Below are 115,025 nucleotides of genomic sequence, written 5' to 3'. Positions count from 1 at the left end.
GATCAGAACCAGGACGACCCCGACGCCGGCGAGCGCTTCGCCGAAATGGGCCAGGCCTATGAGGTGCTGAAGGATCCCGAGCGGCGCAAGCGCTACGACCGCGCATCCGCTCTTCAACAGACATTCATGCAGCAGCGCCAGGCAGCCCGCGAAGCGGAAATGCGTGCCAAGGCTTCCCGCGAGCGTGCGGCAAAAGTGATGGAAGAGCTTGCCCGTGCCAGCGCCAAGCGGGCGCAGGCCGAAGTGCTTCAATCCCAAGCGCAGCAGCAACAGCAGAACGGCAAGGCCCGTGTCGATGCCCCGCCGGAACCGGCCGAAGACATGGTCGAGCGTATCTTCGGCGTCTCGCCAGACGGCCAGACCGCCGACTCCGGACAGAAGAAAACCGCAGACGAGGCGTCGACCGCGCAGGCCGCTCGTCCATCGTCGAAAAGCGACGCGACAGGAGCCGATGCAGCGGACGAGGGACCCGGCAGCCGCCCGACCCCGCCGACCACCGGCATGGGTTCCGGTCTTCTCAACACGCTGCTGCGGCGCATCCGCGGTGAAACCGTGACCGTTCTCGAAACGGCGCCGGATCTTCTGGCCGAAGCCGTCGTGACAATCGAAGACCTTCTCAACAGGGGTTCGGTCATCGTGCATTCCAGCGACGATCGTGACGTGCGCGTTTCGCTTTCCGCGGGCATGACCGAGGGTCATGTTGTGCGGCTGAAGGGCCAGGGGCTGAAGCTTCCCGGGATGAAGCAGGGCGATCTCGTGGTGACCCTGAAAGTGGCCAAGCATGCGGATTTCCGGGTGAGCGGTTTCGATATCCACACCATTTTGCCGATCTCCCTCGAAGACGCCGTTCTCGGCGCCGAGCCGATGCTGAAGACGCCTGAAGGCGAGCAGACGATCGCGGTTCCCGCATGGTCGGGGTCCGATCAGGCAATCCGGCTGGAAGGCATGGGGCTCTACAACGATGCAGGCGGCCGCGGCGATCTGGTGGCGGAACTGCGCATTGTGCTTCTCGAAAAGCCCGACCCGAAGGTGACCGATCTGATGCGCCACATGCGCCACGGGCTGTATCTGTAAGACATCGATCCCCAACCGGCTCCGGCGACAGCTGAAACGTTGGCCTCCCCTTTCGCCAAAGAGTGGGCCTATGAGTTGGTATCCGCAAGCTTGAACCCTTGCCCTGCCTATGTCATAGGCAAGGCCAAATCGAGTTTCCAGGGGATATTCATGGTTCAGGCTTCCGGCCTCATGTCAGGCAAACGCGGCGTCGTCATGGGTGTCGCCAACAATCGCTCCATTGCATGGGGCATTGCCAAGGCCATTCACGATCAGGGTGGCGAAGTTGCTCTGACCTATCAGGGCGACGCCCTGAAGAAGCGGGTCGAACCGCTCGCTGCCGAAATCAACGCCTTCATGGCCGGCCACTGCGATGTCAGCGACGAGTCCACCATCGATGAGGTGTTCGCCAATATAGAGAAGAAGTGGGGCAAGATCGACTTCTTCGTGCATGCGATCGGCTTCTCCGACAAGGATGAGCTGACCGGCCGTTATGTCGATACGACGCCTGACAACTTCGCCAAGACGATGCAGATCTCGGTCTACTCCTTCACGTCGGCCGCACGCCGTGCCGAAAAGCTGATGACGGACGGCGGCGCCATGCTGACGCTGACCTATTACGGTGCCGAAAAGGTGATGCCGAACTATAACGTCATGGGCGTTGCCAAGGCTGCACTTGAAGCCAGCGTCAAATACCTGGCCGTTGACCTCGGACCGAAGAATATCCGCGTCAACGCGATCTCGGCCGGCCCGATCAAGACGCTTGCTGCGTCCGGTATCGGCGACTTCCGCTATATCCTCAAATGGAACGAGTATAACGCACCGCTGCGCCGCACGGTCACGATCGAGGAAGTGGGCGATGTCGGCCTTTATCTTCTGTCGAACCTGTCCCGCTCCGTCACCGGTGAAATCCACCATGCGGATAGCGGCTATCACGCCATCGGAATGAAGGCCGTCGACGCGCCTGACATTTCCGTCGTGAAGGACTGAGCGCCCCGTGCTTCTCTACGTCATCCGTCACGGTCAGACGGACTGGAACGCTGAAGGCCGGCTTCAGGGTCAGAAGGATATTCCTCTGAACGATACGGGCCGCCTTCAGGCGACCGGCAATGGCGAAGCGCTGAAAGAGCTGCTCGGCGACGATGTCGCCGGTTTCGACTTCGTGGCAAGCCCGCTCTCGCGCACTCGCGAGACGATGGAGCGGCTGCGCACAGCGATGGGGCTCGATCCCCTCGCCTACCGGACCGACGACCGGCTGGTGGAAGTTTCGTTCGGCGACTGGGAAGGCCAGACGCTGGCCGAAGTCAAAAAACTCGAGCCCGAGCTGCTGAAGGAAAGAAAGCGCCAGAAATGGAGTTTCATTCCGCCGGGCCAAACTGCCGAGAGCTACGAAATCCTGTCATGGCGCATCGGCGCCTGGATGCAGTCTCTGACCGGTCCGACCGTGGCGGTTGCCCATGGCGGCGTCATCAGGTCGATCTTTCGCCTGATCGGCGGCGTTGGAGAAGAAGAAGCGTCGTCCATCGCCATTCATCAGGACCGTATCCTGAAAGTCGAGCCGGACGCACTCCGGATGGAGTGGCTCTGAGCCGCTGATCCGTCGCCCGCGAACCTCGTCGCCTGCGCCCTTACTGGACGATTTCGAGATCGTCCACAACGCGGTTGCCATCGACGACCGTGTAGAACACCAGAACCTTGACGCCTGCCTTCAGGCCTTCAAAGTTGAACTCCTCCGGCACCTTGTAGGTCTTGCCGTCGTCCAGCGTCAGGCTGAGCGACTTGGCGTCGATCGTCTTGATCGTCGCCTCGACGTCCACGCTCTGCGCCCAAGTGCTCAGCGGCGAGAAAACACCGGCGGTCGCAAGCAAGGCAGCAATGAGGATACGCATGATGAAGATCCCTGGAACAAACGGTCTGTACTAATTCGGTGCAAGATAGCCTGCCGATTGTGGCGAAAATTGCTCGCCAGCATGACATTTTCGCTACAAACAACAGTTTGATTATTAACCATATTCTTCCGAATTCAAGACGTCTCAAGACCAAATCGAACGTTTAGTGACCGCGTTTACCAACTATTTGCAATAAAACGCAGCTTCACAGCTCTAAGGCGGATGTGGAATGGGAAATTAACTGCGCCACAATACAGTTATACCCGGTCACAAGAGTTAACGAGAAGGTGTTCAGTTTTGGCGCTCTGGCGTTCCTCCATTACCGAAAGGTTTCGCCCTTTCAGCAGTGCATGCGCGCCTGCCGTCGCAGCCTTCCTCGTTTCGCTGACAGTTATCGTCACCGCGGTGGTCCTCGATCACCGATTCGTGCAGAAACATCGCGACGATATTCACGCCGCCACGACACGCGCGGCCGGCACGGCGGCCCGTCAGATCGCTTCGCGGCTGGAGCTTGATTTCGCGGTCGCCGATAGCCTGCGCAATGCGTTGATCGGTCAGGCAGGATACAAGCCCAACGATATGCAGACCTCTGCTCGTCAGGCACTCGCCGACCTGCCGCACCTTTCCGCAGTGATCGCGGCACCGGGATTCACACCAACGACCTCCTTCCGCCGCGACGGCTTGGCCGGTGAGACCGGTATCGATCTTGCTGGTCTTAAGGCGGATCTCGACCGGGCCGGCAACAAGGCGCGCCCAAGCGTGCTGACCGGATCGCAGACGGGCAGGCTTACCCTCATCATGCCGGTGCCTTCCGCCAGCGGACAGGAAGCCGGGCTCTGGGGCGCTCTGGTTCTCGTCCTCGATGTCGCCGATCTGCTTGATCCCGCGACACGCCCTCAGGTTGGCGACGCGGCACAAACGTCCGAGACGGTCTTCGACTGGCTCGATCTCGCGCTCGTCGACAACAGTCGAGCCGACCAGGCCGTGTTTTACGGCAATGAAGCGGTAAAGGGCGGCGATCCGGTCCGGTGGTCGATCACCGTCAAGGGTACGGACTGGCAGATCCTTGCGGCGCCGCGCGTCGGCTGGAACGCTTCGCCCGCCGGTCAGATGCGGTTCCGGTTGATCCTGGCGCTGGCATCGCTTGCGATCGTCTTGCCGGTGCTCATTGCGACCTCGCTGATTTCGGAACGCAACCAGCATATCGATACGCTGCGGCTGCGCGAAAACAAGCTGTTTGCACTGTCGCGACGGTTCGGGCTTGCCATGGAAGCGTCGATGATGGGCATCTGGGAAGTGACCGATGAGGGTGTGCAGCTCTCCTGGGACGATCGCTCCGCCGCTCTCCACGCCAATCCGTCAGCCACCACCGGCAACCGGTTCGATGACTGGATGGCATCGATCGCGCCTGAGGACAGGGCTGTCGCGGAAGCGCATCTCTTTACAGTTCTCTGCACCGACAGCCCATCGACCGAGACCTATCGCCTGATCCTGCCCGGCGGCGACATCCGGCATCTTCGCTCCGCCGGCGCGAGGGTCCAGAACGAGCGCGGCATCCAGGCGACCGGCATCGTCTGGGACGTCACCGCCGACGTGACGATGGCACAGACCCTGCGCGACGCGAAAGACAATAGCGAGGTCAAGAATGCCGAGCTCGAACTGGCGCTCGACGAATTGTCGGACCGGGAGCAGGAACTGGAAGGTCTGTCGCGCAAGCTCGACCTCGCACTCGGTTCCTACGGATGCGGCGTCTGGGAATATGATCCGGCAACCGGCAGCGAGATATGGGACGCTCGCATGTGCCAGCTTTATGGCGTTGCCCCAATTGCCGGCCCCCTTCCCCACGACTTCTGGCTGTCTCTGCTGGTTCCGGAGGATCGCCAGAGTGCTCTTGACGCGGCAATGCGTTACCTTTGCGGCGACGTCGAGGAGGCTCTGATCGTTCGCGTGCCGCAATCTGACGGCAGCCTCCGCTATATCCGGTCCGTCGGTCAGCTGGTGATCGGTCGCGACGGTTCACGCAAGCTTATCGGGCTCGCCTTCGACGTGACCAAAGATGCGGTGATGACGACCGAGCTCAAGTCTGCAAAAGCGGAATCGGATGCTCGCAATGTCGAGCTTCAGATGGCCAAGACCCGCATCGAGCACAATGCGCTGCACGACCCGCTGACGATGCTTGGGAATCGCCGCAAACTGGACATGGAACTCGACCACCTCTCGCGTGCAAGCCAGGTTGAGCGGCAGAAGTTCTTCATCCTTCATCTCGACCTCGACCGGTTCAAGCAGATCAACGACACGATGGGCCATGCGGCCGGTGACGCGATGCTGGTGCATTCATCCCGGATCCTGTCCCGCAACGTGCGTGACGAGGATATCGTTGCGCGGATCGGCGGCGACGAGTTCGTCATCCTGATGAACAATTCCGCATCCATCGAGGACGTGGCCGAGCTTTCCCAGCGGATCATCGCCGAGTTTCGTCAGCCCTTCGACTTCGACGGCTTTTCCTGCCGGTGCGGCGTTTCGATCGGCATTGCGCAGGCAACCGGTCTCAATGTCGATGCACGACGCACGCTGGTCAACGCCGACATCGCGCTCTACCGGGCCAAGGGCCTCGGCCGCAACCGTTTCGAATTCTTCACGCTCGACCTGCAGGAAGAGATCGTCAGCCACAAACGGACCGCCGACGAAGTGCTCTCGGCGATCGACAACGGCGAGTTCGTGACCTGGTACCAGCCGCAGTTTTGCGCCAGAACCGGTGAACTGACCGGGGCCGAGGCGCTGCTGCGCTGGAACCATCCGCATCACGGCATCCTGGCGCCGGCGCGGTTCCTGAGGATCGCCGAAGACCTCAACGTGTCGGCGGTGCTCGACCAGATCGTGCTTGAGACGGTGCTGAAGGACAAGATGCGCTGGACCGCGCTCGGCCTCAAGGTGCCGAAGGTCTCCGTCAACGTCTCGTCAAAGCGGCTGCATGACGAAAACCTGATCGCGAACCTCGAGTCGCTGTCCATCACACCCGGCGAAATCTGTTTCGAGCTGGTGGAGTCGATTTTCCTCGACGACGGCGACGTGTCGGTATCGGGCAATATCGAACGCATCAAGGGAATGGGCATCGACATCGAGATCGACGATTTCGGGACCGGCCATACCTCGATCGTCTCGCTGCTGAAGCTGAAACCGAAGCGGCTTAAGATCGACCGGCAGCTGGTGATGCCGATCCTCGAAGCGCCGCAGGAACGGACCATGGTTCGCTCGATCGTCGACATTGCCCGCTCGCTTGGCATCGACACGGTGGCGGAAGGTGTGGAGACGATGCAGCATGCGGAATTGCTGCGCGAACTCGGCTGCGACCTTCTGCAGGGCTATGCCTTTGCCAAGGCCCTGCCCTTTGACGAATTCGTTGAGGCGGCCAGAGCCGACTGGCTCAAACAGGCGGCATGAATGGCACCGAATGGCCGGCCGTGCATCCATGTCTGGGATCGACAGCCCGATATGGGGCAAGAAGGGCTTGTCGCCCGCCGAGCTTTTCCATAAGACATCCGCGTCAAAGTTTGACGTCCAAGATTGACGGAGGCGGCCCCTCCGAAGCCGGTTAGTGAAATGTCGTACAATACTTTCGGTCATCTTTTCCGTGTCACGACCTGGGGCGAAAGCCACGGGCCGGCGCTCGGCTGCATCGTGGACGGATGCCCTCCCGGCCTGCGCTTCACGCTTGCCGAAATCCAGGCCTGGATGGACAAGCGCAAGCCCGGACAGTCGCGTTTCGTGACCCAGAGGCGCGAGGACGATATCGTCAAGATCCTCTCCGGCGTGATGATGGATGCCGACGGCGAGACGATGATCTCGACCGGCACCCCGATCTCGATGCTCATCGAGAATACTGACCAGCGCTCCAAGGACTACGGCGAGATCGCCCGCAGCTATCGCCCCGGCCATGCGGATTTTGCCTACGATCTTAAATACGGAATTCGAGATTACCGCGGTGGCGGCCGCTCATCGGCCCGCGAGACGGCAGCGCGTGTCGCTGCCGGCGCGATTGCCCGCAAGGTCGTGCCGGGAATGACCGTGTGCGCAGCCTTGGTGCAGATCGGCAAGCACAAGATCAACCGTGACAACTGGGACTGGAGCCAGGTCAACGAGAACCCGTTCTTCTGCCCCGATCCTGAGATGGTGCCTGTCTGGGAAACCTATCTCGACGGCATCCGCAAGGCCGGATCGTCGATCGGCGCGATCGTCGAGGTCGTGGCGGAAGGCGTTCCCGCAGGGCTTGGCGCACCGATCTATGCCAAGCTCGACCAGGAAATTGCTTCCGGCCTGATGTCGATCAATGCCGTGAAGGCCGTCGAGATCGGCGATGGTTTTGCCGCCGCCGAGCTTTCCGGCGAGGACAATGCCGACCAGATGCGGATGGGCAACGATGGCCAGCCTATCTTCCTCTCCAATCATGCTGGCGGCATTCTCGGCGGCATTTCGACCGGCCAGCCGATCGTTGCCCGCTTCGCCATCAAGCCGACCTCGTCGATCCTGAGCGAGCGCCAGTCGATCGACGCTGATGGCAACAATGTGGATGTTCGCACCAAGGGTCGCCACGATCCTTGCGTCGGCATCCGCGCCGTGCCGATCGGGGAGGCGATGATGGCCTGCACGATCGCCGACCATTTTCTCCGTGACCGGGGTCAGACCGGTAAAACCCGCTAGGAATCATCACATGCCCTACGATCAGAAGCGCGTCGTCGACGCCATCCGCGCCTTCGAAGCCGGCGAAATCGTCGTTGTTACCGATGACGACGGACGCGAAAACGAAGGCGATCTGATCGTCGCTGCGGTTCACTGCACGCCGGAAAAGATGGCCTTCATCGTGCGCCACACATCCGGTATCGTCTGCACGCCGATGCCGCGCAGCGAAGCCAAGCGCCTGAACCTCAACGCCATGGTGGCGGAAAACGACAGCGCGCATACGACCGCCTTTACGGTGACGGTGGATTTCAAGCACGGCACGACGACCGGCATCTCCGCCGACGACCGGACGCTGACGGTGCGCAACCTTGCCAACCCGAATGTCGGCCCGGCCGACTTCGTGCGTCCCGGCCACATCTTCCCGCTGATTGCCCGCGAAGGCGGCGTTCTGATGCGGTCCGGCCATACGGAAGCGGCCGTCGACCTGTGCAAGCTCGCCAACCTGCCGCCGATCGGCGTGATCTGCGAACTCGTCAACGACGACGGCACGGTGACGCGCGGTCCTCAGGTGACGGAGTTTGCGATCACCCATGGCCTGAAGCAGGTGTCCGTTGCCGATCTCATCGCCTATCGCCAGCGCAAGGAAACGTTGATCGAGCTGCACGGCACGTTCGACATCGAGACCCCGAAGGGCAAGGCCAAGGCACACGCCTACTCCCTGCCCTGGGAGACGATGCAGCACGTCGCCATCGTGTTTGGAGATATCAGGGACGGCGTCGACATTCCGGTCCGCCTTCATCTGGAAGACGTAGCGCGCGATGTGTTCGGCGCGGCGCGCTCCGTGGACCGTTACATGGCAAAGATCGCCGACGAGGGTCGCGGCGTCATCATCTATCTGCGCGAGGGTTCGGTTGGCGTCGGTGCCAGCACGACGTCGCGCAAGGTCCGATTCGGCGAGGAATCGCACGCGGAGGCCAAGGTCCGCGACAGCGAGTGGCTGGAAATCGGCCTCGGCGCCCAGATCCTGCGCGATCTCGGCGTATCGTCGATCAAGCTTCTGACCAGAAGCGAACGTCATTACGTCGGCCTCGAAGGGTTCGGCATCCAGATCGCCGAGACCGTGATCTGCTGAACGGCCACTGAGCGGAGCGCGTTTCCGTGCTGACCTTTTGAAATAGAGGTTGTCGCGGGAACATCGCATTTGCGCACGTGTTCAGTCTCAGGACGTTGCTGGAAAATGCCGGCGACGTCCGACAGACGCAACCGTGCAAGGATCAAGTCCGTGACCCGAAGCCTGAACATCGTTCCGCCAGCCCTCGATCCCGCCGTCTCCGCTGAAAGGACGACCGTCGAGAGCATGACGTTTCCGCCGAGCGGCTTCGTGCCCAACCACCCTCACCTTCCGGCTCTGATCTACCGCAACGCCCTTGCCATCGACCCTCTGGTCGGCGACCCCGCCAGCCTGTTCGAAGACCTTTTTGCGAAAAACGGCTGGCAGGGCATCTGGCGCGATGGCGTATTCGATTATCAGCACTACCACACGGGCGCCCACGAGGTCCTCGGCATCGCAAATGGTCGCGGCCTGCTGCTGATCGGCGGTCCGGATGGCACCGAAATCTCAGTCCATGGCGGCGATTGCATCGTGTTGCCGGCCGGCACCGGGCACATGCGGCTGGAAGCCAGCCGCGACTTCGTGGTTGTCGGCGCCTATCCGCCAGGACAGCGTGCGGATCTCCAGACCGGACCCGCGGATTCTGAGGGTCTCAGCCGAATTTCGAGCCTTCCCGTGCCGCAGACCGATCCGCTCCGTGGCCGCGACGGCCCCCTCCTTCGGCACTGGGTCCGTTAGGGTTCATTCATGTACATCTAATGCGTGCGCAAAAATCCGATAGGCACAATTTTATCGGAACAAGCACAGCAGCCTTGCAGTTACCCCGCTGATCGCCACCCGCTCTACGGCTCGGCAACCCAAGGCTATAAAGATGAACACGCGTCCTCAATTCGCCTCGTCCACCCCGCTGTCAAAGCTCCCGCCGCAAATCTACTACGTGCATCCTCTCATGCTCAAAGGCTTGCAGGATTGGCGCCAGGTTTTTGCCCATGCGAAGGATCTCGGCTTCGATACGGTCCTCAGCGCGCCGCTGTTTGCACGCGGCGCGGACACGAGCATTTTCGTCAGCGGAGACCTGGACAGGCTTGATCCGGCGCTAGGACTTGGGGAAAGCGTCGACGACGGCGTGAAGGCACTGACAGGTGCCGCTAAAGAGCATGGCATCAAGCTGATGCTCGACATTGCCATCGATCGTATCGCCGATGCCTCGAACCAAGGCAGCGCCGTCGTATTCGACCCGCGTCGCTCGCCGCAGGAAAGCGGCAGCCGCACGATCGATATCACTCATGAAACGCAGCTGCTCGATGACTGGCGCCGCCGACTGGCGCGGCTGGCCGGGCTTGGCATCGCCGGCTTCCGCTGCATCGGCATTGGCAAGGTCGCGCCTGACGTCTGGAAGGGCCTGATCACTGCGGCCCGCAGTGCCGTCTCCGACACCATCTTCCTTGCCTGGACGCCAGGCACCAGTTTTGAAGATCGCAAGGCGCTCAAGGGCGTTGGCTTCGACGGCAGCTTTTCGTCCTTTGCCTGGTGGAACATGGAGGAACGCTGGATCCTCGACGAATACGAGGTGCAGCGCGAACTCGGCTACCAGATCACCTTTCCGGAAGCCCCGTTCGGCAAGCGCATGGCGCATGGCATTGACGGAACCGAAGTGTCGGAGCGCCGAGCGGTCCGGGCCCTGAAGCTCGCGTCGACCTTCGCCAGCGGCCTCATGGTGCCGATGGGCTTCGAATACGGCTCATCCATCCCGCTCGACCCGCTGACCGGTGACGGAATGGGTCTGCGTGGGCTCAAGGACCAGGGCGTGTTCGACCTGTCGAGCGACATCCGTGCCATCAATGCCGCGCCGAACAAGACATCGGCCGGGTTCGGCCGCCAGCCGCTGAGGCTGATTTCCACCAGCCAGACCCAGGCTGTGGCGCTCTTGCAGACCGACCATGAGGATATCCGTGCGTCGTCGAAGATCCGCGTCGTGATGCTGAATCGCGATCTCCGCAGGGTTACCAAGGCTCCGTTCAACGTGCTGCGCGAAGCGGCCTCCCCTTTCCTGCCGCTGACGGCGCCGGGGAATGACGCCGACATTTTTGCGCCCGATCTCATGCTGAAGCCGGGCGAACTTCGCGTTTTCGAAGGCCATGCCTCGCAGCCGATCATCGAAGCTGTTGCGGTTTCCACCGCAGCAGAGGCCGCAGCCACGCCGCGGCTGGCGATCGAGAAGATCACGCCGTCGGTGGATGACGGCCGTTTCGTGGTGAAGCGGGTTGTTGGCGAGACGGTCAAGGTCGAAGCCGACGTGTTCGGCGACGGGCACGATCCGCTGTCGGCATCGGTGATGTGGCGTGCAGCCGACGAAGAGCAGTGGACCGAAGTGCCGATGACGCTCGTCACCAACGATCGTTGGGCGGCAGAATTTCCGCTGAAGCGAATGGGTCGCCACGAGTTTGCAATCGAGGCCTGGAAGAACCCGTTTCAGATCTTCCGCTACGAATTCACCAAGAAGCACGAGGCGCGGCTCGATCTGCGGCTGGAGATCCAGGAAGGCATCAATCTGGTGCTTGATGCGCTGGATCATGCCACGGGTGACCTCAAGACCGAACTGAAGGTGCTGTTCGACAAGCTGACGGCGCAGGACGATCCGAAGCGGACCGAAACGCTACTGCTGGCCGACACGGCCGAGCTGATGGTGGAAGCCGACCGCCGCCCGCACCGGGTTCGCTCGAATCCGATCCCGGTCGATGCCGAACGGACGGCTGCGGCATTTGCCAGCTGGTTCCAGGTGTTCCCTCGCTCCCAGAGCGGCGATGCGAACCGTCACGGCACGTTCGACGACGTGATCGCACGTTTGCCGGCCATACGGGAGATGGGCTTTGATGTCCTCTACTTCCCGCCGGTGCACCCGATCGGTTCGACCAACCGCAAGGGAAAGAACAACACGCTGACGCCGGCCCCTGAAGATCCAGGCAGCCCATACGCGATCGGCTCGGAAGATGGCGGACATGACGCGATCCATCCGGAGCTCGGCACGTTCGAGGATTTCCGCCGGCTGGTCGATGCGGCCAAGGACCACGGGCTGGAGCTCGCTCTCGACCTCGCGATCCAGGCCTCGCCCGACCATCCGTGGCTCAAGTCCAATCCCGGCTGGTTCGACTGGCGGCCTGACGGCACGATCCGCTATGCCGAAAACCCGCCGAAGAAATACGAAGACATCGTCAACGTCGATTTCTACGCCAAGGACGCGGTGCCTTCGCTGTGGATCGAGTTGCGCGACGTCGTGCAGAAGTGGGTCGATAACGGCGTCAAGCTGTTCCGCGTCGACAATCCCCATACGAAGCCGTTCCCGTTCTGGGAATGGATGATCGCCGACATCCGCTCGCGCCATCCAGACGTCGCCTTCCTGTCGGAAGCGTTTACGAAGCCGAAGGTGATGTACCGCCTCGCCAAGGTCGGGTTCTCGCAGTCCTATACGTACTTCACCTGGCGCAATGCCAAGTGGGAGCTCGAGCAGTATATGCGCGAGATCACGACCGAAGAGCCGAAGGAATTCTTCCGTCCGCACTTCTTCGTCAACACGCACGATATCAACCCGGATTTCCTGCAGAACGCACCGCGTCCGGCCTATCTGATCCGTGCGGCGCTGGCTGCCACGCTGTCGGGCCTCTGGGGCGTCTATAACGGCTTCGAGCTTTGCGAAGGACGCCCGGACGCCAAGCGCAAGGAATATGCGGACTCCGAGAAGTACGAGATCCGTGCCTGGGATTACGACCGTCCGGGTCACATCAAGGGCGAGATCGCCCTTCTCAACCGCATCCGCCGCGAGAACCCGGCGCTGCATTCGCATCTCGGTCTGCAGCTCCTGCCCGCCTGGAACGACAACATCATGTTCTTCGAAAAGGCCAGTGCCGGCCGCGAGAACGTGCTGCTGATCGCCGTCAACCTCGATCCGCACAATGCGCAGGAAGCGGATATCGAACTGCCGCTGTGGTCGTTCGGCCTGCCGGATCATGGAACCCTCGATCTTGAGGATGTCATCGGCGGCGATCGCTTCTCATTGACCGGCAAGGTGCAGCGCATCCGCCTCGACCCTCACTCCGGCCTGCCATTCTCCATCTGGCGCGTCCGTTAAAGACAAGAATGGGAGGAGACATCATGGACATCACGAGCGGCCGAAACCAGGGCCAGGACCAGAATCAAGCGATGAACGACGATCCACTATGGTACAAGGATGCAGTTATCTATCAGCTGCATATCAAGTCGTTCTACGACGCCAATGGCGACGGTATCGGCGACTTTCAGGGGCTGCATGAGAAGCTGGATCACGTCGCTTCGCTTGGCGCCAACACGATCTGGCTCTTACCGTTCTTTCCGTCGCCGCGTCGTGACGATGGATACGATATTGCCGACTATACCAGCGTCAGCCCGGACTATGGAACGGTGGAAGAATTCAAGGCGTTCGTGGCTGCCGCCCATGCGCGCAATCTGCGTGTGCTGATCGAGCTCGTCATCAATCACACGTCCGACCAGCATCCGTGGTTCCAGCGGGCACGTCATGCGCCTCCCGGTTCGCCGGAGCGCGATTTCTACGTGTGGTCGGATACGGACCAGAAATTCCCGGAAACGCGGATCATCTTTCTCGATACGGAAAAGTCCAACTGGACATGGGATCCGGTTGCCGGCGCCTATTACTGGCACCGCTTCTATTCGCACCAGCCCGACCTTAACTTCGACAACCCAGCCGTTCTGGAAGAGCTGTTCGAAGTCATGCGGTTTTGGGCCGATACGGGCATCGACGGTTTCCGCCTCGACGCCATCCCGTACCTGATCGAGCGCGAAGGCACGATCAACGAGAACCTGCCGGAAACCCACGACATCCTGAAGAAGATCCGTGCGGCGCTCGACAGCACCCATCCCGGCAAGATGCTGCTGGCGGAAGCCAACCAGTGGCCGGAAGATACGCGCGAATATTTCGGCGATGGCGACGAGTGCAACATGGCGTTCCACTTTCCGCTGATGCCTCGCATGTATATGGCGATCGCCAAGGAAGACCGCTTCCCGATCACCGACATCATGCGCCAGACGCCTGAAATCCCGGACAATTGCCAGTGGGCGATCTTCCTGCGCAACCACGACGAGCTGACGCTTGAGATGGTGACCGACGAAGAGCGCGATTACCTCTGGAACATCTATGCCGCCGACCGGCGCGCCCGCATCAATCTCGGCATTCGTCGCCGTCTTGCGCCGCTGATGGAGCGCGACCGCCGCAGGATCGAGCTGATGAACGGCCTGCTGCTTTCCATGCCCGGAACTCCCGTCATCTACTACGGTGACGAGATCGGCATGGGCGACAACATCTATCTGGGCGACCGCGACGGCGTTCGCACGCCGATGCAGTGGTCTCCGGACCGCAATGGCGGTTTCTCCAAGGCCGATCCGGCGCGCCTCGTGCTGCCGCCGGTCATGGATCCTCAGTACGGCTATGAGGCGGTGAATGTCGAAGCGCAGGGCGCCGACGCACATTCGCTGCTGAACTGGATGCGCCGGATGCTTGCGCTGCGCAACAAGCATGCCGCATTCGGCCGCGGCACGCAGCGTTTCCTGACGCCCGGGAACCGCAAGATCCTTGCCTATCTTCGCGAATACGAGGGTGAGACGATCCTGTGCGTCGCCAACCTTTCACGCCTGCCGCAGGCGGTGGAACTGGATTTGTCGCAGTTTGCCGGCTGGGTGCCGATCGAGATGTCCGGCATGTCGCCGTTCCCGCCGATCGGTCAGCTGACCTATCTGCTGACGCTGCCGCCCTACGGCTTCTTCTGGTTCCAGCTGGTGGAAACTTCCGACGGCCCCGTCTGGCGCAAGGAGCCACCGGAGCAGATGCAGGACATGGTGACCATGGTCGTTCGCCGTGACCTGCAGGAGCTCGGCGAAGACTCGCCGCTGTCGAAGATGTTTGCCAAGGATATCCTGCCGCCATACCTCTCGAAACGCCGCTGGTTCGGCTCCAAGGGCTCGATCCTCAATTCGGCGCGGCTTGCCAACGTGACGCCGATCGCATTTGCCAACAACATCCTGCTCGGCGAGCTAGAGGTCGATGTTGCCGGCAAGTTGGATACCTATCTCCTGCCGCTCGCCATCGCCTGGGATGAAGCCCAGCCTTCGGCGCTTGCCCAGCAGCTGGCGCTTGCGCGCATCCGTCAGGGTCGCCGTGTCGGCTTCCTGACCGACGGCTTTGCGATGGAAGGGCTGGCGCGCGGCGTGATCCGCGGACTGTCCGAACGGGCCGTGATCTCGGGCGTTTCAGGCGCCCTTGAATTCGTCGGCACCGACACTCTCGACCAGCTCAACTTCAACGACGACATGCCTGTGACCTGGCTTTCGGCCGAACAGTCGAACAGCTCGCTGATCATCGGTGATCTCGCCATGGTAAAGCTGATCCGTCACATCTTCCCGGGTATCCACCCGGAAGTGGAGATGACGCGTTATCTCACCAATGTCGGCTACCAGAATACGGGACAGCTGCTCGGCGAAGTCGCCCGCACCTCGCCGGAGGGCAACCGCTACACGATGATCATCGTGCAGCGCGCGATCCGCAATCAGGGCGATGCCTGGAACTGGATGCTCGGCAACCTGCGCCGCGCAATCGACGAGATTGTGGTGACCGGGCTCGAGGGCGAAGGGATCGACGAGCACTTCAAGCCGCTCGTCAATCTTTCGGCCACCATCGGAACACGGCTTGGTGAGCTGCATGTCGCACTGGCCCAGCCGACCGATGACGAGGCATTCAGCCCGATCTGGGCTGGCGACGCCGATATCTCGAGATGGCGCGCGGGCGTAACGGCTCAGATCGACCAGAGCCTGACCATGCTCGAACTGAACAGCGAGGGACTGGAAGGTCGCGCCGCAGAAGACGCACGCATGATCCTCAGCCGTCGCGAAGACCTGTTCGGCCTTGTCGAGACGCTGTCCGGCTTTGCCATTTCGACGCTGATGACCCGTACCCACGGGGACTTCCACCTGGGCCAGATCCTGGTGGCAGAGGGCGACGCCTATATCATCGACTTCGAGGGCGAACCCGCCCGCGATCTCGAGGAACGTCGTGCGAAGTCAAACCCGCTGCGCGACGTGGCTGGCCTCCTGCGGTCGCTCAGCTATCTCGCAGCCTCGGCCGATCTCGATCGGGAGGTCGTCAGCGAAGTGGACGACGCCCGTCATCCGGAGCTCGTCAGCCGCTTCATCGACAAGGCGGAACCGGCATTCCTGCAGGCCTATTTCGATGCTGTGGAAAAGTCCGACTCGCTCAACATCCCGCACGAGAAGCGGTCGAAAATACTCGACCTCTTCCTGCTGGAAAAAGCCGCCTACGAGATCGCCTACGAAGTGCGCAGCCGGCCGAAGTGGCTGCCCCTGCCGCTCGCAGGTTTTGCGACCATCGCGGCGCGACTTCTCGACACCGACAGCAATTCCACCCCTGATGCACCCAAGGGAGAGACAGAGTGATGCGATACGAGCGCACGGACCTCATCATCGGAACCGTTGAGGAGGGCCTCCAGGCCCTCGTCGACGGCCGTCATGGCGATCCCTTTTCCATTCTCGGCCGCCATCAGTACGGCGACCTCACCGTGGTGCGGGTGCTGCTTCCCGGGGCGCTTTCGGTTGAGGTCGTCGAGCGCGATACGGCCAAGGTCGTCGCGGAGCTGGACAGCATCCACCCCGGCGGTCTGTTTGCCGGCGTGACCAATTCGACTGCGCCCTATTTCCTGCGCATCGAATGGCCGGAAGCGATCCAGGAAACCGAGGATTCCTATTCCTTTGCGCCACTGCTGGGCGATCTCGATCTGCACCTGATCGGCCAGGGCACCCATTACGATCTCGGCCGTACGCTCGGCGCAATCCCGATGGAAGTGGATGGGGTTTCCGGCGTTCGTTTTGCCGTCTGGGCACCGAACGCCACCCGTCTCTCGGTCGTGGGCGACTTCAACGCCTGGGACGGTCGCCGGCACCCGATGCGGCTTCGGCCGCAGGCCGGCGTCTGGGAACTGTTTGTTCCTCGACTGACCCATGGCGAGCGATACAAGTTCGAAATTCTCGACGCTCACGGCAATATGCTGGCGCAGAAGGCCGACCCGATCGCACGTGCCTCCGAAGCGGCACCGTCGACTGCCTCCGTCATCGCCTCGTCCAAGCCGTTCCGCTGGACGGATGGCGACTGGATGGCGGCACAGGCTAAGGACCGTGCCCGCGAAGGCGCGATGTCCGTCTACGAGGTGCATCTCGGTTCCTGGGTGCGGATTGCCGAGGAAGGCAACCGGACGCTCGACTGGGTGGAACTCAGCCAGCGCCTCGTGCCCTACGTCAAGAAGCTCGGCTTTACCCATATCGAAATGCTGCCGATCATGGAGCATCCGTTCGGCGGATCCTGGGGCTACCAGCCGCTCGGCCTGTTTGCGCCGACCGGACGCTACGGCACGCCTGAAGACTTCGCCTATTTTATCGATCGCTGCCATGCGGCCGGGATCGGCGTCATCCTCGACTGGGTGCCGGCGCATTTCCCGACCGACGTCTGGGGTCTGGCGCAGTTCGACGGCACGGCGCTCTATGAGCATGCCGATCCGCGCGAAGGGTTCCACAAGGACTGGAACACTCTGATCTACAATCTCGGTCGCAACGAGGTGAAAGGCTTCCTGATCGCGTCAGCGCTGGAATGGCTTGACCATTTCCATATCGATGCGCTCCGCGTCGATGCGGTGGCCTCCATGCTCTACCGCGATTACAGCCGCGAGCAGGGCGAATGGATCCCCAACAAGTATGGCGGACGTGAAAACCTTGAATCCGTTGAATTCTTCAAGCACCTGAACAGCATCATCCATGAACGGTGCCCGCATGCCTTTACGGTGGCCGAGGAATCGACCGCCTGGCCGGGTGTGACCGAAAGCGTCGAGCACGGCGGGTTGGGCTTCGACTTCAAGTGGAACATGGGCTGGATGCACGACACGCTCCATTACATGGAGGAAGATCCGGTCTATCGCAAATACCAGCACGGAAGCCTGACCTTCGGCATGGTCTATGCCTATTCCGAACGCTTCATGCTGCCGCTGTCCCATGACGAAGTGGTGCACGGCAAGGGCTCGCTGTTTGGCAAGATGCCGGGCGACCACTGGCAGAAGATGGCCAACCTTCGCGCCTATTACGGCTTCATGTGGGGCCATCCCGGCAAAAAGCTGATGTTCATGGGCGGCGAAGTCGCTCAGGTGACCGAGTGGAACCACGATGCATCCGTTGTCTGGGATCTGCTGGACAGCCCCGATCATGCGGGCATGCAGCGCTTGATCGCCGATCTCAATGCGATCTATTCGGCCGAGCCGGCGCTTCAGTATGGCGATCTCCATCCTGAAGGTTTCGAATGGGCCGTCTCCGACGATGCGGAAAACTCCGTCACCGCGATGCTGCGCCTGTCGCAGGATCGGCAGTCGGCAATCATCGTCGCTTCCAACATGACGCCTGTGCCGCGGCATGGCTACCGGATCGGCGTGCCGTTCGAAGGGCGCTGGGAAGTGGTGCTGAATACCGACGCTGCGATCTACGGCGGCACCAATTTCGGCCAGACGGAAGCCTGGACGGAGAACCAGTCGGCGCATGGCAAGACAGCGTCCATCGCTCTCGACATCCCGCCACTGGCGACGGTGTATTTGCGGTGGCGGGGTTAAGTCCCCGGCATCACCCGGATTGAGCGCTTCCAAGAGATGAAACGGCTGACGGGACCTAGTCCCGCCAGCCGTCTCGATAGACGACCTTGTCCGCGCCGGCAAACCGCCCCACCCGCTGCAGCTCGGCATCGAGCTTGGCCAGCCTGCCTGCGGATGCCCGAACACCCTTTTCCAGCCACAGCCGCCTGACATCAAGCACACCCGTTTTGCGCTCCGCCTTCATGTCGATGCGACCGATCATGCGGTCGCCTTCCAGAAGCGGAAAGACGTAATAGCCGTATTGCCGCTTCGGCTCGGGCACAAAGACCTCGATGCGGTAGAAGAAGTCGAACAGCCGCACCGCCCGGTCACGGTTGCGCAGGAGCGGATCGAAGGGGCTGAGCACCCTCACCCGTGCCGGCGGTTCGGGGATATCGCCGAGGTTCTCGGGAAAGCCTGCGAACGCGAAGGAGGCGCGCGGGCGGCTGCCGTCGGCGGTTTCGATCAGGACTTCGACGAGTTCATCGCGATGGGCTTTCACCCAGTCCCTCGCCTCTTCCGGCGTGACGATATCCCAGAAGGCAGCGAGTTCGCCTGATGTGGCAAAGCCGAGCTTTTCCATCGCGCTGCGGCAGGCCCAGTCGATGAAGTCCTCGTGGCTGACATCGGGTTCGTGGTGGTGGGCGGCAATGACGCGCTCGGTCAGATCGTAGATCTTCTGGAAGTTTACCCGGCCGGCAATCGAAAGCTTGCCGGTGTGCCAGTAATATTCGAGCGCCGTCTTGTTGGGGTGCCAGTTCCACCAGCCGCCGGATTTGTGATCCTCCATCTTCATGTCGCGCGACATGATCGCACCGTTTTCCGAGATGTGCCGGAACGTGTCGTCGAAGGCGGAATCGAAACTTTCGCCATGCCATTTGCGCCAGCGGTCGGCCAGGATCGGTTCGCGGCGGCGGAAGCGATGCTTCCAGTAGCGGAACAGACGCGCCGGAATGATCGAGGCGTCGTGGGTCCAGTGCTCGAACAGCTCGCCGTCTTTTTCCAGAAGCGATGTCAGATGCTCGCGCCGATAGGTCTGGTTGCGCGAAAACAGGATCATGTGATGGGCGCGCTCGACGGTGGCGATACTATCCACCTGCACGAAGCCCAGATCATCGATCAGTTGCAGAAGACCGGCCTTGTTGAGCGCACGGGTCGGCGGTGCGGAAAGCTGCTGCCGTTCGATGAAAATCCGTCTTGCCCGGGCATTGTCGATCAGAATCGCCATGGCAACGAGACTAGGGCGACAGTGGACCGGATGCAATGTTCACTTTTCATTCCGCCTTCCCGGTCCGGTCTGGCCGCGATATAGACCGTTCAGCAACCGAGGACCGGCATTGGACATCCATTTCGACAAGGCCGAAGCCCGCTTCGACGGGCGTGTCACGCTGCATCCGCTGACGGTGCGGCTGACCGAGCGCCGCATCGGCGTGATCGGCCTCAACGGCTCCGGCAAGACGACGTTTGCGCGGATGATCAATGGTCTGGTTTCTCCCGCGAGCGGCAATGTTGTGGTCAACGGCTTCGATACCAAGGCCGACACCGACCGCGCCCGCGCGCAGGTTGGTTTCATCTTCCAGAACCCGCAGAACCAGATCATCCTGCCGATCCTGAAGGAAGACATCGCGCTCGGCCTGATGTCGCGCAAGCTTTCGAAAGGCGAAATCGAGGCCCGCACGACGGCGATCCTCAAGCGCTTCGGCATCGGACATCTTGCCGACCGTCGCTCGCACGAGCTTTCCGGCGGCGAATTGCAGCTTGCGGCCTTTGCCTCGGTTCTGGTGACGGAACCGGACATTTTGATCATGGACGAGCCGACCAACCAGCTGGACCTGAAGAACCGCAACCTGGTGGCTCGAACGATCAGCGAGCTCCCCGAAAACGTCATAGTGCTCACCCACGATCTCGATCTCATCGCGGGCTTCGAGCGGGTTCTGTTGTTTGATAACGGCCGGCTTGCCGGCGACGGAAACGCTGCCGAGATCATTGCCCGTTACCGCGAGCTTGCCGCATGAAGACGCTTTACGTGGACGGCAGCGGCTTTCTGCACCGGCTTTCGGCCCGCGCGAAGCTTGTGCTGCTGGCTGCCGCAAGCCTTGCTCTGTTCCTGATCCAGTCGCCGTTAGTGCTTGGCGTCGGTGCGGTCGCCAGCGGCCTGCTTTTCGGTTCGCTGCGAATCGGGTGGCGGCAAACATGGCTGCGGCTGCGGGTTCTTTTCCTCACCATCGCAGCCGTTGCGCTGTTCACGCTGGTTTTCAACAGCCCTGTCGAGGCCGTCAGCGTGTTTTTCCGGCTCTCGGCGCTGGCGCTTCTTGCGTCCGCGGTGACGGCCACGACTACTACCGGCGATTTTATTACGGAAGTGACATTTGCGGCTTTGCCGCTTGAAAAGCTCGGGCTTGTAAAAGCTGCGGATATCGGCCTGTCGATCGGCCTTGTGCTGCGCTTTATTCCGGAAATCCTGCTGCGTCACCAGGCCATCCGCGATGCCCATATCGCGCGAGGGTTGCGCCCTCGAACCCTCTCCATCATCGTCCCGCTGATCATCCTCACATTGAAGAATGCCGACGAGATTGCCAGCGCAATTGACGCCCGGGCAATCCGTGCGCAGAAGTGATACAGATTCAGTCGTCAAGGAATAGCTATTTGCCTACTCGTGATCTCGTTCTGGCCGCCCTGTTTGCCGCTATCATCATCGTGCTGGGACTGGTGCCGCCGGTCATGCTCGGTTTCATTCCCGTCCCCATCACGGCGCAATCGCTCGGCGTGATGCTGGCCGGCGTCGTGCTCGGCGCCAAGCGCGGCACGATCGCGGTCCTCCTGGTCCTGGTGCTTGCAGCGATCGGTCTGCCGGTTCTGTCCGGCGGCCGCGGCGGCCTTGCCGTCTTCATGGCGCCGACGACCGGTTATCTGATCGGCTGGGTGTTTGCCGCGATGGTAACCGGATATCTGTCGCAGATCATGGTGGGTCGCGACCAGGCGGGGCTGGTGCAGGGCGTGAACTTCTTTATCGCAGCCCTGATGGGCGGCGTGATCGTGCTTTACGGGATCGGCATCACCTATCTGGCGCTGATCACCGGCATGGGCTTCGTCAAAGCGTTTCTCGGCTCGCTCGCTTTCATTCCGGGCGACGTCCTGAAGGCTGTGATTGCGGCGCTCGCCGGTCGGGCCGTGATGGCAGGCTATCCGCTGCTGCCGCAGCGCGCGTAAGCAGTCAGTCGAGGAACTGATACAGCCAGTCGCGCAGGTCTTCGGGCAGCGCGGCCGGCGTCCGGGTTTCCGGATCGCATGCAGACCAGACGATTTCCGCTTCGGCCACCTCATCGCTGCCGCGCGTGAAGCGGACGATAAAGCCTGCGGACTTGCCGCCGATCTTGCTCACTCCGACATGGGTATGGACGAGATCGCCGAGCTTCAGCGGCATATGATAGGTGCAGGAGATCTTGCCGACCGCAAAGAACGGGTCATCCGTTGCCGGCTTGCGGCGGTGCCAGAATTCCGTGACCGCCTGTTCCGCAAGGCCGATATAGGCAGCGCGAAACATTTCGCCGTTAAGATCCACATCGCGATAGGCAACGCGAAAATCATGGGTCTTGCCGATATCCTTCGCCATTCCTGCCCGCACTCCAAAAAACGCCTAATGCGCCTACTTCACGGCAAATCCGGTGAAGAGCAAGGGGTATGCGCTTGAAAACATCGCCGTTCTGCGCCATGTCCGAGCTCAACATACCTCACGAGGCCGCCCAATGACCACGCGCCTTTACGAAAACTCCATATTTCTCGAGCATGCGACGCCGGAAGGCCATCCTGAACGGGCAGACCGGCTGCGTTCGCTCAACATCGCGCTCGAACACCCCAATTTCGACAAGCTCGACCGCAAACAGGCACCACAGGCCAACGAAGACACGGTGCTTCTGGCGCATCCGGAAGAACACCTGCGCTGGGTGATGCGCAAGATCCCCGAGGAAGACACGATCCTGCAGATCGAGGCCGATACGCATGTGGGGCCGAAGAGCCTGCAGGCGGCGCTGACCGGCATCGGCGGCGCGATCGCGGCCGTCGACGACGTGATGACCGGCAAGGTGGACAACGCATTCGTTGCCTCGCGTCCGCCGGGACATCACGCGGAAAAGACCAAGGCGATGGGCTTTTGCCTGTTCAACAACATCGCCATCGCCGCCCGCCATGCGCAGCAGACCTATGGCGTCGAACGTGTCGCGATCGTCGACTGGGACGTGCATCACGGCAACGGCACGCAGGACATCTTCTGGGACGATCCGTCCGTTTTGTTTTGCTCGACGCACCAGATGCCGCTTTATCCCGGCACAGGCGCCAGAGACGAGACGGGCACGAAGAACACGATCGTCAACGCGCCGCTTTCGGCCAATGACGGCAGCGACCATTTTCGCGATGCCTTCAAGAGCCGCGTCCTGCCGGCGCTCGAAAACTTCCGCCCGGATCTTGTGCTGATCTCGGCAGGCTTCGATGCGCATCACCGCGATCCGCTGGCGCAGATCAATCTGGTCGGCGACGATTTCGACTGGGCGACCGGCCGGTTGATGGAAATTGCGGGGAAATACGCCGGCAACCGGGTCGTCAGCCTGCTCGAGGGTGGCTATGATCTGGAAGGGCTGGCGGAATCGGCCGGCCTGCATATCTGCAGACTGATGAGAGGATGAAGGACATGACCGAAGCCCCAGGCGAGCCGAACGCTCCGATCGACGTCACTGGTTATTCCTTCGAAAAGGCCGTTGCCGAGCTGGAAAGCATCGTAGCGCGGTTGGAACGCGGCGACGTGGCGCTTGACGAATCCATCGCCATCTACGAGCGCGGCGAAGCGCTGAAGAAGCATTGCGAAAAGCTGCTCAACGCTGCCGAAAGCCGGATCGAAAAGATCCGCCTCGACCGCAGCGGCAAGCCGCAGGGCGTGGAGCCGCTCGACGGCGAGTGAGGCCTTCACTCGCATGAAGCCCTGAGTTGCATCTCGACTGAAATCCCGACCTGCGCTATAGTCTCCCCATGGACAAGGACCAGGTCATCGCCAAGCTTCGGGAGCACGAGGCCGAACTGCGCGCCGCAGGCGCGGAGCAGATGTCGATATTTGGCTCGGTAGCGCGTGGCGAGGCGACGGACGAGTCAGATCTTGATGTTCTGGTGACGTTTTCAGAGCCGGTCATACAGTCTGGCTGGGGGTATTTTACGGCCGTCGAAGAGCTACGTGCCCTGGTCGTTGGCATTACTGGTGTAAGGAGCGTTGACATAGTTCCCGAACCGTTGCGCCGGAAACGTTTCAGCCGGAGCGTGGAGAGGGATAGGGCGATTGCCTACTAAGCGTCCTCTGATCCGTTTCCGAGACATTGTCGAGAACGGTCAATCCATTCTCGAATATACACACGGTATGGATTTCGACGCGTACTCTGTCAGCAAGATTACACGGGATGCGTCTGAGCGATGTCTAGCACGAATTTCCGAAGCCTCTTTCAAGCTTGGCTCGACGGCAGAAGAAATCTTTCCAAGCCACAACTGGGGCGCCATCAGGGGTTTTGGAAACATGCTCCGGCATGAATACGATGATATTCTTGATGAAACCACTTGGGCAATTGTCACACGGCACCTCCCGCCCCTCCTTTTCGAACTCGAAACCTTCCTCGCGCGCTACCCTGAAGATCAGGAAACGCTGTAGGAAGGCCGACATCATTCTTCCCGGGCATCGATCCCATCCGGATGATGCATTTGCCTGCGATGCGGTTGAAACGCTGATCATGCCTTGGTCCTCCGACATCGTACCTGATGACGACCAGGAGTTCGTGCCGTTGGCGACAACCTCCCTTCCCCGAGTCCCTCCCCTTGCCCGTCAGCTGAAATCGATTAAAACCGCGGCAAGGTTGTCTCCGTGGACAACTTGAAAAAGCCGGTTTCATCCTCATGTTGGGGTGATAGTTGCTTTTGAGAACAAAAGAAGAGAAAGCCAGCCTCCGTGACACCCCTGCCCGAGACGCCGCTGCTCGACACCGTCAAGCTTCCCGCCGACCTTCGCAAGATCGATGACCGCGACCTGCCGAAGCTTGCCCGCGAATTGCGTGACGAGATGATCGACGCCGTCTCCAGGACCGGCGGACATCTGGGTGCCGGCCTCGGCGTCACGGAACTGACGATCGCCATCCATAAGGTGTTCAACACGCCTGACGATCGGCTGATCTTCGATGTGGGACACCAGTGCTATCCCCACAAGATCCTGACCGGTCGCCGCGATCGCATCCGCACGCTGCGCCAGGAAGACGGTCTCTCGGGCTTCACGCGCCGGGCGGAAAGCGAATACGATCCGTTCGGTGCAGCGCATTCCTCGACCTCGATTTCGGCCGGCCTCGGCATGGCAGTGGGTTCGGATCTCGCCGGTTCGAAGCGCAATGTGATTGCCGTGATCGGTGACGGCGCGATGTCGGCCGGCATGGCCTATGAGGCGATGAACAATGCCGGTGCGCTCGACGCGCGGCTGATCGTCATCCTCAACGACAACGACATGTCGATCGCGCCGCCGACCGGCGCCATGAGCGCCTATCTCGCCCGCCTTGCTTCCGGCCGCACCTATATGGGCATGCGCGAAGTGGGCAAGAAGCTGACCGGCTATCTCGGCAAGAATATCGACCGGGCGATCACCCGTGCGGTCGAACACGCCCGCGGTTATGTGACCGGCGGCACTATGTTCGAGGAGATGGGTTTCTATCATATCGGCCCGATCGACGGTCATTCGTTCGAGCATCTTCTGCCGGTGCTGCGCAATGTGCGCGACAATGCCAAGGGCCCGGTGCTGATCCATGTCGTCACGCAGAAGGGCAAGGGTTATCCCCCCGCCGAAGCTGCGGCCGACAAGTATCACGGCGTCAACAAGTTCGACGTCATCACCGGCGCGCAGGCCAAGGCCAAGCCAAATGCGCCGTCCTATACCAGCGTGTTCGGCGACGCCCTCGTTCAGGAAGCCGGTTTTGACGACAAGATCGTCGGCGTGACTGCCGCGATGCCGAACGGTACGGGGCTGGACAAGCTGCAGCTTGCCTTCCCCAACCGCACATTCGATGTGGGCATTGCCGAACAGCATGCCGTTACCTTTGCGGCAGGCCTTGCGACGGAAGGCTTCAAGCCGTTCTGCGCGCTCTATTCCACCTTCCTGCAGCGCGGTTACGACCAGGTTGTCCACGACGTGGCGATCCAGGGTCTGCCGGTGCGCTTCCCGATCGACCGCGCCGGTTTCGTCGGTGCTGACGGGCCGACCCATGCCGGTTCGTTCGACACGACCTTCCTCGCCACGCTTCCCGGAATGGTCGTGATGGCCGCAAGCGACGAGGCTGAGCTGAAGCATATGGTGCGCACCGCCGCAGCCTATGACGAAGGCCCGATCTCGTTCCGCTATCCGCGCGGCGAAGGCGTCGGCATCGAGCTGCCGGAACGCGGCCAGATCCTGGAAATCGGCAAGGGCCGCGTCGTCAAGCAGGGTTCGAAAGTGGCGCTTCTGTCGTTCGGCACGCGCCTCAAGGACTGTCTGCTGGCGTCGGAAGATCTCGATGCCGCCGGTCTGTCGACAACGGTGGCCGATGCCAGGTTTGCCAAGCCGCTCGACCACGACCTGATCCGCCAGCTTGCCCGCCATCACGAAGTGCTTGTCACCATCGAGGAAGGCGCCGTCGGCGGCTTCGGCAGCCATGTGCTGCAATTCCTCAGCACCGAAGGCCTGCTCGATCACGGTGTGAAGGTTCGCTCGCTGGTGCTGCCCGATGTGTGGATGGAACAGGCAAGCCCCGACGTGATGTACGCCAAAGCCGGCCTCGACCGCGCCGGCATCGTCAAGACGGTGTTCAATGCGCTGGGCAAGACCCAGGTTGGTGTTGGCGCTGCGGGGTAAAGGCCTCAGCCTCGCTCTCATTGCCCGTCCGTCTCGTGACTCAGATGTCGTGCTAGCACTCGGCAGGGCGAGATGAAGACGTTCGTCCGGGCGAGTTTGTTCGTTACTCCCCCGCCGTCAGAAACAGAACATGCAGGTCCTTCTCCGGCGTGAAATCCTCGGCGGTCATCTCGAAGGTGGTCGGGCCGGTTTTCTTGATGTTGTTGCCGCAGAAGCTGACGTAATCCTTGGGGTTGCCCTTGTCGATTGTCAGACGGAACTTGCCGATGGGGCCGGACCAGTTGGCGCCGGTGGTCAGCACATAGGACAGCCATTGCTCGGCATAATGCGGGCCGCCCTTGCTGGCTGCGACTTGAAGCTTTGCGGCTGTCTTCATGAAGCTGTCGTCGATGCAGTAGCGTTCGACGTAGCGGGCGTGCTCATAGGCCGGCTTGCCGTTTTCGATGAAGGTCATGGCCACCGTGCCGCCGACGCTCGGTTTGTAGCGGTGGCTGACCTTGACCGGCTTTTGCGCGGGGAACGTCGTCTTCCACCAATAGGCGGAGCGGAGCGTCCATGCCGGCGTGATGTCCTCCTGCCAGCCTTTTCCGGCATCGTAGCGATCTATCCGGACCAAGCCCTTGGCAAGAAAGTCGGCCTTGACGTCATCGGGCAGGGTCTTGAGGGCCTCGGTGGTTCTGTCGCTATAGGGCAGAAGCGGTACCTTGTGGGCGACGAGGTCTTCGGTGCGGTCAATGCCGGTGGCAATGATGCGTTGCTGGAGCTGCGGCTTGATCTCGCGGCCGTCCTGCAGGACCGTGAAGCCGAGGAAGTTGTCGGCTTCCGGGTCGCCATAGGCTATGTCGCTCTGGGCGCCGCCAGTTATGTCCGGCATCGGGAAGGCGATGACGCTTTCGACATCCTTGTCGGTGTCGTTCCTGAAGATGTAGTCGACCCGGACTTCCTCTCGTGAGAGGTGAAGATGCTCTTCGGCCATCGTGATATCGGCGGTCTGGACATAGACGAGGCCGCCGGTCGTCAGTTCCGCCGTCGTATCATTGGCAAAAAGCGGCGGTGCAGCCAAAAGCAGGCCGGCCGTCAGCGTGGCCCCGAAGACGATTGTCCAGCGTCTCATCCATTCCCCTCCCGGTTGGCGCGGCAACAATAGGCAGAAGACGCGAACTATGAAAGGCCGGCTGAGGCTTGTCCGGCAGGTCGAAACGCGTTTTTGTCTTGCGTGCGGGGCTCGCCCGCGTCATGGGAAGGCATGTCATCCATTCAGCAAAGACTTGACCAGCTTCTGGTCACCCTCAACCTCGTCGACAGCCGCTCACGCGCGCGCGACGCGATTGCCCGCGGCACCGTCAAGGTCGACGGTCGCATCATTACCAAATCCGGACAGATCGTGTCCTCGACCGCGCAGATCGAGATGGACGATCCGGCGAGCGCCTATGTGTCGCGCGCGGCGCTGAAACTGGTTGCCGCACTCGATCACTTCAAGCTCGATCCGACCGGCTGCGAATGTCTTGACGTCGGCGCCTCGACCGGCGGGTTTACCGAAATCCTGCTCGCCCGCGGCGCAGCGCATGTGACCGCACTCGATGTCGGCCATGCGCAGATGCATCCGCGGATTGCCGATGATCCGCGCGTCAGCAATATCGAGGGGGTCAACGCCCGCTATCTCGAGGCCGACGATATCGACGACCGGCCGATCGATTTCGTCGTGTCGGACGTGTCCTTCATCTCCATCAAGCTGGCCCTGCCGCCGGCGCTGGAACTGGCGCTGCCGGGCAGCTATTGCGCGCTGCTGGTCAAGCCGCAGTTCGAGGCCGGCCGCGATGCGATCGGAAAGCGCGGCCTTTTGAAGGAGCCGGACACGGCGCCGGCGGTGGCAGCAGAACTGGAACGCTGGCTGGTGGAGGACATGGGCTGGGAAAGCCTTGGCCTGATCCCCTCGCCGATTGCCGGCGGTGATGGCAACGAAGAGTTTCTTCTGGCAGGACGGAAGCCGGAATGAGCACGGTTCACGTCACCATCAACCGTCTCGGCGGACAGGGCGACGGTGTCGCCAATGGCGAGGACGGGCCGGTCTATGTTCCCTATGCTCTTCCGGGCGAAACGCTGGCGATCGCCCGGAATGGCGACCACGGCACGGTCATGTCAACGGGCAACCTTTCGCCGGACCGGATCGAACCGGTCTGTCGCCACTTCGGACCCGATGGCGATGCCTGTGGCGGCTGTTCGCTGCAGCATCTCGCCAAGGGGCCGTATAATGACTTCAAGCGCCAGCTCGTCATCGACGCGCTGAAATCAAAGGGCCTGACGCCCGACGTCAAGGAGACGGTCGAGTGTCATCCGGGCGAGCGGCGGCGCACGGTGTTTTCCGCGCGCAAGACGGAGAAGGAGCTTCTGCTGGGCTACAACCGGGCAGAAACGAACCATATCATCTCCATCGTCGAATGTCCGATCGCCGCGCCCGGCATCGTGGCGCGGCTTGATGCGATCCGCGCGATCGGCATGGCGCTCGCAACCGGCTCGGAGACGTTCCGCATTTCGGTGCTGGAAAGCCTCTCCGGTCTCGATATCGCCGCCGAAGGATTGAAGCCGCTTTCGGACAAGCAGCGCCGCAAGGTGACCGAGACGGTTCTGGCGCTGAAGGGCATCGCCCGTGTTTCGGCCAATGGCGAAATCGTGCTGGAGCCGCAAAAGCCGGTGATCGATTTCGGTGGCGTCAAAGTTTCTCCTCCGCCCGGTAGCTTCACGCAGGCGACGAAAGAGGCAGAGGAAGCCATGGCGACGCTGGTGCATGGCCATATGGGCAAGGCCAAGCGGGTGCTGGACCTGTTTGCCGGCTCGGGCACATTTGCGCTGCAACTGGCGCGAACGGCACGCGTGCACGCGGTGGAAAGCGACGACAAGGCGCTGAAGGCGCTGGACCATGCGGCCCGCAACAGCCAGGGGCTGAAGCCCGTCAGCATCGAGAAGCGCGATCTCTTCCGCCGGCCGCTGATCCCGATGGACCTGAAGCACTTCGATGCGGTCGTCTTCGACCCGCCGCGGGCGGGTGCCGAAGTGCAGGTCAAGGAACTGGCGCGCTCGAACATCAAGACGATTGCTGCGGTCAGCTGCAATCCTCTGACGCTCGCACGCGACCTGAGGATCCTGGTCGATGCGGGATACCGGATTGTCTCAGTCACCCCGGTTGACCAGTTTCTCTGGTCGCCGCATGTCGAAGCCGTCGCTCTGCTCAGCAAAGTTTGACGCTAGTCTTGACAGAACGCAATTCGGTTGTGCAACCTTTGTTTACAACCTAGCCATAGAGGCGTAGCTTTCCCGTGTCGCATCCAAGGCGGCAAATGACTTGCCGCCAGTGCGATCTCCAAGGGGGGAAAGCATGGCACAGATCGCAATGCATGGGCATGGCGTGCGCGGCATGAAGCCGGAAACGCTGCATTCTTTCGACGGCATCGGTGATCCCGGGAAATTCGGGATCATGTTTCCCAATCTCTTACCGTTTTCGGCAAGCGACGATGCGCTTGCCGCCCTGGCCAAGTCTATGGCGGATAAACTGCTCGACGACGGCAATCCGGAACCGGGCAAGGACAACCCGAATATCCCGGCCGGCTACACCTATCTTGGCCAGTTCATCGACCATGATATCACGCTCGACACGACGCCTCTCGACCAGCAGCATGCCGACCCGAAGGCGACCACCAACTTCCGGACACCGGCGCTCGATCTCGATTCGCTCTACGGCGATGGGCCGGGTATCCATCCCTATCTTTACCAACGCGACGTCGAAACGCTGCAAACTTCCGGCAAACTGTTGATCGGACGGGCAGCGGCGTCATCGGATCAGCAAGGCGCTGCGATCCCCGATCTTCCCAACGACCTTCCACGCAACCAGGAGGGCCACGCGCTCATCTTCGACGAACGCAACGATGAGAACCTGCTGGTGGCACAGACGCATCTGCTGATGCTGAAGTTTCACAACAAGGTGTTCGACAAGGTCGCAGCGGAAAGGCCTGACCTCAAGGGTACCGCGCTCTTCAAAGAGGCTCGGCGGATCGTCACCTGGCACTACCAGTGGATTGTGCTGTTCGATTTCGTGGAACGTCTGACCGAGCCTGGCTTGATCCAGAAGATCAAGAAGGAGGGTCGGCGGTTCTACCGGTTCAAGCAGCGGCCCTATATGCCCGCCGAATTCGGCGCCGCGTGCTACCGGCTCGGCCATTCGATGGTGCGGGAAAGCTATAGCCACAACCGGGTGTTCAACCCTACAGCCGATAGTCTTGCGAACGCGACGCTCGACCTTCTGTTCCTGTTCACCGGAAAGTCCGGGAACATTACCGGCGAGCTCGCCAACGACCCGGGCGTCGGGTTTGCCGCGCTCCCGTCGAACTGGGTGGTCGACTGGCGGCGGTTCTACGATCTGGATACGCCCGAAGGCGAGAAGGAGACCAATTTCGCCATCAACCACAGCCGGCGACTGGACCCTTTCATCACACCCGCCCTGCACACCCTGCCCGGCGGACCTGGTGATGGCTCGGTTGCATCGCGGGAATTCGACCTTGCCTTCCGCAACCTGCGTCGCGGCGTACAGATCGGACTTCCCTCCGGGCAAGCAATCTGTCGCGCCATGGGTCTTCAGCCACTGACGCCCGAGCAGATTGCCACGGGTCCGGACGGCAAGGCGGCCAAGCAGCACAAGATGCTCGAGGAAACACCGCTGTGGTATTACGTTCTCAAGGAAGCGGAGGTCTTCAACAAGGGAAGACGGCTCGGGCCGATGGCATCCACCATCATCGCCGAGACATTCCTCGGCATGGTGCATGGCGACCACGAGTCGTTCCTGTGGCTGCGCTCCGACTGGAAGCCGGAACTGCCGAGCGACACGCCCGGCCACTTTACGATGGCCGATCTCGTCAAGTTCGTCGGTGACGTCAATCCTCTCGGTGCGGCTGTGCCGCAACCCGCAGAAGAGAAGGTCGACGGCTGACGGGTGGAGGACATGCTCTAGTCGTCGAGATCGAGCCTGCCGGTGCCTGTGACGCCGGAGCAGCGGCAGGTACCGCCGACCCGACCTTCATCGGCCCGGCAGACATAGGGACGGTCGCGGTCGTCGCTCTGGCGCGGCTGCACCACGCAGACATAGCGCTGACGGCGTCGGTCGCGCCGGTCCGTCTGCTCGGAAAGACTTTGCTGGCTCTGTATCAGGGTGATCGGCGCGTTCGCTGCATTGGCGGACGCGGCAAATGCCGGCCCAGCAGCGGCGGGCAGGCAGGAGAGGCCAAGAGTTGCAAGAGAAAGCAGGCCGGTCAGGGCTGTACGCATGATGTCCTCCTCGTTTGAGGAGTATCTAGCCACGCTTGCCTTGCGAATGAAGGCGCAGCGCGGCGTGGATGGAACTTTGATGCAACTCAGCGTTAACGTCGCATGAAGGCCTCGAAAGCGGCGCGAGCTTCGGCGCTTTTCAGCCGGGCGGAGAAATGCGTCAGTTCCTCGTCCATGCGGGCGAGCACGTCGTCGCGGGGGCCTCGCACCAGATCGCGGGCGATTTTTAAGGCCTGCGGTGGTTTTGCCGAAAGTTTAGCGGCGAGCGCCAGTGTTTCCGCCTCGACGGCCTGCGGCTCGACCACCTTCCACACAAGGCCGGCCTCGTGGGCGGCATCGGCAGAGAACCCCTCGCCGGCAACCAGCATCGCAAAGGCGCGCTGGTGGCCCATCACCCTTGGCGCCAGAAGGCTGGATGCCGCTTCCGGCACGAGGGCGAGATCGACGAAGGGTGTCTTGAACAGGCTGCGGGACGAGGCGATCGTCAGGTCGCAGTGAAGGTTGAGCGTGGTGCCGATACCGATCGCCAGGCCATCGACGCCTGATACCATCGGCTTTTCGGCGAGCGCCAGCGCCCGAATGAAGAGGGCCGCGGCCGGTGGTTCGTCCGTGCCTGAGACCGCGTGGGCCAGAAAATCCGCCATGTCATTGCCCGCGGAAAAGCAGCCTTCGGTGCCGAGAAAGGCGACCGTGCGGATCGTGTCGTCGGTATTGGCATCTGCAAGCGCCGCCGTCATGCGGTGATACATGGACGAGGTGATGGCGTTCTTCTTTTCCGGCCGGTTGAAGCGGATCGTGAGCACGCCCTCGTAGTCGGCAGGGCGTTCGATCAGGACGTGGTTGTCGATTGATAGAGGGGCGTGGCTCACGGCATTCTCCTCAGGCAAGCACGATGCGTGCGGATTCCAGGCTCTCGGCACCGGCGATCACGCGGTCCTTCAAGGCTGCGGTTTCCGACAGCATGTTTTCGGCCGCAAACCGGCAGAGCGACACGCGCTTCTCACCCGATCCGTCTTCCGATGCGACAAGCGCGCCCTTGGCGAGATAGGCACCGGTCAGAACGATGCCGAACAGGCGCTGATAGGGCGTCGCACCCGCAAGGGCTTCCGCGACGCGGCCAGAGGCCTGCGCCTCCAGCAGCCAGTCGGTCGATGCCTGGAGATCGTCGATCGATGCGTTGAGCCGTTCCGCCGTGCTGCCGAAGCCGGGGGCGTTGAGGCTTTCGACTCTCTGCGCGATGTCGCGCAGTTCACCGATGAAGGTCCGCACCTGCGCGCCCTTGGAAAGCGGCAGTTTGCGCAGCACGAGATCAATCGCCTGGATGCCGTTGGTGCCCTCATAGATCGGTGCGATGCGGGCATCGCGCAGATAGCGCGCGGCACCGGTTTCCTCGATATAGCCCATGCCGCCATGCACCTGGATGCCGAGCGAGGCGACATCGACGCCGCAATCGGTGGCGAAGGATTTGGCGATCGGCGTCAGGAGTGCTGCGCGCTCGACCCAATGGGTGGCCTGATCGCCTTCGAGGTGATGCGACATGTCGATCGCGTGGGCGCAGGCAAAGCAGATGGCGCGCGACCCTTGCGTCAGCGCCTTCATGGTCAAAAGGGTCCGGATGATATCGGGGTGCTGAATGATCGGGCTCATCTGCGGACCAGTCGACCCGGGCGCCCTGCCCTGGGTTCGATCGGACGCGTAGGCGACCGCCTTCTGGGTCGCAGCTTCCGCGATCGCGACACCCTGCATGCCGACGGCGAGACGTGCGTTGTTCATCATAGTGAACATGCAGGCGAGGCCCTGGTTTTCTTCCCCGATGAGATAGCCGATCGCGCCGGTGCCATCGCCGAACTTGCCGTCGCCATAGATCATCGTGCAGGTGGGCGAACCGTGGATACCGAGCTTGTGCTCGATCGAATGACAGATCACGTCGTTGCGCTCACCGAGCGATCCGTCGTCAGCGACCAGGAATTTCGGCACCAGAAACAGCGAAATCCCGCGGGTGCCGGCCGGCGCATCCGGGAGACGGGCGAGAACCAGGTGGATGATATTGTCGGCGGCGTCGTGTTCGCCCCAGGTGATATAGATCTTCTGCCCGAACACACGGTAGCTGCCATCGGTGTGGCGTTCGGCACGGCTCTTCAGCGCGCCGACATCGGAGCCCGCATGCGGCTCCGTCAGGTTCATCGTGCCGGTCCATTCGCCCGAGACCATCTTTTCGAGATAGATAGCTTTCAGATCGTCGCTGCCATGGGCAACCAGCGCCTCGATCGCACCCATCGTGAGGGTCGGCGCGAGCGCGAAGGCCATGGAGGCGGAATTCCACATTTCCAGCGTCGCGACGTTGAGCATATGCGGCAGTGCCTGACCGCCAAACGCTTCCGGCGCCGTCAGGCCATTCCAGCCGCCTTCGCGCCAGTGGCGATAGAGCTGCGGCCAGCCATCTGGCGTCTTCACCACGCCGTTCTCAAGCCGCGCGCCCTGGCGATCACCGATATCGCCGAGCGGCGCCATTTCGTCGCTGGCAAAGCGACCGGCTTCCGCCAGGATGGCATCGACGAGATCGGGGGAGAGGTCGCCGAACCGGCCGATCTCCAGCGCGTCTGAGAGACCCGCCACATGGTTCAAGGTGAAGGCAATCTCCTCCACGGGTGCCTTGTACATGTCGCTTCTCCCAAATTGACAATTCTTCCGGACGATGCCGCAGCGGCGGCCACCGAACTCCCTCTGGCTTTTTACGTAAACGTAAACGCGGTTGTCAATCGCTCCCTCCGGGTTGTTCGATCAGGATACGGATAAATCTGCGTTGCAACAGGTGTCACACATGGCGCCTAATGAGGAGCGTCATGTTTGCAGGTCTTAAGTCCATGCCTTCGATAAATTCTCCGCTGATTTCCGCCACGCCGGGGCTTGTCTGGGCCTATCATTTCCGGCCCGGCGAGGCTGGCACATGCTCAAAGCTTTCGCTGGAGGCGACACCGTCGGAGCTGGCGATCGACACCGGTTTCCTGTGGCTGCATCTCAACCTTGCAGACCTGCGGGTCGGCGCCTTTCTGGAGAATTTTCCCGGCCTTCCGGCGGCCGCAGCGGTCGCGCTGACCACCCATGAAACGCATGCGTCGATCACGCTGGACGAGCAGTCCGTCTATGGCACGCTGATCGATTTCCAGCGGGAGTTCGACAGCGACACGCGCGATATCGGCTGGCTGCATTTCTTCGCCTCCGACAAGGTGATCATCACGACCCGGCTGCAGCCGCTGCGTTCGGTCGACCGGGTGCGGGCCGCGATCGAGAAGAATGCCGGTCGCTACAAAAGGCCGCTCGACCTGTTCGAGACGCTGGTGGCCGAATTCCAGCGCACGATGATCGCGATGGTGATGGAATTTACCGAAGAGCTGAACCTGATCGAGGATTTCGTCTATGACAACGTGCCGCGCGACGAACGCCGGCGGCTTGCTCCCGTGCGACGTATGGTGGTGCGTCTCCACCGGCACCTGCGCACGACCCTTTCGCTGATGCGGCGTGCGGCGGCAGCCGACGATGAGGATATGCCGCCCGGGTTCGACGATATCGCCTCACGGCTGATCGGTCGGCTCGAAGCCGTCGACCACGACGTCTATGCGCTGCAGGAGCGGGCCCGGCTGCTGCACGAGGAAATCGATTCCAAACAGGCATCGGAGACCAACCGGCACCTCTACATACTCTCGATCATGACCGCCTTCCTGCTGCCGCCATCACTGGTCACCGGCTTTTTCGGCATGAACACGTCGTCGCTGCCGTTTGCCGAGGGACTGCACGGCACGGCCTTCGCGCTGGGTTTCATGGTACTTTCGGCGGCAATTGCCTGGTGGCTTCTGAAGCGGACGGGAATTTTCTGAAAGAATGGCAAAACGAAATCAGCCCGCCCGGGCATGCCGGACGGGCTGTCTTGTCGTGCACGGTTTCGCCGGATCAGGCGACGGCGTGGAGCTTCGCCTGATCGCCCTGGAGGCGATTGGTCATGAAGTTCGCGTACCATTCCACGAACTGCATGACGCCGCCTTCATGCGCTTCCGAATAGGGACCCGGCTCATAGGCCGGCGACCGGATGCCGAAGGCATTTTCCTCGACGATCTGGCGGTCCTGGTCGTTGGTCATGTTCCAGACGTGGGTCAGTTCCTCGACCGTATAGTCGACGCCTTCAACCGCATCCTTGTTGACGAGCCATGTGGTGGTGACGGCCGTTTCTTCCGGCCCGATCGGAATGACGCGGAAGGAGATCGCGTGATCGACCAGCATGTGGTTCCAGGTGGTTGGATAGTGGAACATCAGCATGGTGCCGATATGGGAGATCGTCACGTCTTCCGACAGCGCCTTGGCGACCGCCGGCCGGCCGTTCATCGTGTAGCTTTCGGCGTCCTCGATGAGCGGCATGCGGGCCACGCGGTACTGGCCATCCGTCGACATGTTGAACGTGCTCGGCAGGTTTGCCGCCTCGCAACGCTGCCAGTGCTCGGAAATGAACGGATCGTCGCCGGCGCCCTGCACACCAGTCGCCGTCGGCGCTTCGGGATAGGTGCGGCAGAGTTCCGGATGATTGGCGGCGCAGTGGTAGCACTCGCGATTGTTTTCCCAGACGAGCTTCCAGTTGCCCTTTTCGATGATCGTGTTCTTGGCTGCGACCTTCGTTTCGGCCAGCCGATGCGGCGCCATATAGGGTTGGATCGTCGCGCGGACGGGCGCGAAATCGGGCGCCTCGTTGGCAAGGCAGACGAAGATATAGCCAGCGACGGATTCGCAGTGAACAGGCTTCAGGCCGAACTGCTTCTTGTCGAAATCATCGCCCATATGGCGCGCCGACATCAGCGTGCCGTCGTGCTGGTAGGTCCACTGGTGATAGGGACAGACAAGACGGGTCGCAGAACCGCTATCCTTGGTGCAGACGCGGTGACCGCGGTGGCGACAGGTGTTGTGGAAGGCGCGGATCTCGCCTTCGCGGGTGCGCAGGACGAGGACCGGATAGTCGCCGATCTGCAGCGTCACGTAATTGCCGGCCTTCGGGATTTCGCAATCATGGCCGACGAAAAGCCAGTCGCGATACCAGATCATTTCCAGATCGAGCTTGTAATAGTCCGGATCGATGTAAAAGGGCTGTTCGAGGCTGAAGCCTTCGCGGCGATTGTTGAGCTGCCGTAGAACCTGGCTGTGAATGTCCATCGTGTCTTCCTCGTCAATTCCACTAGCGAAAGACTTGGGGGTCATGCGGACAGACCTCCTGCCCCCAATCCTACCCCGAACGTCCACCGCGATCGGTCGTCAATCACGTCCCCAGACTGGCACCGGATCGGCCGAGGGTTCTCGTCACGCCTGCCGGCTTCCCAATTTAACGCCGTCCCTAGCCGAGGCGACTCCATTAGTTTCGCCGATTTAAGCACTCGCGCTGCCTGTCGCACAGGCGACATTGCGACATCGGAAAACGCATTGACGACGATGGCTCACATGACGGCTTCGGTTTTCCGCTGACAAGTGGGGGGACAGGGTGCTTCTCGCGGTGCGTTGAGACGTAAACCGGCTGTTAAACCGCTCCGGCTAGACTTCTTCTTGCGCGAAGGGGCCAGCCGCATGCAGACGACCGGAAAGCTACGCTATTACGACGCGAACCGGCCAATTCCGCCGGTGCCGGTTTCGGCGCCAACGAGCGCGATCGGGCATTCCGAGTTCCTGCGCACAGGCCGTATCTCCAGGACACAACCGCTGTGGCTGCCCAAGGAGCGCCGTTATCTCACCTATGAGGAAGTCGCGGAGCGGACGGGGCTGAAGCTGGAGTCTGCCGGCGAACGCACGCATCAGCGGATCAACGGCTTCCATCACTCGATCCAGTTCCCGAAAATGGTGTTCCACCGCACGCTGGAGCAGACCCCGCATCTCGGCTATTGCCATGTTACCGCCGCAAGCACCCTGTTTTCGCCGAAGGCGAAGGTGAAATGGTCTTTCTACATCGCCAATTTCCTGGCCGAGATCGGCGATGAGGACGAGTTCTTCAAGAGGGTGAACACCCAGTATTCCCGCATGTATTTCGCGGTGGCGACCGAAAGCGACCCGGATCAGTCGATGAAGATCGACCGCAGCATCCGCAAGAACGGTCTTCTGTTTCGGACCACCGACCCGAAGGAAGCGCTGAAAAACGTTCTGATGCTGGGCGCGCCCGACCAGGCGGTGCGGGCGATCATCAAATCGCTTTAACGCGGTCTCAGTCCGCGCTATGCACAGCGGGACATGACGGCAGAGATCATCGACATCAGGACGGACAGGAACGACGCGCTTGACCAAGCGTGCGCCGTGCTGTCGCGAGGCTTCCCGGTCGCCATTCCGACGGAGACGGTGTACGGGCTTGCAGCCGACGCCACCAATCCATCCGCGATTACGCGCATCTATGAAACCAAGGGGCGGCCGCGCTTCAACCCGCTGATCTGCCATATGGCCGATGTCGCGATGGCGGAGCGGTATGCATCGTTCGATCCGATCTCGCGTCGGCTGGCGGAAGCCTTCTGGCCGGGGCCGCTGACGCTGATCCTGCCGCTCATTCCAGAAAGCGGTATCCATCCGCTCGCAACTGCAGGGCTCGATACGGTCGGCATCCGCCTGCCATTGGGCTTTGCCGCCGATCTCATCCGCGCCTTCGGCAAGCCGCTGGCAGCACCGAGCGCCAACACGTCCGGCAAGGTCAGCCCGACCAGTGCCGGCCATGTCGCTGGTGATCTCGGGAGCAAGCTGAAACTGATCCTCGATGGCGGCGCGTCGTCGGTCGGCGTCGAATCGACCATTGTCCGCGTCGAGGGCGAAACGGTCCGGCTGCTGCGTCCCGGCGGCGTTGCCGCTGAAGAGATCGAGGCGCTGATTGGTCGCGCGGTCATTCGTCCGGAAGGACCGGCAGCGATCATCGAAGCGCCCGGCATGCTCGCCTCGCATTATGCGCCATCGGCAGCCGTGCGGTTGAATGCGACCCATGTGGCGCCGGGCGAGGCGTTGATCCGGCTGGGATCGGATCCGATCGAGGGCATCGAGCAGGCGAAGGCAGTGTTTGACCTCAGCCCCTCCGGCGATCTTGCCGAGGCAGCCGCCAATCTGTTCGATTATCTGAAGAAAGCCGATGCGGTGGGGGCGACGCGCATTGCAGTCACAGCCATTCCCGATACCGGGCTTGGCGAAGCCATCAACGACCGGCTGGTCCGAGCGGCAGCCCCGCGGGAATAAAAATACGAGCCCAGGAGAAACGCCATGGACATGCCCCTCCCTTCCCCGGATCTACTTGCCCGGTTTACGGCGATCGTCGGCGCTGCGCACGCGGTCAGCGATCCGGTGGAGCTTGCGCCGCATCTCGTCGAAAACCGCGGGCTCTATAAGGGCGCGTCCCCTCTCCTTCTCAAGCCCGGTTCGACGCAGGAAGTTTCGGCGATCCTGAAGCTTGCCAGCGAGACCGGGACGGCCGTCGTGCCGCAGACTGGCAATACGGGTCTTGTCGGTGGCCAGACGCCACGCAGCGGCGGATCCGACATCATCATCTCGCTGGAACGGATGAACCGCATCCGCGAGATCGACCAGATGGCAAACGTGATCGTTGTCGATGGCGGCGTCATCCTTGCCGAGGTGCAGAAGGCGGCGGAGGAGGTCAACCGGCTGTTTCCGCTGTCGCTCGGGTCGGAAGGCTCATGCCGGATCGGCGGCAACCTTTCCACCAATGCCGGCGGCACGGCCGTGCTTGCCTATGGCAACATGCGCCAGCTATGCCTCGGGCTGGAAGTGGTGCTTCCGACCGGCGAGATCTGGGACGGCCTGCGCAAGCTGAAAAAGGACAATACCGGCTACGACCTGCGTGACCTGTTCATCGGCGCCGAAGGCACGCTCGGGATCATCACCGGCGCGGTGCTGAAACTCTATCCGCGGCCGGTCGGACACCAGGTGGCGCTTGCCGGGCTTGCCTCGCCGGCCGATGCGCTCTTGCTGTTTCAAAAGGCATCGAACCTCTGCGGCACGGCGCTGACCGGGTTCGAGCTGATGCCGCGGATCGGCATCGAGTTCACCACCCGGCATATCGACGGCGTGCGCGACCCGCTGTCTCAACCCTACCCATGGTATGCGCTGATCGACATCTCGACATCCGACGCCGCCGAAACCGCCGACACGATGGTGCAGGCGCTGCTGGAACAGGGGTTCGAGGCCGGACTGGTCATGGACGCGGTGATCGCCTCGTCGGTGGCGCAGCAAAAGGCGCTGTGGCACATGCGCGAAAGCATGTCGGATGCGCAGAAGCCCGAGGGCGGATCGATCAAGCACGACGTTTCGGTGCCGATCTCGAAGATCCCGCATTTCATGGCGGAAGCCGAGCAGGCGGTTCTCGCCGCCGTTCCCGGAGCCCGCATCTGCGCCTTCGGCCATCTCGGCGACGGCAATATCCACTACAACATCTCCCAGCCGCTCAGCAACGACATGGCCGGCAACAAGGCCGCCTTCATCGACCGCTGGCGGGAGGTGAATGCGATCGTCCACGGGATCGTGCTGGATGCCGGCGGCTCGATTTCCGCCGAACACGGGATCGGCCAGCTGAAGCGCGACGAGCTTGCGCATATCCGCCCGCCGATCGAGATGGAGCTGATGCGGCGCATCAAGCACGCCTTCGATCCGGCCGGTATCATGAACCCCGGCAAGGTCGTGGCATTGCCATGAGCAAGCCGGCACCGGACCGGCCGACCATGACGATCCGCGTCGATCTGGAAAACGGCGTCCGGCTGGGGCCCGGCAAGGCGCAGCTTCTGGAACTGATCGCCGAACATGGTTCGATCCGGGCCGGCGGCGCTGCGATCGGCATGTCCTACCGGCGTGCCTGGCTGCTGGCAGACGAGATCAACCGGATGTTTCTGGAGCCCTCGATCTCGACCCGGCATGGCGGCAAGTCTGGCGGCGGTGCGGGGCTGACCGAATTCGGCCAGCAGCTTCTTGGCCGCTACAGGGATATGGAAGCAAAAAGTCGGGCTGCAGTGCAACCCGACCTCGATTGGCTTGATAGTGTGACGGACCCGCAATTCCGGGCCGCCGGTAGCGACAAGGCCGACTGAGCGATCAGCCCGCCCGGCGCATCCGTTCACCCATGCCCTGCAGAGCGCCCGGCTGACGCCCGGTGCCGCTGACGCGGAAGCTGCGGATGAGGTTGAGCAGTTCTTCCGTATCGGCAGACAAAGCCTCGGCGGAGGCAGTCGTCTCTTCGGCCATCGCGGCATTGTGCTGGGTGGCCTGGTCGAGCATGTTAAGCGACGAGGAGATCGAGCGCAGCGTCGTATCCTGTTCGGCTGCCGAATGGGCGATGCGGCCGACGATGTCGCTTGCCGACTTCACCTGATCGGAAATCCGCTTCAGGGCCTGGCCGGCCTCGCCGACGAGGCGGACGCCGTTTGCGACCTGGCCGGACGAGCGGGAGATCTGTTCCTTGATCTCCTTGGCGGCGGCGGCCGAACGCTGGGCCAGTTCGCGCACTTCCTGGGCGACGACGGCAAAACCCTTGCCGCTTTCGCCGGCGCGGGCCGCTTCGACACCGGCATTGAGGGCCAGAAGGTTGGTCTGGAAGGCGATCTCGTCGATGACGCCGATGATCTTGGTGATTTCCGCCGAGGACTGTTCGATGCCGCTCATGGCGCCGATTGCTTCCTCGACGACGGCGTCGCTGCGACTGGCTTCGGTGCTGACAGCCGTGACGCGCTGGGCGGCGTCGCGTGCACCGTCGGCGGTCTGGCGAACAGCGACGGTCAGTTCGTCAAGTGCGGCGGATGTTTCCTCGAGGTTGGCCGCCTGGCGTTCGGTCCGCTGCGACAGTTCGTTGGAAGCACGGCGGATTTCTTCTTTCGAGCCGCCGATATCGATGCCCTTGTCGTTGACCTTGGACATCGCCGCTTCGAGATGGCCGAGCGCCTCGTCGAAGTTGTCGCGCAGGCCGGCGTAACGGGTGCCCAGATCGCCGCATCGAACCGTCAGATCACCCTTGGCGAGCTGTTCGAGCGCCGAGCCGATCGTCGAGACGACGCGGGCTTGAAGCGCTGCTTCGTCGCGCTGCATGTCGAGATTGTGCTGGCGTTCGCCGTCGAGCTCCTCCAGCTGGCGCTGCTGGCTTTCCTGCATGGCATGGCGCTCGCGCACCTTTTGCTGCAGCGCCTGGGTGGCGCGTGCCATCAGGCCGACTTCGTTTTTCATGTCCGTATGCGGGATCTGCATCGTCACGTCTTCGTCGGCCACGGCGTTCAGCGCCTGACGGATCGCACCGAGCGGACCGGAGATGTTGCGGATCACGACGAAGGCCAGCAGCGAGCCAAGGACCAGGATGACGAAGCCGAAGGACAGCGCCTTGAAGACTTCGCTGCGGATCTGCGCCTGGAGATCGTCGACGTAGACGCCGGTGACGAGAACCAGCTGCCAGGGCTCGAAGGCGAGCGCGTAGGAGCTCTTCAGGAAGGTATCGCCTTCCTGACCAGGCTTGGGACCGAGAAAATCGACGGTGCCGCCACCGGCGCGGCCGATCTTGACCAGTTCGTCACGGTACATGAAGCCCTGGCTGTCCGGCTTGCCCTTGAAACTCTGGCCGAGCCGCTTGGGATCCGGATGGACACGCATGTTCACATCGTAGTCATAGGCAAAGAGGTAGCCGTCCGGGGTGAAGGTCATGGCCGACACGGCTTCGAACGCCCGCTTCTGCGCCTCTTCGCGACCCATCGCACCGGAGGCCTCGAGAGCCTGGAAACGCTTGAAGATACCGATGCCAGATTCCACCTGCGTGCGCAGCATGCCGTAACGTTCGGCGTAGATCGCCTGGGTGGACGTGCGCAGCTGCATGTATGTGGCAGCGGCAAAGCCGGCGATCAGCAAAAGCACGAGCAGCAGCAGCTGGTGGGAGATTTTGAGGTTCTTCATGGTCCGCTCACCTGTGACCGGCAGCGACCGCGCAGGCCGCACCTTGGGAAAAATGATGTTTGTGGGAGGCGGCACATTCTGCACCATGTCGTCTGCAATGATTGCAGTGCAACGACCATATGAGCGATGCATAAATAATTATTTAATCACACAATAACGCAGAAAAACGTATGGCCGCACAGTAACTGCGCGGCCTTTTATTGACTGGCTGCAATGACTTGCTGACTGTTTATTCAGCCCGTTTCAGCCTGAGGCTGAAGTCTTCGAAAGTGATCGGTTTCGCCGAGGCTTCCGCAACTTGAGGGGCTGGCGCAACAGCGCTCGTGGTGGCCTCCAGATCGATGCCATCGCGCGGCGGTGGCGCATTCTCGATCATCTCTTCGAACGAGGTGGAGGTCGGCGCCGGCACGTTCGCAATGGTTTTTCCGGCATCCATCCAGGCCGGGACTTTTCCGACGAAGACGACAGGCGATCCGCCGAACCATGCTTCGGTGCGGACAAGACGCTTTTCGCCGTTGATTTCGATGATCTCGGTCTTCTGTGTGCCGGGCTCGAGGACCGGAACCTTGTAGTTGGACAGATCGGGCTTTGCGGCCGGAGGCTCGCAGTCGCTGCAATGCCACGATACGATGCTCGAGGATTTCTGACTGCCATTGGTTGCGGTGACGGACGACGCCTGGGCGCCGCCGGCCAGCAGTGCTGCGGCTACCGTTGCTGCCGTGATCAGAACGCGATGCATCGCCGGACTCCCGAGTTTGGTCCGACAACCTATAGCAATGCTTCGTTTCCAACCCGTCAGGAGAATTGGTAAATTTTGAACGAAACCGCGGCTGCTGAACCGTCTCTAACGGGTTTCGCGCTCGATGGCGCGCCAGCCGATGTCGCGACGGCAGAAGCCGTTTTCCCAGTCCACCGCGTCGACCAGCCGGTAGGCGTTTGCCTGGGCTTCCGCAACCGTTCTGCCTGTCGCGGTAACGTTGAGTACGCGGCCGCCGGTTGCGACCAGCGCGCCATACTGCATCGCCGTGCCGGCATGGAAGATCTTCTCGCCCTCGCCTGCTGATGGCAGCGAGGCGATCGGCGTTCCCTTGTCATAGGCGGCCGGATAACCTTTCGAGGCCATGACGACGGTGAGCGCCACATCGTCGCTCCATTCCGCCTTCACCTCGTCGAGCGTGCCGGTGGCGGCGGCGTAAAGGATCTCCAGCAGATCGCTTTTCAGCCGCATCATCAGAACCTGGGTTTCCGGATCGCCGAAGCGGACATTGTATTCGATCAGTTCCGGCCCCTTGGCCGTGATCATCAGGCCTGCGAAGAACACGCCGGTGAACGGATAGCCGCTTTCCGCCATGCCGCGAATGGTCGGCTCGATGATCTCCTTCATCGTCCGCTCGACCATATCTTGCGTCATCACCGGGGCCGGCGAATAGGCACCCATGCCGCCGGTGTTGGGGCCGGTATCGCCATCGCCGACGCGCTTGTGATCCTGCGCGGTTGCCAATGCCAGCGCCGTCTTGCCGTCGGAGAGGCAGAAGAAGCTTGCTTCCTCCCCATCGAGATAGGCTTCGACCACGACCTCGGCACCGGCGGCCCCGAAGGCGCCATCGAAACAGTCGTCGATCGCCGCCAGCGCTTCTTCCACGGTCATGGCGACGGTGACGCCCTTGCCGGCCGCCAGACCATCGGCCTTGACGACGATCGGAGCGCCCTGCGCCTCGACATAGGCTTTGGCAGCAGTGCCGTCCGTAAAGCGCTGGTAGGCGCCGGTCGGGATATTGTAGCGGGCGCAGATATCTTTGGTGAAGCCCTTGGACCCTTCGAGCTGGGCGGCGGCGGCGGACGGGCCGAAGACGGCGATGCCCGCCTGCCGGATGCGATCGGCAATGCCGGCGACCAGCGGCGCTTCCGGGCCGACGACCACGAAATCGATGGCCTCGCTGCGGCAAAATGCAAGGACCGCCGCATGGTCGTCGACATCGAGCGCGACCAGTTCGGCATTTTCGGCCATGCCGGGATTGCCGGGAGCGGCAAAGAGTTTCGTCAGTTTCGGTGATTGGGCAAGCTTCCATGCCAGCGCATGTTCGCGACCGCCCGTGCCGATAAGAAGAACCTTCATCTGCCGCCCTCGATTTATCATCTGTGCTGGCGGTTAAGGCGAGGGACGGAAAAGGTCAAGTCTCGCCGGCAAAAGCGGCATTCAAGACGGCCGGTCCGGTTGCTGACGAAAACTGTCGCTGCGCAATCTCAACGTTGCTCTGAAAATCACTTTGTTACGAAAGGCCAGAAATGGGACAGGCTCGTTGCGCCGCGCCGCGTCCTGCAGTTTTTCGTCGAGATAGATGATCGCCGCCTCCAGTTCTTCGGAGCCAACGGCATCGTCGGACGCCAGTATATGGGCTATTTTGCTAGGCATTCATACCTCCTTACACGCCAAATCATGTGGCAGGAGCAACTATAGGATTCTGGCACAATGCGAGAAGGTGTCATCTCTTTTTCCACCGGTTCGCGGTTACCGACCGGTAAATGACGCCCCATTCCGAGACGACTGCCTGGGTAACCTGTGAACCGTTCCGATGGTCGGTTGTCTTGCCGCAAAGTTTGACTATGGTCTCGCCTCCTATCCAACGAGGACTTGCATGGCCGTCGAAAACCGCCTTCTCGCCGCCGTGATCGCCGCGGAAATCAACGCCCGCCCGGACCAGGCCATTGCCGCAATCGGGCTTCTGGACGAAGGCGCAACCGTGCCCTTCATCGCGCGCTACCGAAAGGAAGTGACCGGCGGACTGGATGACACCCAGTTGCGCAACCTTGCCGAACGGCTGATCTATCTTCGCGAACTGGAAGCACGCCGCGCATCGATCGTCGATTCGATCAAAGGCCAGGACAAGCTGACCGACGAGCTTGCGGCCAAGATCGGCAAGGCGGTGACCAAGGCCGAACTCGAAGACCTCTATCTTCCCTTCAAGCCCAAACGCCGCACCCGCGCCGAAATCGCCCGCGAGCGCGGTCTTGGTCCGCTGGCCGATGCGATCTGGGCCGACCGCACGCTCGATCCGGCCAAGCTAGCCGAGACATTCGTCAAGGGTGAAGTGACCGACGTGAAGGTTGCGCTGGATGGCGCGCGCGATATCGTCGCCGAAGCATTCTCGGAAAATGCCGACCTGTTGAAGCGGCTGCGCCAGCACATGCGCGACGGTGCTGTGCTGAAAGCCCGCGTGGTTGCCGGCAAGCAGGAGGCCGGCGCCAAGTTCTCCGACTATTTCGAGCATACGGAGCGCTGGGCCACCACGCCGGGACACCGGGCGCTTGCCATGCTGCGCGGCTGGAACGAGGAATTCCTGACGCTGACGATCGAGGTGGATGCAGACGACACCTCGCCGATCAAGCCGGCGCAGCGGATCATCGCGCTTGCTTTCCATATCAGCGACAAGGGTGCCGCCGACCGCTGGCTGATGGAGGTCGCCGGCTGGACCTGGCGAGTGAAGCTCTCTGTCTCCCTCTCGCTCGACCTGATGCGGGAGATGCGTGAACGCGCCGAGCAAGAGGCGATCCATGTGTTTGCCCGCAATCTGAAGGATCTGCTGCTGGCCGCTCCCGCCGGTTCGCGCGCGACGATGGGCCTCGATCCGGGCATCCGCACCGGCGTCAAGGTGGCGATCGTCGATGCCACCGGCAAGCTTCTCGAAACCACCACCGTCTACCCCTTCCCGCCCCGCAACGATGTGCGCGGCACCCAGGCGGAACTCGCAAGCCTGATCGCCAAACACAGAATTGAGCTCATCTCGATCGGCAACGGCACCGGCAGCCGCGAGACGGAAAAGCTGGTGGCCGACATGCTGGCCAACCTGCCGGGAGCCAAACCGACCAAGGTGATCGTGTCGGAGGCCGGCGCTTCGATCTATTCGGCATCCCAGGCGGCAGCAGACGAGTTCCCCGGTCTCGACGTGTCGCTGCGCGGTGCCGTGTCGATTGCCCGAAGGCTGCAGGATCCGCTTGCCGAACTCGTTAAGATCGAGCCGAAATCGATCGGCGTTGGCCAGTACCAGCACGATGTCGATCAGAACAAGCTGTCGCGTTCGCTCGAAGCCGTTGTGGAAGATGCCGTGAATGCCGTCGGCGTCGATCTCAACATGGCATCGGCACCGCTTCTGTCGCGCGTGTCGGGCCTCAGCAAATCGATTGCAGAGGCGATCGTCGCCCATCGCGACCAGAACGGTGCCTTTACCACGCGCCGGGAGCTCTTGAAGGTCGCAAGGCTCGGCAACCGCACGTTCGAACAGGCGGCCGGGTTCCTGCGCATCGTCAACGGCAAAGAGCCGCTCGATGCGTCTTCCGTGCATCCGGAAGCCTATGGTGTCGCGAAGAAGATCGTCGCCGCCTGCGGCCGCGACCTGCGCTCTCTGATGGGTGACAGCGCAGCGCTCAAATCCGTCGATCCGCGCCAGTTCATCGACGAAACGTTCGGTCTGCCGACGATCAAGGACATTATCGCGGAACTGGAAAAGCCCGGTCGCGATCCGCGTCCGAGCTTCAAGACCGCGACCTTTGCCGACGGGATCGACGAGATCACCGACCTCAAGCCCGGCATGCAGCTGGAAGGCACCGTCACCAACGTGGCGGCGTTCGGCGCCTTCGTCGATATCGGCGTGCATCAGGACGGGCTGGTTCATGTCTCCCAGCTGGCGGACAAGTTCGTGAAGGACCCGCATGAGGTGGTGAAGGCCGGCGACGTGGTGAAGGTGCGCGTTGTCGAGGTGGATGTGAAGCGCAAACGCATCGCGCTCAGCATGCGCAAGGACGGCGGCGAAGCCCCGCCTCCGGGCCCCCGCGGCGGTGATCGCGACAAGCCCGTCAATCCGAAGTTTGCAAAGACCGACAGCAAGCCATCTCAGGGCGCGTTCGGTGCAGCGCTTGCCGAAGCTATGAAGCGCCGCTGAGCCTGCGACGCCTTGGATAACCTCGAAAGCACTCCGTTGAGCACTGGCTCGACGGAGCTACTTCCAGTTGCGTTTTTTTGCGCTTGCAGTTGAATTGAAAGACGGTAGATTTTGATGATCAGCAAGGCATCCATCGTGTTCAGGAAGTGGGTCCATGACCTTGTCCCTTCACAGACTGCTTTCCAAGATCATCAGAAATGGCACTCTCATCGTCCGCGGCTCGGGCGGGGAAACCTATTACGGCAGCGGCGGCGGACGGACCGTTGCAATCCGCTTTACCGATGAAGCGGCTGAAAAGGCGCTGGTTTCCGACCCGCAACTGCAGCTCGGCGAACTCTATATGGACGGCCGGATCATCGTCGAACAGGGCGACATTTACGAGTTCCTGGCGCTCATCAAGGACAACACGCTGAAGGAAGGACTGACCTTCCAGATCCTCATGCGCAGCCTTGGCAGAATAATCGCATCGCAGTTTCGCAATCGTGTGCCGATCAACCACAACCGCCGCAACGTCGCCCACCATTACGATCTCGACGAACGGTTGTTCGCGCTGTTTCTGGACGAGGACTGGCAATATTCCTGCGCCTATTTCAACCCGCCCGGTATTTCGCTGGATGAGGCCCAGATCGCCAAGAAGCGTCATATCGTGGCAAAGCTTCTGGCAGAACCCGGGCACAAAGCCCTGGAGATCGGCTCCGGATGGGGCGGCATGGCGATGTATCTGGCGGAATCGTCCGGCGTCGACGTAACCGGCATCACGCTTTCCACCGAACAGCTGAAGATTTCCAAAGAGCGTGCGGCACGACGCGGGCTTGCGGGCAGTGTACGCTTCGAGCTGCAGGACTATTATCACCTTCCCGCCGACCAGCGCTACGACCGGATCGTCTCGGTGGGCATGTTCGAGCATGTAGGACGGCTGAACTACCGAAAGTTCTTCAACAAGGTCACCGACGTGCTGTCCGACGACGGCGTGATGGTGCTGCACTCGATCGGCCAGCCCTACCCGGCGGTCTATAACAATCCCTGGATGGACAAATACATCTTTCCGGGTGGCTACATTCCCTCGCTTTCAGAAGTTCTGCCGGCGATCGAGAAAGCGGGACTTCTGGTTTCCGACATCGAGATCCTGCCGATGCACTACGCTTATACGCTGCGGCACTGGCGCGAGCGCTTCATGGCGAACCGGGACAAGGCAATCGCGCTCTATGACGAACGCTTCGCGAGAATGTGGGAGTTCTATCTGGCCGCGTCGGAAATGGCCTTCACCCATGAGGCCTTTCACATTTTCCAGATCCAGATCGTCAAGAAGCGGACGGCCGTACCGGACAATCGCGACTATATCTATGAGCGGGAGGCCGAGCTCTACGCATTCGAACAGGGCCGCATGCCGCTCGAGCAGATTGCAGGTTGAGGCTGGACGCGCTGAGCGGGGTCGATGGGGAAGATCATAGGCTGGCAAAGACGGCTCGCGGCGGGTCGCACCACCCTGTCCGGATCGTCCCGCTTGACGATTTCCACCACGGGGGGCATGACATCGGCCATGACCGAGAAACCAAATTCCGATGCTTTCGGCGGCCGCGTCTCAGACGCTCCATCCGACAATTTCGTCTATCAGGTGCTGCCGCGTGCCGCCTGGCCCTACGCGCAGCTGGCCCGCTGGGACCGGCCGATCGGCTGGCAGTTGCTGATGTGGCCGTGTTTCTGGTCGGCCGCGCTTGCCGCCAATGCGGCGATGGACGAGGGCATGTTCCAGCCCTGGCAGCTGATCTCGCATCTGGTGCTGTTCTTCATCGGCGCCGTGGCCATGCGCGGCGCCGGCTGCACCTATAACGACCTGATCGATCACGAGATCGATAATGAGGTGGCGCGCACCCGCTCGCGGCCGCTGCCCTCCGGCCGGGTGTCCCGCTTCGAGGCGAAGGTGTTTTTGGCGGTTCAGGCGCTGGTCGGGCTTATCGTGTTGTTGCAGTTCAATACGTTTTCCATCCTGCTCGGCATCGCGTCGCTTCTGGTCGTCGCGATCTATCCGTTTGCCAAGCGGTTCACCGACTGGCCGCAGTTCTTTCTGGGACTGGCGTTTTCCTGGGGTGCGCTGATGGGTTGGGCCGGCGTGTTCGGCAGTCTCTCCTGGGCACCGATCTGGCTTTATGCGGCAGCCGTTGCCTGGACGATCGGTTACGACACGATCTATGCCCATCAGGACAAGGAGGACGACGCTCTGGTCGGCGTGCGCTCCACGGCAAGACTGTTCGGGGACAACACCAAGGCCTGGCTGATCGGGCTTTACGGGCTGACGCTGGTGTTTCTGCTGTTTTCCTACATTGCCGGCGATGCGGGTTTCTTCGCTTATGTCGGATTGATCGCCGCGACCGTCATGCTCGCCTGGCAGATCCTGATCATCGATATCGACAATCCCGACCAGTGCCTCAAACTGTTCAAGTTCAATACACAAGTCGGCGCCGTTCTGTTCGGCGGACTGATTTTGGGCCTCATATTGTAAACATGGAAAAGCCCGGCTGTTCGGCCGGGCTTCGCATTTTCGCGGGCGGTGGTTCTTAAGAGAGTGTCTCCTAACGCCGCGCGATGATTTCCTTGCCTTCGATCTTCATGATAACACCGAGGCTGCCGGTTGCGCGGCGCACCAGGAAACGCGGGCGGCGCTCTGCGAAATAGGAATGGCGGCGGCGCGGCTTGGTCGTGGCGGTGCGAAGATCGCCGAGGTGGTTTTCCAGCGGACGGGCAATGCCATCGGCTTCGACCATCAGCATCGGAATGCGGAACGCATCCGACCAGCTGCGCCAGTCTGCAGCGATATCGCAGAGATCGTGGGCGACGAGAAGCGGGATGCAGAGATCCGGATCATCGTGATGCAGTTCAAGCGTGACAGTGACGTCGCCATCGCCATGATCGATGGCGCGGGCGGCCACACCCTTGAAGGCGCGGGCCGGGAGAGCGAAGGAAAGCGGCAGACCGCTTTCCGGCAGGATCTTGCGCAGAACAGCTCCGCGCTCGTCGATGGTGATTGTTACATCTCCTGACGTCTCGTTCATCGCATAGGTGACCTGCTGCGGAAAACGTGACGGATCGATCCTCAATGTCGACCCTGCCCAGACGGGCTTCAGAACGGTATTCGTCATCGGTTGTGCTACCCTTGTTTTACCTGAGAGCCGTTTCCGGTGTTTCCGGCTGCGTATCTCTGCGGGACTTATGTCCTCTGATAGGCTCACAATAAGCGGGCGCTGTTCGAGACTGCTTAAAAATCGCGGTTAAGGAAAACCTGCCGTTTTGAATGGTTAGCGAAACCGCATATGCTTTAAGTTTCCGAAGGATGAACGGGATCAAGTGTGTGCCCCATCGGGACGGATCAGACCCGCGCCGCGAGACGGTCGATCTCGGTATGGGGAAACACCTCTATTCCCGCGGAGATAAGCAGCGCCGCGGTGACGCCGTTGCCGGCGTGCTTTCTCCCGGAAAACGACCCGTCATAGATCAGGCCCGAGCCGCAGGACGGGCTGCCGTCGATCAGCAGCGCATGGGTGCAACCGTTTTGCCTGGCAAAGTCCAGCGCCCGGCGTGCACCGGCCACAAACTCCGCCGTCACGTCGCCGCCTGTGGTTTCCAGCACGCGGGCGCGACCGGCGAGCACGTCATCTCCCGTCATGCCATTCTCGATTTCGGCCGGCGGACGCGGCACGCTCATGCCGCCCGCAAGTTCGGGACAAATCGTCACCAGACGCCCCTCCTCCCGCCACCGCTCGATCGCCGGATGGACGAGCGGCTTGCCTGTGCCGTCGTAACGGACGGCATGGCCGAGAAGGCAGGCGCTGATGAGGATCATCGGCTGCTTCATGCGGATGGATCGAGATGGCGGAGGGCGTCGCTTTTTTCGTGCAGCATTGGGACGAAGTCTGCGAAGGGTTCGCCAAGGGTGATCTGCACGGGCTTGTTCATGGGCTTTGTCCTATCGGCTCCACGCTATGAAGATAGCACGGAGCCGATGGAGAACAAAGGTTAGGACACGATGCGGGAGAAGTCCGCAACCGTGGCCGTCGCCTCCCGGATCGCCTTGAGGAGAGCGAGGCGGTTGGCGCGGATTGCGGCATCCTCGTCATTGACGAGCACGTCTCCGAAGAACGTATCGACAGGAGCGCGCAGCTTCGACAGGGCTTCCATTGCCGAGCGGAAATCTTCCTTGGCAACCGCGTCGGAGGCTTCGTTCGAGGCTTGCGAAATCGCTGCCCAGAGCGCCTTTTCGGCATCGAGCGTCAGGAGAGCTTCCGAAACGCCATCGGCAACGACGGTGCCCTTCTTTTCTTCGGCGGCCAGCAACTGGGTGGCGCGCTTGGTGCCGGCCAGAAGGTTCTTGCCGTCCTCGGAGGTGATGAAGGCCGTCAGCGCTTCGGCACGACGGGCCACCAGCAGCAGATCGTCCGCGTCCGGCGTCAGCACCGCATCGATGATGTCATGACGGGCGCCGAGATCGCGGAGATAGACTTTGAGACGATCGTGGAAGAAGGAGAGGAGGTCTGCATCCTTGGTGACCGCAAGCAACGGCAACCGCACCTTCCGCTCGAGCAAAATCCGCACGACACCCAGCGCTGCACGGCGCAGCGCATAGGGGTCCTTGGAGCCTGTCGGCTTTTCGTCGATGGCCCAGAAGCCGACGAGCGTGTCGAGCTTGTCGGCGAGTGCGAGCGTCAGGCCGACCTTGTCTTCCGGCAGGCGGTCGGAGGGGCCGTTCGGCTTCCAGTGGTCTTCGATGGCGGCGGCAACCGATGCGTCTTCGCCCTGCAGCAGCGCATAGCGGCGGCCCATCAGGCCCTGCAGTTCCGGGAATTCGCCGACGGCTTCGGTGCGCAGGTCCGCCTTGGCGAGCACGGCGGCACGATCGACCAGAACCGGATCGGCGCCGGTGATCGGTGCCAGTTCCTTTGCCAGTGCGCGGATGCGGGTGACGCGTTCACCCTGGCTGCCGAGCTTGGCGTGGAAGGTGACGTTGAGCGCATCGAGCTTTGCCATGCGCTGGTCGAGCGGCTTCTTGAGATCGAGGCCGAATTTTTGGGCCGAGGCTTCGAGTGTCGCGAGATCCGGCAGGTCGCCCTGGTCGCGGGTCCAGAAATGGCGGGCGTCGGAGAGGCGCGCGCGCACGACCTTGCCGTTGCCGTGAACGATTTCCTTGCCGCCATCCTTGGCCTCGATATTCGAGATGAGGATGAAGTGGTTGGACAGGCTGCCATCGTCAGCACCCTGACGACGGGTGACGAAGCATTTCTGGTTTGTCTTGATGGTGAGACGGATGATCTCGGCCGGGATTTCCAGATAGTCTTGCTCGAACGTGCCGAGCAGAACATGCGGCCATTCGACGAGGCCGGAGACTTCCTCCAGCAGGCCTTCGTCCTCGACGAGGTCGAGACCGTTGGCGAAGGCGATGTCGCGGGCATCGTGCAGGATCATGTCCTTGCGGCGATCCGCATCGAGCATGACCTTCGCCTTTTCGAGGTTCGACACATAGTCGTCGAAGCGGCGCACGGTTATGGCCTCAGGCGCATGGAAGCGGTGGCCATAGGTGACATTGCCTGCGGTGATGCCGTCGATCTGGAACGGAATGACCTTGGTTTCTTCATGCTCGGTGCCGAACATGCAGACGATCGATTGCAGCGGGCGCACCCAGCGCAGGCTTTCAGACCCCTTGCCCTCGATACCGCCGAAGCTTGCGCCCTTCGGCATGGAGGCGGCACCCCAGCGCATGGATTTCGGCCAGGGGAAGGAGCGGATGATGCCGGGCATGACCGCTTCGATGATCTCTTCCGCCGCACGGCCGGGCTTGGAGACGACGGCCACGTAGAAATCGCCCTTTTTCGGGTCGCTGGCGACCTGGGCTTGCGAGATATCGGCAAGGCCTGCCTTGCGCAGGAAGCCGGCGATCGCCTGTTCCGGCGCCTTGGTGGATGGGCCCTTGATCTCCTCGCGCTGATCGGCCGAGCGCGCGTTGAGACCGCGGATATCCAGGGTGAGGCGCCGCGGCGTCCAGTATTCGCGAACGCCCTCATAGGTCAGGCCCGCATCCACCAGCGCATCGGTAACGAGTTTCCTCAGATCGCCGGCAGCCTTGCGCTGCATGCGGGCCGGAATTTCCTCGGAGCGGAGTTCTAGGAGCAGATCGGGCATGGTTTCATGTCTTTGCGCTGGAAAATAACGTCGCGGCGGACTTAGCAAGCCCGCCGGCAAAAGTCATCACTTGGGTTGGTGAAAGTCTGTCGATGCTTAGGCAGCACTCATGACGGGGATCGCCGCGATCTCATCCTTCTTTGCCGCAATCTCGATCTTCAGGTCGTAGCTGATCTGCAGGTTCATCCAGAATTCGGGCGTCGTATTGAAGAAGCGCGCGAGCCTGAGGGCCGTATCTGGCGTCACTGCCGTCTGCTCTGCGGCCAGTCGCTCAATCCGTGTGCGGGGAACGTTGAGTTTCTTAGACAGCGCACTGGCGCTCATCCGCAAGGGAACGAGATATTCCTCGCGGAGGATTTCACCCGGATGCACCGGTGGAAGGACACTTGCCATGACTGTTCTCCCTCAATGATAATCGACGATCTAGACCTGTTCGGCGCCGCCATCCGACCACGGAAAGCACACGCGCCACTGATCGTTGATGCGGATCGAATGCTGGCCCGAGCGATCTCCCCTCAAGGCTTCCAGGTGATTACCCGGTGGCGAGCGAAGGTCGATGAGTTCCACGGCGTTCTCGATCATGGTCAGCTTTCGAACAGCGCGCCGCAAAATATCTGACGGAAATCCTTTCGGCAGTTTGCCGTTGGCGACCGCTTCGGTCATCGCATTGCCGAAGGATCGTATCACGTCGCAGACCTTTCTGTATCATGCCATGATACAATCATCAACGGGTCGCGCTTACCAGCCGCCTCCCCCGCCTCCACCGCCGCCACCACCCGAGAAACCGCCGCCGGAGAAGCCTGATGATGAGGAGGATGTGGGTTGTGGCAGGGTCGAGGCGATGGTCGAGGCCATGGAGGAGGAGAAGCCGCCGATGCGGTCGCCGAAACTGTTGAAGCCGCCGCCGTGATACCAGGCGGCGGTGTAGGCGGCGCCGAGACCGGCGGCTGCGAGCCAGGTGTCGAATGCCTGGCTCCACGGCTTCTCGACGCCGAGCGCTACTGCATAGGGCAGAAGCTTTTCGAAATGCTGCGGCGACATTTCCGGTGCGCCGGCCATGTTCATGCGGTCCTTCTCGGCCACGGTGAGATAGAGGCGCAGGCCTTCGATCCCGGCCATCAGCTTGGCGCCGATCGGCGTCGGCGCCCCCATCAGGAAGAAGAACATGACGTTGGCGAGCACGATGCCGCCGACCGAGACGAGAAGCGGCCAGTGATCGGTACCGGTGAGTTCGGAAACGAGCGCCACCAGAACGGAGGTGACGATCGAGAGCGCGACGAGGCCGATAAAGCCGAGCACGACCACGGTCATGATGCGGCCAAACAGCGACGAGCCACGCCGCAGCTTCTTGCCGAAGCCGACCGCGATGAAGCCGAAGAAGACGGCCACGAAGACCGGCACGATCAGCACGGCGATCATGTCCGGTTCCAGATTGCCGAACACAAGCAGGGCTATGAGGAAGATGACGCTGAGGCCGATGCCGCCGAGCACATAGCCCCAGTTGGCGTTGTAATATTTGCCGCGATGTTCGCGTTCGATCGCCTGCCGGAAATTCTTGCCGACAGTCTGGACGGCGGTGCCGTTGTTCTTGTCGATGACGAAGCTTTCACCCTTGCCGCCGACTGCCGAGAGAATCACGGACTGACCGGCGGGCAGATCGCGGCCGCTGCTCTTATCGGTGCGCCTGATGACGATCTGCCTCGAGAGATCGTCGAGCACGACATAGCCCTTGACGGCGAGATCGATGGCGCTCGCGGCAAAGGCGGTCCAGCCGCCACCGGAAAAGCCCTTGTTGTCGATATAGTTGACCAGCGCCGGGGACAGGCCTTCCGGCGCATCCCAGCGCGGAACGACGATGCCGCGCGCCGGATCGCGGCCGACGCGTTTCCAGACGGCAAAATAGTAGGCCAGCACGATCAGGAGGCCGGCGCCGGCGATCAGCGTGCCCATATGGTCGCGTAGCCACCAGCTGCGTTCCTGATCCTTGGAGGGTACGGCCACGACGCCTTTCGGAAAGCCGGCAACAATCGTCAGCCCTTCCTGCGGGCCGAGCGGTCGCGTCGTCGAGAAGACAGCATTGTCACCGTTTGCCTGCATGCGGGCATTGCGGGCGGTCGAGCCGAGCGGGCCGGTAAAGGCCGCCGTCTGCTGCACCTGCCCGCCATCCGGCAGCGTGACCCTGGCCGAGGCCTGGGCGATGCGGAAATCCCAGCCGTTGCCGGTGACGTTCCAGTAGAGTTCGTCGTGATCGGCAAAGTAGCGGATCTGCCGGTCTGTTTTGTAGGTGAGCACGAATGTATGCTCGCCGTCGCGCAGAAAAACGTCCTGGTCTCCGGAATAGATGCGGATACCGCCGGCGATCGTCTCGGTGCGGTAGGGCTCATCGCGGCCATCGCGGGTGACGGAGACGATATCGAAGCCGACGCGAACCGTGCGTCCCTCGGCATCGACCATGGTCAGCGGAAAATCGCGGAAGATGCCGCGGCGAATGCGGTTGCCTTCCGACTTGGCGACAATCGTCTCGGTCACCTTAAGCTCGCCATCCGGTGCGATTGCGATTTCGGAATGGTAGCTGCGGATATACTCTTCGGCAGCGGCCGGAAGCCATGCCGCGCAGAAAAGCACAACAGCAAGAACAAGGCGCCGAACCATCAGCCGGCTCCGATCAGAATTTCACGGTGGGAACGGCGCGATCGGCTTCGTTGGTGATCTCGAAGTATTCGCGTTTGGAGAAGCCGAACTGGCCGGCAACAAGGTTGTTAGGAAAGGTTTCCACCTTGACGTTCAGTTCGCGCGCAGCACCGTTGTAATAGCGGCGCGACATCTGGATCTCGCTTTCGATGGTTTCGAGCGATGCCTGCAGTTCGGAGAAATTCTGGTTGGCCTTGAGATCCGGATAGGCTTCGGCCAGCGCAAACAGTTTTCCGAGCGCCTGGGAAAGCATGCCTTCGGCCTGGGCACGGCCCGCGACGTCGCCGGCCGGCACCGCCTGTGCCTGGTTGCGCAGCCGCACGACCTCTTCGAACGTGCCCTTTTCATGGGCGGCGTAGCCCTTGACGGTCTCGATCAGGTTAGGGATCAGGTCGGCGCGGCGCTTCAGCTGCACGTCGATGCCGGACCAGGCTTCCTCGGCCATCTGTCGCGCCTTGACGAGGCCGTTATAGATGACGACGAGATAGACAGCCACGAGGGCAAGAATGCCGAGCGCGATATACATGACGAGAACTCCCCCGGATAACAATAGCCGGGCGGAGACTAAGTCGGGTTCAGTGAATTGTCACTGGAAATCGGTGGGTTAGCCCGGAAACGCTCTAGGCAGCTTCCCGGCCGAGTTTGGCGCCGCCGGCATCCGTCAGCAGGAAGGCTTCGCCGCAGGCCTTGGCCAGTGTGCGCACCCGCAGGATATAGCTCTGGCGTTCGGTGACCGAAATCACGCCGCGGGCATCCAGCAGGTTGAACACGTGCGATGCCTTGATGCACTGGTCATAGGCCGGGAAGACGCATTTGTGCAGCATCTGGTTAGCCTGATCCCCCGGCGCGCCGAAAGCGAGCAGCGCCTGGCATTCCTTTTCGGCATCGATGAAGTGACGGTGCAGCATTTCGGTGTTGGCGAATTCGAAGTTGTGGCGGGAATATTCCTGCTCGGCCTGCAGGAAGACATCCCCATAGGAGATCTTCTCTTCGCCTTCGCGGCCGTTGAAGTTCAGATCATAGACGTTGTCGACGCCCTGGACATACATGGCCAGTCGTTCGAGACCATAGGTCAGTTCGCCGGCGACCGGCGAGCATTCGATGCCGCAGACCTGCTGGAAGTATGTGAACTGCGAGACTTCCATGCCGTCGCACCAGCATTCCCAGCCGAGACCCCAGGCACCGAGCGTCGGGCTTTCCCAGTCGTCCTCGACGAAGCGCACGTCATGCAGAAGCGGATCGAGACCGATCGCGGCAAGCGACCCCAGATAGAGTTCCTGCAGATTGGACGGGTTCGGCTTCAGGATGACCTGATACTGGTAATAGTGCTGCAACCGGTTGGGATTTTCGCCGTAGCGACCATCGGACGGGCGGCGCGACGGCTGCACATAGGCGGCCTTCCACGGCTTCGGCCCGAGCGCGCGCAACGTGGTGGCCGGATGGAACGTGCCGGCACCGACTTCCATGTCGTATGGCTGCAGGACCGCACAGCCCTTGTCAGCCCAATAGGCATGCAAGGTCAGGATCAGCGCCTGGAACGAGCGCTTCGGGTTCATGTGATCTGGCAGGGTCGTGGCGGTCATGGGACTGGTCGCTATTTGCTTATTTCCGGTGGCGTCAGGTGCCACGGGCGGGACTGGGGGTCAAGAGTTTTGCGGCATTCGCCCGGCTGCGGCCGCCGTTGCGAACCGCGACTCTGCCGGGCCAAACGTCACTTGATCAATCGCAATTCACGCAGGGGCAGGTCACCTATGGCTCAAAGCACCGTTCGGATAAATCTCTGATTTTATTGCCAAGTATAGAACCAGCCAGACCGGACCGGGCGTCGGAACGTTTCATTTTTCTTAAGTAAACTATGCTAAATTTCAACAAATCCGCACAATAGGACGATTGAAATGGTAACAATTCGTACCAAGATGATCTTTACGAGCCTTGCGATGTTCGTGCTTGCGGGCGGTGCTGCCGGAGCCGGGATTTGGGGTTCGACGACGCTGACGAACAATGTCGATACCGTCGCACGCACCGCCGAGATTTTGCGCAATCACATGCAGGCCGACATGATGCACGACGCCCTGCGCGCCGATGTTCTTTCGGCACTGATGGCACGCAATGCACAAGGCGAGATCTCCACCGCTGACGTCACCTCGGATCTGAAAGAGCATGTCGAGTCGTTCCGCAAGGCAATCGATGACAACAAGGCTCTGGTGACCGATCCCGAGATACAGGCTGTTCTTAAAAACCTGGATACGCCTCTGCGCGGTTACATCGACAATGCCAGCGCCATTGTCGCGCAGGCAGCGAGCAACCCGGATCAAGCACTGTTGTCGCTGCCTGCATTCCAGCAGCAATTCTCGATCCTCGAAACCGCCATGGAAAAAGCAGGCGATAGCATCTCGTCGCTGTCCGACGGCGTCAAGCTCAACAGCGACCGGCTGGCGGTTCTGATCGACACGATCCTCAAGACTGTGCTGGCCGCAACGGCCGTATCTGCGCTTGTCCTGCTGTTCGTATCGCGAAAGACCATCATTCAGCCGATCCGCTTTCTTGCAGGCGACATGCAGAAGCTGGTCGGAGGCAACACGGCGCTGTCCATCACGGGGATCAATCGCACCGACGAAATCGGCGAGATGGCGACGGCTGTCGAGGTGTTCCGGCAGGCAGCGATCACCAACAAGCGACTGGAAGCGGAGGCGATTGCCGCGCGTGAGCGCAACGAAGCCGATCGCATCCGGGTGACCAAGGAAGCAGAAGCGGCAGCCCGCGTGATGCTGCACGAGGCAACCTCCAGCCTGGCGGGCGGGCTGCGAAAGCTCGCGGCAGGCGATCTCAGCTTTCATCTCTCGGACGCTTTCGCACCTGATTTTGAAGCGCTGCGGCACGACCTGAACACAGCCGTACACCAGCTTGACCAGACGCTGACCACCGTCGCACAGGCGGCAGGCTCTATCGACACCGGCACCCGCGAAATCAGCATCAGTTCGGACGACCTGTCGAAACGCACGGAACAGCAGGCCGCCTCGCTTGAAGAAACCGCTGCGGCGCTCGACCAGATCACCATCAATGTCGCCAACGCCTCCAAGCGCGCCGACGAAGCCCGCGCGATCGCGATCCAGGCCAATGCCAGCGCCACCCAGTCCGGCATCGTCGTTGCCAGTGCGGTCGATGCGATGCAGCGGATTGAGGAGTCCTCGGGACAGATCTCCAGCATCATCGGCGTCATCGACGAGATCGCCTTTCAGACCAACCTTTTGGCGCTCAATGCGGGCGTCGAGGCCGCACGCGCCGGTGAGGCCGGCAAGGGCTTTGCGGTGGTCGCACAGGAAGTCCGCGAGCTGGCGCAGCGCTCTGCTCGGGCCGCCAAGGAGATCAAGGAACTGATCCGGAATTCGACGACAGAGGTCGAGAGCGGTGTGAAACTGGTGCGGGAAACCGGCGGCTCCCTGAAGGTGATCGGCGACTACATCATCACTATCAACCAGCATATGGACGCGATCGCAACGTCGTCGCGCGAGCAGTCGGTCGGTCTTGCCGAGGTCAATACAGCCGTCAACCAGATGGACCAGGTGACGCAGCGCAATGCAGCGATGGTGGAGGAAACCAGCGCCGCCAGCGCCTCATTGGCCACCGAAAGCCACCGTCTGCACGAGCTGATCTCACAGTTCACACTCGGCCGGCCCCCTGCCACAAAGCATGACAAGACACGCCGGGCTGCCTGATCATCGGAGCCAGGAACTACCAACGCAAAAGCAGCGCCCGGGAACGGACGCTGCTTTTTTTCTATGTGGAGCGCCAACCTCCCTCATTCCTGTGCTCGTCAGGGGATAGAGGGAGGCGTGGATGCCGGAATGAACGAAAGCGCGAGTAGAGGATGGAGCAACGTGGCAAGCGGGTGACGCGGCCATGAGCGCGATATCAAAGTCTATGTCTTCAAACCGTATCGACAGCGACTATCCGCCGGCAACAGCCTGATCAGACGTCGTCGTCGCGCTTGACCCGGTATTCGCCCGTCACCGGATCCTTTTCCAGCGTTCCCATGGCGCCGGTGCGTTGCTGCTCTTCCTCGCGGCGCGTGCGCGCCGTGAGCCGTTCCGCGTCCTTGATGAAGCGCTTGTAGAGCATCCATCCGCCGCCGATCAGCAGGGCCAGAAGTATGAGCTGAGCCATTTCCCGTCGAAACCTTGTAAGGCGGGCATATCAGAGCCCGAAGCGGCTCCACATTGCCCGTTCTTCCAGGCCTTCGGCAAGACCTGCCGTGGCGCCTGAGGCAATTTCCCCCAGATTGGCGGATCCTAGCGCAACGCCCGGCACCCGGCGACCGAACAGGGTCCGCGTGCCGCCGATCAGCTCCAGCTTGGCATCCTTGCCGAAACGGCGCTTGATCACATCGCGCATCTCGCCCAGCCCATCGATGAGGCCGAGTTCGAGGCCACGGGTGCCAGTCCAGAAGAGCCCGGAGAAAATCGTGCTATCTTCGCCGAGCCGTGACCCGCGGCGCGATTTCACCATGTCGATGAAGACCTGGTGGATCTCGAGCTGCAGCGTCTTCAGGTACTCGATGTCGCCTTCCTTTTCAGGCTGGAAAGGATCGAGAATCACCTTGTTCTCGCCGGCCGTATAGACGCGGCGTTCGACGCCGATCTTCTTCAGCATTTCCGGGAAGCCGAAACCACCAGACACGACGCCGATCGAGCCGACGATCGAGGTCGGATCGGCAAAGATTTCGTCGCCGGCAAGGGCAATCATGTAGCCGCCGGACGCTGCCACATCTTCCACGAAGATCAGAACCTTCTTTTCCTTTTCCTCGGCGAGAGCCCGGATGCGCTGGTAGATCAGGCGCGACTGGACAGGCGAGCCGCCCGGCGAATTGATGGAGATGGCAACGACCGGCGCATCCTTCTTTGCGAAGGCCTTTTCCAGCATCGGCGCCACGGTTGCGATGTTGAGCGTTTGCTTGAACTGGCTGCCGCCCGCCATGATCGTGCCATGCAGTCGGACCACCGGGATCGACAAACCGGTCTTGCGGAAACGTTTTGGCAGCAGGCGATTCAAGAAGCTCATCATCCATCCTGTTCAAGCATATATCGGAAGCCTGGATGTATGTTCTCGAAGGGCGAACACAATGGCTGAGCCTCTAAAAACGGGGTTTATCGCCGTCTTCGGTGATAGGCGGTGCGACCGTTGTTCAAATCATCCGCCTGCGACATGAAGGAATTGCCATCCGCTCCATGCACGATCAGCGGCGCGCGGAACACCAGCCGCGCTCTCGAGCCCTTGACCCCGGTTACCAGAATGCGGGTCGCATCCTCGCCCGGGCGGGGGTGGACCGGGGTTATTTCAAGCCCGCCGAAGCGCTTGCCGCAGGCCTCGATGATATCGACGATGGAATCCGGACGGGCGATCAGCGACAATTGCCCGCCGGGTTTCATGATGGCGGCGGCCGTGCGCAGCCAGTTTTCGAACAGGCCAGCGGTCATTGCATGCGCTTCGGCCTTCAAGGCATCCGGCGTTATGCGGTCGTCGGCGTGGTTGAAGGGCGGGTTCATGATCACATGGTCGTGCACGCCGTCGTGCAATCCCGCGTCGACCCGGGCCTTGCCCGTGAGCGTCACATCGGCGCCGAGAACCGTGATACGATCAGACAGGAAAGCATTTTCCTGCAAAGCCAGCGTTCGCCGCGCATACTCCGCCATCAACGGCAACTTCTCGACCAGAACGATGCGGGCGTTTTCGAGCCGGCTCGCGACCGCTAGTCCTGCGGCACCGGCGCCGGATCCGAGATCGGCAACCGAAACGGACCGTTCGTCCGCCACAAGCGAGGCGAGCAGCATCGCATCCACGCCGGACCTGTGGCCGCCGCCCTTCGGCTGCACCAGATGGAAGCGGCCGCGGTGAAACGCATCGATGGTGAAGTCCGACGAAAGATCCTGCGGGATGCCGGCGGACGTGGTCACGGTCGAAGCTCCGCCTCCAGGCCGGCATCGATCAGGATGCGGCGGGCTTCGTCTCCCCTCTCCTCCTCGACAAGGAAGCGTTTCGACAGCATGCCGAGCGAGCCTTCGAGCACGCTCATGGACTGGTCCGCAACCATGAAATGAATGCCGGCATCCTTCATCAGGCTGCTCGCAACCGAGAGAAGCACCGGGTCGTTGGCGCGAATGAGTTCCCGCATGCGGCAAAAATCCCCCTCAAAAACGGCAGGTCAGCGAATTGTCACTTGCCGCATCCTGCCACGCTTTCTATTGTCCAAGCCGGAACTTAATTTAGGAGTCCGGTCGTTGGGCGTCGTAATACCGCTTGAAGAAGGCAAAAACAAATCTGCTTCCGTGAAGCCCCTGGTGGACCTCACGAGAGGAGACATGGAGCGGGTCAACCAGCTGATCCTGTCGAAGGCAGGCTCCGACGTGCAAATGATCCCGGAAGTTGCCAACCACCTGATCTCGTCGGGCGGCAAGCGGCTTCGGCCGATGCTGACGCTCGCGTCTGCGGTGCTGTTCGGCTACAAGGGCGAAGGCCATGTGAAGCTCGCGACCAGCGTCGAATTCATGCATACGGCAACGCTGCTGCATGACGATGTGGTGGACGAAAGCGATCTGCGCCGCGGCAAATCCACCGCACGGATGATCTGGGGCAACCAGGCCAGTGTTCTCGTCGGCGACTTTCTGCTCGGCCAGTCCTTCAAGATGATGGTCGAAGTCGGATCGCTTGAAGCGCTGGACGTTCTGGCAACCGCGGCTTCCGTGATTGCGGAAGGCGAAGTGCTTCAGCTTTCCGTCGCCAAGAACATGGAAACCACCGAGGACGACTATCTCTCCGTCATTCGCGCCAAGACGGCGGCGTTGTTTGCGGCGGCGGCGGAAGTCGGGCCGATCATCGCCAATGCCGACAAGGCTGGGCGTTCCGCAATGCGCTCCTACGGCATGAACCTTGGCTACGCCTTCCAGCTGGTCGACGACGCGCTCGATTACGGCGGCACCGCTGCCGATCTCGGCAAGAATGTCGGCGACGATTTCCGCGAGGGAAAGATCACGCTTCCAGTCATCCTTGCCTACCGGCGTGGCACCGAAACGGAGCGGGCATTCTGGAAGACGGCGATCGAACAGGGCGAAAGCAGCGAGGAAAATCTTGAAAAGGCGCTGGGCTTGATCAAGAAATACGACGCGCTGAACGACACGATCGGTCGGGCCCTGCATTACGGCACGATTGCCCGCGATGCGCTGGCGCCGCTGCCGGCATCGCCGCTCAAATCCGCGATGCTCGAGGTGATCGACTTCTCCATCCAGCGCGTGAACTGACGCTCTCTCCGTCGCGTTGACGAAGGTGTGACCGTTCCTGCCCGGCATCCGCTCTCTGCGATGCCGGAGAATTCCTTGCGGACATGCTTCAAAAAAGCCATTCTGTCATGACTCAATTGGCGCGGGATGGTGGCGATTTGCCACCGTCAAAGCGTCGCCTGCTCAAGGCCCACCACGAAAGGCATTCTTTTTATGCGGCAGAAATACAGCCTCCGTCTGCTTTCCAGCGCAGCGCTCGCAGCCGTTCTCATGCTCGCCGGTGCAGCGCAAGCGGCGACGCCAGAGGCGAAGCCGACCGCCGCGGAGAGCGTGAAGTTTGATGCCAGCGACGCGCAGTCGTTTTCGGGCGCGTTCCTCGCTGCCCGCACCGCCGATGTCGACCATGATTACGCGAACGCGATTGCGCTCTATCGCAAGGCGCTTTCCTTTGATGCGGCCAACCTTGAAATCCGCGAACGCCTGATGATTTCGCTGTTTCTGAGCGGCGATTTCGAAGGCGGCTTGAGCGAAGCGGAGAGGCTGAAGGACGATGCCGGCGTCGAGCGCATCACCCGCATCGTGCGGGGGCTGGATGCGATCCGCGACAAGCGCTTCGATGCCGCCAAGAAGACGCTTGCCTATACCGGCCCGAACGATCTTGACCGGCTGACTCACCAGATGATGATGGCGTGGGCGGATGTCGGCGCAGGCCGCGGCCGTCAGGCGATCTCGACTATTGCCGGCCTCAAGGGGCCCGACTGGTTCAAGGTGTTTACGGACTATCATCTTGGCGCCATGGCGCTGGTTTCCGGCGACACGGCCAGTGCACGCAAATATCTGACCACCGCCATTACCAACCAGGAAGCGGTTGCGACAGCTCCCGATACGTTCATGCGCGCCATCATGGCGCTTGCCCGTCTTGAAGCCGCTGCCGGCAACAAGCAGAAGGCGCTCGACGCGATTTCGGTCGGCGACCAGATGATCAGCAACTATGCGCCCCTGAAGGCGCTTCGCCAGAGCATTGAAAAGGGCGAGAAGCCCGAGCAGCAGATCACCAATGCTGCCGAAGGCGCGGCCGGCGTGCTGTTTTCGATCGGCGGCGCGCTGAACCGCCAGGGCGCTGAGGATATGGTCGGTCTCTACCTGCAGATCTCCCATGCGATGGACCCGAAGAGCGCCGACACGCTGATCCTGCTCGGCGGCATTGCCGAGAAGATGGAACAGCCGCAACGCGCCATCGAGCTTTATGCAAAGGTGCCGGCCGACAGCCCGATGCGCCGGATCTCCGAATTGCAGCTGGGCATCACCCTGTCCGATACCGGCAAGGTCGACGAGGCAAAGAGCCATCTGAAGGCGCTGATCGATTCGGATCCGGCCGACATCCGCAGCTATATCGCATATGGCAGCGTGCTCTCCGAAGCCAAGGACTACAAGGCGATGGCCGCCAATTACGACAAGGCTGTCGAAATGATCGGCTCCGTGCCGAAGCCGGGCGACTGGACCGTGTTCTTCCAGCGCGGCATTTCCTATGAACGCCTGAAGCAGTTCGACAAGGCCGAGCCGAATTTCCGTCGGGCCCTGGAGCTCAACCCCGAGCAGCCGCAGGTTCTGAATTATCTCGGCTATTCGCTTGTCGACCTCAACCTCAACCTTGCCGAAGGCCTCGACATGATCCGCAAGGCAGTCGATGCGCGGCCGGACGATGGCTATATCGTCGATTCGCTGGGATGGGCCTATTTCCGCCTCGGCAAGTTCGACGAAGCCGTGACCGAACTGGAACGCGCAGTGCAGCTGCGCGCCGGCGATGCGACGATCAACGACCATCTGGGCGATGCCTACTGGCGTGTCGGCCGCAAGCTGGAAGCGGTCTACCAGTGGAACCGGACGCTGATCTCCGAAGGCGAGGACGTCAACAAGGAAATGGTCAAGGAAAAGATCGCCAACGGCCTGCCGCCGCTCGATCCGAACGCGACGACGGCCGATCGCGGCCAGGCAGCACCAGTGCCGCCTGCCCCGCCGGCACCTGCCAATCCCGACAAGAAATCCTGATAAAGCGGGCTTTCCAGCATGACCATATCCGATACGCAAGACGCCGCCGCAGAGGTGGCCCTGACGGAACTTGCGCCTGCGAAGATCAATCTTGGCCTGCATGTCGTGGGGCTTCGCTATGACGGGTTCCACCTGCTGGAAAGCGTCGTCACCTTCGCCGATCTGGGTGACGAGCTGACCTTCACGCTCTCGGAAGCGGATGAGTTTTCCGTTTCCGGCCGCTTTGCGTCCGAGCTTTCAAATGACGATGCGGGCCAGGCTGGCAATCTCGTGATCAAGGCGCGCGATCTCTTTCGCCAGCAGCTGGTTTCCAACGGCTTTCCGGCGCCTCCCGTTTCGATCCACCTCGAGAAGAAACTACCGATAGCGGCCGGGATCGGAGGCGGGTCGGCCGATGCGGCGGCCACGCTTCGCGGCCTGTTCCGGCTGTGGAATGCGGAGATACCGGAAGCAGCCCTTTTGGCGCTTGGCCTTTCGCTGGGGGCCGACGTGCCCATGTGCCTGACGGGGGCTGCCGTTCTGGCCGAGGGGATCGGCGAAAGGCTTGAACCGCTGCCGACCATGCCGTCCCTATCCCTCGTGCTCGCCAACCCGCTGATCAGCGTCTCGACCCCTGAGATTTTCAAGCTACTGGTGGACAAGGAAAACGAGGCCCTGCCGCCGACGCCGACCGACGCAGGCGGCTGGCTGCCTTACCTGAAAACGCTTCGCAACGACCTGGAGCCGCCAGCTCGCGCGCTCATCCCCGAGATCGAGGAACTCTCCGCGATGATCGCAGCGCAAGGTGCCGAGCTGGTGCGCATGTCCGGATCCGGAGCGACCTGTTTCGGTGTGTTCCCTTCGAAGACAGACGCGGAAGCCGCCGCGCAGGCGCTGACCGCCCTGAAGCCGGGCTGGTATTTCGAAGCGGTCGAAACCGTCGGAGCAAAGCCATGAGCAAGATCGTCGAAACGCGCGAGTTCATTCCTATTTCGATCGCGGTACTGACCGTGTCGGATACCCGGACTATGGTGGACGACAAATCCGGCGATACGCTGGTTGCCCGTATCGCGGAGGCCGGTCACAGGCTTGGGGCACGCGCCATCGTGCCCGACGACAAGGAGCGGATCGCCGGCCAGGTGCGCGAATGGACCCTCGACCCTGAGATCGACGTGGTCATCACCACCGGAGGAACCGGCTTTACCGGCCGCGACGTGACGCCGGAAGCGCTGGAGCCGCTGTTCGACAAGAAGATGGACGGGTTTTCCGAGGTGTTTCACCGGATTTCCTACGACAAGATCGGCACCTCGACGATCCAGTCGCGGGCAACCGGCGGCGTTGCCAATGCAACCTTCATCTTCGTGCTGCCGGGCTCTCCCGGTGCCTGCAAGGATGCCTGGGACGGCATCCTGAAAGCGCAGCTGGACTACCGCCACATGCCCTGCAACTTCATCGAGATCATGCCGCGGCTGGACGAGCATCTGCGGCGCGGATCGGGCAAGTAACGGTCTGATTTATCGCGCGGACGCGGCAACCCACGCTGGGATCATCTCGCTCACCAGTCTCGACGGCTTTGCGGCTGACGTCACAGCCTTGGCGACATCCACGAGACCCATGCCGGACTTTGCGAGCGCGACGGCTTCGCGCTTCGGCAGGATCAGCCCCTGCTCGAGCGGCGGGACTGAACGGACGATCCTTGTAAGGAACGGCTTGCGGTAGGTTCGCGAAGGCGAGAACCGCACGGGCTGACGGTTGAGCGCCAGATATTCCATCACCTCGTCGATCCAGCCGGCCTGGAGACGCGCTCCGGGCTCCAGCAGAAGCAGCCATTCGGCGCGCGCCTTGTGCAGGATATCGACGATGTCCCAAGCGCTGTGGAAACGGCAGCCGGCGGCATCCGCGACACGGGAGGACCCGTCGCGCGAGTTGTGATCGAGCACCACGACATCGCTGACCAACCCCTCCACCGCGGCGGAAACAAGGACGGACAACGTCTGCGCGAGCTCGGCTTCCTGATCCCGGCATTCCATTAAAACAGTCAGCATTTTCAACGTCTAGCGCATTGCGCAAGGGATTACCACATATGCTTTGCGAGTTTGTTCTTGCATTGTTCTCAATGTCGCGATAGGAATCTGTTCATTCGAGAACGGGAATTTTTCCCGTCAGGAGTGCCCCATGAACGAGCTGTCCCATTTGCGGCAGGACGCATTCGCGCCTGCTCATACGGCTGATATTGCCGATGCATTGGTGAAGACCTCCGGCCTCCGGATCGAGGGGGATCGCCGGCGCGGTCGTGGCGCCGGACTGAACCCTTCAGGACGTTTCGAGACGGAGCGTCGCGAGGCTTTCGACGACGGCTGGCAGACGATCGAGGAACTGGAACCGTTCCGGACCGAGGTGCAGGTGGAAAAGCCACGTACCGCGATTACCCGAAACGATTCTCCCGACATTCCCTTCGACCGCTCAATCAACCCGTACCGCGGCTGCGAGCATGGCTGCATCTACTGCTTCGCGCGGCCGAGCCACAGTTTCATGGGGCTTTCGCCGGGGCTGGACTTTGAATCGAAGCTGTTTGCCAAACCCGACGTGCCGAAACTTCTGGAGCGCGAACTGAGCAGGGCCGATTACAAGGTCCGGGCGATTGCGATCGGCACCAACACCGATCCCTACCAGCCGATTGAACGGGAATGGCGCGTCATGCGCCAGATCCTTGAAGTCCTGCAGAAGGCCAACCATCCCGTAACAATCGTCACCAAATCGTCGCTGGTCACCCGCGACATCGACATTCTTTCCGACATGGCGTCGAAGGGCCTCGCCAAGGTCGCGATATCGCTAACCACCCTCGACCGCAAGCTTGCCCGCAGCATGGAGCCGCGCGCGTCGACGCCCGCCAAACGGCTCGAGGCGATCAAAGCGCTCTCGGACGCTGGCATACCGACAGCTGTGTTCACCTCGCCGATCATTCCGGCGCTGAACGACCACGAGATCGAGCGGCTCCTGGAAGCGGGGCACGCTGCCGGCGCAACGGAGGCGAGTTACGTGCTCTTACGTCTGCCGCTGGAAGTGGCGCCGCTGTTCCGCGACTGGCTGCTGCAGCATTACCCGAACCGCTACCGGCATGTGATGTCGCTCGTTCGCTCGATGCGGGACGGCAAGGATTATGACGCGGAGTTCGGCAAGCGGATGAAGGGCACCGGTCCTTACGCCTGGCAGATCGGGCGACGCTTCGAGATGGCAACGAAGCGGCTCGGCATGACGCGTCGGGGCGTGCCGCTTAGGGACGATTTGTTTGTTCGTCCGAATGGCGCGGGCATTCAGCTTTCGCTGCTTTGAGTTTGGCCTGCAGGGGCATCCGTCGTCCCTGCGAAACGGCCTGATGACGTCGCGAGAGTTACAGCGACTTTCATTCAGGTCGATTAATTTCGAATTTCGGCACGGTTCCCGCATATCACCTGCCGAAAGACCCCCGGTTCCCACCATCATCCCGAAAGGGCGCCCCCGATGGTGGGCAACGACGCCGCACTCGTTGTCCGGGGGTTGCCGGAGGTCGGGCGGGCGTGCGAAACTGCCGCCATGTTGCTTCGCACGCCGCCCGATTCTCCGACATTGTTTGAAGAGACGCCATTCGTTCCAGATTTCAGCCTGGAGCTGATGGCGCGGGATGCCGGACATTGGCCGGTGGCTGGCACCGACGAAGCAGGCCGCGGTCCCTTGGCGGGTCCGGTTGTGGCAGCCGCCGTGATTCTCGATCCCGACAACATTCCACCCGGTCTCGACGATTCCAAGAAGCTCAGCCTGAAGCAGCGGGAAGCGCTGTTTGCGATGATCATGGCGACGGCGCATGTGTCGATTGCATCGTCTGGTCCGCGCCTCATCGACGAGCGCAACATCCTGCGCGCCAGTCTCGACGCCATGCGGCGTGCGGTGATCGGACTGAATATCAAGCCGGCCTATCTCCTCACCGATGGCCGCGACATGCCGCCTGGGCTCGCCTGCCCCGGCAAGGCCGTGATCAAGGGCGATAGCCGCTCTGTCTCCATCGCCGCGGCCTCGATCGTGGCGAAAGTCACCCGCGACCGGATGATGGGTCGCGCCTGCACCGTTTTTCCGGCCTATGGCTTTGCCAAGCATGTCGGATACGCCACCAAACAGCACCGCGACGGCATTACGAGCCACGGCCCCTGCCCGCTCCACCGGATGAGCTTTCGTCCGATGCGGAAAGATCCGCTGCCGGAAGACGATCTCGCCGATCTCCAGGACTCGGACATTACCCTCACCGCATAACGCAAAAGGCCGAGCTTTCGCCCGGCCTTTTCTTAATTCATGTCTCTGAAGCTTAGTTCAGGCGCGTTTGAACCGTACCGACGGCGTCCCTGAACAGGGCTTCCTGCGTTGCTGCATCGGCCTTGCGGGCGATGACGCTTTCGGCGGCGGCGATGGCGAGGTCGACGGCTGCGGCGCGAACGGCGCTCACGGCATCAGCTTCCGCCTGCTTGATCTTCTGCTCGGAGACCGCGTTGCGGCGGGCGACGAATTCTTCCGTCTTCTGGCGGGCTTCTTCCGTCAGGGCAGCGGCTTCGCGTTCGGCGGAAGCCACGATGCTGGCAGCGTCGGCTTCGGCCTGCTTGCGCTTCTTCTGGTATTCAGCCAGCAGCGCCTGGGCTTCTTCGCGAAGCTTCTTGGCTTCGTCGAGTTCGCTGCGGATGTTGGCGGCGCGTTCGTCGAGCGACTTTGCCATCATGCCCGGCACCTTGATGTAGATCAGGATGCCGAGGAAAATGACGAGACCAACGAGTGCGAAAAATGTTGCGTCGAATGCCATGCGATCAGGCCCCCGTCTTGGCGGCCGCGACGGCAGCCTTGATGTCATCGCCGCTTGCCTTGCCGCCGATCATGAGATCGACGATGGCGGATGCGGTATCTTCGGCGATCTGGCCGACTTCAGCAAAAGCCTTGTCCTTGATCTCGCCGATGCGGGTTTCTGCTGCACTGAGCTTTGCGGCCAGTTCGGCTTCGATGGCGCTACGGTCGGCAGCAGCCTTCGTCTTGGCGGCTTCGCGGGCCGCTTCGGCAATGCCGTGCGACTTGGCGCGGGCGGCGGCCAGTTCCTTTTCATAGGTCTCGACGGCAGCATCGGCTTCCGCCTTGGCGCGGCCGGCTTCTTCGAGATCCTTGGCGATACGATCGTGACGATCCTCGATGATTCCGCCAACGCGCGGAACGATCACCTTCTTCATGAGAAGGTAGAAGAGACCGAACGTGATGACGAGCCAGAGAAGCTGCGACGCGAAATGGGATGAGTCGAGCGGTGGAAACGCGCCACTGTGCTCAGTGTCGTGGGCGACACCGGTTTCGGTATGCACTTCGCCAGCCGGAGCAGCATGCGGTTCGGCCGCCGGTGCGGCGCCCGGTGCTGCAGGCGTTTCAGGAGCGGCCGGCGCGGTCTGCGCATATGCCGAAGTCACGAACATCATCACCTCCGGGTGAATTCCAAATGCGAAGGATCACGGTGCGCTTTGAAACGACCGTGATCCGAAGTCCAGGTCTGGTATTAGACCACGAACAGGAGAAGGAGAGCTACGAGCAGCGAAAAGATGCCCAGAGCTTCCGTAACGGCGAAACCGAATACCAGACGGCCGAACTGGCTGTCAGCGGCAGACGGGTTGCGCAGGGCGCCCGACAGGTAGCTGCCGAAGATGTTGCCGAGGCCGAGGGCCGTGCCGGCCATGCCAAAGCAAGCCAGACCTGCGCCGATGAACTTTGCTGCTTCCGCTTCCATGATGAACTCCTTGAATGGGTTTGCGGCTGATGACTGACGCCTCAGGACGCCAATTTGGTAGTTATTCTTAGTGCCCGCCGGGATGGACCGCGTCGTTCAGGTACATGCATGTGAGTACCGCGAAGACATAGGCCTGGAGGAAGGCAACGAGGAATTCGAGACCGGTCAGGGCGACCGTCATGGCGAGCGGCAGGATGGCGCCGCCGATGCCGAGTGCGCCGAGTGCTCCAAGCGAGCTGACAAAGCCCGCGAACACTTTCAGCGTGATGTGGCCGGCCAGCATGTTCGCGAAAAGACGAACGGAGAGCGAAATCGGCCGGGACAGGAAGGAGATGACTTCGATGACGACGACCAGCGGCAGAAGCGCGCCGGGTACACCGCTTGGCACGAACAGCTGAAGGAAGCCGAGGCCGTGCTTGTAGAAGCCGTAGACGATGACCGTGCCGACCACCAGCAGCGCCAGTGCGAAGGTGACGATGATCTGGCTGGTGACGGTAAAGAAGTACGGGAACATCCCGAGCAGGTTCGCGGTCAGGACGAACATGAACAGCGAGAAGACCAGCGGGAAGAACTTCATGCCATGGCTGCCGGCGCCTTCGCGCAGCATGTTGGCAATGAACTGGTAGGACATTTCCGCAACCGACTGTGCGCGGCCCGGGATCAGGCTGCGGGCGGACGATGCGAAATACAGGAAGCCGGCTGCGCAGGCGACCGTAGCAGTCATGAACAGCGATGCATTGGTAAAGGATAGGTCGATACCGCCGATCTCGATCGGGACGATCTTGCTGATCTGGAACTGATGGATCGGATCGTTTGCCACCGCTTACCCTCTTTCATATGCCGCCATGCCGGCGGCTCAATTCGTGTTGCGAAACCGAGCCTGTTAGTGCCCTGCCCCGTCCCCGCTGCCTTTTTTCCGCAAGGGCGGCGGCTCGGCCACCTTGCCCACGGATCGAAGCACGTTCAAAACACCGGCGCAGAAACCAAGAAGGAGAAGAATGATCATCCCCCACGGCGACGTGCCGGCATAGTAATCCAGTCCATAGCCCAGAATGGCGCCCACTGCGACAGCCGAGATGAATTCGGAGGAAATCTTGAAGCCGAGGGCCATGCCCTTTCGACTTTCTTCAGATTGCGCTTCCCGCTTCGCCTCTACCGCGTCACCAGCCTTCCGATCCGCCAATTGTGCGGACAGACGCTTTCGGCGTTCTTCCAGACCATCCTCGCGGTTGTCCATCCTCACGTCCTCCCATCCGCCCTTGTTCGGAGCGGACCAACCGCAACAGCAGCCAGCGGGGTTTCGCGCCTTCCGGCCCGCTTCTAAGTCGCGCGCAACATAGTTTTGAGAGGACTTATAGTCAAGGCGGTGCCGGGCCTTGATTCAGGGGAAATTAACGCTTCGATTTCAAGCGGTTATCGCTGAATTCCCGGCAACATGGCAAAACCTTCGCGGGAATATTCACAGATCGGCCGGGTTTATCAGCTCCAACCACCACCATAGGTACGGTAAAACACGTGCAGACCGATGCGTCCGACCTTTTTCATGGTCTTTGCCCAGTTCGGACGGACATAGACCGCGTGGTAGTGAGTGGCCGAGCCGACTTCCGGCAACCAGATCTTGCCGGCGGTCACCGCCATCGCAACTTCCTGGGCTGTTTCGAAATGATCCGGCGCGCGGATTCGGTCTGGAATGTTGTCGCAGGCGAAGGAGAACTGGCAGCGGTTGCGCCAGTCTTCGTTCTGATAGACGACGTCGCAGATGCTTTTCGGATAGTGCGGATTGCGGACGCGGTTGAGAATGACCTGTGCGACCGCGGCTTGGCCACGCACTTCTTCCCCGCGCGCTTCAAAATAGATGCCGGCGGCCAGGCATTGCTGCTGCTTGGGCGAAAACGATTCTTCCGGCAGCGCTGTTGCTGCCCAGGCGTGGTCTTCCGGGCCGATCGGCGGAATGAAGCGGCCGGTTTCGGGCTTTGCGCCGAGGATCGCATCGAAGGGTGACTTGCGCGAGAAGTCGGGCTTGGCCGGTGCATAGGCGGTTGCCAGCACATCTGCCTTCTCGTTGGTGATGAGGTCGGCGAGCATCGAAGGAAGACCGGGCTCCCTTACCTCGTCCTTGCGGAAATAGAATTCGGCGAGCTCGACCGGCTGGTCGTCGGCTTCGGCTTTGACGAAGGCGGTCATTTCATCGCTGGCATCCACAGGCGTGGTCAGCGAGCTGGAACGCTCGAGGATCGACCCGGCCGAAAAGGCCTTCGGCGGCTGCATCTGTTCGACGGCTACGATCCGGCTCTTCTTTTCAGCGCGGTTGACGCGGTCTTCGTCCGGCGTGTCCTCACCTGACTTCTCGTTGCCGGTGAATGCAACGCGGCGACCGTCGGGCAGCGTCATGCCGGCATCGCCGCCGAGCACGGAACCGCCACCCGGAAAGGCAAGCGATGCGTTATGAATAGAACCGGCCGGCGAGTTGGTCATGACCATGCGCCACTGGTCGCGGCCGCGGTCGATGCCGGAGAGGAGATCGGTGAGATCGCCTTGTGCGGGAACGGCTGGAAACACCAGCCAGGCAGCAAGTCCAAGGACGCCAGGCGCCAGCCAGATATCGCGGCGCGACAGGGCGCGGTGCAAAAGAGACTTCGTCCGAGCCGCCGGCATGGCCACTTTAGAGGACTTTCGACGCTGTACGGTCTTCGAACGCAAAACCGGCTACTCCACAAGGCAGGTCAACCAGGGACCTCAATGACTGATCGATGGGTCAAACATCAATCATTAACCTTGATGAGCAGTTAACGCTTATAGACAGAATCCCTTGTAACGCTGGTATTCGGGCATTTTCACTTAAACGTCAGAGGCTCGTGTCCGAAATGCCACGCGGGTTTTGGGCGACCTCTCCGTCACCCTTTCCGTCAGATGATGACGTGCGAACCCAGTTCGACGACGCGGTTGGCCGGCAGGTGGAAATAGTCGGACGGATCGGTTGCGGCATTGGCGAGTGCGATAAACAACCGGTCCTGCCACATGGGCATACCGGAAGCTGCGTCCGGTACCAGCTTGCGTCGGCCGAGATAGAACGACGTCGACATGATATCGAACTTGAAGCCGGTCTTTCTCAGATAGGCAAGCGACTGCGAGACATTGTGCGATTGCATGAAGCCGAACCGCAGTTCGATGACCGTGAACCGATCCGACAGCTTCTCGACCCGGTAGCGATCCTCGATCGATACGCGCGGCTTGTTGACCGTGATGATGGTCAGGATGACGTTCTTCGCATGCAGGACGTGATTGTGCTTGATGTTGTGCAGCAAGGCCGCCGGTGCTGTCTGCGGATCACCGGTCAGGAAGATGGCGACGCCTGGCACGGACACCGGAGCATGATCGCTTTTCTTTTCCACCATGGGAATAAAGGTCTGCAGCGGCACATCGATGCGGCGGGTCTTTTCAAACAGGATCGCAGCACCCCGCTTCCAGGTCCACATGACGACGGTAAAGCCGATCGCCATCATGACCGGCACCCAGCCGCCATCATGAATCTTCAAAAGATTGGCGCCCAGGAAAACGAATTCGAGCAGCAGAAGCGGCGCGAGCACAAGGGTTGCCAGCACACGCGGCCAGCGCCATCTCAGCCGAACGAACTCGAACGCCATCAGCGTCGTCACCACCATGGCGCCGGTCACCGAGATGCCGTAGGCGGTGGCCAGAGCATCGGAGCTCTCGAAACCAAGAACCAGCGCGATGACACCGACCAGAAGCAGCGTGTTGACGGCGGGCAGAAAGATCTGGCCGGTATTGGTTTCCGAGGTGAACAGGATCTGCATGCGCGGCAGATAGCCGAGATGGATCGCCTGGCGCACCAGCGAGAAGGCGCCGGTAATGACAGCCTGGCTTGCGATGATGGTGGCGCAGGTGGCGAGAATGATGACCGGAACGAGCGCCCATTGCGGGAACATCAGATAGAACGGATCGCTCATCGCTTCGGGATGTCTCAGCACCATGGCGCCCTGACCGAGATAATTCAGCGTCAGCGCCGGAAAGACCAAAACGAACCAAGCCCACTGGATGGGACGGCGACCGAAATGGCCGAGATCAGCATAAAGCGCTTCCGCGCCGGTCACGGTCAGAAAGACGGCGCCGAGAACGACGACGCCGGCAAAGCCTTCTTCGCTCATGAACTGGAAGGCATGCAATGGATTGAAGGCGGCCAGAATGCTGAGGTCGTCGAAAATATGCACCAGGCCGATGCCGCCCATCACGAGAAACCAGATGGCGGTGATCGGTCCGAAGAACTTCGCCACCATGCCGGTGCCCTTCGACTGGATGGCAAACAGCGCAACCAGGATGGCAATCGAAATCGGCAGAACGGCGCTTTCGAAATGCGGTGATACGTATTTCAGGCCTTCCACCGCAGACAGGACCGACAGCGCCGGCGTGATCATCGCATCGCCTAGAAACAGCGCGGCGCCGATCAGCCCGAGCAGCATCAGGACAGCCCGATGGCCGCACGCTCCTTTGGTCATGAGCGCCAGAAGCGACAGCGTGCCACCCTCTCCATCGTTATCGGCGCGCAGCAGGAAGAGAACGTATTTGAAGGTGACAATGATGGTCAGCGTCCAGATCATCAGCGAGATGAGGCTGATGATTTCCATCTGCGTGACGCCGTCATGGGCGACGGGCTTCAACGCCTCGCGAAAGGCATAGAGCGGGCTCGTGCCGATATCGCCATAGACGACACCGACAGAGCCGAGCGCAAGCGCGAACAGCCCATGTCCTTTGGTTTTCTCGGCGGCACTATGTTCTGCTGGGTGGCCCATTCGGCATCTGGCGTTCGAGCCAGCCTTTCAACGGAAAAATGCGGATACTTCGCTCCGCCCGCGAAGAGCAAGGAAGCGCCCTCCGGCGGGAGGCGCCTATAAAGACAGCAATTGCACAAGGCAAGGGCTGCAACTGCATGCTTTCACTATCGCCGCAGACGTCTAGCGGCGATGTTTAACAATTTCGAAACGAAAAGAGAGGCGATTTCAGAGTATTGACCGCCACTGACCGTGTATTCCTGCCCGGGAGACCGTCCAAACTCGAATAGGTTCTATTCGAAAACGATGGCAGGCGCATTGCGCAGCGGCTTGCCCTTAATCTCTGCCCAGGCCTTGGATGCAATCTCCCGATAAACGGCGGCGGATGCACTGTCCGGGTCGGAAACGACGACCGGCGTGCCCGCGTCGGAGCGTTCGCGGATGTCCATCGTCAAAGGGATTTCGCCGAGGAAGGGAACGCCGATGCGCTCGGCTTCCGACTTTGCGCCACCATGGCCGAAGATGTCGTAGCGGGTGCCCGTATCGGGAGCGAGGAAGTAGCTCATGTTCTCGATGATGCCGAGGATTGGTATCTCGACCTTGCCGAACATGGCGATGGCCTTGCGGGCGTCGATCAGGGCGAGATCCTGCGGGGTCGAGACGATCACGGCACCGGCGAGTGGCACCTGCTGGGCGAGCGTGAGCTGCACGTCGCCAGTTCCAGGCGGCATGTCGATCACGAGAATATCGAGCTCGCCCCAGCCGACTTCGCGCAGCATCTGCAGCAGTGCCGACTGGATCATCGGGCCGCGCCAGATCATCGCGGTGCCCTCCTCGACCAAGAAGCCGATCGACATCGCCTTCAGACCATAGTTCTGCATCGGGGCGATCTTCCGGTCTTCAAGCTGCTGCGGCTTGCCGGAGATGTTGAGGAGACGCGGGATGGACGGGCCGTAGATATCCGCATCGAGAATGCCGACCTTGAGACCGTTGGCTTGGAAACCCAGCGCCAGATTGACTGCTGTCGTCGATTTGCCAACGCCACCCTTGCCGGACGCCACCGCGATAATGGCACCCACGCCCGGAACGCCGGCTTTCGGTGCGGGCTGTCTCGGCCCGGGTGTGGCGGGGGGGTGCGGATGCGCGTGACCGGCGGCAGGCGCTTGCGGCTTTGGCGGAGGTGCCGTCTTGGCAGGTGCCGTTCCAGCTCTGCGATCGGCCGTCAGCGTAACCAGCGCGCCGTTGACGCCCTGCATCGCGGCGACCGTCCGTTCGGCGGCCATGCGCAGCGGCTCGAGTTCGGTTGCGCGATCGGCCGGCACCGTAATCGAGAAATAGACCTTCTTGTCGGAGATAAAGACGTCGGAGACCATTCCGCGAGAGACGATATCACCCTCGAGGTCGGGTCCGCGAACCTTCGCGAGAACCGCCAGAATCTGTTCCTTGGTGACGTCGGACATTGCCTGCTCCTGATAGCGATCTCGACACAAACTGCCCGCGCCGGATCCAAGGCTTATATAGGAAGTGTCACCGGTCTCGAGCAAGACGCTTCGTTGAAACGCCCCACGTCAGAAAAAAGAAAGCCGCTACCCGGATGGCAGCCAGACGGCGCCCCGGATAGCGGCTTGTTTTTATCGCGCCTCTTGGGACGCTTTCAGCCCCCTCTGGACCTGCCCGTAAACAAGCACGAACCATGCCAGACCGTAATGCGGATGTTTACGTAGTCGAAACAGGGTGTTAGGGACAGGCAACTCGAGAGCGTTGGGAATTTGCCCAGTGAACGATCAATTGACCGCGTAGAAAACAGAGGCGTTGATCAAATAATGATCGCCCGCATCGTTACTTGATGATGCCGGATCGCAACGCCTTGGCAACCGCCTGGGTGCGGTTGACGGTATCGAGCTTGCGGGCCGTGCGGTTGAGATAATGGTTTACGGTGTGCTCGGAGAGTCCAAGGATTTCGGCAATTTCCGCGCTGGTCTTACCCGCAGCCGTCCAGTTCAGGCAATCGACTTCGCGTTCGGTCAGGACATCGTTGGTCTTGACGTCGAGGCTGCGGATCTGCGCCAGCTGTTCATAGACGTGAACCGAGAGATAATGCAGTTCCATCATCTGCTGCTGGTCAAATGTCTTGCCCGTACCGCCGAAGCAAACGGCGCCGCGATTGCCGAGCCGGTCATGGACGGGGAAACAGGCGCCGCGCTGGATGCCGAACCCGGAAAAGATCTGCGTGACCTCGTCGCTCGAATTGATCACGCCGCGATCGCTCGAGAGATCGAAGACGAAGGGCGTCGTGAACTTGCGCAGATGTGCAAGGCCGGAGCTGGTCTGCATCAGACCGCTTTTGTCGAACTGCGACATCAGCTCCGCCGGCCAATTGGTAACGACGGTATTTTCGGACAGTTCGCGAGACGTGATCGACGGAAGGTTGAGAACCATGAAGGTGCGACAGTTATAATACTGCGTCACTCGCTTCAGGAACCGGATGACATCGAACTGGGTCTGCAGGGTGGCGATTTCGGCGACACTGCCGTCGAGAAAGGACATCTCTTCGGCTTTTTCGGTCTTAGACATGTACTGCTTCTTGCTCCGACCAGACCTTACGCACGCAAACGTCACCAGGTGATGGTGATAGGTTCTCGCATTTGCGAATCTTGTCGCATGGTTTCAGGAATTTGTCAGGGAAAATCTGATGACGCGGCTAGCCATCGCGGCGGTTCGCGTTAATTCTGCAACGAACAGAAGCTTCTGCGGAGGATGCCCGTGACCACAGCCGATTTTGTCTCTCACCCGTTCCAGGGTAGCGTATTGTCCTCGACGCCTTGTGAACTTGGCGAAGGAGCCAGCTTCGATGCGGATACCGGGACGATCTGGTGGTTCAGCATTCTCGAAAAGCAGCTTCGCTCGCTCGACATCAACACCGGCAAAGAATCTGTGCAGATCCTCCCCATAATGGGAAGCGTTCTCGTGCCGGTCGACGCCGAGCGGCAGCTGATCGCCTCCGATCAAGGGCTCTTCATACGGGATCGCGCCACCGGCGAACTGACCCTGCACTGCGACCTCGAGAAGGACAAGCCGGACAACCGCTCCAACGACGGCCGGCTGCACCCTTCCGGCGCGCTGTGGATCGGCACGATGGGGCGCACCGCTGCGGAAGGCGCGGGTGCGATCTATCATGTCGTGGGCGGCAAGGTCACGACGCTGTTTGACAAGATGAGCATTCCGAATGCGATCTGCTTTTCGCCTGACGGAAGCATCGGCTATTATGTCGACACGCGCATCAACCACCTCATGCGTGTCGACCTTGATCCATCGACCGGGCTCCCGACGTCAAAACCCACCCTCTTCATCGATGGCAGCGGCAGCCCCGGCGGAATGGATGGCGCGGTCTGCGATCAGGACGGCACGATCTGGAACGCCCGCTGGGGTGAAGGTGCGGTCGACCATTATGGTCTGGACGGTGTCCTTCTCGCGCGTTTCGAAGTGCCCGCCAAGAGAACGACCTGCCCTGTCGTGATCGGAAATGGGCGCTTGGCTGTCACATCAGCCTGGGAGGGAATGGACCAGGACGCCCGTACCTCCGATCCGCTGGCGGGAGCGTTGTTCGAACTCGCCGTTCCAGTCACGCTTGGTCGGGAACCCCGATACTCGGCCTGACTTTAAGGATCTATATTCTCGCTGATAAAGCCCCAAACCCGCCAAGTGCTGAAACGTTCCGCAGTTTCTGCCTAATAAAACGGCATGGAAATGCGGAACCAAACCGGCGTTTCGGCCATTTCCCTACCGAAGCCAAGCAGAACGAATGCGTCCTTCTTGGTCGAGACGGCCCTTCAATCCGAGAAGCCGTCCTTCATGACGAATGGAAAAGGTAGGAACACGATGAAAAAGACTCTCAGCACGATCGCCGCAGCAGCCGTTCTCATGGCGTCCACCACACTTGCACCGGCTTTTGCCCAGACGGCACAGCCTGCTCCGGCGACACCGGCAGCACCTTCGGCACCGGCCGATACCACGACAACCACCCCGGCTGCACCAGCAGGTGGCATGGCTACCACTGCAGACGGCAATTACCTGACCGAACAGGCGACCACCCAGGTCAGCGCCAACGATTATATCGGCAAGTCGATCTACAATTCGGCTAACGAAAGCATTGGTGACGTCAACGACCTCCTTTTTGAAGAAAACGGCGGACTCGTTGCAGCAGTTGTCGGCGTCGGCGGCTTCCTCGGCATCGGCGAAAAGGATGTAGCTCTTCCGATCAGCAAGCTGACGCTTACCCGCGACGCGCAGAACAACAACGAAGTGCGTCTGTCGACCACCGAAACGGCCGAGGCGCTGAAGTCAGCGCCAGAGTTCAAGACACTGGACGACAAGCAGGCAGCATCCGACACATCGACCACGTCGTCCACGATGAACCCGGCTCCGGGCACTCCGGCAGCACCGGCTGAAAATGGCGCCACAACTCCGTCGACGGCTCCTAAGAACTAATTTTAGGGACCTGGAACGGGCTACACGCCACGTGACAGACGATTGAATGGAAGAGGCGGCATTGATAATGCCGCCTTTTTCGTGCGCCGTTTACAGAAGCGAGCAGTATCGCAGCGCATCGTAGATCGCTGCATGGACATTGCGGCTTGCCACAGCGTCGCCGATCCTCACGAGATCGAAAGCCGCGCCGGGGTTCTTCGGCAGCAGCGGCGCTTTTCTGTTAATCAGCATCGCGTAGTCCACGGCGCCAAGATTGCGCGAGAGCGGCTTCAACTCGAAATAGAGATCCGCGTTCGCGGCCGTGCCATGCTCGACCACGACCTGTGCGACACGCCTTTCCTCGACCACATCCTTTGCGTAATCGCATCCGAGGCTTGCCACCAATGCATTGCCGTCACGCCGCACCGACTTCAACCGCGTGTTGATCGTCACGCGGACACCCTTCTCGGCAAAAATCCGTGCGTAGGGGACATGGTTCATGCCCCCCATCTCAGGTGCGAAGAAGCGTTCGGGGGAGACAAGCTCGAGATCCGCGCCTGATGTGGCGATGACTTCGGCGGCACTCATACCCGGATGGCCGCCATTGTCATCGAACAGCAGAACCGGGCCTGCGGGTTTGGCAGATCCGGCGAGAATATCCCAGCTGGAGGTCAGAAGCTCTTCGCCCGCCTCAAGTTGCGGCGACTGCGGTATGCCGCCGGTCGCGACGACGACGAGATCTGGCTCGAGTTCGAGGACATCGTCGGCGCCGGCAAACACGTCGTAGCGGATCTCGACACCCAACCGCTCAAGCTCCGCCAGCCGCCAGTCGATGATGCCGATCATTTCGCGGCGGCGCGGATTGCGAACCAGAAGATTGATCTGACCACCCGCCTTCCCCGTTGCCTCGAGCACGGTGACTGCGTGGCCGCGCTCTGCCAGCACGCGGGCCGCCTCGAGCCCGGCAGGACCGGCACCGATCACGACGGCCCTTCGGACAGCTGCTGCCTTTTCGATCACATGCGGCAGCAAGGCTTCGCGCCCCGTCGCCGCATTGTGGATACAGAGAGCCTCTCCTCCCTCGTAGATGCGATCCAGACAGTAGGTCGCACCGACGCAGGGGCGAATGGTCGCCTCCTTGCCACTTGCTACCTTGTTCGCGATATGCGGATCGGCAATGTGGGCACGGGTCATGCCGACCATGTCGAGCTTGCCTTCGGCGACCGCATGCCGGGCCGTTGCAACATCGGCGATTCGGGCTGCATGAAAGACCGGGAATTTCGTCGCCTTCCTGACATCGCCGACAAAGTCGAGATGCGGCGAGGATCGCATGCCCTGGATCGGGATAACCTCGTTCAGATCCGCATCGTGATCGATATGGCCGCGGATGACGTTCAGGAAGTCGATGCCGCCCGACGCCACCAGCCGGCGGGAGATCTCGATCCCCTCTTCGCGGGAAAACCCCTTGTCCCAGTTCTCGTCGGCAACCAGGCGGATGCCGACGATGAAATCCGGACCGACGGATTTTCGCACCGCATCGATCACCATGGTCGAGAACCGCATGCGGTTTTCGAGCGATCCGCCGAACGCATCGTCGCGGTGGTTGGTGGCGGGCGACCAGAACTGGTCGATCAGGTGGCCGTAGGCTTCGATCTCGATGCCATCGAGACCCGCCGCCTGCATGCGGCTGGCGGCATCGGCATAGTCTGCGACGATGCGCTCGATATCCCAGTCCTCGATTTCCTTGGGGAAGGCGCGGTGGGCGGGTTCGCGAATGGGAGATGGCGCCAGCACAGGAAGCCAGGCGCCCTTGTTCCATCCGGTCCGGCGCCCGAGATGGGTGAGCTGGATCATCACCGCCGTGCCGTATTCATGACAGTCATCGGTGAGCGTCTTCAGCCACGGCACGATATCGTCGCGATAGGCGTGCAGGTTGCCGAATGCGGGTGGACTGTCCTGCGAGACGATCGCGGAACCTGCGGTCATGGTGAGCGCGATGCCGCCCTTTGCCTTTTCGAGATGGTAGAGCCTGTAACGATCCTTCGGCATGCCGTCTTCGGAATAGGCCGGTTCGTGAGCCGTCGACATGAAGCGGTTCTTGAGGGTGAGATGCTTCAGCTGAAACGGCTGCAGAAGGGGATCGTTCGAAACGGACATGGTGATCTCGCAATGCGGCTTGCAAAACCACATCATCGCGCAGCGGACAGCCCCGTGCGAGCATCAGACGCGGCGCGGACTGTCCACTCCGCGCCCTCTCCTCAACGGTGGTGGAGGCGGAAGATCAGTCCCGTTCGGGGGTCATGAAGTCGCGGTGATGGGTGCTCAGATACCGCAGCGTCGAGGCCGTATCGGCGGGTCTGCCGTGGTAATAGCCCTGCCCCATGGCACAGCCCAGCGATCGCAGCATTTCCGCTTCTTCCGGCTGCTCGATGCCCTCGGCGACCACTTCCAGTTCCAGACCGTCGCACATGGCGATGATCGCCCTGACGATGTGGCCAGAGGCACGGTCCGAGGTGATGCGGGAGACGAAGGCGCGATCGATCTTGACCTTGTCGAAGGTGAAGTCGCGCAGACGTCCGAGACTGGACTGACCGGTGCCGAAATCATCGAGCGAGATGCGCGCGCCTGCCTTGCGAAGATCCGTGATGATGCGCTCTGCCGTATCGGCCGAGGTCATCACGGCGGTTTCGGTGATCTCGAATTCCAGCCGATGCGGATCGAGCCCGACGCGGGCGAGCGTCGAAAGGATGCTTTCCGTGGTCGTCGGGTCCATCAGCTGGGCGGAGGACAGATTGAAGGACAGGAACAGATCCCGCGGCCAGGACAGTGCTGCCTCGGCCGCCTTGCGCAGCAGGGTTTCCGACAGCGCATCGATGAATCCGCGCTCTTCGGCAAGCGGCACGAAGACGGCGGGCGATACGAAACCGAGATCCTTGTCGTTCCATCTCGCGAGTGCCTCGAACCCGACGACCGATCCATCGTCCAGGCGCACGATAGGCTGGAAATGGACATCCACGGCATCGCTGATGATCGCATGGCGCAGCGCCTGTTCAAGCTGCGTCGCGCGCATCATCTCCTGCGCGATTTCCTGGGAATAGACCGTGATCTGACCGCGACCGCGGCGTTTGGACCGGTAAAGCGCGGTTTCGGCGCTCTTCAGCAGTTCCTCGAAATGCTCGCCGGCGAAGGGGTAGATGGCAAAGCCGAAGGACGCCGAGAGACGCACATTGCGATCCCCCAGATCATAGGGTGCGGAAAGAACATCCCGGATCATCTGGCCGATCCGTTCGGCGCCGGTGCGCTCGAAGACGAGCGGCAGCACGAAGGCAAACTCGTCGCCGTCGTGACGGGTGACCGTTGCGCCATCCGGAATGCAGGCCTTGAGGCGATGCGCCACCTGGCAGAGGATCTCGTCGCCTGCTTCCATGCCGAACAGGTCGTTGATCGGCTTGAAACCATCGAGATTGGCAATGCAAACAGTAAACGGGGCGGGATCGGCTGCACGCTCTGCGGCGAGAAGGTGAACCTTGTCGCGCATACGGTGTCGGTTTCCAAGACCCGTAAGCGGGTCGCTATAAGCCTTGGCCTGCAGCTCATGCTGACGGAGCTGCGGCAACGGGTTTTCCGCCAACGTCATAAGTTTATCCGCTTGCACCACATTTGATAGGCGACGATGCGGGACAAAGCTTAACATTTCATAGCGGAACCGTAGCGTTTCGGGATAGCCGCCCGCGCTTCCGATCCATGCTCAAGACAGCATCTGCTGCGAACCGGCAACGACGAGAAATTTCGCGAACAGGGTTTCCAGCACATCGGGACTGATCGGCTTCAGGATCACGTCGTCCATTCCCGATGCAAAGCATTCCTCGCGGTCGCGGTCGAATGCCTGGGCGAGGACGCCGACGATCGGTGTCGACGCCTGCCCTTCTTCCTCGAGCGTGCGGATCGCCCGCGCTGCCTCGAAGCCGTTCAGGGTCGGCAGAGTGACATCCATCAGCACCAGCGAAGGACGAAGCTCGTGCCACATCCTGACCACCTCTTCTCCATCGACCGCAATCGCATAGCGGTACCCGAGGCTTTCGAGGATCTGCGAGAACACGATCTGGTTCACCTCGTTATCTTCAGCAACAAGGATATCGACGCAGGGCTGAGGGTCATCGGGCAGGATCTGCCAGTTGTCTTCTTCGTCCTGTTCGACAGGTCCACGCAACTTGGTCAGTTCGCGGCTGAGGGTCGGAACGAGATGCTCTTCGAGAGCCGCAGCATCGAAGGCCACGACCTGTTTGTCGTAATTTGAGCCGATGGCGCGGCAGGCGGACGCCAGATCGCGATCCGCGACGATGAGATCGACCCTGACCGCGGCGTTGGACACGAGTTCGAGGCAAAGCGCCAGTTCGTGTTCATCAACGACCGAGGATGCCTCGACCTGAAAATCCGCAAGGATCGCCTTCGCGGTTCCAGTGAAAAGCGGGTCGCTCGAGACGATCAGGATCTGGCTGCCGGCGATATCGGGATCCGCGCCCTGCAAAGCGTCCCGCATCTTGCTCTTGCGATGCAGCTTGGCGGAAAACAGATTGGGGTCGTCGAACAGGCGGATAAAGCCACGCCCGTCCTCTTCCACTTCTACCATTCGGGAAATGTCCTGCATGGCGGTGACGAGATAGTACCGGCCCGGTTTGCCGATCCGGTACTTGTTGGCGACGATCACCATCTGCGAGCCATCCGGACGCGTCAGACGCTCCGGCAGCTGGATCTCCTCGCCGTCTTCCACCACCCGGCGGTTGATGCCGTCGAGCCGCTGGGCCAAGGCCGGAGCGTGGATGTCGGTCCCCGTGCAGCCGAGCAGCGCTTCGGCGGGGAGATCGTGAAAGCGGCAGGCGGCCTTGTTGACGGCGACGAAGGCGAGATTGGTGTCCTTGACCATGACCGGGAACGGCAGGTTGTCGAGGATATCCTCGGTCAACTGCACGCGCTCCATGTCGGCGCGCCACTGCTCTTCGCGCTTGCGCTGTTCGGACACGTCCCGGAGGATGCAGACGCCGTAGCCCGACGGCAGGCGCCGTTTGGCAAGACTGATCCAGCGATCGGCACCACGGCGCATCAGCGCCTCGTGCCGCTCCTTCCAGAGCGTGGCAATATTGTCGGAAATCCAGTCGTCGCGGCTGAGCAATCGTTTTGTGCCGCCGGTCTCGGACATGAACCGTCCGCCGCCGTCATAGATTGCACCAAGGAGATCGCGCAGCCGTGTACCGGGTGCAAGGACGCTGTCAGGAATGCCGAGAAGGATGGTCAGTTGTTGACCGGCAAAGATCAACAGGTCGTTCTTGTCGTAGACGACAAGGCCGCCTGAGTGCCCACCCGAAATCGCCTCGGAAATCACTTCCATCATCGCAGTCTGAATGTCCGCGTCCGCCGACGCCAAATCATTCATGTGACAAAACCCCCTGTGTGTTCACAGACTCGGCCAATCGCCGGCACCATGCGGTGCAATCCGTCTCAATTAATCAAGTCGGGTAAGACACATGCTGGCTTCAAGTCCTCGAACAAAGGGCCGATCCTCGTGTACGGGTGCCCAGCCGGCCCATACATCGGTTCCTCTGCGGAGAGCTGGCGCTCTCCCGGGTTCATCCTGTTCAACTCAGATTGAATATCGGTTTTCGGTTAAGGCCGAATTAAGATAGGCTTGCTGCAGGGCTTGCAGGGGACAAACCATCCGGCAGCCTTTCCTTCCCGCCGGAAATCCTTGAAAATAGCGCCATGTTCATCAAGCAGCTTTCCGAAACGCTCATCAACCAGATCGCTGCCGGCGAGGTCATCGAGCGACCCGCGAGTGCTGTCAAGGAACTGGTCGAAAACGCCATCGATGCGGGTGCGACGCGCATCGAGATCGCCACGGCGGGCGGTGGCAAGTCTCTTCTGCGCGTCACGGACAATGGATCGGGCATGGAGCCCGCCGATCTCAACCTCGCGATCCGCCGCCACTGCACCTCGAAGATCGCGACGACGCTCGACGATATCAGAACGCTCGGCTTTCGCGGCGAGGCACTGCCGTCGATCGGGTCGGTCGCGAAACTCACGATCACCAGCCGGCGCCAAGGGAGCGACAGCGGCTCGCAGGTGTCGGTGACCGGTGGCAAGACGACCGCGGCGCGGCCGGCACCGGCCAATCCGGGCACGGTGGTGGAAGTTCGCGACATCTTCTTTGCAACGCCGGCACGCCTGAAATTCCTGAAGACCGAACGGGCGGAAGCCGGTGCGATCACCGAGATCGTCAAACGGATGGCGATCGCCTTTCCGCATGTGCGTTTCGTGCTGTCGGGTTCCGATCGCACGACGCTGGACCTGCCGGCGACCGGCGAAGACCATCTGGCGCGCATGGCCCAGGTTCTCGGGGCCGAGTTTCGCGACAACGCGATCGAGATCGACGCGATGCGCGAGGATGTGGGGCTGACCGGTTTCGTCGGCCTGCCGACATTCCACCGGGGCAATTCGGGGCACCAATATGCTTTCGTCAACGGACGGCCGGTGCAGGACAAGCTGATCCTGTCGGCCATCCGCGGCGCCTATGCGGAGCGGATGCCCTCCGGTCGCTATCCGGTGGCGGTGCTTTCGATCACGCTCGATCCGGCGCTGGTGGATGTCAATGTGCACCCGGCCAAGGCCGATGTGAGGTTTCGCGATCCGGGGCTGGTACGCGGGCTGATTGTCGGCGCTATCCGCGAGGCGTTGCACCGCGAGGGCGACCGGGCGAACACGACCGGCGCATCCGGCATGATGCAGGCGTTCAGGCCGGGGTTTTCATCCGGCCCCGCCTATCGGCCACCGACGCCAGCGCCCTGGAGCCCGGCAGCATCACCGTCGCGGCCGCTGCAGGCACCGTTCGGCTTCGGGGAACGGGCGCAGCAGGATTTCGACGGTCTAACCATGCCGGCGGCCCGCACGGACGATTCTATATCGGAAACGGTGCACGTCTCGGAAGACAGGCAGCGCCACCGGCTGGGTGCGGCCCGCGCGCAGGTGCACGAGAACTATATCGTCGCCCAGACGGAAAACGGCCTTGTCATCGTCGACCAGCATGCGGCCCATGAAAGGCTGGTCTACGAGGCACTGCGTCAGGCTTTGAACGACAAGCGGCTGGCGTCGCAGGTTCTGCTCATTCCGGAGATCGTCGACCTGCCGGAAGAAGATTGCGACCGGCTGATGATGCATGCGCAAGAACTCGACCGGCTGGGGCTGGCAGTCGAGCGGTTCGGTCCCGGCGCGGTTGCGGTGCGCGAGACGCCCGCCATGCTGGGCGAAGTGGATGCATCCTCGCTGATCCGCGACCTCGCCGACGAAGTGGCTGAATGGGGCACGGCCGGTGCCCTGCGCGGCAAGCTGGAATATGTCGCGGCCACCATGGCCTGCCATGGCTCGGTGCGCTCAGGGCGCAGGCTTCGCCCTGACGAGATGAATGCGCTTTTGCGCCAGATGGAAGCGACGCCTGGATCCGGCACCTGCAACCATGGCCGCCCAACCTATATCGAACTCAAGTTATCCGACATCGAACGCTTGTTCGGGCGGACTTGAAGGCGCGCCATGCGCGGTGTAGGGAATGAGGGCCAAAGGCGCGAGCAATCCGATGTTTTTTCGCAGGAGACGCAGACAGATGAACCGGTTCGAAGGCGGCAGCTTCCGCGAAGCGAAAATCCGGTACCTGGATGGCGACTACCAGATCGTCAGCAGCGGTTCATACGTGATCTGCGCGATGACGGGTGCTCAAATCCCCGTCGACGAGCTGAAATACTGGAGCGTAGCGCGGCAGGAAGCCTATGCCGATTGCGCGTCCTCGCTGGAAGCCGACAAGCGTGCCGGCCTGCTGCCGAACCAGAGCCGGGCTTAAGCACAATCAACCGACGCGCGATTGCGACCTGATCAGGGTTTAACGCCGTTCTTCAATCGACGTCCGCGAAAACGGGCGAGTGCTGCGTCGATGATCTGGCCGGGCGCCTTCGGATTGTCGAAGATCATCTCCACGTCCACCACCTGTACCCGGTTGAGCAATTTTTCAGCGGGACCGTGATGACCGACGAGACGCACCGCGTCCTTTGCCGTCGTCACGAGATGGAGACCGTTCCTGTCGGCATCCTCCAGCAGGCTTTCGATTTCATCCGCCAAGAAGAAATGATGGTCCGGGAACGACCGGCGCTCTGAAATCAGCCCGCCGACGCTGTTGACGGTGCGGTAGAATTTCTCCGGATCGGCAATCCCGGTAAAGGCGAGAAGATTTGTGCCCGCCAGCGACTGGCCGGGGCTTGGATCGAGTGTCGCGACGTGGACCTGCTTGCCGGCGCGCGATGCCTGACGCACGATCCTGTCGGCCGCGTCGCCGGTGCCGACCTTGAGGATGGCTGAGGCCTGGCGCATCTGCTCGGCCAGCGGTGCCCGCACGGGACCGCCCGGCACGAGATGGCCATTGCCAATGCCGCGAACGGAATCGATCACGACAAGCGCGAAATCGATCGAGAGACGGGCGCTCTGGAACCCGTCATCCATGATGATGAGATCGGCGCCGTTTTGCGCCAGCATTCTCGCACCGTCCACGCGGCGGCGGGAAATGACGGTCATCGCTTCGCGCTCGAGAAGCAACGCTTCGTCACCGACGGCTTCGGCCCTGTGTTTGGAGCGATCGACCATTGTCGTGACGTCGAGCGATCCACCATAGCCGCGGGTGAGGAAACCGGGCGTGAGGCCTTTCTCCTTGGCAGCGCGGGCAAGCGTGATCGCCGTCGGTGTCTTGCCGGCACCGCCGACGGTGAAGTTTCCGACGCAGATGACCGGCAGCGGCGCCTGCGCCCGCTTCGACTTCGCCATGCGGCGGCCGGAGACGGCACCATAGAGAAAGGAAACCGGCGACAGCGCCCAGACGCGCCAGTCGGCCTTGGTCCACCAGAAGGGCGGTGCTTCGGAAACCACCGCTCAGCCCGCCGCAGCCGGTGCTGAGACCGGCAGGAGGGCGGCAAAGGCGGAGATATCGTCGAGGCAGAGATCGGCGGCAGTCGACAGCGTCTGGCGCGAACCGGTCCCGGTCAAAACCGCGACCTTGATGCCGGCGCCTGCCGCCTCGCCCATGTGCATATCGTGATTGTTGTCGCCGACCATCGCCACCTGCGCGGGGTCGAGACCGACGACCTCGCAGAATTTCAGAAACATGCCGGGTTTGGGCTTCACACCAAAACCGCTGTCATAGCCGCAGATGAAATCGACATGATCGAGAAAGCCGAAGCGGATCGCCGTCTGGCGGATCGCTTCCTCGTTGTCGCTGGAAGCAATGCCGAGCTTGAGGCCGCGTGCCTTCAGCGCGCCGAAGAAGGCGGCGAGATCGGTGACCGGAACGGAATATTCGGCAGAGCGAACGAAGAGTGCATCGAGCTGACGGGTGAGATCTGCCACATCCATGGGGGCGCCTGCGGACACGAAACCTGCGGCGATCTCGGCGGCATTGCCGGCCGCAAGCAGGCTGTCTGCGCGGGTGTGACCGGATACGGGATCCATGCCGCCGGCTTGCAGGAGGCGCGTTTCGAGATCGGCATCGCCGCCCGACGCGATGCGGGCCGCTTCCCGGTTCACCGGGCCCCAGCTCGCATCATAGTGCAAAAGCGTGCCGTCCTTGTCGAACAGGATCCCGGCGATATGCGAGAAATCCCTATCCACCACGTCGCCTGTCCCCCCGGCCATCAGCGTGCAGCACCGGCGGCGGCTGTCTTCGGCTGAAGTCTGGCGCTGACGGTGAGCGGATTGACGTAAGGTTCGAGCGCCTTGACGGTCTTGGCCAACGCGCCGCGCATTTCGTCCATCGCGTCATGGCCGGCTTCGACCATCTTGCGGCGGGCAAGGTCGTTGATCATCAGGTAATGTACGGCTTTCGCGAGCATCTCGACATCGCGGACCATCCGGGCGCCGCCCTTCTTGACCAGATGCTGGTAGGCGTCGCGGAAATTGTCGATGTTCGGGCCCGACAGGACGGCGGAACCGAGCATTGCCGGCTCCAGCGGGTTCTGGCCGCCCTCGTTGGTCAGCGATTTGCCGACGAAGGAGATCTCGGTCAGCCGCAGATAGAGGCCCATTTCGCCGATGGAATCGCCGAGGAAGATATCGGTTTCCGGCGTGATCGCGTCGTTGCGCGAGCGGCGGGCAACGGTGAGCCCCTCCGCCTTCAGCATCTCCTCGATCGCATCGGCGCGATCCGGGTGACGGGGCACGAGGATCGTCAGCTGGCTGTTCTTCGGCTTCAGCGCCCGATGCACGGTGGCGGCTGCCTTTTCCTCGCCGTCGAAGGTGGAGATCGCAGCCCAGGTCTTGCGATCGCCGATTTCGGCCTTGTAGCGGGCCAGAAGCTCCTCGTCGCATGGCGGCGGGTCGGTATCGGTCTTGAGGTTGCCGGACACGATCACCGGCCAGGCGCCGAGATCACGGAAACGCTCCGCATCGAGATCGGACTGGGCCACCACGAGGGCCAGCTTTTCGAACAGCGCTTCGGCGATGGTATTGTGATTGTGCCAGCGCGTGAACGAGCGATCCGACAGCCGGGCATTGACGCGGATCTGCGGGATCCGGCGGCGTGCCAGTTCGGCGACCGTCGTCGGCCAGATTTCGGACTCGGCCGTAATGCACGCATCCGGCTTCCAGTAGGAGACAAAGCGCTTGATGGAGAATTTTAGATCGAACGGCACATATTGATGAATGACTTCATCGCCGAGCCTGGCATCGACCAGTGCTGCGGATGTAACGGTCCCTGTCGTCAGCAGGACATGGATCTCGCGACGGCGAAGTTCGCGGATCAGCGGCATGATCGACATGGTTTCGCCGACGCTTGCGGCATGAACCCAGACCAGCGGTCCGCGCGGGCGCGGCAGGCTGGCATAGCCGAGCCTTTCGAGACGGCGCGAGGAATCTTCCTTGCCCTTCATCGACCTGTACGTGAGGTACGGCCCGGCAAAGGGATAAAGCGCGATGCCGGCCAGGCGGTATCCCGCCAGGGCCATGCGAGCCATACTGCCGCTCATCGCTTTTGCCCCCACTGCATGATGGCCGTCATCAATCCCGGTCGTCCTTCTGATATCGTATCAGTCGCCGAATTTCTGTCATGCACAAATGCGTCAAAAAGGGGTCCCGGACCCTATGTTCCAGACCTTGGCATTTCGAAACCTGGCAGATCAGGCTTGCTTCAGCGTTACTTGGGGCCTGGCTCGAGCAGGCGATGCATGTGAACGATGAAATAGCGCATCTGGGCGTTGTCGACCGTCTGCTGTGCCTTGCTGCGCCAGGCCGTCAGGGCCGTTGCATAATCGGGATAGATGCCGACGATATCCAGCGCCGCAAGATCCTTGAACTGAACCTCTTCGAGGCTCGAAAGTTCGCCACCGAAAACCAGATGCAGAAGCTGTTTCTTGTCAGTCGTCGCGGTCATGTCCATCCTGTCCCGTTTATCCTCTCCGCCCGATCCTCATCTGCGGCATTACGCCACAAAGGTCAAGCGGCCGGAAATCGCTGGATCTGCGGCAATAGCCGTTCCAGTGCATGCTCTGCGCCAGCCACCAGCATCTCGTGGCGGACCTGCCGCCGGTTGTAGGTGAGCGGGCTTCCCGCAAGGTCGGTCAACCGGCCGCCTGCGCATTCCAGGATAAGGTCGGCGGCGGCGAGATCCCAGTCATGCGAGTTGCGCTTGACGACGGTGCCATCGAGGCGTCCGTCCGCGACCATCGCCAGCCGGTAGGCGAGCGACGGGATATGCCGATGGCGTTCGACATGGCTGCGGAACGGCAGATCAAATTTCTTCACAAGGTTTTCATCGGCAGCGATCACAAGCTTATCATGATCATCCTTGGTAACAGAGATCGGCGCACCGTTGCGGATCGCCTGACCGCCCTTGACGGCAAAGAACTCCTCGCCGAGCGCCGGCGCGACCAGAACACCCGCCACGGGTCGGCCGTGATGGACGACGGCGACCGAGACGCACCAGGTCTTTTCGCCATTGATGAAGGCGCGGGTGCCGTCGATCGGATCCACCACGAACAGCGTGTCGAGTGAAAGCCTGGCGTCGTCGTCATCCGTTTCTTCGGACAGCCAGCCGTAATTGGGACGGGCGGTCAGAAGCAGGCTCTGGAGAATGTCGTTTGCCGCAAAGTCTGCGGCACTGACGGGCGACGAGCCCTCGTTTTTCCACCAGACTTCCGGCGACTGGCCGAAATAGCCATGCGCGATCTCGCCGGCCTGACGGGCGGCATCGCGGATCAGGTCCAGATCTTCAAGCCATTGCCCTTCCGCGCCAGCCATCGGTCAGCGTCCCGCCAGCGTCATGCCTTCGATGGCGATCGTCGGAGAGGCAGTGCCGAACTTGCGGTCGATGTCGTTGGCCGGCGTCATCCGCATGAACATGTCCTTCAGATTGGAGGCGATCGTGACTTCGGAGACCGGATAGGCAAGCTCGCCATTCTCGATCCAGAAGCCGGTCGCGCCGCGCGAATACTCGCCGGTGATCATGTTGACGCCCTGGCCGATCAGTTCGGTGATGTAGAAACCGGTGCCGATCTGGCGGATCAGGTCTTCAGGCGAAATGTTGCCCGGTTCCAGCGCGAGGTTCGTGGAGGCCGGGGTGACGGACGTGCCGCCGCGCACGCCGCGGCCATTGGTCGGGAACCCGATCTCGCGTCCTGTCGAGGTGGAGAGGAACCAGTGGTTCAGCACGCCGTCCTCGATCATCACCAGACGCTCGCCCTTCACACCCTCGCCATCGAAGGGGCGCGAGGAGGAACCGCGCACGATCAAAGGATCGTCGGTGATATTGAGGCCTGGTTTCAGCACCTGCTGGCCCATCTTGTCGCGCAGGAAGGATGTCTTGCGGGCAACCGATCCGCCGTTGATGGCGCCGGCGATATGGCTGACAAAGCCGCGCGCGATGCGCGGATCGAAGACCACGGTGACATTGCTGCCGGTATCGACCTGGCGCGGATTGATGCGCTTGACCACCCGCTCGCCGGCACGCCGGCCGATCAGCTTCGGATCGTCGAGATCGGCTGCAAACAGACGGCTGTCGAAATCGTAGTCGCGCTCCATCTTCGTGCCCTCGCCGGCGATGACGCTGACGGAGCGGCCGAAGCGGCTGGCCATATAGGCGCCGGAAAATCCGTGCGAAGTAACGAGAACCATTCCGCCCATGCCGGCAGAGGCGCCGGATCCCGACGAATTGGTGACGCCTGCGACATCGAGGGCCGCCTGTTCCATCTCGAGCGCCACGTCGCGCATCGTATCGGCGGAGACTTCGGTCGGATCGAACAGGTCGAGATCGGGGTAATCTCTCGCAAGGTCCTTTTCATCCGCGAGGCAGGCGAAGGGATCCTCGGGCGAGACCTTTGCCATGGCGACTGCGCGTTCGGCCAGCACCTTCAGATCGAAACCCGGATTGGCGGAAACGCTTGCAACCTTGTTGCCGACGAAGACACGCAGCGAGAAATCGTCGCTTTCCGAGGATTCGGTTCCTTCCACCTTTCCGAGCCGGACGCTGACCGAACTGGAGCGGGAGCGGACGACCACCGCATCCGCCTTGTCGGCGCCCGCCGCCTTGGCCAGATCGATCAGTTCGCCGGCACGCGCCAGAAGGGAGGCGGAATCGATTTGCGAGGTCATGTTTGCAAGCCTTTCGTTTGCACCCCATTTATTGTGCACCGACCAAAGCATCAAGGGCAGCGCTCCGATTCCCCGGTTGACCTTCCGCATTCCCGACCCGAAAGTGCCCCATGACTGCAAACGGCTCCCACTTTACCGAAATGTTGATGCTGCTTGCCGGTGCGGTGATCGCCGCCCCGCTGTTTCGCAGGCTCGGTCTTGGCACCGTGCTTGGATATCTCGCGGCCGGCATCCTGATCGGTCCGGTGCTGCAACAGGTGACCGATACGCAGGAAGTGCTGCATGTCGCCGAATTCGGCGTCGTGTTCCTGCTCTTCGTCATCGGGCTGGAGCTGAAACCCTCGCGTCTGTGGCAGATGCGGGCCGATGTGTTCGGGCTTGGGCCGGCGCAGGTGGCGATATCGGGTGGCATCCTGAGCGGTTTCGCCTACCTGTCGGCGATGGCGGACTGGCGCGGCAGCCTGATGATCGGCTTCGGGCTTGCCCTGTCGTCCACCGCCTTTGCGCTGCAGATCCTCAATGACACAGGTGAGATGAACAGCCGCTACGGCCAGCGCTCCTTCTCCGTTCTCTTGTTCCAGGATCTCGCGATCGTGCCGCTTCTGGCGTTGATCACAATCCTGGCACCCGGCACGAGCGAGGCTGCCGCCACCCCGATGCTGGACTTTGCAATCGCTGTCGCTGCCGTGGGCGCCATGGTGATTGCCGGCAAGTACCTGCTGACACCGATGTTCCAGATCATTGCCAGCAGCGGTGCCCGCGAGGTGATGATTGCCGCCGCCCTTCTCGTCGTGCTCGGTTCGGCGGCTGCGATGCAGGCCGTCGGTCTGTCGATGGCGATGGGTGCTTTCCTCTCCGGCGTCATGCTGGCGGAATCCTCCTATCGGCACGAGCTGGAAGCGGATATCGAACCCTTCCGCGGCCTGCTTCTGGCGCTGTTCTTCGTCGCTGTCGGGCTTTCGCTCGAAGTCCAGGTGATCTTCGAAAACCTTGCCTTCCTGATCCCGGCCGTTGCCGTGTTCATGGGCGTGAAGGCGGCCGTGGTCTACGCTCTCTCGCGTCTGTGGGGTTCGCCGCCCAATGACGCGCTGAAGATCGCGTTCCTGTTGCCGCAGGGTGGCGAGTTCGGCTTCGTGCTGTTTACCACCGCGACCGCGGCGGGCCTCCTCTCTTCCGCCACCGCTTCGCTTCTGATTGCCGGCGTGACGCTGTCGATGGCGCTGACGCCGCTTGGCTCTGCGCTTGCTAGGCGCCTGCAGAAGAGCGAGACGCGCGAACATCTGGAGGAGGATTTCGAAGGCGCCGGAGCCGATGTGCTGATGATCGGCTTTTCCCGTTTCGGCCAGATCGCGGCGCAGATCCTGCTTGCCGGCGGCAGTTCCGTGACTGTCATCGACGACAGTCCGGAGCGTATCCGGCAGGCGGCCAATTTCGGCTTCCGGATCTATTTCGGCGACGGTGCCCGCAAGGACGTTCTGATCGCGTCCGGTATCGAGAAGACGAAGATCGTCGTCGTAGCAACCCAGAAACGGGAAACGACGGACCGGATCGTCGACCTGATTGCGTCGGAATTTCCCGATGTGCGCCTGTTCGTGCGGTCCTACGACCGGGTTCATTCGCTGGCGCTGCGCGAAAAGAACGTCGAATACGAGTTGCGCGAAACGCTGGAGTCCGGGCTGCTGTTTGGGCGACGGACGCTGGAAGCGCTCGGCATGAGCGAGGCTGCCGCCTCCGAGATCGGCGACGATATCCGCCGTCGCGACGAGGAACGGCTGCAGGTCCAGGCCGTGCAGGGTTTGGGCGCCGGCCGCGAGATGCTCTTCAACAGTCCCGTTCGCCCCGAGCCGCTGATCAAGCCGAAACGCACCGGCAAAAGCCCGGAGGAAAAGGCTTCCGGTGTTTCGATCGGCAAGTGGTGATCAGGCAGCCCTTTCAAGAGCCTCGATCGCACGCTTCAGCTCGTCTCTTGTGCCTTCTGAGGCTTCGAGGATGTCGCGCGCCTTGTAGAAATCCATTACGCCGAAGCGATTAACGCTGGGACGCAGGAAGATGTGCGGCGGGTTGAGTTTCAGCTTGAGGGCAATGCTGGCCTGCATGGTGAGCTGGCTTGCGCCGAACAGGCTGTCGAAGCGGTTTGGCGGATGCAGGCCATCGCCTTCCGGCGCGCCGACCACATCGATGCCGATCACCACGTCGGCGAGATCCATCAACTGCTCGTAAGGGACGGGATTGAAGACGCCGCCGTCGATCATGATGCGGTTGTTGACCCTGACCGGCATGAACAGGCCGGGAATGGCGGCAGAGGCGGCAATCGCCTTGCGCAGATTGCCCGTCTCGAGGATCACCTCCGCCTGACCATAGTAATCGGTGGCGGAGATCTTCAAGGGTATGACGAGATCGGCGAAATCCTGGGGAATCTGGTTCGGCAGGAAAGCCTCGAGGATCGGCTCCAGATTGAAGTGACCGAACCGGAAGCCGCCGAGCGCATCGCGCATCGTCGACGGGCCGAGGCCCCAGAGCCGGTTCAGCAGCGAGCCGCGGTTGCCGACCGTCTCGACCGTATACTCACGGATCTCGCGGCCGGTCATGCCCGACGCCATCGCAGCACCCATGATCGCGCCGATCGAGGAACCGGAAATCGCTACCGGGCGGATGCCGAGTTCGTCCAGCGCTTCGATGACATGGATATGGGAAATGCCGCGGGCGCCGCCGCCGCCAAAAGCGATGGCATAGCGCAGATCGCCCTTCTTGCGGGCAAGGCGATCCGCAGTCTCATGATCAGCAAGGGTCAGCCTCGTGTTCATGGATCGCCTCCCCGCCTTTGCTCAGGCCGGTTCGTAGCGGAAGAAATCCATCCGCGTATCGCCGAAGGTCCGGCTTTCGAGCAGCTTGTAGGCCGGATCGACGGCAACCGTCACATCGGCGCGTTCTTCCAGGATCGCGAGCGCGCCGGGCACCAGCCAGCCGCCGACATGGGCGGCAAACAGAGCCCCCTCACCCAGCTTCTGACCATAAGGTGGATCGGCGAAGAGGAAGTTGTAGGGTTCCAGCGTACCGACCGGGCCGAGCTTGGTCGCATCGCGGCGCAGAATGCGCGCGCGACCATGCAGGCCGAAAGCGTCGATGTTCTCCCACAGGAGACCGCGACCTTCGACACCGTTTTCGACGAACAGCGCATGACGGCAGCCGCGCGAGACGGCTTCCAGTCCGACGGCACCCGTGCCGGCGAAAAGATCGATCACGCGCGTGCCATCCAGCGCCTGCGGATAGACATGGCCGATGATGTTGAACAGGCTTTCGCGCGTCCGGTCGATGGTCGGCCGGATCGCGCTGGTTTTCGGCGTGGCAAGCGTGCGGCCGCGGAATTCACCCCCTACGATGCGCACGGATCAGCCTCTCGGGGTCCGCGGTTTTCCACCTGGGCCGCCTGAGCGTGCGCCAGCCGGACGTCCACCGGGCTTTCCGCCCGAAGGACGGCCACCCGAAGGCTTTCCACCGGACGGCTTACCGCCAAAGCTTGGCTTACCACCGCTCGGCTTGCCACCGAAGGATTTGCCGGCAGGCCGTGCACCTCTGGGCTTATCGCCGAACGCGGGCTTGTCACCGAACGGACGATCCGAGCGCGGACGATCGGAACGGCCCTCGCCGGCGTTGAAAGCACGGGCGGGACGGTCGCCATCCTGACGTGGGCGACGGTCGCCGGTCGGGCGGTCACCTGTCGGGCGGTCACCACGGGAAGGACGATCCCCAAACGAACGCTCGCCGCGGGGCTTGTCGCCATAGGCACGATCGCCGCTTTCGCGCGGCTTGCGGTCGCCGAAGGAGCGCTCGCCTCTCGGGCTGTCACCGCGGGGGCTATCGCTGCGGGGTCTGTCGCTTCTCGGCTTGTCGCCGCGGGGTTTGTCGCCGCGCGGCTTGTCACCGAAGGAACGCTTGGCGCCGAATTCGCCCTTTTCCGGTTCCGGCGGAGAATCCGCACGGATCCAGTCGGCGTCGTCATCGGCGCGCTTCACGATCACGCGGCGGTCATTTTCCGGAACCTGTTTCCTGAACAGCTGCTCTGCCTGCGCACGAGCGGAAACCGCCCGGACGCTACCATCGGCGTTTGGACGCGCACCCGGCGCCATCCAGACATTGGCGGTGCGGCTGGTGCCCATCGGCGGACGCTTCTTCGGCTTTTCGTCGCCGAGATCACGGTCATTGGACTTGAAGCCCGGCGTTGCACCGAACTTCCCCTCGGGCTTGCCGGCGAATTTGCCGGCCGGCTTTTCGGAGAACTTGCGTTCGGTCGCCTTGGTATCGAGACGGCCGAGCGAGCGTTCGCGCCTGTCCTCGTCGCGAGGACGTGCCGGGCGATCCGCCGGGCTCGACCATTCGGAGCGGGAGGAACGTGCCGGCTTCTCGTCTTCAGCAGCGGCAGGCGTTTCGTTGTAGATCGGCGCGTCGAAATTCGCCTTCGCTTCTTCGATCAGGCGCGGACCGAGCTGGTCGCGCAGCGTGCGGCCGCGCACTTCCATGACCTCGCCTTCCGGCAGGTCACCGAGCTGGAACGGGCCGTAGGAGATACGGATCAGGCGGTTAACTTCAAGGCCGAGCGCGCCGAGGACGTTCTTGATCTCGCGGTTCTTGCCTTCGCGAAGACCCATGGTGATCCAGACGTTGCGGCCCTGCGAACGGTCGAGCGTGGCTTCGATCGAGCCATAGAGAACGCCATCGACGGCAATGCCGTCCTTCAGCTTGTCGAGCGATTCCTGATCCACCTCGCCATGGGCGCGGACGCGATAGCGGCGCAGCCAGCCGGTGGTCGGAAGTTCCAGCACGCGCGACAGACCGCCATCGTTGGTGAGAAGCAGCAGGCCTTCAGTATTGATGTCGAGGCGACCGATGGAGAGCACCCGCGGCAGTTCGCCGGGCAGGTTTTCAAACACGGTCTGACGTCCTTCCGGATCGGAATTCGTCGTCACCAGGCCGCCGGGCTTATGGTAGAGCCACAGGCGCGTGCGCTCGACACCGCGGATCGGCACGCCATCCACCTCGATCGCATCGTCGAAGGTGACGTTGACGACAGGCGTATCGAGAACCTTGCCGTTGAGCGACACACGGCCATCCATGATCATCCGCTCGATATCGCGGCGGGACGCCACGCCGACGCGGGCGAGGATCTTGGAAATGCGCTCGGGCTTGCCATCCGACGCTGCCGTTTCGGCAGAGGCTGCCTGACGGCGCATCGGCTTTGCCGGCTTGTCGGCGGCAGCGTTTTCGCCACGGGGCTTTTCAGCGCGCGGCGCAACGGAGCGCGGACGTTCTGAGCGGGGCGCGTCGGAACCGGGCTTTGCGGGCGCCCGTTTCTTGAAGCCCGTCCCCGTCTTTGTCTTGCCGGCTGCAGCATCTGCAGATTTCGGCTTGATCTCGCGGATGAAGGTTTTGGCTTCGCCGCGCTTCGGCTTGTCTTTTGAAGTCATTTGTTGTTTGCCTGAAGCATGATGTCTACGGAAACGAACCGGACATTCGTGTTCGTGGATGGTGATGAAACACGCGCACAGCGCGCTTCGTGTTGAATGCTTCCTACCAGTTCATGCGAGCCGGGTTAAGAGGAAATCGCGGAAATGCCCAAGAGCGACGGTTTCATGGATGCCGCACTCACAGAAGCCAGGCTTGCAGCGGCACAGGGCGAAGTTCCCGTGGGTGCCGTGCTGGTCATGGACGGCCAGATTATCGCCAGATCCGGCAACCTGACCCGCACCAAGAACGACGTGACGGCGCATGCCGAGATTGCGGTTATCCGGGCTGGGGCCGGGGTTCTCGGCCAGGAACGGCTTAGTGGTGCCGATCTTTACGTGACGCTGGAACCATGCACCATGTGTGCGGCGGCGATTTCGTTCGCGCGAATTCGCCGGCTGTATTACGGCGCGGGAGATCCGAAGGGGGGCGCTGTGGAAAATGGCGTGCGTTTCTTTGCACAACCGAGCTGCCATCACGCGCCGGACGTCTATTCCGGGCTCGGAGAGCGGGAAGCCGCCGACATTCTGACAGGCTTCTTTCGCTCACGCCGGGATTAGGCAAGACAAGGTCTTACTGGAAGGGCTTCCACCAGCTGCTGTTCGACGCCTGGGTTGCGCTCTGCGCTTCCTTCTTGCGACGGCGCTCCTTCTCGTTCTCGGGTTCTCCGAGATCCTGAAGCGTTGCGGCATCGGCGGCACGGAATTCAGCCGGCGGCTCGGACAGGGAACGGCGGCGCGAGCCCATGTTGACCGTTTCGACATCCTGCTTGGCCTTGCGGAAGGCTTCCCATTTTTCCGTTTCGGTCATCTGACCGCCCTGGCCACGACCGGCCATCAGCGGCGAACGGTAATTGTTGTTGCCTTCGTTTTCCTTGGCTTCCAGACGCAGGCGCGCACGGGTCTCTTCCGGAGATTCAACCCAGTTCGGGTTGCTTTCGCGGTTGGCGAGCGACTGCTGGGGCGCCGGCAGGCTGGCCTGCCCCTTGCCGGCAACGACCAGCGTCGGGCGGGGATTGTAGCGCAGCTTTTCTTTTTCTTCATCGCGGGCGCTGCCGAGAGCCACGGCTGCTCCAAGATCGTCGCCGAGCTGGGCCATTGCCGTCTTGTCGGTGCCATAGGTCGGGCCGCCCATGCAGCCGGAAAGAGACACGGTTGCAGCCAGCATGCCAACCGCACCGATCGCGGCACGAAACGCATAAGTCGTTTTCATCAAACCCCTACCATCGGCGCCCGTCCTGACGCCTTCAAAACCGGAAGTCATCTCGTGCCGGAACATTCCGGCCAATTTCAGGCAGGAATACCGGATGACGCGGGCAAGCGCAATCATCCGGTAATCTGCAAGCCATCAAAGCCGGCCAAGCTTGGCCAGTTCAGTCAGTGCCGCCGCATCGCGGGCCGAAACATCCGGCCAGGCGGGATCGGACCCGACATCCGTCGTGACGCGCCACGAGCGGGCGCATTTGACGCCGTCCGCGGGCTTCGGCTCGACCGATACGCCAGACACTTCCGACAGACGGAACGCTGTCTGCGGGCCTTCGTCTGCCACGATCGTGATCGCGGACGTGATGCAGGTCTCTTCGAAATCCAGCCCGTCCAGCGCCTTCAAAAGCTCGGCATCGGCGACATGGACAACGGGTGCGGCTTCCAGCGACGAACCGATGCGCTTGTCCTTGCGCTCGATTTCCAGCGCGCCTGTGACGACCGAGCGAACCTTGCGGATCTTTGCCCATTTCTCGGCAACCGCATCGTTCTTCCACTCGGCAGGCACATCCGGGAACTGTTCCAGATGCACGGAGACGGCATCGGGCTTCAGGGACAGCCATGCCTCTTCCGTGGTGAAGGGCAGCATGGGTGCGAGCCAGGTGACCGTGCATTCGAAGATCTTGCGGATGACCGCAAGCGAGGCGCGACGGCGCAGCGACGACGGGGCGTCGCAATAAAGCGCATCCTTGCGGATGTCGAAGTAGAAGGCCGACAGTTCGATATTGCTAAAATCGATCAGCGCGCGGGCGATCTTCTTGAATTCGAACGCATCGTAGCCTTCACGCACCAGCTTATCCAGTTCGGACAGGCGGTGCAGCATCAGCTTTTCGAGCTCCGGCAGCTCGGCATAAGCGATCTCTTCGCCATCGTCGTGGGCCAGCGTGCCGAGCATCCAGCGGATGGTGTTGCGCAGCTTGCGATAGGCATCGACATTGGTCTGGATGATCGTCTTGCCGAGGCGCTGGTCTTCCCAGTAATCGGTGGTCATGACCCAGAGGCGCAGGATATCGGCGCCAGCATCCTTCATGACATCCTGAGGCGCCACGACATTGCCGAGCGACTTCGACATTTTCTGGCCCTTTTCATCCATGGTGAAGCCATGGGTGACGACCGTGTCATAGGGCGCGCGGCCGCGGGTGGCAGCCGATTCCAGAAGCGAGGAATGGAACCAGCCGCGATGCTGGTCGGAGCCTTCGAGATAGACGTCGGCCGGCCATTTCAGGTCCGGACGATCTTCGAGGGTGAACGTGTGGGTCGAGCCTGAATCGAACCAGACGTCGAGGATATCCATGACTTGGCGCCACTTGGCGCCGTCATGGGCATTGCCGAGGAAGCGTTCCTTGGCCCCTTCGGCAAACCAGGCATCGGCACCTTCTGCATCGAAGGCTTCCAGGATGCGGGCATTGACCTCTTCATCCTGCAGGACATTGCCTTCCTCATCGGCAAACACGCAGATCGGGACGCCCCAGGCGCGCTGGCGGGAAAGAACCCAGTCCGGGCGCTGCTCGATCATGGCGCGCAGGCGGTTCTGGCCGGCGGCGGGCACGAAGCGGGTATCGTCGATGGCGGTCAGCGCACGGGTGCGAAGCGTCGTTCCGTCCGCGAGGTCCTTGTCCATATAGACGAACCACTGCGGCGTATTGCGGAAGATGATCGGCTTCTTGGAGCGCCACGAATGCGGATAGGAGTGCTTCAGGCGGCCACGGGCAAACAGCGCGTTGCGTTCGATCAGCGCCTTGATGACGCGGTCGTTGGCATCGCCCTTCTTGCCGTTGTCATCCATGACGCGAGCGCCCTCGAAACCGGGGGCGTCGGTGGTGTAGGTGCCACTGTCATCGACCGGGAACGGGATGCGCGGATCGATGCCGCGGGCTTCGAGTTCCTTGACGCTGGACATCCAGGCCTCGAAATCCTCGCGGCCGTGGGACGGGGCGGTGTGGACGAAACCGGTACCGGCATCGTCGGTGACGTGGTCACCGGCGAGGAGTGGGACGGTGAAGTCGTAGCCGAGGTCCTTGAGGGGATGAGAAAGCGATATTGACGGGAACAGTTTTGTTCCCGGACCAAGTGCCAAGATATGCTCAAGTTCAACCTTCGCTTTCTTGGCTGCATCATCAGCTAAGCTCTGAGCAAGGATGACCTTCTCGCCCGGCTGTGGACCGAATGAGTTTTCGGCAGCTACAACTTTATAAACGCTGTAAGCGACGCGCGGAGAGTAGGCGACGGCCCTGTTGCCCGGGATGGTCCAAGGAGTAGTAGTCCATATGATAATGGACGCGTCTTCTAACTTTGCAACGATCGCCTGATCGACATTGCTCATTTCACGAAGTGCAGAAACGTCGACCGGGAACTTCACCCAGATCGTGTCGCTCTCGTAGTCGTGGTATTCGACCTCGGCTTCCGCCAGCGCCGTGCGCTCGACAACCGACCACATGATGGGCTTCGAGCCGCGATAGAGCTGGCCGCTCATGGCGATCTTCAGGAGCTCGCCGGCGATGCGGCTTTCCGAGTGGAAATCCATGGTCAGGTAGGGTTTGTCGAAATCGCCGACGATGCCGAGGCGCTTGAATTCTTCGGCCTGGATCGCGATCCACTTCTGCGCATAGGCGCGGCATTCCTTGCGGAATTCGATCATCGCGTCCGGCTGTTTCAGGTCGGGCTTGGCCTTGCCCTTGGCGCGGTAATTCTCTTCCTCGATCTTCCACTCGATCGGCAGACCGTGGCAATCCCAGCCGGGAACGTAGTTCGCATCATAGCCGCGCATCTGGAACGAGCGGGTGATGACGTCCTTGAGGATCTTGTTCAGCGCATGGCCGATATGGATGTTGCCGTTGGCGTAAGGAGGGCCATCGTGCAGCACGAATTTTTCGCGACCGGCGGCGGAGGTGCGCAGCTTCTTGTATAGGTCCATCTCGCGCCAGCGGGCAACGGTTTCCGGCTCTTTCTGCGGCAGGCCTGCCCGCATCGGAAACTCGGTCTCGGGCAGATAGAGGGTCTTCGAGTAATCGAGCTTTTCAGTCACTGTATCGGTCATATTGGCTATCGTCTCTGGCGCCGGGACAGGGGCGCATGCGGATGAATTCGGTGGCAGAAGCGCTCCTAGAAGCGCCGAAAACCCGGACCCTCCGGCCGACTGTTCAAGCCGCGCGGAAGGCCGGGCCGATAATTCGTATGATCATCGCGGCCATGATCCTGGCCCGCCGGAAATCTGTCATGGGGGCGGTTATTACGGTGTTTTTCGGGTGAAAGGAAGGGGCAAAACCGAGATGGTTCGTGGACTCCCTGCCCGCCCTTGGATTACAACTGACTATCTGACCAGTTGGAGGATGATATGCCGGAAAGACGTCAGGAAAACATCTGGAAGCTCGAAGATGCCAAGGCACGGTTTTCCGAGGTCGTGCGGCGCGCCCGCAACGAAGGCCCGCAGCACGTGACGGTGCGCGGCAAAGACAGCGTCGTGGTGATCAGCAGCGAAGAACTGGAACGGTTGAGCAGGCCGGCGCCCAAGACATCGCTGATCGATTTCATGGAAGGGTTGGGGCTGGAAGATCTCAATCTCGACCGCGGTGCCGACCGCGAACGGGACGTGGAGCTGTGATCGGCTGGCTTCTGGACACCAACGTCATTTCCGCCCTGATCAACCCGAACGGCGCGCCTTCCGTCAAGCGCTGGGCGGCAGACCAGGATGAAGATCGGCTGTTCATCAGCGTTCTGACGCTCGCCGAGTACGACAAGGGAATTGCGAACCTTCCCGAAAACGATGCCAATCGCTACCGCTACAAGGCCGCCACCGATGCACTGGCAGCGCGGTTCAGTGGCCGTATCCTGTCCGCGACCGATCCTGTCGTGCGCCGGTGGGGCGAGATCTCGGGACGCGTGAAGCGTGCCACCGGTCACGCGCCACCCGTTATCGACACCCTCTTCGCGGCGACCGCAATCGAGCACGATCTCTACCTAATCACCCGCAACGTCAAGGACGTCACCATCTCGGGCGCAGCGATCTTCGATCCCTGGCGGGACGATGTTGCGCAGTTTCCGTTGAGTGGCCGCTAAACCTTCGGGTTGGCTTTCATCACCGCCACCAAGGCATCGTTGATGCGATCCTGCCAGCCGGGGCCGTCGTCCTGGAAATATTCGATGACGGCGCTGTCGAGCTTCAGGGACACGAGTTCCTTTGCCTGAGGAGCAGCGCGTCGTTCCACTGCCGGAGCAGCGGGTTTCTTGACCGGCTTGAACAGCGCTTCGGCCGCTTCCATCGGGTTTACGGGCCTGCGGGGTGGGGTTGCCATGCGCTTATCCTCCGTTGTCGACATTCGATTCGAACGCGATCTTCATGTCCAGCTCGCCGAGCGGCTTTACGCCTGACAGCAGTGCCCTCGCCTCTGCCTCGTCGTTTTTCATCTGGGCGACCAGGGGGTCGAGGCCGTCGAATTTGAGTTCGGGGCGCAGGTAGCCGAAGAAGGAGACCGAGCTGATCTCGCCGTAGAGGTTTCCGGAGAAATCGAACAGATAGGTTTCGAGAAGCGGTGCGCCGTCGTCCGTCACCGTCGGGCGGCGGCCGTAGCTTGCGACGCCGTCATTCAGCGTGCCGTCGGCTCGTCTGAAGCGCACGGCGTAGATGCCGGGCTTGAGTTCCGTTTCAGGGGCAAGCTTCATGTTCGCGGTGGGATAGCCGAGCTGTCGGCCAAGCTGTTCGCCGCCGATCACTTCCGCCTCGACCGTGTAGCGATAGCCGAGCAGGCCTGCGGCAGCCACAACGTCTCCTTCGGCGATCAGATCGCGGATGCGGCTCGACGAGACAACCTCTGCGTTTTCGTCGCGAAAGGCATCCACCAGCGACACCGTAAAGCCGTAACGATCACCGGAGCCCATCAGGAAAGCCGGTCCGCCCTCACGGCCCTTGCCGAAATGGAAGTCGAAACCGGTAACGACGGCGCTTGCGCCCAGCCAGTCGATCAGGATTGTCTTCACGAAATCTTCGGCCGAACGGGTCGCGAAGTCGCGGTCGAACGGATATTCGATCACCGAGCGAAAACCCATCGCTTCCAGCAGCCGTGCCTTGAGAGGCGCCGGTGTCAGCCGGAAGACGGGCTGGTCGGGCTTGAAGACGGTGCGCGGATGCGGCTCGAAGGTCAGAACGAGTGCTGGCACGCCGCGGCTGGCGGCAAGCTCCAGCGCACGATCGAGCACGCTGCGATGGCCGCGATGGACGCCATCGAAATTGCCGATCGCGACGACGCCGCCCTTGAGGCTTTCGGGCAGCGGCTCCTTCATTTCGTTGCGGTGAAATACGGTCATGACAGGTTCCGGATCAGGCGAGGCGCGGCATCCAGAATTTCGGCGCCGCGTTCTCGCTTTTCAGCCATTCCTGCATGATCGCCTCATCGGTTTCGCCATCGACAGAATATTCCGCGATGTGAATGCCGGCACTGATATAAAGCAGGTCGAGGCCTTGCGAAAGCGCGCCACGAACATCGGTCGGCATGCCGTCGCCGATCGCGAGAACCCTCGCCTTGTCGACATCGCCGCGCTCCTGGCGGGCAATCGAGAGCGCCTCGTCGTAGATCGGCTTGTGCGGCTTGCCGGCGACGCGGACCTGGCCACCGAGCTGCTCGTAATAGGCGGCGACCGCACCGGCGCAGGGAATGATCCGGTGACCGCGCTCGACCACGAGATCCGGGTTGGCGCAGATCATCGGCACGTCGCGCGCAATGAAGGTGGTCAGCATCTGGGTATAGTCTTCGGGCACTTCCCTCTCGTCGTCGAAGAAGCCGGTGCAGACGACGCAATCGGCGTCGGCTTCAGAAACGATCTCGATACCCAGTCCGTCGAAGAAATTGAGGTCGCGTTCAGGCCCCAGCAGAAACACCTTCTTCGGACCTTCGGCGACCAGATGCCGGGTGACATCGCCAGACGTGACGATCCGGTCGTAGCTTTCGTCCGGCACGCCGAGCTGCTTCATCTGTTCGATGACGCCGGGTGCGGGACGCGGCGAGTTGGTGATCAGGACGACAGTGGCGCCGGCTTTTCTAGCGGCGGCCAAGGCTGTGCAGGAATGCTGGAAGGCTTCGACGCCGTTATGGACCACGCCCCAGACATCCGAAAGCACGACATCATAGCCGTCGATTACGTCGTTCAAATTCTGGATGCGCTTTGCCATGTCAAAAGTTCCTGCCGGTTTTGCCTGCTCGATTAGGAGGCTGACATCGCAAACCGTTGGCGAGATTACAAGGGACAAGGCGGTGAAAGGCGCCGCTGCGAGGCAGAACCTGGGAAAACTTCATATTTTTGCAATGGTCCGATCTTCACTGGATCAGGACGATTTGGGCGAGGAAACCGGCCGCCGCGCTGATGGCTAGCACCGGCACCATGCCGAGCTTCAGGACGAACAGCATGACGGAGGAGGCTGCGAAAAGCACGAGCGCGATGGGATCGAGGCTGGACCAGACCGGGACGGAAAGGCCAAATCCTGCTAGCGCAAAGAGATCGACGTGGCGAACCTCTCTGAACAGAACATGCAGGCCGAACCAGATCGCGAGGTTGAGGATGACGCCGACGACCGCGGCGGTGATGGCCGACAGCGCGCCCGATAAAAGGGCGTTGCCGCGCAGGCGCTCGATCAGGGGCGCGCCCGCAAAGATGAAGACGAAGCTCGGCACGAAGGTTGCCCAGGCAACAAGCAGGCCGCCGATTATTCCGCCTGTGACGGGGCCGAGACCGGACGCTTCCCGGAAGCCGACGAGGAAGCCGACGAAGGACAGAACCAGCACGAGCGGGCCCGGTGTGGTTTCGGCAAGCGCCAGTCCATCCAGCATTTCCCCCGGCTTAAGCCAGCCGTAATCGGCGACTGCGACCTGCGCCACATAGGCCAAAACCGCATAGGCGCCGCCGAAGGTGACCAGTGCCATCTTGGAGAAAAACGCGAACAGGCTGGACAAGCTTTCCGGTGCTCCGAAGGCCCAGAGCGCCAGGACAGGCGACTGCCAGACGAGGATCCAGAATACAAGCGTCGCGATCGTGCGGGCGACACCAGGTGTTTTCGCGCCGGGAGGGCCGTCTCCTTTGGCGACGCCGTCTTGAGTTTGCTGCCCCCCTGCCCGCGTCATCAGATAGCCTGCGAGACCGGCCGCAAACACGACGAGCGGAAACGGCAGGCTGAAGAAGAACAGGGCTATGAAGGCAACGGCCGCGACCCCGCGCAGGAAGGTAGTCTTCAACGTTCGGCGTCCGAGGCGGATCACTGCCTCCACCACGATTGCAAGGACCGCCGCCTTCAGGCCGAAGAACAGGCCGGCAAGCCATGTCGCATCCTGATAGAGGACGTAGGCTGCCGAAAGTCCCAGAATGATGGCAAGGCCGGGAAGCACGAAAAGAAGGCCGGAGACGATACCGCCGCGCACGCCAAACAGCAGCCAGCCGATATAGGTTGCCAGTTGCTGCGCTTCCGGGCCGGGCAGCAGCATGCAGTAGTTGAGGGCGTGCAGAAACCGCTCTTCCGAGAGCCAGCGTCTTTCTTCCACCAAAGTCTTGTGCATCATGCCGATCTGTCCGGCAGGCCCGCCGAAACTGAGGGCACCGATCCGGGCAAACACGGCCACGAGCTCACGAAAGCTCGGCGCTGCGCCCGGGTTTTGGTCGTTAAGCGTATTCTGCATGGCCGCTCCTTGAGCCCTGAATTTTTCAAGCCCGTTCTTGACTCAGCCCGCAGCCATCCTTATCTCGGGTCTCGTTAGCACTCTCGATAGATGAGTGCTAAACGTCACTCCGCGGGTCCTTGAGACCCGTCCATGTCATTTGATCGAGGGATTAGACAATGACAAGCACCAATTTTCGCCCCCTGCACGACCGCGTTGTAGTCAAGCGCGTCGAGTCTGAAGAAAAGACCAAGGGCGGCATCATCATTCCCGATACCGCCAAGGAAAAGCCAGCTGAGGGCGAAATCATCGCCGTTGGTCCTGGCGCCCGCGACGAAAGCGGCAAGCAGGTTGCACTCGACGTCAAGGTCGGCGACCGCGTTCTGTTCGGCAAGTGGTCGGGCACCGAAGTCAAGCTCGATGGCGTCGACCTTCTGATCATGAAGGAAGCCGACATCATGGGCATCATCGGCTGATTTTAGCCGACTGCTCTTCTTCCAATATTTGCTGACACCCCTTTTCAGGAGTTCCCAACATGGCAGCTAAAGAAATCAAGTTTGGCCGCACCGCGCGCGAAAAGATGCTTCACGGCGTCGATATCCTCGCTGACGCAGTGAAGGTCACGCTCGGCCCAAAGGGTCGTAACGTCATCATCGACAAGTCCTTCGGCGCTCCGCGCATCACCAAGGACGGTGTTTCGGTCGCCAAGGAAATCGAACTTGAAGACAAGTTCGAAAACATGGGCGCCCAGATGGTCCGCGAAGTTGCTTCGAAGACCAACGACATCGCCGGCGACGGCACAACGACTGCTACCGTTCTTGCACAGGCCATCGTTCGCGAAGGCAACAAGGCAGTGGCCGCCGGCATGAACCCGATGGACCTGAAGCGCGGCATCGATCTCGCCGTTGCAGAAGTCGTCAAGGATCTCCAGGCCAACGCCAAGAAGATCTCGACTTCGGAAGAAGTTGCACAGGTCGGCACGATTTCGGCAAACGGCGACGCACAGGTCGGCCGTGACATTGCTGAAGCCATGCAGAAGGTCGGCAACGAAGGTGTTATCACCGTCGAAGAAGCCAAGACCGCTGAAACCGAACTCGAAGTCGTCGAAGGCATGCAGTTCGACCGCGGCTACCTGTCGCCTTACTTCGTGACCAACCCGGAAAAGATGGTCGCCGATCTCGACGACGCTTACATCCTTCTGCACGAAAAGAAGCTTTCGAACCTTCAGGCCATGCTGCCTGTTCTCGAAGCTGTCGTTCAGACCGGCAAACCGCTCCTGATCATCGCTGAAGACGTCGAAGGCGAAGCTCTTGCAACGCTCGTCGTCAACAAGCTGCGTGGCGGCCTGAAGATTGCTGCCGTCAAGGCTCCTGGCTTCGGCGACCGCCGCAAGGCCATGCTGGAAGACATCGCCATCCTGACGGGCGGCACTGTCATCTCCGAAGACCTCGGCATCAAGCTCGAAACCGTAACGCTCGACATGCTCGGCCGTTCGAAGAAGGTTTCGATCACCAAGGAAAATACGACGATCGTCGACGGCGCCGGTCAGAAGACCGACATCGAAGGCCGCGTTGCACAGATCAAGGCACAGATCGAAGAAACTTCTTCGGACTATGACCGCGAAAAGCTGCAGGAACGTCTTGCCAAGCTCGCTGGCGGCGTTGCCGTCATCCGCGTCGGCGGCTCCACGGAGATCGAAGTCAAGGAACGCAAGGACCGCATCGACGACGCGCTCAACGCGACGCGCGCTGCCGTTCAGGAAGGCATCGTCCCAGGCGGCGGTACCGCACTCCTGCGCGCTTCGACCAAGATCACGTCCAAGGGCGCGAACGACGACCAGGAAGCCGGCATCAACATCGTCCGCAAGGCGCTGCAGTCGCTGGTTCGCCAGATCGCAACCAACGCTGGTGACGAAGCTTCGATCGTTGTCGGCAAGATCCTCGACGGCGACAGCGACAACTTCGGCTACAACGCCCAGACGTCGGAATATGGCGACATGATCGCCATGGGTATCGTCGACCCGGTCAAGGTCGTTCGCACGGCTCTGCAGAACGCAGCTTCGGTTGCTTCGCTGCTGATCACCACCGAAGCCATGATTGCCGAACTTCCTAAGAAGGAATCGGCTGGCGGCGGCATGGGCGGCGGCGGCATGGGCGGCATGGGCGGAATGGACATGATGTGATCAGGCCGTAAGGTCTGCACATCTGATCCTTCAGGTTCAGTGTTTCGGAAAGGGCGTCGGGCAACCGGCGCCCTTTCTGCTATTGAGGCATACGGCATGCATAGCATTTCCCCCTCTGAACTTACCGAACGACAAGGACTGATAATTTTTATTCGTATAAAATAGTAATTCGGCAGTGACGCTCTTCTAAGCAACTTCACATTAACTGCGCTTAATCAAACACCAACGCGCAGGTTGCCATGAAGCACGTATCTTTGATCGGTAAATTTCTGACGCTCATGTCGTTCTTCGGCATATTCGTCGTCGCAACTGCCTTCTACAGCAGCAACAGCATTCGAACGCTGGATAGCGAGTATGGCGGGCTTCTCCAGCAGGAAAGTCTGGCAACTTTGGCAATTGCACGCGCCAATCGCTACATGCAGACCGGGCACGCTGCCGTTGGCGACCTGCTTGTGTCGCGCACTGACGCAGAGAACGCGAGCAATCTTGCGGCGTTTGAAAAAGCCAAATCCTCTTTTGGTGGCTGGATGGACAAGGCGATGGCGGCCCTTCCCGCTAATGCCAAGCTGGCGCCGATCAAGGCGGAAGGTTTGAGCGTTCTCAATGACGCTTGCGGCCCTGTGGTTCAGGCCGCAGCTCAGGCCACGGACGAGGCTGCCGTGCTGGCGTCTCAGGAAGCCTTCATGAGGGACTGCAAGCCGAAGTTTGCGGCCGTTACCGAAAAACTCACGGTGGTGACCGACGAAGTGATGACAGCTGCAAATCAGGAAAGCGAAAATCTCAGCGCCAGTGCGAAGACAACCATCTACGCCACTTTCGGGGCCGTTATCGGAGGTCTCGCCCTCGTGCTCGTCGCAGGCTTCTTCCTGATCCGTGCCTGGCTTGCACGACCCATCCAGCACTTGCAGCGCACGATGCTGACCCTTGCAAACGGGGATCTGTCGGCGCTGGTGGCCGGCGCGGACCGCCGCGACGAGGTCGGCAGCATGGCCAAGGCCTTGCAGGTGTTCAAGGACAATGCTCTGCGCAGCAAGGAAATGGAGCATGAAGCCGAGCTGAACCGTACGACCCAGGAAGCGGACCGTGTCCGCAACGCGGAGAGCGAACGCCAACGCAGCGAGGCGATGGCCGAGGCGACCAATGGTCTGGCGGAAGGCCTCAAGCGGCTCTCGGCCGGAGACCTGACCTTCCAATTGGACCGGGCTTTCGCCGCAGACTTCGAAGGCTTGCGAGCGGATTTCAACGACTCGGTCGCCAAGCTGCGCGACACGCTCCACTCCGTCGCCAACGCCACCAACGCGATCGACGGCGGATCCCGCGAACTCAGCCAGAGCGCCGGCGACCTGTCGAAACGTACCGAACAGCAGGCCGCCTCGCTCGAAGAGACAGCTGCAGCGCTCGACCAGATCACGGCCAATGTCAGCACCTCCACCAGCCGCACGGAAGAAGCCCGGTCGATGGCGATCGAAGCCAATCAATCGGCTGCCCAGTCCGGCGCCGTCGTTGCAAAAGCGGTCGATGCGATGCAGCGGATCGAACAGTCGTCCTCGCAGATCTCCAACATCATCGGCGTGATCGACGAAATCGCCTTCCAGACCAACCTTCTCGCCCTCAATGCGGGCGTTGAGGCGGCGCGCGCCGGTGAAGCCGGCAAGGGCTTTGCGGTGGTTGCCCAGGAAGTGCGCGAGCTCGCGCAGCGCTCAGCGCAGGCGGCAAAGGAGATCAAGGACCTGATCCGGAACTCGGCGTCCGAAGTCAAGAATGGCGTCGAACTGGTGAGCGCCACAGGCACTGCGCTTCAGGTGATCCAGAATCATGTCGTGGCGATCAACTCGCAGCTCGATGCGATTGCCACGTCCGCAAAGGAACAGTCGGTCGGCCTGTCGGAAGTCAATGTTGCCGTCAACCAGATGGACCAGGTAACCCAGCAGAACGCCGCGATGGTGGAAGAAGCAACGGCGGCAAGCGCTGCGCTTGCCCAGGAAGCCCAGCGACTGCGCGAGCTCGTCGGTCGGTTCAACACCGAAGGCGACCGCGGGATGTCCGCATCGGTGCGCGTTGCCGATCACGCAACCGCCCGCGCCACCCCCTCGCCGGCACGCACCCTCGCCAAGAAGGTTGCGTCGGCCTTCGGTTCGCTAGCGCCAGCCGCCTCCAACTGGGAAGAGTTCTGATTGACCACATTGACGAACCGAAAGGGCGGTCTCCGGGCCGCCCTTTTTTCGTTTCGCGCCCATAAAGAAACCGCCCGGCAGAGCCGGACGGTCAAAGGTCATTTCAAGTGCCGCTCGGCTTAGTACATCGTGCGGCCGTTGTTGTTCTTGCGGTAGATGTTGCGCGACGCGTTGTTCTGGCGGCGCTCGATCTCGCGGCGCTCGCGCGGGGTGATTACGCCATCGCGGGCTGCGCGGTTCTGGGCGCGATCGATGCGGTTCTGCTGGCGAGCGATGTTGCGAAGCTCCTGCGGCGTCAGTTTGCCGGTGACGGCACCGCGGTAGATCCGGTTTTCCTGCCGGTTTTCGCGGCTTTCGCTGCGGTATGTCTGCGCAAAGCTCGGCACTGCAAATGCAGACGCCATGACGAGTGCGAGCGTGGTGATGGCGATCTTCTTCATATCTTCCTCCTAGTTCGAGGTCGAACTCAATGTGAGAACGACCCGATGGTAGGTGCCAAACGGTGAACCCCGGCTGAAGGTTGCGTTCACCTTCGCTCGCATATGCGATTTTTTGCACATTCTAAAATGGCCTTGATCGTTCACTTTTATGAGACAAACAGTCTCCGATCGTTCATCTTTCGCGTTTGGCAGAAAGGGGTAATGTCCGGTTCAAGAATTCACACGCGGCGGGGAGAAAGATCCAGCGCCGCAACCCGGAGACTTCCCATGTCCAGCACCAACAACATCATCATCCTTGTCGCGCGTATCCTTTTGTCGTTCATGTTCATCTTTGCCGGCTTCGGTAAGCTGGCCGATCCTGCAGGCACTGCCGGCATGATCGCAGGCGCCGGCATGCCGGCTGCAACCGCCCTTGCCTATCTCGCCGGCCTGTTCGAATTCGTTGCCGGTCTTGCCGTTCTCGTCGGCTTCCAGACCAAGATCGCCGGCTGGGCCATCGCCCTGTTCTGCATCTTTACCGGCGTGATGTTCCATTCGGGCACCGTTGCCGTTCCCGGCTGGCCGGATGCCGCTCTTGGCTGGATCAACACGCTCAACGGCATCATGCTGATGAAGAACGTGACGCTGGCCGGCGCCTACATCCTGCTCGCCACCTACGGCCCAGGTCTCTACTCGGTCGATGCACGCCGCGGTAAGGTCGCAATCGCTGCCTAACCTTTGAGCGTTCCCTGCCATGAAGGCCCGCCAGTCAACTGACTGGTGGGCTTTTTTTATTCTTGAATTGCTATGATGTCCGGCGGCGGATGTTCTTTGCCAGCCAGACGGTTGCGCCACCGCATTGCGGATCCTGGGCGACGCTTGCCAGCACCTCGAAGCCGTTTTTTGTAAGAAGCGCTTCGTATTCCTCCGGTGACAGGCTGGCGTGGTAAAGCGGTTCACCGCCGAACTCCCCCATCGCCTCTCCTTCGAAATGGCCGGCGGTAAACATCAGCGCCGCACCGGGGCCAGCGAGTGCTGCAAAGCGCGGGAACATGGCGCGCTGGTCCTGCGGGTTGAGGTGGAAGAAGCTGTGCCAGGCGATGATGCCATCGAACTTGGTCGGCTGGTAGAACTTGCGCATGTCGGCAACGATCCAGGCGCGGCCCGGAAACCGTTCGCGGGCAAGCCCGATCAGCGTTTCCGACGTATCGACGCCGGTGAGGCGAAGATTGCGGCGGATCAGATCTGCCGCAATCGGTTCCGCTGCACCGCAGCCGAGATCGAGCACGTGACCGCGCGGCGGCATGGTGGCCGCAAACCTGTCGAGCCACGGCCTCTCGAACAGGGTCTTGCCGCGCAGCTTGTCGAAGGCAGCTGCGTGGCGTTCGTAGAGCCCGATGATATTGGCGTCTTCGCCGGCCATCAGAGCGCGTTGCGCACGGCGTCGACGATATGCGCGATGCGCGGATCG

103 protein-coding genes (2 of these 103 cut by a window edge) are annotated in these 115,025 nt (G+C 61.6%); 48 read left to right on the top strand and 55 right to left on the bottom strand.

Annotated elements, in window-relative coordinates:
* The 3 genes from ASF70_RS10100 to ASF70_RS10090 all read left to right on the top strand — a co-directional run.
* Positions 1-1,074: the 3' portion of a DnaJ C-terminal domain-containing protein gene (locus ASF70_RS10100; protein WP_062579428.1), read on the top strand. Its footprint begins 96 nt before the window's first position; 1,074 of the gene's 1,170 nt are visible here — the last part of the coding sequence; its start codon lies beyond the left edge, outside the window; it ends in the stop codon at positions 1,072-1,074.
* Between the two features lie 150 nt (positions 1,075-1,224).
* A complete protein-coding gene (gene fabI / locus ASF70_RS10095; protein ID WP_062453638.1) occupies positions 1,225-2,043 on the top strand; it encodes an enoyl-ACP reductase FabI in 819 nt (272 codons plus the stop codon).
* A gap of 7 nt (positions 2,044-2,050) precedes the next feature.
* Entirely contained in the window at positions 2,051-2,641 is a 591-nt protein-coding gene (locus tag ASF70_RS10090; RefSeq protein ID WP_062579427.1) for a histidine phosphatase family protein, read from the top strand.
* Positions 2,642-2,681: 40 nt separating this feature from the next.
* Here the strand turns inward: ASF70_RS10090 and ASF70_RS10085 are convergent, their stop codons facing one another.
* On the bottom strand, positions 2,682-2,942 hold the full coding sequence (locus ASF70_RS10085) for a DUF1344 domain-containing protein (RefSeq protein WP_062453640.1): 261 nt from the start codon (positions 2,940-2,942) through the stop codon (positions 2,682-2,684).
* A 297-nt stretch (positions 2,943-3,239) separates the two neighbouring features.
* Between ASF70_RS10085 and ASF70_RS10080 the strand changes: the two genes are divergently transcribed.
* The 7 genes from ASF70_RS10080 to glgB all read left to right on the top strand — a co-directional run bounded on the left by ASF70_RS10080 (position 3,240) and on the right by glgB (position 18,431).
* The gene (locus ASF70_RS10080) at positions 3,240-6,383 is read left to right on the top strand and encodes an EAL domain-containing protein (protein ID WP_062579425.1); all 3,144 of its coding nucleotides are present in this window, start codon (positions 3,240-3,242) and stop codon (positions 6,381-6,383) included.
* 159 nt (positions 6,384-6,542) lie between these two features.
* Entirely contained in the window at positions 6,543-7,640 is a 1,098-nt protein-coding gene (gene aroC / locus ASF70_RS10075) for a chorismate synthase (RefSeq protein WP_062579422.1), read from the top strand.
* A gap of 10 nt (positions 7,641-7,650) precedes the next feature.
* On the top strand, positions 7,651-8,751 hold the full coding sequence (ribB, locus tag ASF70_RS10070) for a 3,4-dihydroxy-2-butanone-4-phosphate synthase (RefSeq protein WP_062453643.1): 1,101 nt from the start codon (positions 7,651-7,653) through the stop codon (positions 8,749-8,751).
* Positions 8,752-8,976: 225 nt separating this feature from the next.
* Positions 8,977-9,468, top strand: coding sequence for a cupin (locus ASF70_RS10065; RefSeq protein WP_062580184.1), 492 nt, complete (start codon positions 8,977-8,979; stop codon positions 9,466-9,468).
* A gap of 133 nt (positions 9,469-9,601) precedes the next feature.
* Entirely contained in the window at positions 9,602-12,856 is a 3,255-nt protein-coding gene (locus tag ASF70_RS10060; protein ID WP_062579420.1) for a maltotransferase domain-containing protein, read from the top strand.
* A 23-nt stretch (positions 12,857-12,879) separates the two neighbouring features.
* Positions 12,880-16,224, top strand: a complete 3,345-nt coding sequence (gene treS / locus ASF70_RS10055; RefSeq protein WP_082471846.1) for a maltose alpha-D-glucosyltransferase — start codon at positions 12,880-12,882, stop codon at positions 16,222-16,224.
* Entirely contained in the window at positions 16,224-18,431 is a 2,208-nt protein-coding gene (gene glgB, locus ASF70_RS10050; protein ID WP_062579418.1) for a 1,4-alpha-glucan branching protein GlgB, read from the top strand. Before treS ends, glgB begins: the two co-directional genes overlap by 1 nt.
* Positions 18,432-18,486: 55 nt before the next feature.
* Here the strand turns inward: glgB and ASF70_RS10045 are convergent, their stop codons facing one another.
* A complete protein-coding gene (locus tag ASF70_RS10045) occupies positions 18,487-19,677 on the bottom strand; it encodes a winged helix-turn-helix domain-containing protein (protein ID WP_062579416.1) in 1,191 nt (396 codons plus the stop codon).
* A 109-nt stretch (positions 19,678-19,786) separates the two neighbouring features.
* Here ASF70_RS10045 and ASF70_RS10040 point away from each other — a divergent pair, with 109 nt between their 5' ends.
* From ASF70_RS10040 to ASF70_RS10030, 3 genes are read left to right on the top strand one after another with little or no spacing between them, the layout of a single operon-like run.
* The gene (locus ASF70_RS10040) at positions 19,787-20,464 is read left to right on the top strand and encodes an energy-coupling factor ABC transporter ATP-binding protein (RefSeq protein WP_062579414.1); all 678 of its coding nucleotides are present in this window, start codon (positions 19,787-19,789) and stop codon (positions 20,462-20,464) included.
* Positions 20,461-21,066 (top strand): energy-coupling factor transporter transmembrane protein EcfT, encoded by a 606-nt coding sequence (locus ASF70_RS10035; RefSeq protein WP_062453648.1) that lies wholly within the window; start codon positions 20,461-20,463, stop codon positions 21,064-21,066. Before ASF70_RS10040 ends, ASF70_RS10035 begins: the two co-directional genes overlap by 4 nt.
* A 29-nt stretch (positions 21,067-21,095) precedes the next feature.
* Positions 21,096-21,659, top strand: a complete 564-nt coding sequence (locus ASF70_RS10030) for a biotin transporter BioY (RefSeq protein WP_062453649.1) — start codon at positions 21,096-21,098, stop codon at positions 21,657-21,659.
* Positions 21,660-21,663: 4 nt separating this feature from the next.
* Here ASF70_RS10030 and ASF70_RS10025 read toward each other — a convergent pair whose 3' ends face one another.
* Positions 21,664-22,062, bottom strand: a complete 399-nt coding sequence (locus ASF70_RS10025; protein WP_062453650.1) for a thioesterase family protein — start codon at positions 22,060-22,062, stop codon at positions 21,664-21,666.
* Between the two features lie 133 nt (positions 22,063-22,195).
* Here ASF70_RS10025 and ASF70_RS10020 point away from each other — a divergent pair, with 133 nt between their 5' ends.
* The 5 genes from ASF70_RS10020 to dxs all read left to right on the top strand — a co-directional run bounded on the left by ASF70_RS10020 (position 22,196) and on the right by dxs (position 26,346).
* Positions 22,196-23,128, top strand: coding sequence for a histone deacetylase family protein (locus ASF70_RS10020; RefSeq protein WP_062579411.1), 933 nt, complete (start codon positions 22,196-22,198; stop codon positions 23,126-23,128).
* 5 nt (positions 23,129-23,133) lie between these two features.
* Positions 23,134-23,400 carry an exodeoxyribonuclease VII small subunit gene (locus tag ASF70_RS10015; RefSeq protein WP_062454826.1) on the top strand — a complete coding sequence of 89 codons (267 nt, stop codon included), beginning with the start codon at positions 23,134-23,136 and terminating at the stop codon, positions 23,398-23,400.
* Between the two features lie 68 nt (positions 23,401-23,468).
* Positions 23,469-23,780, top strand: coding sequence for a nucleotidyltransferase domain-containing protein (locus ASF70_RS10010; protein ID WP_062579409.1), 312 nt, complete (start codon positions 23,469-23,471; stop codon positions 23,778-23,780).
* A gap of 67 nt (positions 23,781-23,847) precedes the next feature.
* Positions 23,848-24,132 carry a DUF86 domain-containing protein gene (locus ASF70_RS23590; RefSeq protein ID WP_062453653.1) on the top strand — a complete coding sequence of 95 codons (285 nt, stop codon included), beginning with the start codon at positions 23,848-23,850 and terminating at the stop codon, positions 24,130-24,132.
* Positions 24,133-24,426: 294 nt separating this feature from the next.
* Positions 24,427-26,346, top strand: coding sequence for a 1-deoxy-D-xylulose-5-phosphate synthase (gene dxs / locus ASF70_RS10000; protein WP_062453654.1), 1,920 nt, complete (start codon positions 24,427-24,429; stop codon positions 26,344-26,346).
* Positions 26,347-26,449: 103 nt separating this feature from the next.
* Here dxs and ASF70_RS09995 read toward each other — a convergent pair whose 3' ends face one another.
* Entirely contained in the window at positions 26,450-27,460 is a 1,011-nt protein-coding gene (locus ASF70_RS09995; RefSeq protein WP_062579405.1) for a DUF4424 domain-containing protein, read from the bottom strand.
* 132 nt (positions 27,461-27,592) lie between these two features.
* Here ASF70_RS09995 and ASF70_RS09990 point away from each other — a divergent pair, with 132 nt between their 5' ends.
* The 3 genes from ASF70_RS09990 to ASF70_RS09980 all read left to right on the top strand — a co-directional run bounded on the left by ASF70_RS09990 (position 27,593) and on the right by ASF70_RS09980 (position 31,324).
* Positions 27,593-28,342, top strand: coding sequence for a TlyA family RNA methyltransferase (locus tag ASF70_RS09990; protein ID WP_062579403.1), 750 nt, complete (start codon positions 27,593-27,595; stop codon positions 28,340-28,342).
* Positions 28,339-29,586 carry a class I SAM-dependent RNA methyltransferase gene (locus ASF70_RS09985; RefSeq protein WP_062579401.1) on the top strand — a complete coding sequence of 416 codons (1,248 nt, stop codon included), beginning with the start codon at positions 28,339-28,341 and terminating at the stop codon, positions 29,584-29,586. The genes ASF70_RS09990 and ASF70_RS09985 overlap by 4 nt, the downstream gene beginning before the upstream one ends.
* 133 nt (positions 29,587-29,719) lie before the next feature.
* Entirely contained in the window at positions 29,720-31,324 is a 1,605-nt protein-coding gene (locus ASF70_RS09980) for a heme peroxidase family protein (protein WP_062579399.1), read from the top strand.
* 17 nt (positions 31,325-31,341) lie between these two features.
* On the opposite strand, the gene ASF70_RS09975 is transcribed toward ASF70_RS09980, so the two are convergent.
* The 3 genes from ASF70_RS09975 to ASF70_RS09965 all read right to left on the bottom strand — a co-directional run bounded on the left by ASF70_RS09975 (position 31,342) and on the right by ASF70_RS09965 (position 34,320).
* A complete protein-coding gene (locus ASF70_RS09975; RefSeq protein WP_062453659.1) occupies positions 31,342-31,659 on the bottom strand; it encodes a hypothetical protein in 318 nt (105 codons plus the stop codon).
* 92 nt (positions 31,660-31,751) lie between these two features.
* On the bottom strand, positions 31,752-32,507 hold the full coding sequence (locus ASF70_RS09970; protein ID WP_062580180.1) for a crotonase/enoyl-CoA hydratase family protein: 756 nt from the start codon (positions 32,505-32,507) through the stop codon (positions 31,752-31,754).
* Between the two features lie 31 nt (positions 32,508-32,538).
* Positions 32,539-34,320, bottom strand: coding sequence for an acyl-CoA dehydrogenase (locus tag ASF70_RS09965; protein WP_062579397.1), 1,782 nt, complete (start codon positions 34,318-34,320; stop codon positions 32,539-32,541).
* Between the two features lie 182 nt (positions 34,321-34,502).
* Between ASF70_RS09965 and ASF70_RS09960 the strand changes: the two genes are divergently transcribed.
* A complete protein-coding gene (locus ASF70_RS09960; protein ID WP_244474002.1) occupies positions 34,503-35,534 on the top strand; it encodes a transporter in 1,032 nt (343 codons plus the stop codon).
* Positions 35,535-35,607: 73 nt separating this feature from the next.
* Here the strand turns inward: ASF70_RS09960 and ASF70_RS09955 are convergent, their stop codons facing one another.
* Positions 35,608-36,852 (bottom strand): aromatic ring-hydroxylating dioxygenase subunit alpha, encoded by a 1,245-nt coding sequence (locus ASF70_RS09955; RefSeq protein WP_062453661.1) that lies wholly within the window; start codon positions 36,850-36,852, stop codon positions 35,608-35,610.
* Between the two features lie 405 nt (positions 36,853-37,257).
* Here ASF70_RS09955 and ASF70_RS09950 point away from each other — a divergent pair, with 405 nt between their 5' ends.
* The 4 genes from ASF70_RS09950 to ASF70_RS09935 are packed head-to-tail and all read left to right on the top strand — an operon-like array spanning position 37,258 to position 40,748.
* On the top strand, positions 37,258-37,878 hold the full coding sequence (locus ASF70_RS09950) for a DUF6656 family protein (protein WP_062579395.1): 621 nt from the start codon (positions 37,258-37,260) through the stop codon (positions 37,876-37,878).
* 33 nt (positions 37,879-37,911) lie between these two features.
* Positions 37,912-38,889, top strand: a complete 978-nt coding sequence (locus tag ASF70_RS09945; protein ID WP_062579392.1) for an L-threonylcarbamoyladenylate synthase — start codon at positions 37,912-37,914, stop codon at positions 38,887-38,889.
* A gap of 24 nt (positions 38,890-38,913) precedes the next feature.
* On the top strand, positions 38,914-40,359 hold the full coding sequence (locus ASF70_RS09940) for an FAD-binding oxidoreductase (RefSeq protein WP_062579390.1): 1,446 nt from the start codon (positions 38,914-38,916) through the stop codon (positions 40,357-40,359).
* Positions 40,356-40,748, top strand: a complete 393-nt coding sequence (locus ASF70_RS09935) for a hypothetical protein (protein ID WP_062453665.1) — start codon at positions 40,356-40,358, stop codon at positions 40,746-40,748. The genes ASF70_RS09940 and ASF70_RS09935 overlap by 4 nt, the downstream gene beginning before the upstream one ends.
* A gap of 4 nt (positions 40,749-40,752) precedes the next feature.
* On the opposite strand, the gene ASF70_RS09930 is transcribed toward ASF70_RS09935, so the two are convergent.
* From ASF70_RS09930 to ASF70_RS09915, 4 genes are all read right to left on the bottom strand, one after another.
* Positions 40,753-42,588, bottom strand: coding sequence for a methyl-accepting chemotaxis protein (locus tag ASF70_RS09930; protein ID WP_062580176.1), 1,836 nt, complete (start codon positions 42,586-42,588; stop codon positions 40,753-40,755).
* A gap of 229 nt (positions 42,589-42,817) precedes the next feature.
* Positions 42,818-43,327 carry a plant virulence effector HPE1-like domain-containing protein gene (locus ASF70_RS09925; RefSeq protein WP_062579388.1) on the bottom strand — a complete coding sequence of 170 codons (510 nt, stop codon included), beginning with the start codon at positions 43,325-43,327 and terminating at the stop codon, positions 42,818-42,820.
* 105 nt (positions 43,328-43,432) lie between these two features.
* The gene (purD, locus tag ASF70_RS09920; protein ID WP_062579386.1) at positions 43,433-44,704 is read right to left on the bottom strand and encodes a phosphoribosylamine--glycine ligase; all 1,272 of its coding nucleotides are present in this window, start codon (positions 44,702-44,704) and stop codon (positions 43,433-43,435) included.
* Between the two features lie 81 nt (positions 44,705-44,785).
* Positions 44,786-45,001 carry a hypothetical protein gene (locus ASF70_RS09915; protein WP_062579384.1) on the bottom strand — a complete coding sequence of 72 codons (216 nt, stop codon included), beginning with the start codon at positions 44,999-45,001 and terminating at the stop codon, positions 44,786-44,788.
* 223 nt (positions 45,002-45,224) lie between these two features.
* Between ASF70_RS09915 and ASF70_RS09910 the strand changes: the two genes are divergently transcribed.
* The 3 genes from ASF70_RS09910 to ubiA all read left to right on the top strand — a co-directional run bounded on the left by ASF70_RS09910 (position 45,225) and on the right by ubiA (position 50,025).
* Positions 45,225-47,525 carry a Tex family protein gene (locus ASF70_RS09910; protein WP_062579382.1) on the top strand — a complete coding sequence of 767 codons (2,301 nt, stop codon included), beginning with the start codon at positions 45,225-45,227 and terminating at the stop codon, positions 47,523-47,525.
* Between the two features lie 154 nt (positions 47,526-47,679).
* Positions 47,680-48,936, top strand: a complete 1,257-nt coding sequence (locus ASF70_RS09905) for a cyclopropane-fatty-acyl-phospholipid synthase family protein (protein WP_062579380.1) — start codon at positions 47,680-47,682, stop codon at positions 48,934-48,936.
* Positions 48,937-49,065: 129 nt separating this feature from the next.
* On the top strand, positions 49,066-50,025 hold the full coding sequence (gene ubiA, locus ASF70_RS09900) for a 4-hydroxybenzoate octaprenyltransferase (RefSeq protein ID WP_062580174.1): 960 nt from the start codon (positions 49,066-49,068) through the stop codon (positions 50,023-50,025).
* A 70-nt stretch (positions 50,026-50,095) separates the two neighbouring features.
* Here the strand turns inward: ubiA and ASF70_RS09895 are convergent, their stop codons facing one another.
* From ASF70_RS09895 to ASF70_RS09860, 8 genes are all read right to left on the bottom strand, one after another.
* A complete protein-coding gene (locus ASF70_RS09895; RefSeq protein ID WP_062579378.1) occupies positions 50,096-50,662 on the bottom strand; it encodes a DUF6101 family protein in 567 nt (188 codons plus the stop codon).
* Between the two features lie 227 nt (positions 50,663-50,889).
* Entirely contained in the window at positions 50,890-51,363 is a 474-nt protein-coding gene (locus ASF70_RS09890) for a DUF523 domain-containing protein (protein WP_244474001.1), read from the bottom strand.
* Between the two features lie 173 nt (positions 51,364-51,536).
* Entirely contained in the window at positions 51,537-53,693 is a 2,157-nt protein-coding gene (gene glyS, locus ASF70_RS09885) for a glycine--tRNA ligase subunit beta (protein ID WP_062579374.1), read from the bottom strand.
* 96 nt (positions 53,694-53,789) lie between these two features.
* Positions 53,790-54,086 carry a HigA family addiction module antitoxin gene (locus tag ASF70_RS09880; RefSeq protein ID WP_062579372.1) on the bottom strand — a complete coding sequence of 99 codons (297 nt, stop codon included), beginning with the start codon at positions 54,084-54,086 and terminating at the stop codon, positions 53,790-53,792.
* Between the two features lie 30 nt (positions 54,087-54,116).
* Complete coding sequence (locus ASF70_RS09875; RefSeq protein WP_062579371.1) at positions 54,117-54,380, bottom strand: type II toxin-antitoxin system RelE/ParE family toxin; 264 nt, start codon at positions 54,378-54,380, stop codon at positions 54,117-54,119.
* A gap of 51 nt (positions 54,381-54,431) precedes the next feature.
* On the bottom strand, positions 54,432-56,345 hold the full coding sequence (locus tag ASF70_RS09870) for a DUF2207 domain-containing protein (protein ID WP_062579369.1): 1,914 nt from the start codon (positions 56,343-56,345) through the stop codon (positions 54,432-54,434).
* A gap of 13 nt (positions 56,346-56,358) precedes the next feature.
* Positions 56,359-56,910 carry a LemA family protein gene (locus ASF70_RS09865; RefSeq protein ID WP_062453675.1) on the bottom strand — a complete coding sequence of 184 codons (552 nt, stop codon included), beginning with the start codon at positions 56,908-56,910 and terminating at the stop codon, positions 56,359-56,361.
* 94 nt (positions 56,911-57,004) lie between these two features.
* A complete protein-coding gene (locus ASF70_RS09860; RefSeq protein WP_062454837.1) occupies positions 57,005-57,940 on the bottom strand; it encodes a glycine--tRNA ligase subunit alpha in 936 nt (311 codons plus the stop codon).
* Between the two features lie 339 nt (positions 57,941-58,279).
* On the opposite strand from ASF70_RS09860, the gene ASF70_RS09855 reads away from it, so the two are divergent.
* Complete coding sequence (locus ASF70_RS09855) at positions 58,280-60,100, top strand: methyl-accepting chemotaxis protein (RefSeq protein ID WP_062579367.1); 1,821 nt, start codon at positions 58,280-58,282, stop codon at positions 60,098-60,100.
* Positions 60,101-60,353: 253 nt separating this feature from the next.
* Here ASF70_RS09855 and ASF70_RS09850 read toward each other — a convergent pair whose 3' ends face one another.
* From ASF70_RS09850 to ASF70_RS09835, 4 genes are all read right to left on the bottom strand, one after another.
* A complete protein-coding gene (locus tag ASF70_RS09850; protein ID WP_062453677.1) occupies positions 60,354-60,548 on the bottom strand; it encodes a hypothetical protein in 195 nt (64 codons plus the stop codon).
* Between the two features lie 30 nt (positions 60,549-60,578).
* Positions 60,579-61,445 (bottom strand): S49 family peptidase, encoded by an 867-nt coding sequence (locus ASF70_RS09845; RefSeq protein ID WP_062579365.1) that lies wholly within the window; start codon positions 61,443-61,445, stop codon positions 60,579-60,581.
* A gap of 83 nt (positions 61,446-61,528) precedes the next feature.
* The gene (locus ASF70_RS09840; protein ID WP_062580172.1) at positions 61,529-62,317 is read right to left on the bottom strand and encodes a methyltransferase; all 789 of its coding nucleotides are present in this window, start codon (positions 62,315-62,317) and stop codon (positions 61,529-61,531) included.
* Positions 62,318-62,331: 14 nt separating this feature from the next.
* On the bottom strand, positions 62,332-62,553 hold the full coding sequence (locus ASF70_RS09835; RefSeq protein ID WP_062453679.1) for a DUF2007 domain-containing protein: 222 nt from the start codon (positions 62,551-62,553) through the stop codon (positions 62,332-62,334).
* A gap of 106 nt (positions 62,554-62,659) precedes the next feature.
* Between ASF70_RS09835 and ASF70_RS09830 the strand changes: the two genes are divergently transcribed.
* The 4 genes from ASF70_RS09830 (at position 62,660) to moaB (ending at position 67,188) form a co-directional block, all read left to right on the top strand.
* Positions 62,660-63,676 (top strand): polyprenyl synthetase family protein, encoded by a 1,017-nt coding sequence (locus ASF70_RS09830; RefSeq protein WP_062453680.1) that lies wholly within the window; start codon positions 62,660-62,662, stop codon positions 63,674-63,676.
* A gap of 192 nt (positions 63,677-63,868) precedes the next feature.
* Positions 63,869-65,704: a tetratricopeptide repeat protein gene (locus ASF70_RS09825; RefSeq protein WP_062579363.1), complete on the top strand. Its 1,836-nt coding sequence runs from the start codon at positions 63,869-63,871 to the stop codon at positions 65,702-65,704.
* Between the two features lie 18 nt (positions 65,705-65,722).
* The gene (locus ASF70_RS09820) at positions 65,723-66,640 is read left to right on the top strand and encodes a 4-(cytidine 5'-diphospho)-2-C-methyl-D-erythritol kinase (protein ID WP_062579362.1); all 918 of its coding nucleotides are present in this window, start codon (positions 65,723-65,725) and stop codon (positions 66,638-66,640) included.
* Positions 66,637-67,188: a molybdenum cofactor biosynthesis protein B gene (gene moaB, locus ASF70_RS09815; RefSeq protein WP_062579360.1), complete on the top strand. Its 552-nt coding sequence runs from the start codon at positions 66,637-66,639 to the stop codon at positions 67,186-67,188. Before ASF70_RS09820 ends, moaB begins: the two co-directional genes overlap by 4 nt.
* A 9-nt stretch (positions 67,189-67,197) precedes the next feature.
* Here moaB and ASF70_RS09810 read toward each other — a convergent pair whose 3' ends face one another.
* Positions 67,198-67,728: a hypothetical protein gene (locus ASF70_RS09810; protein ID WP_062579357.1), complete on the bottom strand. Its 531-nt coding sequence runs from the start codon at positions 67,726-67,728 to the stop codon at positions 67,198-67,200.
* A 130-nt stretch (positions 67,729-67,858) separates the two neighbouring features.
* Here ASF70_RS09810 and ASF70_RS09805 point away from each other — a divergent pair, with 130 nt between their 5' ends.
* Both ASF70_RS09805 and ASF70_RS09800 read left to right on the top strand, forming a co-directional pair.
* On the top strand, positions 67,859-69,016 hold the full coding sequence (locus tag ASF70_RS09805) for a PA0069 family radical SAM protein (RefSeq protein ID WP_062579354.1): 1,158 nt from the start codon (positions 67,859-67,861) through the stop codon (positions 69,014-69,016).
* A 240-nt stretch (positions 69,017-69,256) separates the two neighbouring features.
* Positions 69,257-69,967, top strand: a complete 711-nt coding sequence (locus ASF70_RS09800; protein WP_062580170.1) for a ribonuclease HII — start codon at positions 69,257-69,259, stop codon at positions 69,965-69,967.
* Positions 69,968-70,019: 52 nt separating this feature from the next.
* Here the strand turns inward: ASF70_RS09800 and ASF70_RS09795 are convergent, their stop codons facing one another.
* The 9 genes from ASF70_RS09795 to ASF70_RS09755 all read right to left on the bottom strand — a co-directional run bounded on the left by ASF70_RS09795 (position 70,020) and on the right by ASF70_RS09755 (position 78,823).
* Positions 70,020-70,505, bottom strand: coding sequence for a F0F1 ATP synthase subunit B (locus ASF70_RS09795; RefSeq protein ID WP_062453686.1), 486 nt, complete (start codon positions 70,503-70,505; stop codon positions 70,020-70,022).
* A 4-nt stretch (positions 70,506-70,509) separates the two neighbouring features.
* Complete coding sequence (locus tag ASF70_RS09790; protein ID WP_062579352.1) at positions 70,510-71,157, bottom strand: F0F1 ATP synthase subunit B; 648 nt, start codon at positions 71,155-71,157, stop codon at positions 70,510-70,512.
* A gap of 77 nt (positions 71,158-71,234) precedes the next feature.
* Positions 71,235-71,462 carry a F0F1 ATP synthase subunit C gene (locus tag ASF70_RS09785; RefSeq protein ID WP_037087706.1) on the bottom strand — a complete coding sequence of 76 codons (228 nt, stop codon included), beginning with the start codon at positions 71,460-71,462 and terminating at the stop codon, positions 71,235-71,237.
* A gap of 67 nt (positions 71,463-71,529) precedes the next feature.
* Positions 71,530-72,282, bottom strand: a complete 753-nt coding sequence (locus tag ASF70_RS09780) for a F0F1 ATP synthase subunit A (RefSeq protein ID WP_062453688.1) — start codon at positions 72,280-72,282, stop codon at positions 71,530-71,532.
* A 63-nt stretch (positions 72,283-72,345) separates the two neighbouring features.
* On the bottom strand, positions 72,346-72,699 hold the full coding sequence (locus ASF70_RS09775; protein ID WP_062579350.1) for an AtpZ/AtpI family protein: 354 nt from the start codon (positions 72,697-72,699) through the stop codon (positions 72,346-72,348).
* Between the two features lie 242 nt (positions 72,700-72,941).
* On the bottom strand, positions 72,942-74,117 hold the full coding sequence (locus tag ASF70_RS09770) for a cell wall hydrolase (protein WP_062579348.1): 1,176 nt from the start codon (positions 74,115-74,117) through the stop codon (positions 72,942-72,944).
* Between the two features lie 251 nt (positions 74,118-74,368).
* On the bottom strand, positions 74,369-76,270 hold the full coding sequence (locus ASF70_RS09765) for a potassium transporter Kup (protein WP_062579347.1): 1,902 nt from the start codon (positions 76,268-76,270) through the stop codon (positions 74,369-74,371).
* A gap of 272 nt (positions 76,271-76,542) precedes the next feature.
* Positions 76,543-77,709 (bottom strand): Mrp/NBP35 family ATP-binding protein, encoded by a 1,167-nt coding sequence (locus ASF70_RS09760; RefSeq protein WP_062579345.1) that lies wholly within the window; start codon positions 77,707-77,709, stop codon positions 76,543-76,545.
* 379 nt (positions 77,710-78,088) lie between these two features.
* Positions 78,089-78,823 carry a LuxR family transcriptional regulator gene (locus ASF70_RS09755; RefSeq protein WP_062453693.1) on the bottom strand — a complete coding sequence of 245 codons (735 nt, stop codon included), beginning with the start codon at positions 78,821-78,823 and terminating at the stop codon, positions 78,089-78,091.
* Positions 78,824-79,012: 189 nt separating this feature from the next.
* On the opposite strand from ASF70_RS09755, the gene ASF70_RS09750 reads away from it, so the two are divergent.
* On the top strand, positions 79,013-79,906 hold the full coding sequence (locus tag ASF70_RS09750) for an SMP-30/gluconolactonase/LRE family protein (RefSeq protein ID WP_244474000.1): 894 nt from the start codon (positions 79,013-79,015) through the stop codon (positions 79,904-79,906).
* A gap of 222 nt (positions 79,907-80,128) precedes the next feature.
* The gene (locus ASF70_RS09745) at positions 80,129-80,737 is read left to right on the top strand and encodes a PRC-barrel domain-containing protein (protein ID WP_062453695.1); all 609 of its coding nucleotides are present in this window, start codon (positions 80,129-80,131) and stop codon (positions 80,735-80,737) included.
* Between the two features lie 90 nt (positions 80,738-80,827).
* Here the strand turns inward: ASF70_RS09745 and ASF70_RS09740 are convergent, their stop codons facing one another.
* The 3 genes from ASF70_RS09740 to ASF70_RS09730 all read right to left on the bottom strand — a co-directional run bounded on the left by ASF70_RS09740 (position 80,828) and on the right by ASF70_RS09730 (position 86,147).
* The gene (locus ASF70_RS09740; protein ID WP_062580169.1) at positions 80,828-82,873 is read right to left on the bottom strand and encodes an NADH:flavin oxidoreductase; all 2,046 of its coding nucleotides are present in this window, start codon (positions 82,871-82,873) and stop codon (positions 80,828-80,830) included.
* 124 nt (positions 82,874-82,997) lie between these two features.
* Positions 82,998-84,353: an EAL domain-containing protein gene (locus ASF70_RS09735; RefSeq protein WP_062579341.1), complete on the bottom strand. Its 1,356-nt coding sequence runs from the start codon at positions 84,351-84,353 to the stop codon at positions 82,998-83,000.
* Between the two features lie 111 nt (positions 84,354-84,464).
* A complete protein-coding gene (locus ASF70_RS09730; protein WP_062453698.1) occupies positions 84,465-86,147 on the bottom strand; it encodes a response regulator in 1,683 nt (560 codons plus the stop codon).
* A gap of 326 nt (positions 86,148-86,473) precedes the next feature.
* On the opposite strand from ASF70_RS09730, the gene mutL reads away from it, so the two are divergent.
* Positions 86,474-88,285 (top strand): DNA mismatch repair endonuclease MutL, encoded by a 1,812-nt coding sequence (gene mutL / locus ASF70_RS09725; RefSeq protein ID WP_062579339.1) that lies wholly within the window; start codon positions 86,474-86,476, stop codon positions 88,283-88,285.
* A 79-nt stretch (positions 88,286-88,364) separates the two neighbouring features.
* Positions 88,365-88,598, top strand: coding sequence for a DUF2093 domain-containing protein (locus ASF70_RS09720; protein WP_062579337.1), 234 nt, complete (start codon positions 88,365-88,367; stop codon positions 88,596-88,598).
* Between the two features lie 32 nt (positions 88,599-88,630).
* On the opposite strand, the gene lpxK is transcribed toward ASF70_RS09720, so the two are convergent.
* The 6 genes from lpxK to ASF70_RS09690 all read right to left on the bottom strand — a co-directional run bounded on the left by lpxK (position 88,631) and on the right by ASF70_RS09690 (position 94,381).
* Positions 88,631-89,671, bottom strand: a complete 1,041-nt coding sequence (lpxK, locus tag ASF70_RS09715; protein WP_062579335.1) for a tetraacyldisaccharide 4'-kinase — start codon at positions 89,669-89,671, stop codon at positions 88,631-88,633.
* Positions 89,672-89,674: 3 nt separating this feature from the next.
* The gene (locus ASF70_RS09710; RefSeq protein ID WP_062579332.1) at positions 89,675-90,433 is read right to left on the bottom strand and encodes an HAD family hydrolase; all 759 of its coding nucleotides are present in this window, start codon (positions 90,431-90,433) and stop codon (positions 89,675-89,677) included.
* Complete coding sequence (waaA, locus tag ASF70_RS09705) at positions 90,433-91,761, bottom strand: lipid IV(A) 3-deoxy-D-manno-octulosonic acid transferase (RefSeq protein WP_062579330.1); 1,329 nt, start codon at positions 91,759-91,761, stop codon at positions 90,433-90,435. Before waaA ends, ASF70_RS09710 begins: the two co-directional genes overlap by 1 nt.
* 167 nt (positions 91,762-91,928) lie before the next feature.
* Complete coding sequence (locus ASF70_RS09700; RefSeq protein WP_062454846.1) at positions 91,929-92,165, bottom strand: DUF4170 domain-containing protein; 237 nt, start codon at positions 92,163-92,165, stop codon at positions 91,929-91,931.
* Positions 92,166-92,227: 62 nt separating this feature from the next.
* The gene (locus tag ASF70_RS09695) at positions 92,228-93,031 is read right to left on the bottom strand and encodes a 3'(2'),5'-bisphosphate nucleotidase CysQ (protein ID WP_062579328.1); all 804 of its coding nucleotides are present in this window, start codon (positions 93,029-93,031) and stop codon (positions 92,228-92,230) included.
* A gap of 3 nt (positions 93,032-93,034) precedes the next feature.
* On the bottom strand, positions 93,035-94,381 hold the full coding sequence (locus ASF70_RS09690; RefSeq protein WP_062580167.1) for a TldD/PmbA family protein: 1,347 nt from the start codon (positions 94,379-94,381) through the stop codon (positions 93,035-93,037).
* A gap of 110 nt (positions 94,382-94,491) precedes the next feature.
* Here ASF70_RS09690 and ASF70_RS09685 point away from each other — a divergent pair, with 110 nt between their 5' ends.
* A complete protein-coding gene (locus tag ASF70_RS09685; RefSeq protein ID WP_062579326.1) occupies positions 94,492-96,300 on the top strand; it encodes a monovalent cation:proton antiporter-2 (CPA2) family protein in 1,809 nt (602 codons plus the stop codon).
* Here the strand turns inward: ASF70_RS09685 and ASF70_RS09680 are convergent, their stop codons facing one another.
* The 3 genes from ASF70_RS09680 to ASF70_RS09670 are packed head-to-tail and all read right to left on the bottom strand — an operon-like array spanning position 96,301 to position 99,843.
* Complete coding sequence (locus ASF70_RS09680; protein ID WP_062579324.1) at positions 96,301-97,185, bottom strand: patatin-like phospholipase family protein; 885 nt, start codon at positions 97,183-97,185, stop codon at positions 96,301-96,303.
* Between the two features lie 21 nt (positions 97,186-97,206).
* Positions 97,207-97,767, bottom strand: a complete 561-nt coding sequence (gene rsmD, locus ASF70_RS09675) for a 16S rRNA (guanine(966)-N(2))-methyltransferase RsmD (protein ID WP_062579321.1) — start codon at positions 97,765-97,767, stop codon at positions 97,207-97,209.
* 3 nt (positions 97,768-97,770) lie between these two features.
* Positions 97,771-99,843, bottom strand: coding sequence for a pseudouridine synthase (locus tag ASF70_RS09670; RefSeq protein WP_062579320.1), 2,073 nt, complete (start codon positions 99,841-99,843; stop codon positions 97,771-97,773).
* Between the two features lie 144 nt (positions 99,844-99,987).
* Here ASF70_RS09670 and ASF70_RS09665 point away from each other — a divergent pair, with 144 nt between their 5' ends.
* Positions 99,988-100,440, top strand: a complete 453-nt coding sequence (locus ASF70_RS09665) for a nucleoside deaminase (protein ID WP_062579318.1) — start codon at positions 99,988-99,990, stop codon at positions 100,438-100,440.
* A 13-nt stretch (positions 100,441-100,453) separates the two neighbouring features.
* On the opposite strand, the gene ASF70_RS09660 is transcribed toward ASF70_RS09665, so the two are convergent.
* Both ASF70_RS09660 and ileS read right to left on the bottom strand, forming a co-directional pair.
* Positions 100,454-101,092, bottom strand: a complete 639-nt coding sequence (locus tag ASF70_RS09660; RefSeq protein WP_062454852.1) for a hypothetical protein — start codon at positions 101,090-101,092, stop codon at positions 100,454-100,456.
* Positions 101,093-101,227: 135 nt separating this feature from the next.
* Positions 101,228-104,179: an isoleucine--tRNA ligase gene (gene ileS, locus ASF70_RS09655; RefSeq protein ID WP_062579317.1), complete on the bottom strand. Its 2,952-nt coding sequence runs from the start codon at positions 104,177-104,179 to the stop codon at positions 101,228-101,230.
* A 297-nt stretch (positions 104,180-104,476) separates the two neighbouring features.
* Between ileS and ASF70_RS09650 the strand changes: the two genes are divergently transcribed.
* Together ASF70_RS09650 and ASF70_RS09645 are read left to right on the top strand one after the other, a co-directional pair.
* Complete coding sequence (locus tag ASF70_RS09650) at positions 104,477-104,743, top strand: type II toxin-antitoxin system Phd/YefM family antitoxin (protein WP_062579315.1); 267 nt, start codon at positions 104,477-104,479, stop codon at positions 104,741-104,743.
* A complete protein-coding gene (locus ASF70_RS09645) occupies positions 104,740-105,198 on the top strand; it encodes a type II toxin-antitoxin system VapC family toxin (protein ID WP_062579313.1) in 459 nt (152 codons plus the stop codon). Before ASF70_RS09650 ends, ASF70_RS09645 begins: the two co-directional genes overlap by 4 nt.
* Here the strand turns inward: ASF70_RS09645 and ASF70_RS09640 are convergent.
* The 4 genes from ASF70_RS09640 to chrA all read right to left on the bottom strand — a co-directional run bounded on the left by ASF70_RS09640 (position 105,195) and on the right by chrA (position 108,800).
* Positions 105,195-105,434 carry a BrnA antitoxin family protein gene (locus ASF70_RS09640; protein ID WP_062579311.1) on the bottom strand — a complete coding sequence of 80 codons (240 nt, stop codon included), beginning with the start codon at positions 105,432-105,434 and terminating at the stop codon, positions 105,195-105,197. The two genes, ASF70_RS09645 and ASF70_RS09640, sit on opposite strands and share 4 nt — an antisense overlap.
* Before the next feature lie 4 nt (positions 105,435-105,438).
* Entirely contained in the window at positions 105,439-106,443 is a 1,005-nt protein-coding gene (locus tag ASF70_RS09635; RefSeq protein ID WP_062579309.1) for a bifunctional riboflavin kinase/FAD synthetase, read from the bottom strand.
* 13 nt (positions 106,444-106,456) lie between these two features.
* Positions 106,457-107,305, bottom strand: a complete 849-nt coding sequence (locus ASF70_RS09630; RefSeq protein WP_062579307.1) for a TIGR01459 family HAD-type hydrolase — start codon at positions 107,303-107,305, stop codon at positions 106,457-106,459.
* A 145-nt stretch (positions 107,306-107,450) separates the two neighbouring features.
* Positions 107,451-108,800, bottom strand: a complete 1,350-nt coding sequence (chrA, locus tag ASF70_RS09625; protein WP_062579305.1) for a chromate efflux transporter — start codon at positions 108,798-108,800, stop codon at positions 107,451-107,453.
* A gap of 158 nt (positions 108,801-108,958) precedes the next feature.
* Between chrA and groES the strand changes: the two genes are divergently transcribed.
* From groES to ASF70_RS09610, 3 genes are all read left to right on the top strand, one after another.
* On the top strand, positions 108,959-109,255 hold the full coding sequence (gene groES / locus ASF70_RS09620; RefSeq protein ID WP_062453716.1) for a co-chaperone GroES: 297 nt from the start codon (positions 108,959-108,961) through the stop codon (positions 109,253-109,255).
* A 59-nt stretch (positions 109,256-109,314) separates the two neighbouring features.
* Entirely contained in the window at positions 109,315-110,961 is a 1,647-nt protein-coding gene (gene groL / locus ASF70_RS09615) for a chaperonin GroEL (RefSeq protein ID WP_062453717.1), read from the top strand.
* A gap of 239 nt (positions 110,962-111,200) precedes the next feature.
* Positions 111,201-113,135, top strand: coding sequence for a methyl-accepting chemotaxis protein (locus ASF70_RS09610; protein ID WP_062579302.1), 1,935 nt, complete (start codon positions 111,201-111,203; stop codon positions 113,133-113,135).
* Between the two features lie 119 nt (positions 113,136-113,254).
* Here ASF70_RS09610 and ASF70_RS09605 read toward each other — a convergent pair whose 3' ends face one another.
* The gene (locus tag ASF70_RS09605) at positions 113,255-113,575 is read right to left on the bottom strand and encodes a hypothetical protein (RefSeq protein ID WP_062453719.1); all 321 of its coding nucleotides are present in this window, start codon (positions 113,573-113,575) and stop codon (positions 113,255-113,257) included.
* Between the two features lie 267 nt (positions 113,576-113,842).
* Here ASF70_RS09605 and ASF70_RS09600 point away from each other — a divergent pair, with 267 nt between their 5' ends.
* Positions 113,843-114,289 (top strand): DoxX family protein, encoded by a 447-nt coding sequence (locus tag ASF70_RS09600; RefSeq protein ID WP_062453720.1) that lies wholly within the window; start codon positions 113,843-113,845, stop codon positions 114,287-114,289.
* Positions 114,290-114,359: 70 nt separating this feature from the next.
* Here ASF70_RS09600 and ASF70_RS09595 read toward each other — a convergent pair whose 3' ends face one another.
* Together ASF70_RS09595 and hisG are read right to left on the bottom strand one after the other, a co-directional pair.
* Positions 114,360-114,977 (bottom strand): class I SAM-dependent methyltransferase, encoded by a 618-nt coding sequence (locus ASF70_RS09595; RefSeq protein ID WP_062579301.1) that lies wholly within the window; start codon positions 114,975-114,977, stop codon positions 114,360-114,362.
* Positions 114,977-115,025, bottom strand: partial view of an ATP phosphoribosyltransferase gene (gene hisG, locus ASF70_RS09590; protein WP_062579299.1) — the 3' end only. Its footprint extends 647 nt past the window's final position; 49 of the gene's 696 nt are visible here — the last part of the coding sequence; its start codon lies beyond the right edge, outside the window — the gene reads right to left on this strand; it ends in the stop codon at positions 114,977-114,979. Before hisG ends, ASF70_RS09595 begins: the two co-directional genes overlap by 1 nt.

Origin of the sequence: Rhizobium sp. Leaf321, assembly GCF_001423215.1 — a bacterium.
GTDB lineage: Bacteria > Pseudomonadota > Alphaproteobacteria > Rhizobiales > Rhizobiaceae > Neorhizobium > Neorhizobium soli.
The sequence above is the reverse complement of the archived record's forward strand: the minus strand, read 5'-3'. Positions and strand labels throughout refer to the sequence as shown.

Coding starts and splice junctions, on each gene's coding strand:
- ASF70_RS09870 (WP_062579369.1), bottom strand. CDS start 56,345: ATGGTTCGGCGCCTTGTTCTTGCTGTTGTGCTTTTCTGCGCGGCATGG.
- groES (WP_062453716.1), top strand. CDS start 108,959: ATGACAAGCACCAATTTTCGCCCCCTGCACGACCGCGTTGTAGTCAAG.
- ASF70_RS09905 (WP_062579380.1), top strand. CDS start 47,680: ATGACCTTGTCCCTTCACAGACTGCTTTCCAAGATCATCAGAAATGGC.
- ASF70_RS09640 (WP_062579311.1), bottom strand. CDS start 105,434: ATGGCAACCCCACCCCGCAGGCCCGTAAACCCGATGGAAGCGGCCGAA.
- ASF70_RS09995 (WP_062579405.1), bottom strand. CDS start 27,460: ATGAGACGCTGGACAATCGTCTTCGGGGCCACGCTGACGGCCGGCCTG.
- ASF70_RS09775 (WP_062579350.1), bottom strand. CDS start 72,699: ATGGACAACCGCGAGGATGGTCTGGAAGAACGCCGAAAGCGTCTGTCC.
- moaB (WP_062579360.1), top strand. CDS start 66,637: ATGAGCAAGATCGTCGAAACGCGCGAGTTCATTCCTATTTCGATCGCG.
- glgB (WP_062579418.1), top strand. CDS start 16,224: ATGCGATACGAGCGCACGGACCTCATCATCGGAACCGTTGAGGAGGGC.
- ASF70_RS10065 (WP_062580184.1), top strand. CDS start 8,977: ATGACGTTTCCGCCGAGCGGCTTCGTGCCCAACCACCCTCACCTTCCG.
- ASF70_RS10020 (WP_062579411.1), top strand. CDS start 22,196: ATGACCACGCGCCTTTACGAAAACTCCATATTTCTCGAGCATGCGACG.
- ASF70_RS09790 (WP_062579352.1), bottom strand. CDS start 71,157: ATGATGTTCGTGACTTCGGCATATGCGCAGACCGCGCCGGCCGCTCCT.
- glyS (WP_062579374.1), bottom strand. CDS start 53,693: ATGCCCGATCTGCTCCTAGAACTCCGCTCCGAGGAAATTCCGGCCCGC.
- groL (WP_062453717.1), top strand. CDS start 109,315: ATGGCAGCTAAAGAAATCAAGTTTGGCCGCACCGCGCGCGAAAAGATG.
- ASF70_RS09755 (WP_062453693.1), bottom strand. CDS start 78,823: ATGTCTAAGACCGAAAAAGCCGAAGAGATGTCCTTTCTCGACGGCAGT.
- ASF70_RS10025 (WP_062453650.1), bottom strand. CDS start 22,062: ATGGCGAAGGATATCGGCAAGACCCATGATTTTCGCGTTGCCTATCGC.
- ASF70_RS09650 (WP_062579315.1), top strand. CDS start 104,477: ATGCCGGAAAGACGTCAGGAAAACATCTGGAAGCTCGAAGATGCCAAG.
- ASF70_RS09860 (WP_062454837.1), bottom strand. CDS start 57,940: ATGAACCCGAAGCGCTCGTTCCAGGCGCTGATCCTGACCTTGCATGCC.
- ASF70_RS09855 (WP_062579367.1), top strand. CDS start 58,280: ATGGTAACAATTCGTACCAAGATGATCTTTACGAGCCTTGCGATGTTC.
- ASF70_RS09850 (WP_062453677.1), bottom strand. CDS start 60,548: ATGGCTCAGCTCATACTTCTGGCCCTGCTGATCGGCGGCGGATGGATG.
- ASF70_RS09610 (WP_062579302.1), top strand. CDS start 111,201: ATGAAGCACGTATCTTTGATCGGTAAATTTCTGACGCTCATGTCGTTC.
- ASF70_RS09915 (WP_062579384.1), bottom strand. CDS start 45,001: ATGCCTAGCAAAATAGCCCATATACTGGCGTCCGACGATGCCGTTGGC.
- ASF70_RS09595 (WP_062579301.1), bottom strand. CDS start 114,977: ATGGCCGGCGAAGACGCCAATATCATCGGGCTCTACGAACGCCACGCA.
- ASF70_RS10060 (WP_062579420.1), top strand. CDS start 9,602: ATGAACACGCGTCCTCAATTCGCCTCGTCCACCCCGCTGTCAAAGCTC.
- ASF70_RS09935 (WP_062453665.1), top strand. CDS start 40,356: ATGAGCAAGCCGGCACCGGACCGGCCGACCATGACGATCCGCGTCGAT.
- ASF70_RS09745 (WP_062453695.1), top strand. CDS start 80,129: ATGAAAAAGACTCTCAGCACGATCGCCGCAGCAGCCGTTCTCATGGCG.
- ASF70_RS09700 (WP_062454846.1), bottom strand. CDS start 92,165: ATGACCGCGACGACTGACAAGAAACAGCTTCTGCATCTGGTTTTCGGT.
- ASF70_RS10045 (WP_062579416.1), bottom strand. CDS start 19,677: ATGGCGATTCTGATCGACAATGCCCGGGCAAGACGGATTTTCATCGAA.
- ASF70_RS09760 (WP_062579345.1), bottom strand. CDS start 77,709: ATGTCCGACGTCACCAAGGAACAGATTCTGGCGGTTCTCGCGAAGGTT.
- ASF70_RS09800 (WP_062580170.1), top strand. CDS start 69,257: ATGTTGCTTCGCACGCCGCCCGATTCTCCGACATTGTTTGAAGAGACG.
- ASF70_RS09805 (WP_062579354.1), top strand. CDS start 67,859: ATGAACGAGCTGTCCCATTTGCGGCAGGACGCATTCGCGCCTGCTCAT.
- ASF70_RS09600 (WP_062453720.1), top strand. CDS start 113,843: ATGTCCAGCACCAACAACATCATCATCCTTGTCGCGCGTATCCTTTTG.
- ASF70_RS09865 (WP_062453675.1), bottom strand. CDS start 56,910: ATGTATATCGCGCTCGGCATTCTTGCCCTCGTGGCTGTCTATCTCGTC.
- ASF70_RS09630 (WP_062579307.1), bottom strand. CDS start 107,305: ATGGCAAAGCGCATCCAGAATTTGAACGACGTAATCGACGGCTATGAT.
- ASF70_RS09785 (WP_037087706.1), bottom strand. CDS start 71,462: ATGGAAGCGGAAGCAGCAAAGTTCATCGGCGCAGGTCTGGCTTGCTTT.
- ASF70_RS10015 (WP_062454826.1), top strand. CDS start 23,134: ATGACCGAAGCCCCAGGCGAGCCGAACGCTCCGATCGACGTCACTGGT.
- ASF70_RS23590 (WP_062453653.1), top strand. CDS start 23,848: ATGGATTTCGACGCGTACTCTGTCAGCAAGATTACACGGGATGCGTCT.
- ASF70_RS09795 (WP_062453686.1), bottom strand. CDS start 70,505: ATGGCATTCGACGCAACATTTTTCGCACTCGTTGGTCTCGTCATTTTC.
- treS (WP_082471846.1), top strand. CDS start 12,880: ATGGACATCACGAGCGGCCGAAACCAGGGCCAGGACCAGAATCAAGCG.
- ASF70_RS09910 (WP_062579382.1), top strand. CDS start 45,225: ATGGCCGTCGAAAACCGCCTTCTCGCCGCCGTGATCGCCGCGGAAATC.
- ASF70_RS09670 (WP_062579320.1), bottom strand. CDS start 99,843: ATGACTTCAAAAGACAAGCCGAAGCGCGGCGAAGCCAAAACCTTCATC.
- ASF70_RS09720 (WP_062579337.1), top strand. CDS start 88,365: ATGAACCGGTTCGAAGGCGGCAGCTTCCGCGAAGCGAAAATCCGGTAC.
- ASF70_RS09765 (WP_062579347.1), bottom strand. CDS start 76,270: ATGGGCCACCCAGCAGAACATAGTGCCGCCGAGAAAACCAAAGGACAT.
- aroC (WP_062579422.1), top strand. CDS start 6,543: ATGTCGTACAATACTTTCGGTCATCTTTTCCGTGTCACGACCTGGGGC.
- ASF70_RS09950 (WP_062579395.1), top strand. CDS start 37,258: ATGCAGACGACCGGAAAGCTACGCTATTACGACGCGAACCGGCCAATT.
- mutL (WP_062579339.1), top strand. CDS start 86,474: ATGTTCATCAAGCAGCTTTCCGAAACGCTCATCAACCAGATCGCTGCC.
- ileS (WP_062579317.1), bottom strand. CDS start 104,179: ATGACCGATACAGTGACTGAAAAGCTCGATTACTCGAAGACCCTCTAT.
- ASF70_RS09690 (WP_062580167.1), bottom strand. CDS start 94,381: ATGACCTCGCAAATCGATTCCGCCTCCCTTCTGGCGCGTGCCGGCGAA.
- ribB (WP_062453643.1), top strand. CDS start 7,651: ATGCCCTACGATCAGAAGCGCGTCGTCGACGCCATCCGCGCCTTCGAA.
- ASF70_RS09975 (WP_062453659.1), bottom strand. CDS start 31,659: ATGCGTACAGCCCTGACCGGCCTGCTTTCTCTTGCAACTCTTGGCCTC.
- ASF70_RS09730 (WP_062453698.1), bottom strand. CDS start 86,147: ATGAATGATTTGGCGTCGGCGGACGCGGACATTCAGACTGCGATGATG.
- waaA (WP_062579330.1), bottom strand. CDS start 91,761: ATGAGCGGCAGTATGGCTCGCATGGCCCTGGCGGGATACCGCCTGGCC.
- ASF70_RS09680 (WP_062579324.1), bottom strand. CDS start 97,185: ATGAACACGAGGCTGACCCTTGCTGATCATGAGACTGCGGATCGCCTT.
- ASF70_RS10010 (WP_062579409.1), top strand. CDS start 23,469: ATGGACAAGGACCAGGTCATCGCCAAGCTTCGGGAGCACGAGGCCGAA.
- ASF70_RS10085 (WP_062453640.1), bottom strand. CDS start 2,942: ATGCGTATCCTCATTGCTGCCTTGCTTGCGACCGCCGGTGTTTTCTCG.
- ASF70_RS09695 (WP_062579328.1), bottom strand. CDS start 93,031: ATGGCTGGCGCGGAAGGGCAATGGCTTGAAGATCTGGACCTGATCCGC.
- ASF70_RS09955 (WP_062453661.1), bottom strand. CDS start 36,852: ATGGACATTCACAGCCAGGTTCTACGGCAGCTCAACAATCGCCGCGAA.
- ASF70_RS09930 (WP_062580176.1), bottom strand. CDS start 42,588: ATGAAGAACCTCAAAATCTCCCACCAGCTGCTGCTGCTCGTGCTTTTG.
- ASF70_RS09770 (WP_062579348.1), bottom strand. CDS start 74,117: ATGCCGGCGGCTCGGACGAAGTCTCTTTTGCACCGCGCCCTGTCGCGC.
- ASF70_RS09925 (WP_062579388.1), bottom strand. CDS start 43,327: ATGCATCGCGTTCTGATCACGGCAGCAACGGTAGCCGCAGCACTGCTG.
- ASF70_RS09985 (WP_062579401.1), top strand. CDS start 28,339: ATGAGCACGGTTCACGTCACCATCAACCGTCTCGGCGGACAGGGCGAC.
- ASF70_RS09810 (WP_062579357.1), bottom strand. CDS start 67,728: ATGCTGACTGTTTTAATGGAATGCCGGGATCAGGAAGCCGAGCTCGCG.
- ASF70_RS09835 (WP_062453679.1), bottom strand. CDS start 62,553: ATGCGGGAACTCATTCGCGCCAACGACCCGGTGCTTCTCTCGGTTGCG.
- ASF70_RS09735 (WP_062579341.1), bottom strand. CDS start 84,353: ATGACGTTGGCGGAAAACCCGTTGCCGCAGCTCCGTCAGCATGAGCTG.
- ASF70_RS10035 (WP_062453648.1), top strand. CDS start 20,461: ATGAAGACGCTTTACGTGGACGGCAGCGGCTTTCTGCACCGGCTTTCG.
- ubiA (WP_062580174.1), top strand. CDS start 49,066: ATGACCGAGAAACCAAATTCCGATGCTTTCGGCGGCCGCGTCTCAGAC.
- ASF70_RS09890 (WP_244474001.1), bottom strand. CDS start 51,363: ATGATCCTCATCAGCGCCTGCCTTCTCGGCCATGCCGTCCGTTACGAC.
- ASF70_RS09660 (WP_062454852.1), bottom strand. CDS start 101,092: ATGAAAACGACTTATGCGTTTCGTGCCGCGATCGGTGCGGTTGGCATG.
- ASF70_RS09605 (WP_062453719.1), bottom strand. CDS start 113,575: ATGAAGAAGATCGCCATCACCACGCTCGCACTCGTCATGGCGTCTGCA.
- ASF70_RS09845 (WP_062579365.1), bottom strand. CDS start 61,445: ATGATGAGCTTCTTGAATCGCCTGCTGCCAAAACGTTTCCGCAAGACC.
- ASF70_RS09895 (WP_062579378.1), bottom strand. CDS start 50,662: ATGACGAATACCGTTCTGAAGCCCGTCTGGGCAGGGTCGACATTGAGG.
- ASF70_RS09820 (WP_062579362.1), top strand. CDS start 65,723: ATGACCATATCCGATACGCAAGACGCCGCCGCAGAGGTGGCCCTGACG.
- ASF70_RS09940 (WP_062579390.1), top strand. CDS start 38,914: ATGGACATGCCCCTCCCTTCCCCGGATCTACTTGCCCGGTTTACGGCG.
- ASF70_RS09825 (WP_062579363.1), top strand. CDS start 63,869: ATGCGGCAGAAATACAGCCTCCGTCTGCTTTCCAGCGCAGCGCTCGCA.
- ASF70_RS09960 (WP_244474002.1), top strand. CDS start 34,503: ATGTTTGCAGGTCTTAAGTCCATGCCTTCGATAAATTCTCCGCTGATT.
- ASF70_RS09990 (WP_062579403.1), top strand. CDS start 27,593: ATGTCATCCATTCAGCAAAGACTTGACCAGCTTCTGGTCACCCTCAAC.
- ASF70_RS09980 (WP_062579399.1), top strand. CDS start 29,720: ATGGCACAGATCGCAATGCATGGGCATGGCGTGCGCGGCATGAAGCCG.
- ASF70_RS09965 (WP_062579397.1), bottom strand. CDS start 34,320: ATGTACAAGGCACCCGTGGAGGAGATTGCCTTCACCTTGAACCATGTG.
- ASF70_RS09665 (WP_062579318.1), top strand. CDS start 99,988: ATGCCCAAGAGCGACGGTTTCATGGATGCCGCACTCACAGAAGCCAGG.
- ASF70_RS09635 (WP_062579309.1), bottom strand. CDS start 106,443: ATGACCGTATTTCACCGCAACGAAATGAAGGAGCCGCTGCCCGAAAGC.
- purD (WP_062579386.1), bottom strand. CDS start 44,704: ATGAAGGTTCTTCTTATCGGCACGGGCGGTCGCGAACATGCGCTGGCA.
- fabI (WP_062453638.1), top strand. CDS start 1,225: ATGGTTCAGGCTTCCGGCCTCATGTCAGGCAAACGCGGCGTCGTCATG.
- ASF70_RS09685 (WP_062579326.1), top strand. CDS start 94,492: ATGACTGCAAACGGCTCCCACTTTACCGAAATGTTGATGCTGCTTGCC.
- chrA (WP_062579305.1), bottom strand. CDS start 108,800: ATGCAGAATACGCTTAACGACCAAAACCCGGGCGCAGCGCCGAGCTTT.
- ASF70_RS09880 (WP_062579372.1), bottom strand. CDS start 54,086: ATGGCAAGTGTCCTTCCACCGGTGCATCCGGGTGAAATCCTCCGCGAG.
- ASF70_RS09740 (WP_062580169.1), bottom strand. CDS start 82,873: ATGTCCGTTTCGAACGATCCCCTTCTGCAGCCGTTTCAGCTGAAGCAT.
- ASF70_RS09945 (WP_062579392.1), top strand. CDS start 37,912: ATGACGGCAGAGATCATCGACATCAGGACGGACAGGAACGACGCGCTT.
- ASF70_RS09710 (WP_062579332.1), bottom strand. CDS start 90,433: ATGGCCGGGGGGACAGGCGACGTGGTGGATAGGGATTTCTCGCATATC.